At 68.1% G+C, this 109950-nt stretch carries 110 protein-coding genes, 2 tRNA genes, 1 pseudogene and 1 riboswitch (1 of these 114 only partly in view); of the genes and pseudogenes, 70 read left to right on the top strand and 43 right to left on the bottom strand.

The window, feature by feature from the left end; all coding sequences use genetic code 11:
- Both pdeM and ABIC66_RS05920 read right to left on the bottom strand, forming a co-directional pair.
- Positions 1–411 carry the 5' portion of a ligase-associated DNA damage response endonuclease PdeM gene (gene pdeM / locus ABIC66_RS05925; RefSeq protein WP_354068518.1) on the bottom strand. 297 nt of this gene lie to the left of the window's left edge, so 411 of the gene's 708 nt are visible here — the first part of the coding sequence; the start codon lies at positions 409–411; the stop codon falls past the left edge of the window.
- The gene (locus tag ABIC66_RS05920; protein WP_354068516.1) at positions 408–2885 is read right to left on the bottom strand and encodes a ligase-associated DNA damage response DEXH box helicase; all 2478 of its coding nucleotides are present in this window, start codon (positions 2883–2885) and stop codon (positions 408–410) included. Before ABIC66_RS05920 ends, pdeM begins: the two co-directional genes overlap by 4 nt.
- 158 nt (positions 2886–3043) lie before the next feature.
- Here ABIC66_RS05920 and ABIC66_RS05915 point away from each other — a divergent pair, with 158 nt between their 5' ends.
- From ABIC66_RS05915 to ABIC66_RS05890, 6 genes are all read left to right on the top strand, one after another.
- Positions 3044–4030: a tetratricopeptide repeat protein gene (locus tag ABIC66_RS05915; protein ID WP_354068514.1), complete on the top strand. Its 987-nt coding sequence runs from the start codon at positions 3044–3046 to the stop codon at positions 4028–4030.
- A 56-nt stretch (positions 4031–4086) separates the two neighbouring features.
- Positions 4087–6912: an ATP-dependent DNA helicase gene (locus tag ABIC66_RS05910; RefSeq protein ID WP_354068512.1), complete on the top strand. Its 2826-nt coding sequence runs from the start codon at positions 4087–4089 to the stop codon at positions 6910–6912.
- A 57-nt stretch (positions 6913–6969) separates the two neighbouring features.
- Positions 6970–7410, top strand: a complete 441-nt coding sequence (locus ABIC66_RS05905; protein ID WP_354068510.1) for a hypothetical protein — start codon at positions 6970–6972, stop codon at positions 7408–7410.
- Between the two features lie 168 nt (positions 7411–7578).
- Positions 7579–7845 carry a helix-turn-helix domain-containing protein gene (locus ABIC66_RS05900; protein WP_354068508.1) on the top strand — a complete coding sequence of 89 codons (267 nt, stop codon included), beginning with the start codon at positions 7579–7581 and terminating at the stop codon, positions 7843–7845.
- A 444-nt stretch (positions 7846–8289) separates the two neighbouring features.
- Entirely contained in the window at positions 8290–9039 is a 750-nt protein-coding gene (locus ABIC66_RS05895) for a hypothetical protein (protein WP_354068506.1), read from the top strand.
- 465 nt (positions 9040–9504) lie between these two features.
- Positions 9505–9687 carry a hypothetical protein gene (locus ABIC66_RS05890; protein WP_354068504.1) on the top strand — a complete coding sequence of 61 codons (183 nt, stop codon included), beginning with the start codon at positions 9505–9507 and terminating at the stop codon, positions 9685–9687.
- Here ABIC66_RS05890 and cuyB read toward each other — a convergent pair.
- From cuyB to ABIC66_RS05875, 3 genes are all read right to left on the bottom strand, one after another.
- Complete coding sequence (gene cuyB, locus ABIC66_RS05885) at positions 9677–10369, bottom strand: cysteate racemase (RefSeq protein WP_354068502.1); 693 nt, start codon at positions 10367–10369, stop codon at positions 9677–9679. The genes ABIC66_RS05890 and cuyB overlap by 11 nt on opposite strands.
- Positions 10369–11367: a D-cysteate sulfo-lyase gene (cuyA, locus tag ABIC66_RS05880; RefSeq protein ID WP_354068500.1), complete on the bottom strand. Its 999-nt coding sequence runs from the start codon at positions 11365–11367 to the stop codon at positions 10369–10371. The genes cuyB and cuyA overlap by 1 nt, the downstream gene beginning before the upstream one ends.
- Before the next feature lie 75 nt (positions 11368–11442).
- Positions 11443–11937 carry a hypothetical protein gene (locus ABIC66_RS05875; RefSeq protein ID WP_354068499.1) on the bottom strand — a complete coding sequence of 165 codons (495 nt, stop codon included), beginning with the start codon at positions 11935–11937 and terminating at the stop codon, positions 11443–11445.
- Positions 11938–12117: 180 nt separating this feature from the next.
- Between ABIC66_RS05875 and ABIC66_RS05870 the strand changes: the two genes are divergently transcribed.
- Genes ABIC66_RS05870 through ypfJ form a run of 3 tightly spaced genes read left to right on the top strand, consistent with a single transcriptional unit; the run spans position 12118 to position 14005 of the window.
- A complete protein-coding gene (locus ABIC66_RS05870) occupies positions 12118–12678 on the top strand; it encodes a tetratricopeptide repeat protein (RefSeq protein ID WP_354068497.1) in 561 nt (186 codons plus the stop codon).
- A 57-nt stretch (positions 12679–12735) separates the two neighbouring features.
- Entirely contained in the window at positions 12736–13149 is a 414-nt protein-coding gene (locus tag ABIC66_RS05865; RefSeq protein ID WP_354068496.1) for a hypothetical protein, read from the top strand.
- A gap of 7 nt (positions 13150–13156) precedes the next feature.
- The gene (gene ypfJ / locus ABIC66_RS05860; RefSeq protein WP_354068494.1) at positions 13157–14005 is read left to right on the top strand and encodes a KPN_02809 family neutral zinc metallopeptidase; all 849 of its coding nucleotides are present in this window, start codon (positions 13157–13159) and stop codon (positions 14003–14005) included.
- 3 nt (positions 14006–14008) lie between these two features.
- Here ypfJ and ABIC66_RS05855 read toward each other — a convergent pair whose 3' ends face one another.
- The gene (locus tag ABIC66_RS05855; RefSeq protein WP_354068493.1) at positions 14009–14530 is read right to left on the bottom strand and encodes a RidA family protein; all 522 of its coding nucleotides are present in this window, start codon (positions 14528–14530) and stop codon (positions 14009–14011) included.
- 127 nt (positions 14531–14657) lie between these two features.
- Positions 14658–14763, top strand: a riboswitch (TPP riboswitch).
- 72 nt (positions 14764–14835) lie between these two features.
- Between ABIC66_RS05855 and thiC the strand changes: the two genes are divergently transcribed.
- The 8 genes from thiC to ABIC66_RS05815 all read left to right on the top strand — a co-directional run bounded on the left by thiC (position 14836) and on the right by ABIC66_RS05815 (position 24215).
- Positions 14836–16674 (top strand): phosphomethylpyrimidine synthase ThiC, encoded by a 1839-nt coding sequence (thiC, locus tag ABIC66_RS05850; RefSeq protein WP_354068491.1) that lies wholly within the window; start codon positions 14836–14838, stop codon positions 16672–16674.
- A gap of 70 nt (positions 16675–16744) precedes the next feature.
- A complete protein-coding gene (locus ABIC66_RS05845; protein WP_354068489.1) occupies positions 16745–17815 on the top strand; it encodes an Acg family FMN-binding oxidoreductase in 1071 nt (356 codons plus the stop codon).
- A 60-nt stretch (positions 17816–17875) separates the two neighbouring features.
- Positions 17876–19249 carry a S41 family peptidase gene (locus ABIC66_RS05840; protein WP_354068488.1) on the top strand — a complete coding sequence of 458 codons (1374 nt, stop codon included), beginning with the start codon at positions 17876–17878 and terminating at the stop codon, positions 19247–19249.
- Between the two features lie 64 nt (positions 19250–19313).
- Complete coding sequence (locus tag ABIC66_RS05835) at positions 19314–19667, top strand: DUF1428 domain-containing protein (protein ID WP_354068486.1); 354 nt, start codon at positions 19314–19316, stop codon at positions 19665–19667.
- A gap of 332 nt (positions 19668–19999) precedes the next feature.
- On the top strand, positions 20000–22732 hold the full coding sequence (locus tag ABIC66_RS05830; protein ID WP_354068484.1) for a TonB-dependent receptor: 2733 nt from the start codon (positions 20000–20002) through the stop codon (positions 22730–22732).
- 99 nt (positions 22733–22831) lie between these two features.
- The gene (locus ABIC66_RS05825) at positions 22832–23218 is read left to right on the top strand and encodes a hypothetical protein (protein ID WP_354068482.1); all 387 of its coding nucleotides are present in this window, start codon (positions 22832–22834) and stop codon (positions 23216–23218) included.
- A gap of 74 nt (positions 23219–23292) precedes the next feature.
- Entirely contained in the window at positions 23293–23631 is a 339-nt protein-coding gene (locus ABIC66_RS05820) for a GIY-YIG nuclease family protein (protein ID WP_354068480.1), read from the top strand.
- Positions 23628–24215, top strand: a complete 588-nt coding sequence (locus ABIC66_RS05815; protein ID WP_354068478.1) for a DUF2239 family protein — start codon at positions 23628–23630, stop codon at positions 24213–24215. The genes ABIC66_RS05820 and ABIC66_RS05815 overlap by 4 nt, the downstream gene beginning before the upstream one ends.
- On the opposite strand, the gene ABIC66_RS05810 is transcribed toward ABIC66_RS05815, so the two are convergent.
- The 3 genes from ABIC66_RS05810 to ABIC66_RS05800 form a co-directional block, all read right to left on the bottom strand.
- The gene (locus ABIC66_RS05810) at positions 24173–25222 is read right to left on the bottom strand and encodes a ThuA domain-containing protein (RefSeq protein ID WP_354068476.1); all 1050 of its coding nucleotides are present in this window, start codon (positions 25220–25222) and stop codon (positions 24173–24175) included. The genes ABIC66_RS05815 and ABIC66_RS05810 overlap by 43 nt on opposite strands.
- A gap of 7 nt (positions 25223–25229) precedes the next feature.
- The gene (locus tag ABIC66_RS05805) at positions 25230–25616 is read right to left on the bottom strand and encodes a VOC family protein (protein ID WP_354068474.1); all 387 of its coding nucleotides are present in this window, start codon (positions 25614–25616) and stop codon (positions 25230–25232) included.
- A gap of 156 nt (positions 25617–25772) precedes the next feature.
- Entirely contained in the window at positions 25773–26792 is a 1020-nt protein-coding gene (locus tag ABIC66_RS05800) for an SDR family oxidoreductase (protein ID WP_354068473.1), read from the bottom strand.
- A 110-nt stretch (positions 26793–26902) separates the two neighbouring features.
- Here ABIC66_RS05800 and ABIC66_RS05795 point away from each other — a divergent pair, with 110 nt between their 5' ends.
- Positions 26903–28315: an MATE family efflux transporter gene (locus ABIC66_RS05795; protein WP_354068472.1), complete on the top strand. Its 1413-nt coding sequence runs from the start codon at positions 26903–26905 to the stop codon at positions 28313–28315.
- A gap of 87 nt (positions 28316–28402) precedes the next feature.
- On the opposite strand, the gene ABIC66_RS05790 is transcribed toward ABIC66_RS05795, so the two are convergent.
- Together ABIC66_RS05790 and mdoH are read right to left on the bottom strand one after the other, a co-directional pair.
- Positions 28403–29305: a cobalamin biosynthesis protein CbiG gene (locus tag ABIC66_RS05790; protein WP_354068471.1), complete on the bottom strand. Its 903-nt coding sequence runs from the start codon at positions 29303–29305 to the stop codon at positions 28403–28405.
- A gap of 81 nt (positions 29306–29386) precedes the next feature.
- The gene (gene mdoH / locus ABIC66_RS05785) at positions 29387–31378 is read right to left on the bottom strand and encodes a glucans biosynthesis glucosyltransferase MdoH (protein ID WP_354068470.1); all 1992 of its coding nucleotides are present in this window, start codon (positions 31376–31378) and stop codon (positions 29387–29389) included.
- A gap of 253 nt (positions 31379–31631) precedes the next feature.
- On the opposite strand from mdoH, the gene ABIC66_RS05780 reads away from it, so the two are divergent.
- On the top strand, positions 31632–32012 hold the full coding sequence (locus tag ABIC66_RS05780; RefSeq protein WP_354068469.1) for a copper-binding protein: 381 nt from the start codon (positions 31632–31634) through the stop codon (positions 32010–32012).
- A gap of 3 nt (positions 32013–32015) precedes the next feature.
- Here ABIC66_RS05780 and ABIC66_RS05775 read toward each other — a convergent pair whose 3' ends face one another.
- Entirely contained in the window at positions 32016–33041 is a 1026-nt protein-coding gene (locus ABIC66_RS05775; protein WP_354068467.1) for an NADP-dependent oxidoreductase, read from the bottom strand.
- 117 nt (positions 33042–33158) lie between these two features.
- On the opposite strand from ABIC66_RS05775, the gene ABIC66_RS05770 reads away from it, so the two are divergent.
- Positions 33159–34091 carry a Gfo/Idh/MocA family protein gene (locus ABIC66_RS05770; RefSeq protein ID WP_354068465.1) on the top strand — a complete coding sequence of 311 codons (933 nt, stop codon included), beginning with the start codon at positions 33159–33161 and terminating at the stop codon, positions 34089–34091.
- Positions 34092–34252: 161 nt separating this feature from the next.
- Complete coding sequence (gene ilvD, locus ABIC66_RS05765; RefSeq protein WP_354068464.1) at positions 34253–35983, top strand: dihydroxy-acid dehydratase; 1731 nt, start codon at positions 34253–34255, stop codon at positions 35981–35983.
- Positions 35984–36090: 107 nt separating this feature from the next.
- Here ilvD and ABIC66_RS05760 read toward each other — a convergent pair whose 3' ends face one another.
- From ABIC66_RS05760 to xth, 3 genes are all read right to left on the bottom strand, one after another.
- Positions 36091–38058, bottom strand: coding sequence for a potassium transporter Kup (locus tag ABIC66_RS05760; RefSeq protein ID WP_354068462.1), 1968 nt, complete (start codon positions 38056–38058; stop codon positions 36091–36093).
- Positions 38059–38233: 175 nt separating this feature from the next.
- A complete protein-coding gene (locus ABIC66_RS05755) occupies positions 38234–39172 on the bottom strand; it encodes a hypothetical protein (RefSeq protein ID WP_354068461.1) in 939 nt (312 codons plus the stop codon).
- 61 nt (positions 39173–39233) lie between these two features.
- Complete coding sequence (gene xth / locus ABIC66_RS05750) at positions 39234–40022, bottom strand: exodeoxyribonuclease III (protein WP_354068459.1); 789 nt, start codon at positions 40020–40022, stop codon at positions 39234–39236.
- A gap of 35 nt (positions 40023–40057) precedes the next feature.
- Here xth and ABIC66_RS05745 point away from each other — a divergent pair, with 35 nt between their 5' ends.
- On the top strand, positions 40058–40396 hold the full coding sequence (locus ABIC66_RS05745) for a hypothetical protein (RefSeq protein WP_354068457.1): 339 nt from the start codon (positions 40058–40060) through the stop codon (positions 40394–40396).
- On the opposite strand, the gene ABIC66_RS05740 is transcribed toward ABIC66_RS05745, so the two are convergent.
- Both ABIC66_RS05740 and erpA read right to left on the bottom strand, forming a co-directional pair.
- Complete coding sequence (locus ABIC66_RS05740; protein ID WP_354068456.1) at positions 40393–41328, bottom strand: alpha/beta hydrolase; 936 nt, start codon at positions 41326–41328, stop codon at positions 40393–40395. The genes ABIC66_RS05745 and ABIC66_RS05740 overlap by 4 nt on opposite strands.
- Positions 41329–41389: 61 nt before the next feature.
- On the bottom strand, positions 41390–41722 hold the full coding sequence (gene erpA / locus ABIC66_RS05735; protein WP_354068454.1) for an iron-sulfur cluster insertion protein ErpA: 333 nt from the start codon (positions 41720–41722) through the stop codon (positions 41390–41392).
- Between the two features lie 88 nt (positions 41723–41810).
- Between erpA and ABIC66_RS05730 the strand changes: the two genes are divergently transcribed.
- The 5 genes from ABIC66_RS05730 (at position 41811) to scpB (ending at position 46736) form a co-directional block, all read left to right on the top strand.
- Positions 41811–42995: a deoxyguanosinetriphosphate triphosphohydrolase gene (locus ABIC66_RS05730; RefSeq protein ID WP_354068452.1), complete on the top strand. Its 1185-nt coding sequence runs from the start codon at positions 41811–41813 to the stop codon at positions 42993–42995.
- 226 nt (positions 42996–43221) lie between these two features.
- Positions 43222–44043 carry a cell division protein FtsN gene (ftsN, locus tag ABIC66_RS05725; RefSeq protein ID WP_354068451.1) on the top strand — a complete coding sequence of 274 codons (822 nt, stop codon included), beginning with the start codon at positions 43222–43224 and terminating at the stop codon, positions 44041–44043.
- Positions 44040–45080: a beta-N-acetylhexosaminidase gene (gene nagZ, locus ABIC66_RS05720; RefSeq protein ID WP_354068449.1), complete on the top strand. Its 1041-nt coding sequence runs from the start codon at positions 44040–44042 to the stop codon at positions 45078–45080. The genes ftsN and nagZ overlap by 4 nt, the downstream gene beginning before the upstream one ends.
- Complete coding sequence (locus ABIC66_RS05715) at positions 45077–45901, top strand: segregation and condensation protein A (RefSeq protein WP_354068448.1); 825 nt, start codon at positions 45077–45079, stop codon at positions 45899–45901. The genes nagZ and ABIC66_RS05715 overlap by 4 nt, the downstream gene beginning before the upstream one ends.
- Positions 45902–46058: 157 nt before the next feature.
- Positions 46059–46736: an SMC-Scp complex subunit ScpB gene (gene scpB / locus ABIC66_RS05710; RefSeq protein WP_354068446.1), complete on the top strand. Its 678-nt coding sequence runs from the start codon at positions 46059–46061 to the stop codon at positions 46734–46736.
- On the opposite strand, the gene ABIC66_RS05705 is transcribed toward scpB, so the two are convergent.
- Entirely contained in the window at positions 46733–47035 is a 303-nt protein-coding gene (locus ABIC66_RS05705; protein ID WP_354068444.1) for a hypothetical protein, read from the bottom strand. The two genes, scpB and ABIC66_RS05705, sit on opposite strands and share 4 nt — an antisense overlap.
- A gap of 269 nt (positions 47036–47304) precedes the next feature.
- Here ABIC66_RS05705 and tatA point away from each other — a divergent pair, with 269 nt between their 5' ends.
- The 3 genes from tatA to tatC all read left to right on the top strand — a co-directional run bounded on the left by tatA (position 47305) and on the right by tatC (position 49130).
- Complete coding sequence (tatA, locus tag ABIC66_RS05700; protein ID WP_354068442.1) at positions 47305–47529, top strand: twin-arginine translocase TatA/TatE family subunit; 225 nt, start codon at positions 47305–47307, stop codon at positions 47527–47529.
- Positions 47530–47616: 87 nt separating this feature from the next.
- Complete coding sequence (gene tatB / locus ABIC66_RS05695; protein WP_354068441.1) at positions 47617–48213, top strand: Sec-independent protein translocase protein TatB; 597 nt, start codon at positions 47617–47619, stop codon at positions 48211–48213.
- A complete protein-coding gene (gene tatC, locus ABIC66_RS05690; RefSeq protein ID WP_354068439.1) occupies positions 48210–49130 on the top strand; it encodes a twin-arginine translocase subunit TatC in 921 nt (306 codons plus the stop codon). The genes tatB and tatC overlap by 4 nt, the downstream gene beginning before the upstream one ends.
- Here the strand turns inward: tatC and ABIC66_RS05685 are convergent.
- A complete protein-coding gene (locus tag ABIC66_RS05685) occupies positions 49127–50089 on the bottom strand; it encodes a TolB family protein (RefSeq protein ID WP_354068438.1) in 963 nt (320 codons plus the stop codon). The two genes, tatC and ABIC66_RS05685, sit on opposite strands and share 4 nt — an antisense overlap.
- Before the next feature lie 167 nt (positions 50090–50256).
- Positions 50257–50721, bottom strand: coding sequence for a UrcA family protein (locus ABIC66_RS05680; protein WP_354068436.1), 465 nt, complete (start codon positions 50719–50721; stop codon positions 50257–50259).
- Between the two features lie 368 nt (positions 50722–51089).
- On the opposite strand from ABIC66_RS05680, the gene serS reads away from it, so the two are divergent.
- The 4 genes from serS (at position 51090) to dipM (ending at position 55958) form a co-directional block, all read left to right on the top strand.
- Positions 51090–52385: a serine--tRNA ligase gene (gene serS / locus ABIC66_RS05675; protein WP_354068434.1), complete on the top strand. Its 1296-nt coding sequence runs from the start codon at positions 51090–51092 to the stop codon at positions 52383–52385.
- A gap of 131 nt (positions 52386–52516) precedes the next feature.
- Positions 52517–53323, top strand: a complete 807-nt coding sequence (gene surE, locus ABIC66_RS05670; protein ID WP_354068433.1) for a 5'/3'-nucleotidase SurE — start codon at positions 52517–52519, stop codon at positions 53321–53323.
- Positions 53320–53988: a protein-L-isoaspartate(D-aspartate) O-methyltransferase gene (locus ABIC66_RS05665; protein ID WP_354068431.1), complete on the top strand. Its 669-nt coding sequence runs from the start codon at positions 53320–53322 to the stop codon at positions 53986–53988. The genes surE and ABIC66_RS05665 overlap by 4 nt, the downstream gene beginning before the upstream one ends.
- A gap of 92 nt (positions 53989–54080) precedes the next feature.
- A complete protein-coding gene (gene dipM, locus ABIC66_RS05660) occupies positions 54081–55958 on the top strand; it encodes a cell division endopeptidase DipM (RefSeq protein WP_354068429.1) in 1878 nt (625 codons plus the stop codon).
- Between the two features lie 70 nt (positions 55959–56028).
- On the opposite strand, the gene ABIC66_RS05655 is transcribed toward dipM, so the two are convergent.
- Together ABIC66_RS05655 and ABIC66_RS05650 are read right to left on the bottom strand one after the other, a co-directional pair.
- Positions 56029–56505 carry a GNAT family N-acetyltransferase gene (locus ABIC66_RS05655; RefSeq protein WP_354068427.1) on the bottom strand — a complete coding sequence of 159 codons (477 nt, stop codon included), beginning with the start codon at positions 56503–56505 and terminating at the stop codon, positions 56029–56031.
- 35 nt (positions 56506–56540) lie between these two features.
- The gene (locus tag ABIC66_RS05650; protein WP_354068425.1) at positions 56541–57392 is read right to left on the bottom strand and encodes an ATP-binding protein; all 852 of its coding nucleotides are present in this window, start codon (positions 57390–57392) and stop codon (positions 56541–56543) included.
- Positions 57393–57523: 131 nt separating this feature from the next.
- Between ABIC66_RS05650 and yajC the strand changes: the two genes are divergently transcribed.
- The 6 genes from yajC to ABIC66_RS05620 all read left to right on the top strand — a co-directional run bounded on the left by yajC (position 57524) and on the right by ABIC66_RS05620 (position 62434).
- On the top strand, positions 57524–57829 hold the full coding sequence (gene yajC / locus ABIC66_RS05645) for a preprotein translocase subunit YajC (protein ID WP_354068424.1): 306 nt from the start codon (positions 57524–57526) through the stop codon (positions 57827–57829).
- Between the two features lie 61 nt (positions 57830–57890).
- On the top strand, positions 57891–59486 hold the full coding sequence (gene secD / locus ABIC66_RS05640) for a protein translocase subunit SecD (protein WP_354068423.1): 1596 nt from the start codon (positions 57891–57893) through the stop codon (positions 59484–59486).
- Between the two features lie 12 nt (positions 59487–59498).
- Positions 59499–60446, top strand: coding sequence for a protein translocase subunit SecF (gene secF / locus ABIC66_RS05635; RefSeq protein WP_354068421.1), 948 nt, complete (start codon positions 59499–59501; stop codon positions 60444–60446).
- On the top strand, positions 60446–60799 hold the full coding sequence (locus ABIC66_RS05630) for an Mth938-like domain-containing protein (protein ID WP_354068419.1): 354 nt from the start codon (positions 60446–60448) through the stop codon (positions 60797–60799). The genes secF and ABIC66_RS05630 overlap by 1 nt, the downstream gene beginning before the upstream one ends.
- Before the next feature lie 234 nt (positions 60800–61033).
- A complete protein-coding gene (locus ABIC66_RS05625; RefSeq protein ID WP_354068418.1) occupies positions 61034–61648 on the top strand; it encodes a urate hydroxylase PuuD in 615 nt (204 codons plus the stop codon).
- 72 nt (positions 61649–61720) lie between these two features.
- Positions 61721–62434, top strand: coding sequence for a squalene/phytoene synthase family protein (locus ABIC66_RS05620; protein ID WP_354068417.1), 714 nt, complete (start codon positions 61721–61723; stop codon positions 62432–62434).
- Between the two features lie 126 nt (positions 62435–62560).
- Here the strand turns inward: ABIC66_RS05620 and ABIC66_RS05615 are convergent, their stop codons facing one another.
- The gene (locus ABIC66_RS05615; RefSeq protein ID WP_354068416.1) at positions 62561–64693 is read right to left on the bottom strand and encodes a S9 family peptidase; all 2133 of its coding nucleotides are present in this window, start codon (positions 64691–64693) and stop codon (positions 62561–62563) included.
- Positions 64694–64979: 286 nt separating this feature from the next.
- Here ABIC66_RS05615 and lpxC point away from each other — a divergent pair, with 286 nt between their 5' ends.
- The 3 genes from lpxC (at position 64980) to recN (ending at position 68699) form a co-directional block, all read left to right on the top strand.
- Entirely contained in the window at positions 64980–65876 is an 897-nt protein-coding gene (gene lpxC / locus ABIC66_RS05610; protein WP_354068415.1) for a UDP-3-O-acyl-N-acetylglucosamine deacetylase, read from the top strand.
- Positions 65877–65976: 100 nt separating this feature from the next.
- Positions 65977–66909, top strand: a complete 933-nt coding sequence (locus tag ABIC66_RS05605) for an outer membrane protein assembly factor BamD (protein ID WP_354068414.1) — start codon at positions 65977–65979, stop codon at positions 66907–66909.
- Between the two features lie 95 nt (positions 66910–67004).
- Positions 67005–68699, top strand: coding sequence for a DNA repair protein RecN (gene recN, locus ABIC66_RS05600; protein WP_354069379.1), 1695 nt, complete (start codon positions 67005–67007; stop codon positions 68697–68699).
- Positions 68700–68811: 112 nt separating this feature from the next.
- Here the strand turns inward: recN and ABIC66_RS05595 are convergent, their stop codons facing one another.
- Complete coding sequence (locus ABIC66_RS05595) at positions 68812–69939, bottom strand: acyltransferase family protein (protein ID WP_354068413.1); 1128 nt, start codon at positions 69937–69939, stop codon at positions 68812–68814.
- An 85-nt stretch (positions 69940–70024) separates the two neighbouring features.
- Here ABIC66_RS05595 and ligA point away from each other — a divergent pair, with 85 nt between their 5' ends.
- From ligA to ABIC66_RS05580, 3 genes are all read left to right on the top strand, one after another.
- Positions 70025–72376: an NAD-dependent DNA ligase LigA gene (ligA, locus tag ABIC66_RS05590; RefSeq protein WP_354068412.1), complete on the top strand. Its 2352-nt coding sequence runs from the start codon at positions 70025–70027 to the stop codon at positions 72374–72376.
- A complete protein-coding gene (locus ABIC66_RS05585; protein WP_502910308.1) occupies positions 72352–72987 on the top strand; it encodes a 3'-5' exonuclease in 636 nt (211 codons plus the stop codon). Before ligA ends, ABIC66_RS05585 begins: the two co-directional genes overlap by 25 nt.
- Positions 72988–73112: 125 nt before the next feature.
- The gene (locus tag ABIC66_RS05580; protein ID WP_354068410.1) at positions 73113–73529 is read left to right on the top strand and encodes a DUF2147 domain-containing protein; all 417 of its coding nucleotides are present in this window, start codon (positions 73113–73115) and stop codon (positions 73527–73529) included.
- A gap of 128 nt (positions 73530–73657) precedes the next feature.
- On the opposite strand, the gene ABIC66_RS05575 is transcribed toward ABIC66_RS05580, so the two are convergent.
- The 4 genes from ABIC66_RS05575 to ABIC66_RS05560 form a co-directional block, all read right to left on the bottom strand.
- A complete protein-coding gene (locus tag ABIC66_RS05575; RefSeq protein ID WP_354068409.1) occupies positions 73658–75469 on the bottom strand; it encodes an aminopeptidase P family protein in 1812 nt (603 codons plus the stop codon).
- Positions 75470–75511: 42 nt separating this feature from the next.
- Positions 75512–75943, bottom strand: a complete 432-nt coding sequence (locus tag ABIC66_RS05570; protein WP_354068408.1) for a hypothetical protein — start codon at positions 75941–75943, stop codon at positions 75512–75514.
- Positions 75944–76008: 65 nt separating this feature from the next.
- Positions 76009–76875, bottom strand: a complete 867-nt coding sequence (locus tag ABIC66_RS05565) for a 50S ribosomal protein L11 methyltransferase (RefSeq protein ID WP_354068407.1) — start codon at positions 76873–76875, stop codon at positions 76009–76011.
- A 39-nt stretch (positions 76876–76914) separates the two neighbouring features.
- Positions 76915–77439, bottom strand: a complete 525-nt coding sequence (locus ABIC66_RS05560) for a hypothetical protein (RefSeq protein WP_354068406.1) — start codon at positions 77437–77439, stop codon at positions 76915–76917.
- Positions 77440–77541: 102 nt separating this feature from the next.
- On the opposite strand from ABIC66_RS05560, the gene ABIC66_RS05555 reads away from it, so the two are divergent.
- Positions 77542–78723 carry a low temperature requirement protein A gene (locus tag ABIC66_RS05555; RefSeq protein ID WP_354068405.1) on the top strand — a complete coding sequence of 394 codons (1182 nt, stop codon included), beginning with the start codon at positions 77542–77544 and terminating at the stop codon, positions 78721–78723.
- Here the strand turns inward: ABIC66_RS05555 and ABIC66_RS05550 are convergent.
- On the bottom strand, positions 78704–78832 hold the full coding sequence (locus ABIC66_RS05550) for a hypothetical protein (protein WP_354068404.1): 129 nt from the start codon (positions 78830–78832) through the stop codon (positions 78704–78706). The two genes, ABIC66_RS05555 and ABIC66_RS05550, sit on opposite strands and share 20 nt — an antisense overlap.
- A 310-nt stretch (positions 78833–79142) precedes the next feature.
- Here ABIC66_RS05550 and ABIC66_RS24160 point away from each other — a divergent pair.
- Positions 79143–79224: pseudogene (locus tag ABIC66_RS24160) on the top strand (hypothetical protein); the annotation flags it as partial.
- A 691-nt stretch (positions 79225–79915) separates the two neighbouring features.
- Here ABIC66_RS24160 and ABIC66_RS05545 read toward each other — a convergent pair.
- Positions 79916–82351 (bottom strand): ATP-dependent helicase, encoded by a 2436-nt coding sequence (locus tag ABIC66_RS05545; RefSeq protein WP_354068403.1) that lies wholly within the window; start codon positions 82349–82351, stop codon positions 79916–79918.
- Between the two features lie 144 nt (positions 82352–82495).
- Between ABIC66_RS05545 and ABIC66_RS05540 the strand changes: the two genes are divergently transcribed.
- Positions 82496–82702 (top strand): flagellar basal body-associated FliL family protein, encoded by a 207-nt coding sequence (locus ABIC66_RS05540; protein WP_354068402.1) that lies wholly within the window; start codon positions 82496–82498, stop codon positions 82700–82702.
- Positions 82703–82710: 8 nt separating this feature from the next.
- Entirely contained in the window at positions 82711–82983 is a 273-nt protein-coding gene (locus ABIC66_RS05535; protein WP_354068401.1) for a hypothetical protein, read from the top strand.
- A gap of 1 nt (position 82984) precedes the next feature.
- Here ABIC66_RS05535 and ABIC66_RS05530 read toward each other — a convergent pair whose 3' ends face one another.
- From ABIC66_RS05530 to ABIC66_RS05515, 4 genes are read right to left on the bottom strand one after another with little or no spacing between them, the layout of a single operon-like run.
- Complete coding sequence (locus ABIC66_RS05530) at positions 82985–83194, bottom strand: ribbon-helix-helix domain-containing protein (protein WP_354069377.1); 210 nt, start codon at positions 83192–83194, stop codon at positions 82985–82987.
- A 3-nt stretch (positions 83195–83197) separates the two neighbouring features.
- Positions 83198–83374: a DUF4169 family protein gene (locus ABIC66_RS05525; RefSeq protein ID WP_082539581.1), complete on the bottom strand. Its 177-nt coding sequence runs from the start codon at positions 83372–83374 to the stop codon at positions 83198–83200.
- Positions 83375–83388: 14 nt separating this feature from the next.
- Positions 83389–84291 carry a DUF6807 family protein gene (locus ABIC66_RS05520; protein ID WP_354068400.1) on the bottom strand — a complete coding sequence of 301 codons (903 nt, stop codon included), beginning with the start codon at positions 84289–84291 and terminating at the stop codon, positions 83389–83391.
- A complete protein-coding gene (locus ABIC66_RS05515; protein ID WP_354068399.1) occupies positions 84288–84872 on the bottom strand; it encodes a glutathione S-transferase family protein in 585 nt (194 codons plus the stop codon). The genes ABIC66_RS05520 and ABIC66_RS05515 overlap by 4 nt, the downstream gene beginning before the upstream one ends.
- Positions 84873–85004: 132 nt before the next feature.
- Between ABIC66_RS05515 and ABIC66_RS05510 the strand changes: the two genes are divergently transcribed.
- On the top strand, positions 85005–85241 hold the full coding sequence (locus ABIC66_RS05510; protein WP_354068398.1) for a DUF2171 domain-containing protein: 237 nt from the start codon (positions 85005–85007) through the stop codon (positions 85239–85241).
- A 117-nt stretch (positions 85242–85358) separates the two neighbouring features.
- A complete protein-coding gene (locus ABIC66_RS05505) occupies positions 85359–85994 on the top strand; it encodes a glutathione S-transferase family protein (protein WP_354068397.1) in 636 nt (211 codons plus the stop codon).
- Between the two features lie 116 nt (positions 85995–86110).
- On the opposite strand, the gene ABIC66_RS05500 is transcribed toward ABIC66_RS05505, so the two are convergent.
- A complete protein-coding gene (locus ABIC66_RS05500; RefSeq protein ID WP_354068396.1) occupies positions 86111–86695 on the bottom strand; it encodes a carboxymuconolactone decarboxylase family protein in 585 nt (194 codons plus the stop codon).
- 146 nt (positions 86696–86841) lie between these two features.
- On the opposite strand from ABIC66_RS05500, the gene ABIC66_RS05495 reads away from it, so the two are divergent.
- Positions 86842–87294 (top strand): hypothetical protein, encoded by a 453-nt coding sequence (locus ABIC66_RS05495; protein ID WP_354068395.1) that lies wholly within the window; start codon positions 86842–86844, stop codon positions 87292–87294.
- Positions 87287–87493 (top strand): helix-turn-helix transcriptional regulator, encoded by a 207-nt coding sequence (locus ABIC66_RS05490; protein ID WP_354068394.1) that lies wholly within the window; start codon positions 87287–87289, stop codon positions 87491–87493. The genes ABIC66_RS05495 and ABIC66_RS05490 overlap by 8 nt, the downstream gene beginning before the upstream one ends.
- A 61-nt stretch (positions 87494–87554) precedes the next feature.
- Here ABIC66_RS05490 and ABIC66_RS05485 read toward each other — a convergent pair whose 3' ends face one another.
- On the bottom strand, positions 87555–88757 hold the full coding sequence (locus ABIC66_RS05485) for a pyridoxal phosphate-dependent aminotransferase (RefSeq protein ID WP_354068393.1): 1203 nt from the start codon (positions 88755–88757) through the stop codon (positions 87555–87557).
- 275 nt (positions 88758–89032) lie between these two features.
- Here ABIC66_RS05485 and ABIC66_RS05480 point away from each other — a divergent pair, with 275 nt between their 5' ends.
- Positions 89033–89623 (top strand): hypothetical protein, encoded by a 591-nt coding sequence (locus ABIC66_RS05480; protein WP_354068392.1) that lies wholly within the window; start codon positions 89033–89035, stop codon positions 89621–89623.
- Positions 89624–89704: 81 nt separating this feature from the next.
- On the opposite strand, the gene ABIC66_RS05475 is transcribed toward ABIC66_RS05480, so the two are convergent.
- Positions 89705–90367, bottom strand: coding sequence for an AAA family ATPase (locus tag ABIC66_RS05475; RefSeq protein WP_354068391.1), 663 nt, complete (start codon positions 90365–90367; stop codon positions 89705–89707).
- 229 nt (positions 90368–90596) lie between these two features.
- Here ABIC66_RS05475 and ABIC66_RS05470 point away from each other — a divergent pair, with 229 nt between their 5' ends.
- The 10 genes from ABIC66_RS05470 (at position 90597) to rodA (ending at position 101129) form a co-directional block, all read left to right on the top strand.
- Complete coding sequence (locus ABIC66_RS05470; protein ID WP_354068390.1) at positions 90597–91307, top strand: TVP38/TMEM64 family protein; 711 nt, start codon at positions 90597–90599, stop codon at positions 91305–91307.
- Positions 91308–91502: 195 nt separating this feature from the next.
- Complete coding sequence (locus ABIC66_RS05465) at positions 91503–91559, top strand: hypothetical protein (RefSeq protein WP_354069375.1); 57 nt, start codon at positions 91503–91505, stop codon at positions 91557–91559.
- A gap of 84 nt (positions 91560–91643) precedes the next feature.
- On the top strand, positions 91644–93230 hold the full coding sequence (locus ABIC66_RS05460; RefSeq protein WP_354068389.1) for a 2-isopropylmalate synthase: 1587 nt from the start codon (positions 91644–91646) through the stop codon (positions 93228–93230).
- A 155-nt stretch (positions 93231–93385) separates the two neighbouring features.
- Positions 93386–93880, top strand: a complete 495-nt coding sequence (locus ABIC66_RS05455) for an O-methyltransferase (protein ID WP_354068388.1) — start codon at positions 93386–93388, stop codon at positions 93878–93880.
- Between the two features lie 89 nt (positions 93881–93969).
- On the top strand, positions 93970–94848 hold the full coding sequence (locus tag ABIC66_RS05450) for a DMT family transporter (RefSeq protein ID WP_354068387.1): 879 nt from the start codon (positions 93970–93972) through the stop codon (positions 94846–94848).
- Between the two features lie 351 nt (positions 94849–95199).
- On the top strand, positions 95200–96243 hold the full coding sequence (locus ABIC66_RS05445) for a rod shape-determining protein (RefSeq protein ID WP_004623009.1): 1044 nt from the start codon (positions 95200–95202) through the stop codon (positions 96241–96243).
- Between the two features lie 51 nt (positions 96244–96294).
- Positions 96295–97410 (top strand): rod shape-determining protein MreC, encoded by a 1116-nt coding sequence (gene mreC / locus ABIC66_RS05440; RefSeq protein WP_354068386.1) that lies wholly within the window; start codon positions 96295–96297, stop codon positions 97408–97410.
- Complete coding sequence (locus ABIC66_RS05435; RefSeq protein ID WP_354068385.1) at positions 97407–97922, top strand: hypothetical protein; 516 nt, start codon at positions 97407–97409, stop codon at positions 97920–97922. The genes mreC and ABIC66_RS05435 overlap by 4 nt, the downstream gene beginning before the upstream one ends.
- A 4-nt stretch (positions 97923–97926) precedes the next feature.
- Positions 97927–99975 (top strand): penicillin-binding protein 2, encoded by a 2049-nt coding sequence (mrdA, locus tag ABIC66_RS05430; RefSeq protein ID WP_354068384.1) that lies wholly within the window; start codon positions 97927–97929, stop codon positions 99973–99975.
- Positions 99972–101129 carry a rod shape-determining protein RodA gene (gene rodA, locus ABIC66_RS05425; protein ID WP_354068383.1) on the top strand — a complete coding sequence of 386 codons (1158 nt, stop codon included), beginning with the start codon at positions 99972–99974 and terminating at the stop codon, positions 101127–101129. Before mrdA ends, rodA begins: the two co-directional genes overlap by 4 nt.
- A 15-nt stretch (positions 101130–101144) precedes the next feature.
- Here rodA and pip read toward each other — a convergent pair whose 3' ends face one another.
- A complete protein-coding gene (gene pip, locus ABIC66_RS05420; RefSeq protein WP_354068382.1) occupies positions 101145–102134 on the bottom strand; it encodes a prolyl aminopeptidase in 990 nt (329 codons plus the stop codon).
- Positions 102135–102223: 89 nt separating this feature from the next.
- On the opposite strand from pip, the gene ABIC66_RS05415 reads away from it, so the two are divergent.
- Entirely contained in the window at positions 102224–102484 is a 261-nt protein-coding gene (locus tag ABIC66_RS05415; protein ID WP_354068381.1) for a low temperature requirement protein A, read from the top strand.
- Here the strand turns inward: ABIC66_RS05415 and ABIC66_RS05410 are convergent.
- Positions 102481–103488: an alpha/beta fold hydrolase gene (locus tag ABIC66_RS05410; protein ID WP_354068380.1), complete on the bottom strand. Its 1008-nt coding sequence runs from the start codon at positions 103486–103488 to the stop codon at positions 102481–102483. The two genes, ABIC66_RS05415 and ABIC66_RS05410, sit on opposite strands and share 4 nt — an antisense overlap.
- Before the next feature lie 130 nt (positions 103489–103618).
- On the opposite strand from ABIC66_RS05410, the gene ABIC66_RS05405 reads away from it, so the two are divergent.
- Complete coding sequence (locus ABIC66_RS05405) at positions 103619–104836, top strand: multidrug effflux MFS transporter (protein ID WP_354068379.1); 1218 nt, start codon at positions 103619–103621, stop codon at positions 104834–104836.
- On the opposite strand, the gene ABIC66_RS05400 is transcribed toward ABIC66_RS05405, so the two are convergent.
- The 4 genes from ABIC66_RS05400 to rlmB all read right to left on the bottom strand — a co-directional run bounded on the left by ABIC66_RS05400 (position 104827) and on the right by rlmB (position 108634).
- Positions 104827–105207, bottom strand: coding sequence for a DUF423 domain-containing protein (locus ABIC66_RS05400; protein WP_354068378.1), 381 nt, complete (start codon positions 105205–105207; stop codon positions 104827–104829). The two genes, ABIC66_RS05405 and ABIC66_RS05400, sit on opposite strands and share 10 nt — an antisense overlap.
- Before the next feature lie 14 nt (positions 105208–105221).
- Positions 105222–105962, bottom strand: coding sequence for a TerC family protein (locus ABIC66_RS05395; RefSeq protein ID WP_354068377.1), 741 nt, complete (start codon positions 105960–105962; stop codon positions 105222–105224).
- 117 nt (positions 105963–106079) lie between these two features.
- Positions 106080–107690 (bottom strand): stalk-specific protein StpX, encoded by a 1611-nt coding sequence (gene stpX / locus ABIC66_RS05390; RefSeq protein WP_354068376.1) that lies wholly within the window; start codon positions 107688–107690, stop codon positions 106080–106082.
- Between the two features lie 107 nt (positions 107691–107797).
- The gene (gene rlmB / locus ABIC66_RS05385) at positions 107798–108634 is read right to left on the bottom strand and encodes a 23S rRNA (guanosine(2251)-2'-O)-methyltransferase RlmB (protein ID WP_354068375.1); all 837 of its coding nucleotides are present in this window, start codon (positions 108632–108634) and stop codon (positions 107798–107800) included.
- 174 nt (positions 108635–108808) lie between these two features.
- Between rlmB and ABIC66_RS05380 the strand changes: the two genes are divergently transcribed.
- From ABIC66_RS05380 to ABIC66_RS05370, 3 genes are all read left to right on the top strand, one after another.
- Positions 108809–108894 (top strand) — tRNA-Tyr (locus ABIC66_RS05380).
- Positions 108895–108985: 91 nt separating this feature from the next.
- Positions 108986–109059 (top strand) — tRNA-Gly (locus tag ABIC66_RS05375).
- A 55-nt stretch (positions 109060–109114) separates the two neighbouring features.
- A partial coding sequence (locus ABIC66_RS05370; protein ID WP_354068374.1) for an elongation factor Tu occupies positions 109115–109950 on the top strand: 836 nt, incomplete at its 3' end.

Below are 109950 nucleotides of genomic sequence, written 5' to 3'. Positions count from 1 at the left end.
CTCGTCGATGATCTCGCCGGGCAGAACCCGGGGGCCGTCGGCGTCATGGTTGCCCACCGCCCAGACCAGCTCGCGGCCAAGGGCCAGCCCCTCCAGGCGTCGATAGTCGTCGGCCGCCAGCCGGGCCTCGCCGCCGCCGTCGTGGAAGCTGTCGCCTAAGAAGATCAGCCGCGCCGGCGAGAGCAGGGCGATCTCGCGGTCCAGCCGGTCCAGGGTCTCGCGGGTGTCGTAGGGCGGCAGCATTTGGCCGAAGCGCGCGGCGTAGCTGCTGCCCTTCTCGAAGTGCAGGTCGGCGACCACCAGGGTGCGCTGGGCCTCCAGCCACATCGCCCCGGACCAGCGCAGCATGACCTCGACATTGGATAGGGCGATCCGCAGACCGCCACAGACGGAGGGTTGGAAACGCGTCACGACATGGCCTCGGCGATCAGGTCTTCCTCGGCCTCGGCCAGGATCATCTCGCCGGCGGCGTCTCCCGGCGCGCGCTCGCGGCCGATCTCCAGCATGATCGGCACGGCGAACGGCGAGACGCGATCCAGCGGTATGTGGCGGATGTTCCCGTGCACGCGGGTCAGCATGTCGCCCAGCCGGGCGATGTCGAGCATGCCGGTGGCGGCGTCGTGCCGGGCGCAGCGGAGCATCAGGTGGTCGGGTTGGTGTTTGCGCAGCACGTCGTAGATCAGGTCGGTGGAGAAGGTCACTTGCCGCCCGGACTTCTCGGCTCCCGGGTGGCGCCGTTCGATCAGGCCGGCGATCAGAGCGCAATGCTTGAAGGCCCGCTTCATCATGAAGCTCTCGTCGAGCCAGGCCTCCAGGTCGTCGCCCAGCATGTCCTGGGCGAACAGCTCGTCCAGATCGAGGTTGTCCATCGGCCGCAGCGACCACAGGTTCAGGGCGTAGTCGTTGCAGACGAAGCCCAGCGGTCCGACGCCCAGCCGATCCAGCCGGCGGGTCAGCAGCATGGCCAGGGTGGTGTGGGCCAGGCGGCCCTCGAACGGATAGCAGACCATGTGGAAGCGCTTTCCGTTCGGAAAGGTCTCCAGCAGCATTTCGCCCTCGTCCGGAATGGCCGAGCGGACCTTCTGCCAGGCCAGCCATTCCTGGACGTCCGGGGGCAGGGCTGTCCATTCGCGCTCGTCGTGCATCATCTGGCGCACACGGCTGGCTAGATAGGTCGAGAGCGGGAACTTCGAGCCGCCCCAGCTGGGCATCTTGGGATCGTCGTTCGGCGCGGGCGACACGAAGGCGTCGGCGCCGACCATGCTGTTGTAGCGCCAGACCTGGCCCGCGAAGATGAAGGTGTCGCCGGGCGTCAGCTGCTCGAAATAGCCTTCCTCGGCCTCGCCGATCTTCCTGCCGCCCACGGGTTTGCGGCCGCCGCCGATGCGGATGTTGATCATGCCCGGCGAGACGATGGCCCCGACGTTCATCCGGTGCTGCTGGCGGGCCTGGGCGTTGCGGGCGGTCCACAGACCGTCCTCGTTGCGCACGATGCGCCGGAACTTGTCATAGGTGCGCAGCGCGTAGCCGCCGGTCGAGACGAAGTCGACGACGGTCTCGAAATCCTCCCAAGACAGCTCGGCATAGGGACCGGCGGAGCGCACCTCGTCATAGAGGGCGATCAGGTCGAACGGTTCGGAGCAGGCGCAACCCATGACGTGCTGGGCCAGGGTGTCCAGGGTTCCGATCCGTGGCGGGTCGCCGTCCAGATGGTTTTCCAGGATGGCGTCGGCGGCGGCGCGGCACTCCAGCATCTCGAAGCGACTGGCGGGCACGAACAGGGCGCGGCTGGGTTCGTCCAGGCGGTGGTTGGCGCGGCCGATCCGCTGGACCATCCGCGAGGCCCCCTTGGGCGCGGCCAGTTGGATGACCAGGTCGACGTCGCCCCAGTCGATGCCCATGTCGAGGGTCGAGGTGCAGACCACGGCCCGCAGCGCGCCCTTGGCCATGGCGGCCTCGACCTTGCGCCGCTGCTCGGCCGACAGGCTGCCGTGGTGCAGGGCGATCGGCAGACCCTCGTCGTTCAGCTCCCACAGCCTCTGAAACGCGAACTCGGCCTGGAAGCGGGTATTGACGAAGATTAGGGCGGTCTGGGACGACTTGATGATCTCATAGACCTCGGCCATCGCGTGCTCGGCCGTGTGGCCGGCCCACGGCACGCGACCGCCGGAGACCAGGACCTCGACCACGGGCTGCGCGCCGCCCGAGCCGAGGACGAGATCGATGTCGGGTTCATGGACCTCTTCCCCCGGGTGGGGAGGCGCATTGTGCCCCAGCCACTTCCGCACCAGGTCTGGATCGTCCACCGTCGCCGACAGCCCCACGCGCCGCAGCGCCGGCGCGAACAGCTGCAGCCGCGCCAGGCCGAGCGCCAGCAGGTCGCCGCGCTTGGACGGCCAGATCGCATGGGCTTCGTCGATGATCACGCAGCGCAGGTCGGCAAAGTACTCGCGCGCGCCTTCCCAGGCGCAGAACAAGGCGAGCTGCTCTGGCGTGGTCAGCAGGATGTCGGGCGGCTTGATCCGCTGGCGAGCCTTGCGGCTCTCGCCGGTGTCGCCGGTGCGGCTCTCGGCCACGATCGGCAGGCCCATCTCGCGGATGGGAGTCAGCAGGTTGCGCTCGACGTCGACGGCCAGGGCCTTCAGCGGCGAGATGTAGAGGGTGTGGACGCCGGCCGGCGTATTGCGCGGCGGCCGCTCGCTCAGCTCGATCAGGCTGGGCAGGAAACCGGCCAGGGTCTTGCCGCCGCCGGTCGGGGCGATCAGCAGCGCGCCGCGCCCCTGGCGGGCCTTCTCCAGCATGGCCAGCTGATGTTCACGCGGGCTCCAGCCGCGGGCGGCGAACCAGTCTCGGAACCTGGGGGGAAGGGCGTCAGCCGCGAGCATTGTTCGCGATATAGCATGTTCCCCTTCTGTTTCATCCGTCTTTTGCGCCGTCCTTTGCGCAATTGGCGGGCGAGTCCGGTTGCGCGGGGTCGGGCTTGCGGTTGTCTGGCTTGACGCCCCGCCCGTCGATGCGACGATCGGGAGACGGTGGGGACGTGATGCGGAACAGGATGCTGCCCGTGCTGTTGGGCTTGGCGCTGTCGATCGACGGCGGAGCTCGCGCGTGGGCGGACGTTGTTTCTTATGGCGGTCCTTCCGAGGCCAAGGCGACGTTCGAGACCACTCTCAGTCAGGCCAAGCGCGGCGACGCCACGCGCTATGTCGACCTGGCCATGCTGTACCTGGACGGCGAAGGCGTGGGCCGTGACGTGCCCCAGGCGCTGTTTTGGCTGCGTAAGGGCGTGGCCTGCGGCGACACCGACGCCATGGTCGAGCTGGGCAACGTCTATTTCGACGGCGCGGACGGGGTTAAGGCCGACCGTCGGGCCGCGTTGAAGCTCTACGCCCGCGCGGCCCAGCTGGGCGATCCGAACGGCATGTACAATGTCGGCGTCGCCCACGAGGGCGGCGGCGGCATCCGCGAGAACCGGCGCTTGGCGCTGTCCTGGTACCTGAAGGCGGCCGCCGCCGGTTCGGCGCGCGGGGCCTATAGCGCCGGCGAGGCCTATCTCGACGGTTATGGGACCAGGATCGATTTGGCCCAGGGCGTGCTGATGCTGCGCCGGGCGATCGAGATGGGCTCGGCCGACGCCATGAACGCCTTGGGCCGCCTGCACTCGGAGGGCGCGGGTGTGCGGCAGGACCACGCCGAGGCCCTGCGCCTCTACGCCGCCGCCGCCAGCAACGACCTGCCCGCGGGCATGTCGAACCTGGGCGTCGTGCATCACAACGGCGAGGGCGTGCCGATCAACTACACCGAGGCGCTGCGCTGGTTCCAGATGGCCGCCGACCGGGGCTATCTGGAGGCCTGGTACGATCTGGGCGTCATGTGCGAGCGCGGCCAGGGCGTTAAGGCCGATGATGACCTGGCCCTGCTGATGTATCGCCGGGCGGCCGAGAGCCAGGACGCCGACCTGCGGCAGAAGGCCCAGAAGGCGATCAACCGGCTGGAAGGCTTCGACGATGAGGACGGCCCGATCGTCTGAGCCGAAAAGCCGTTGTTCCCATTCTGTTTCGCGCCGGTTTTTGCTAACAGACTCGCGTGACCGCTTTCCCGCCGACTCTGGATCTCGCGCCCGCCCTGGTCGTTCTGCCCGGGCCGCGGGCCGGCATGGCCGATGGCGGCGGCGAAGGTCGGATCCTGCGCGCGCCGGACGCCCGCGACCTGTTCGAGCATGGCCCGGTGCTGGTGGCCCACGCGGCCATGACCGCCCGGCGCCTGAACCTGTCGCCGCCGTCGCGCGGGCCGCGTCTGTTCGACGTGCTGGAACTCTACGCCTTCGTCCGCCCGGCCACCTTCTGCGCGCCGTCGGCCGTTGGCCTGGCCATGGCGCTGGGTCTGGTCGAACCGCATGGCGCGGCGGAGCAAGCTCAGAGCCTGCGCGAAAGCGCCGACGCCCTGCTGCGCGAGCTGGCCCTGACGCCGGTTCCATCGCGCGAGGAGGCCTTGGCCGTGGCCGAGACCCTGGCCAAGGCTGGCTGGTCGTGGGGACCGGCCGTCATCGGCGCGCTGCGCTCGGTCCAGGCCGGCAACCAGTTCCGGGGCTCGGGCCTCGACGTCTGGGCCCGCATCGCCGAGTGGGAGGACCAGGCCCCGCCGGGCGAGGCTGGCTCCCGCCCGATCGATCCCGAACGGGCTGGGGAGCGCTTGGCAGAGCTGTTGCACCGCTCTGGCCTGGAGGAGGTGCGCGAGGCTCAGGTGACCTTCGCCAAGGAGGCCGCCTTCGCCTTCCAGCCGCGCGAGCGCGAGGGCGAGCCGCGCATGATGCTGGCCGAGGCCGGCACGGGCGTCGGCAAGACCCTGGGCTATCTGGCGCCGGCCTCGCTGTGGGCCGAGGCCAACGGGCCATCGGTCTGGGTCAGCACCTATACCCGCGCCCTGCAGCGCCAGATCGAGCGCGAGAGCCGCTCGATCTATCCGGACCCCAAGGAGCGGGCCCGCAAGGCGGTCGTGCGCAAGGGCCGCGAGAACTATCTGTGCCTGCTGAACTTCCAGGAACAGATCAACGGCGCCCAGCTGGGCAACGGCGACCTGATCGGCTTGGCCCTGACCGCCCGTTGGGCGCGCGCCACCCGCGACGGCGACATGACCGGTGGCGACTTTCCGGCCTGGCTGCCGACCTTGTCGGCCGTGCCGCCCTCGGCCCAGGCCAGCCCCTCGAACTTGGTCGACCGGCGCGGCGAGTGCATCCACGCCGGCTGCCAGCACTATCGCATCTGCTATATCGAAAAGGCGGTGCGGGCGTCCAAGCGCGCCGACATCGTCATCGCCAACCATGCCCTCGTGCTGACCCAGGCCGCTTTCGACGGGGCGCGGACGGCGCGGGGTTTGAAGGGCGACAACGAGACCACCAGCCTCAAGCGCATCGTCTTCGACGAGGGCCACCACCTGTTCGAGGCGGCAGACAGCGCCTTCTCGGCCGCTCTGTCCGGGGCCGAGGCCGCGGAGCTGCGCCGCTGGATCCGCGGACCCGAGGGACGCGGCCGGCGCGGGCGCGGCCTGGAAGCCCGCCTGCTCGACATCCTCGGGGACCGCGAGGGCGCACGCGGGGCGATGACCCAGGCGATCCACGCCGCCGCCGCCTTGCCGGGCGAGGGCTGGTCGGGCCGCGTCGCGCCGCCGGACGGCCAGATCAATCCGATCGGACCGATCGAGAACTTCCTGGTCGCCGTCATCGAACAGTTGCGAGCCCGCACCAGCGAGCGCGGCGGGGCGGATCTCGGCCTGCAATGCGACGCCCGTCCGGCCACCGATCTGGTTCGCGAGCGGGCGCCGGAAGCGGCCAGGGCCCTGGCCTCGCTCGAGGCCCCGCTGCTGGCCCTGGCTCGGGCGCTCGAAGATGTGCTGGACGAGGAGGCCGAGCATCTTGGTCCTTCCGAACGCGCCCGCATCGAAGGCGCGCTGCGGGGCCTGGATCGTCGCGCCCGCATGACCTTGCCGGCCTGGCGCTCGATCCTGAAGGCGATCGAGGACGACGATGTCGATCCGACCGAGACCGACCCGGACTTCGTCGACTGGTTCGAGGCGACCTTCCTCTACGGTCGGGTTGTGGACGCCGCCTGCCGCCGCCACTGGGTGGACCCGACCGAGCCGCTGCGCGCGGCGGTGCTGTCGCCCGCCCACGGGGTGCTCGTGACCAGCGCCACCCTGGTCGACCCGGCCCTGGAGGATCCGTTCGCCCTGGCCGAGATGCGCACCGGCGCGGCGCGCCTGCCGACCGCGCCCAAGGTGCTGCGCCTGGTCTCGCCGTTCGACTATGCGAACCACGCCAAGGCCTATGTCGTCACCGACGTGAACAAGGAAGACCCGCGCCAGGTCTCGGCCGCGATGCGCGAGCTGTTCCTGGCCGCCGGGGGCGGGGGGCTAGGCCTGTTCACCGCCATCCGCCGGCTGAAGGCCGTCCACGAGCGCATCGCCGCGCCGCTGGCCGACCAGGGCCTGGCGCTCTACGCCCAGCACGTCGACCCGCTGGAGGTCGGCGCGCTGGTCGATATCTTCCGGGCCGAGGAGGACGCCTGCCTGCTGGGCACCGACGCCATTCGCGACGGCGTCGACGTGCCGGGCCGGTCTCTGCGTCTGCTGGTCTTCGACCGTGTGCCGTGGCCGCGTCCCGACGTCCTGCACAAGGCCCGCCGCCTGCGCTTTGGCGGCAAGGGCTATGACGACGCCGTGGCCCGGGCCCGGATCAGCCAGGCGTTCGGCCGCTTGATCCGCCGCGCCGACGACCAGGGCGTCTTCGTCATGCTCGACGCCGCCGCGCCCACGCGTCTGTTCTCCAGCCTGCCCGAGGGCGTGACCATCGAGCGGGTGGGGCTCGTTGACGCGATCGAGGCGACCGCCGCATTTTTGTCGAAGACGCGGACTTAACAACGCTTCAGTTCATCTGGAGAAGCCTTCTTGGTTGGTCTCGCCAAGTCCGTTCTTATGGCGTCGGTCCTCGCCGCGGCCTTGTTGGTCGCCCACGCCGTCGAAGCCGAGGAGTTCGTCCGCGACGACTGCCGGTCATTTGTCGCGCCGAGCCACGGCCTGAACTACGACACGCCAGTCCATGCCCGCTGGTACAAGCGCTTCTGGACCGGGACCTGCGACCACCTGCCGTTCTGTTTCTCAGGGTCGCCGAACTGGAACGACATCGTCGCCAAGCTGATGGCCAAGGGCGGCTCTCGGGAGCAGCCGGCCCTGTTGCCCAAGGCCTGCCGCCTGGGCCAGCTGATCGGGCTGGAATGGTCGCGCGACAAGAAGATCCGCCACATCACGACCGGTGACCTGCGCGTGTTCAACAACATGCTCGAAGCGTCCGGCGATCCGCTGCGCGGTGTCGACCAGGTCGACGCCAAGGCGCGCGCGATGACAACGCAACGCTGACTCAAAGCCGTCGAATTTCTGCAATCGAGACGCCCTACAAGATCTCCAAGAGGGGGAGGCCTCCATGCCTGTCCGAACGGACTGGCATGGTTTCAAAGTTTTGAAGCGTGGCAGACGCCGAAACCGCCCACACTTTCGGCTGCCACGCTTCAGCCCAGGAGCGTACCGATGATGACCCGACCCGCCGACCCCGCGATCGACGAAGCCGCCACGCCCGCCCGTGCGCGGTCCGCCCGCGCCCTGGTCCAGGCGGTCCGCTGGCGCACCGGGTTATCTCAGGCCGAGTTCGCCGAGGCGTTCCACATCGACCTGACGCTGCTGGAAGACCTCGAGCACGGCGACGCCCGGCCCGACGCCGCCCTGACCGCCTATCTGCGGGTTATCGACCACGCGCCTGGGGTGGTGCGCGCCGCGCTGGGCCGCGCGGTCTCCTAGCGTCCATGTGGTGAGCCCGTCGGCCGCACCGCTTCCGGCGATCGGGGCGGTCTGAAGATCGAGCGGGGGGCGGCCGCGGGCCCTTGTTGGCGGCCGCGCTCCACGACCACCATTTGACCGCGGATTGACCGATTCCGAAGGCCTTCATACGCAAGGGTACGCCAAAGACGCCGGTGAACCTACGATGCGCCGGCAAGTAAGAGGCGCTGGAAACCGGTGTCAGGATGGGGTTGGCCAGTATTCGTTCTTTCCAGATAACAATGGTTTTTCTTGACCTCCGGGATTTGTGTCACGACCGAGTGCCGCATTTTTTGGTCGATCGTTTCTGAACAGGCATGGGAACGACGACGTTAACCATGGATTCTTTTTGATCTGCGACGGAATGGTGAGGCTCGCTCGTTTAGCTTGGCAACGGGCGCTGACTTCAAGGTTTCGAGGCACTCCATGGTCGAAACACTGTTCTTCTTTCACAACCCGAAGGCCGGCGGCACTTCGGTTGTCGATGCGCTGAGCCGACTGTTCCCTGCCCAGAGGCGCTGTCCTCGCATAGAGAACGACGCGACCGAGCATGAGATACGCGCGGGTCGATATGAGGTGTTCCGAGGTTACGACCTCTACGCGGGTCACTACGGCCTCGACATCTATGAAGCCGTCGGCGGGCGTCTGCCGATCGCGACCAACTTCCGCTGGCCGATCGACCGCGTGGTGTCCGTCTATCGCTATTTCCGGCACGTGGTCGAGCTGACCGACGTCCAGGCCCGCGACCCGCGTTTTACGGCCGTTCGATTGGCCAAGAGCCTGTCGCTGGATGACTTCGTGACTTGCGACGATCCTGCCGTGTTGTTGCATACCAGCGATCATCATTTCCGTCAGCTGACGGGATCGGGTTGGTCGTCGGCCTATGAGCGCGACCTGCGCGCCGCTAGGACGCTGATCGATCGCATGGTCTGGTTCTATGTCTGCGAGCACCCTTACGAGTCGCTGGCCTGGGCGGACATCGCTTTCGACGGACGGGTGTCGACCGTCCAGCGCTTGAATGTCACGCGCGCCGAGGATTCGGCGGAGGCGGTCCTGGGCCCCGGGGCCTATCGCGAATTGGTTTGGCGGAACCAGAAGGACATCGCGGTCTATCAGTACGCGCTCGGTCGGTTGCTGGCCGAAGTGACCCCGGCCGAGATGCGTCTGACCGCCTGAGCTAGGCCGTGACGTAGCGCCGACATGGTCTCGGCGCTTGGGGTTGGTCATCCATTCTTGTCCCCAGTCTCTCTTCGCCCCGCCAACTGCGGCGGCTCGTCGCGGTCTGAGCGGCGCGCGCGCGCAAGACCTTTGATCGCAAACGATTTCTAGCTTGGCTTTGTCCCCAGAATGGGGCCTGCGACAGGCGGACGCGTTGCCTGTCGATCCGCGTTCGGCGAAATGAGGGTCATCAAGTTTCTGAGGCGACGCCGCCGCGCTCGAAGTTCAGCGCCGCCGACGCCGTCCTGTTGGGGAACAGGACGACGCCCCCGGACCAGCAGGTCCGGGGGCGTTTTCATTTGGTTCAATACTCAGACTTTTACATTCTGTGACAATCGGGCGCACACTATTCCTCGAACAACGTGCGCTGTGCGTCCAGCGGTCGCATGGCGGGCCCGTTCATCTCCTGTAAACGTTTGCGCCATGGGGAACCGTAACGATCATATCGTTGAAGCGGAGCATCTCGAGCGACAGGCCGAGATCGCCGACAACGCGCATGCTCGCGCGGCGCTGCTGCGCATGGCGCAAGCCTCGCGCGGCGCGGCGGCCTTGATGGGCCTGTTCGACGCCTGCGGCGAAGACGCCCGGCCGACGCTTACGCGCTGATTTCGCCGAGGCAGACCGCCACGCAGCGGCGCGCCAACTCTTCCGTCGCATCCAGGAAAGGGACCGACAGGTCCGCCGCGCTCAGCACCAACGGCACTTCCGTACAACCCGCCACCACGCTCTGCGCGCCCTTGCCGACCAGGCGGTGGGCGAGGGCGGCCATGGTCTCGCGGGAGGCCGCGCCGATATCGCCCTGCTTGATCCGGTAAAGCAGGGCCATGAACTCGACCTGCTCGTGGTCGTCCAACATCACCACCTCCAGCCCCATGTGCGAGAAGCGGTCGCGATAGAGGCCAAGGGCCAGGCTGGTGCCCAGGACGCCGACGACGCTCGCGCCCTTGGCCTGGGCGGCGAGGCCGGCCGTCTCCAGCATGTCGACCAGGGGCAGGCCCGCGGCGCGAACGTTCTCGGCATAGGCGTGGGCGGTGTTGCAGGCGATGGCCAGGACCTCGGCCCCGCTGTCGCGCAGGCCGGCCGCCATCGCCGCCAGCACCGGACCGGGGTCGGACGTGCTGACATTGCGGTCCGGGACCTTGGGATTGATGTCGACCAGCACGCGCAGATGGTCCTGCTCGCGCTTGACCGGCGTGGCCGCCTGCAGCTTGGCCAGGAAGTCCAGAGTGGCGGCCGGACCCATGCCGCCCAGGACGCCCAAAACCTTGCTGTCAGGGGTCTTGCTCATTAGAGGGCGGGCTCCAGCACGCTCTGATAGCCGAACAGACCTTGGGCTCCGCCGGTGTGCAGGAACACGACCCGCTCGCCCTTGAAGGCGCCCTTGCGCGCCTGATCGATCAAGCCCTTCATCGCCTTGCCCGAATAGACGGGATCCAGCAGCAGGCCTTCGGTGCGAGCGGCCAGAGCCAGGGCGTCGATCACGGCCTGGTCCACGAGGCCGTAGCCTTCGCCGACATAGTCGCAGTCGGCCACCACCCTCTCGCGCTTGACGCGGTCGGCCGCGCCGATGGTTTCGGCGGTGGCGACGGCCAGGTTGAAGACGTTCTCTTCCTGCTTGGCCTTGGGCGCCCGGACGCCGAAACCCAGGATCGGGATGTCGACCGACAGCGCCGCGAAGCCGGCGACGAGGCCGGCATGCGTGCCGGCGCTGCCGGTGGCGGTGACCAGGCGGTCGAGCTTCAGGTCCATCTGGTCGGCCTGGACCACCAGTTCGCGGGCGCAGTCCACATAGCCCAACGCGCCGATCGTGTTCGAGCCGCCGCCCGGGATGACATAGGGCTTGCCGCCGCGCTGGCGGACACTTTCAGCGGTGCTCTCCAGCTCGGCGACCATGTCCGTACCGCCGGGGACGTAACGGATCGCCGCGCCCATCAGCTTGTCCAGCAGCACATTGCCGTTGCCCATGTAGTCGCTGGCCTTCGAGCCGGTGCGCTCCTCCAGGATCACCTCGGTCCTCAGGCCGAAGCGGGCGCCGGCGGCGATGGTCTGGCGGACATGGTTGGACTGCACCGCGCCCTGGGTCACCAGGGTGTCGGCGCCCTGGGCCAGGGCTTCGCCCAGCAGGAACTCGAGTTTGCGGGTCTTGTTGCCGCCGCCGGCCAGGCCGGTGCAGTCGTCGCGCTTGACCCAGAGATCGATGCCGAGTTCCGCGCCCAGGCGGGGCAGGGGCTCCAGCGGCGTCGGCAGGTGGGCGAAGCGGGCGCGAGGAAAGCGGGCGAGATGCATGACGGCGACGGTCCCTGACAGAGTCGCCGCCTCTGTTAGCACGGCCAGCGCCAAGCGCGACCGCGGAGTCTCGGCCTACGGGTTGGAGACTGGCGGATCAGCCGGCGAGCGCCGGGGCGCCACGCGCGCCTTGGCCCGCTGAGCGGCCTGGTTGCGGGCCGTGGGGCTGCGATAGCGATCCTTGATCATCTCGATCAGCTCATATGGCGCCGCGCCGATCCTGCCGCCGACCTCGTCGCCGCCGCGCGGGGAGTGCTTGAGGATCGCGATGACGTCGCGAACCTGGCCTTCCTTGCCCCGGTCGGTTTCGAAGTCGTACCAGCCGCGTAAGGTCTTGCAGGCCTCATGAGGCAGTCGCGAGTCCCCCCTGACGAGGCGCACGCAGATCACCCTGTCCGGCTGCTCCTTTAGCAAGACATCCAGCTGCCGTTCGATCTCCAGGTCCGAGGGCACGGCGCCGCCCCAGCCACGGCGCGGCTGGATGATCGCTGGCGCGACTTCATTGGCCTCGGAAGCACTCTGCGGAGGCGCTCCCGCCATGGCGAAGGCGAACATGACGGACAACATCATGGGATCACATCCATATGGGTTCTGTCGGGATGGTGGTCGGCGGAAATGTATTTCGCAACCTTAAATATGCAATGTCCGCTCTTGCGCGGATGTCGTCGACGGACATGAACCTCCGGGCCAGTGGTGGTATGATGAGGCCGGAGGGCCGACGGACATACGATCGGTTCCAGGGAGGAAGACATGACCCGAATGATCCCGTTCGCCGCCCTTTGCGCGGCGGCTTTGTTCAGCGCCGCCGGAGCGGCCGGCGCCTCGACCCTGGTGATCGGCAGCGGCTCGGCCCAGGAGTGTTCCGACGCGGCCTTGAAGGGCCGCACCGACAACCGCGCGGTGCTGGCGTGCACCACGGCGCTGGAGGTCGAAAACCTGAACTTCCGCGACCGCGCCCGCACCTATGTGAACCGGGGCGTACTGCAACTTCGGCAGCGCGATTTTCCCGCGGCGCGCGCCGATTTCGACCAAGCCGCCACGATCGATCCGAACCTGGGCGAGGCCTATGTGAACCGTGGCGCGACCTATGTCGGCGAGGAGCGCTACCGCGAGGGCGTCGAGCAGATCGACAAGGGGCTTACCCTGGGCGTCAAGGACCCGGAGAAGGCCTTCTTCAACCGCGGTCTGGCCAATGAGGGCCTGGGCGACCTGCAGGCGGCCTACAAGGACTATTCGCGGGCGGCTGAACTGAAGCCCGACTGGCCGGCGCCGAAGACCGAACTCGCGCGTTTCACCGTCAAGCGGCCCTAGGTCCCAAGGGAAGCGACGCCGGGCGCGTCGTCGGTCGTTCCGGGTGAGGAGTGTTCGATGACGCGCGCGGTGCTTCTGTTGTCGGTCAGCCTGGCGGCGCTGAGCATGGCCAGCGCGCGCGCTCAAGACCTGCGCGACATCCAGGCTCGCAACGCCGCCGCCCACGCGCTGGAAGACGCGCGACGCGATCTGCTGTCCAGCCAGATCGAGACCTCCAACGCCAACGAACGGGCGCGGACGGAGCTGCGACTGCGCGATCTCGACGCCCAGCGGACCGGCGCGCCGAGCCTGCGGTCGCTGACCGTTCCTCCAGCGAGACCGCTTGACGACGTCGCCCGTCGCGACGCCGATCTCGCAAGATCCATGGACCGGATGGAGCGCCTGACGCAGGATGCGTTGGCGCAGAGCAATGCCCGCATGCTGGCCATCCGACCCGCCAGCGAGCGCCAGAACACCAGCAAGAAGGATTGAGGATCTCATGGAGTGGGAAGGCGGTCGCCGGTCCGGCAACATCGAGGACCGACGTGGGCTTGGCCCGGTCGGCATCGCCGGCGGCGGTATCGGCGCGGTGGTGTTGGCCGCCATCGGCTATTTCGTGTTCGGCATCGATCCGCGCAGCACGATGGAGGCGACGCAGGGCCTGCAACAGCCCGCCCAGCAGGAAGGTGCGCGCGGCGAGGTCACTGACAAGGAAGGCCAATTCGTCGATGTGATCGAGACCTCCAACCGCGAGGTCTGGACGCCGATCTTCCGCAACGAAGGCGTCGAGTACCGGCCGCCCGAGGCGATCGTGCTCTACAAGCAGGCCACCGGCACCGGCTGCGGTACCGGTCAGTCGGCGATGGGGCCGTTCTATTGCCCGGCCGACCAGAAGGTCTATCTGGACTTGTCGTTCTGGAGCGAGCTGGAAACCCGCTTCGGCGCCCAGGGCGAGTTCGCCCGCGCCTATGTGATCAGCCACGAGATCGGCCACCACGTGCAGCACCTGCTGGGCGCGGACCAGCAGGCCCGCCGCCTCGGCGCGCGGGGCGAGGAGAGCGGTTCGGTGCGGCTGGAGCTGCAGGCCGACTGCTACGCTGGTGTCTGGGCCGCCCACGCGGGCGAGGCCTCGGGCGGCCGGATCGTCATCAACCGCGCCGACATCAAGGATGGCCTGGGCGCGGCGGCGGCGGTCGGCGACGACACCATCCAGAAGCAGACGCAGGGCCAGGTCGTGCCCGATAGCTTCACCCACGGCAGCAGCGCCCAGCGGATGCGCTGGTTCACGCGGGGTTACGACAACGGCGACCCGTCGGCCTGCGACACCTTCGCGGCGTCGCGGCTGTAGCGCCTATTTCGACGGGACGTAGGCGATCACCTGGATCTCGACGATCCCGCCGGGCGCCAGCAGACCCGTCGTGCCCACGGCCGTCCAGGCGGGGTTGGGACCCTTGATGAACTCGCTCTTCACGGCGTTGATCATGTTCAGCTGCTCCCGGCGCGGGGCGGGCTGATCGGGGCCCTCCCAGACGTGGAAGCTGTTGATCATCACCACGTTGTCGAAGCTGGTCCCGGCGGCCTTGAGGGTGTTGTCCAGGCTGGTGAAGGCGCGGCGAACCTGCGTCTTGAACGACTCCGGATCCGAGCCCTCGTCCGGAGCCCGGCCGACGATGACGCCCGAAACGTACAGCATGTCGCCGACCCGGCGGGCTGCGGCGTATTTGATCTCGTCATAGGACTTCTGGGACCGCGCCGTCGGAATGATCACCTCGCCGCCGGGAGCGGGGATCTTTTTCGGATAGGTCTCCTGCGCCAGGGCGGGCGTGGCGAGCAGGACGCAGAGGGCGGGCAGGGCCAAACGACGGAAGGCCATGGACGGATCTCCGAAAGCACGACGGTCCCTGATCGTCGGCCGGGGCGCGCCGACGGCAAGTGAATTCCCTGTCACGTCGCCCGGCCTTTGCGCCTTGACCTACCCGTCAACCGGCCTAGTGTCCGCCTTCTGTTCACCGGGGGGTCGCTCGCGCGGCTGAGATTGGGCTTCCGCCCTGACCCGTAGAACCTGATCCGGGTCATGCCGGCGAAGGGAGGGAACGCGAACGGGGCCTGGTTTCCGTTCGTCAGACCGATCCAAGCACGACACGTCCGGGTCTCCTTATCGCTTGAGGAGCGCCCGATATGAACGTCCAGACCACCATCAAGGCCGTCGCCGAGACCATCTCGACCGGCCCGATCCCCGGTTCGCGCAAGGTCTATCAGGCCGGCGAGCTGTTCCCCGAGCTGCGCGTGCCGTTCCGCGAGGTGGCCGTCCACCCGTCGGCCAACGAGCCGCCGGTGACCATCTACGACCCGTCGGGTCCCTACAGCGATCCGACCGTCGCCATCGACATCGAGAAGGGCCTGCCGCGCACCCGCGAGGCCTTCGTCGTGGCGCGCGGCGACGTCGAGATCGTCACCGATCGCCGCCAGGTGAAGCCCGAGGACAACGGCTTCGCCCAGGGCAAGCACCTGGCTCCCGAGTTCCCCGATCAAGGCCGCACGATCTACCGCGCCAAGCCCGGCAAGCTGGTCACCCAGCTGGAATACGCCCGCGCCGGGATCATCACCGCCGAAATGGAATATGTGGCCATCCGCGAGAACCTGCGCCGCGAGCAGGATCGTCCGTGCGTGCGCGACGGCGAGGATTTCGGCGCCTCGATCCCGGACTTCGTGACGCCCGAGTTCGTGCGCCAGGAAGTGGCCCGCGGCCGCGCCATCATCCCGGCCAACATCAACCACGGCGAACTGGAGCCGATGGCGATCGGCCGCAACTTCCTGGTCAAGATCAACGCCAACATCGGCAACTCCGCCGTGCTCTCCACCGTCGCCGACGAGGTCGACAAGCTGGTCTGGGCCACGCGCTGGGGCGCCGACACGGTCATGGACCTGTCGACCGGTCGCAACATCCACAACATCCGCGACTGGATCATCCGCAACTCGAGCGTCCCGATCGGCACCGTGCCGATCTACCAGGCCCTGGAGAAGGTCAACGGCGTGGCCGAGGACCTGAACTGGGAGGTCTTCCGCGACACCCTGATCGAGCAGTGCGAGCAGGGCGTCGACTACTTCACCATCCACGCCGGCGTGCGCCTGCCGTTCATCCCGATGACCGCCAAGCGGGTCACGGGCATCGTCTCGCGCGGCGGCTCGATCATGGCCAAGTGGTGCCTGGCCCACCACAAGGAGAACTTCCTCTACGAGCGCTTCGAGGACATCTGCGAGATCATGCGCGCCTACGACGTGTCGTTCTCGCTGGGTGACGGCCTGCGTCCGGGCTCGACCGCCGACGCCAATGACGAGGCCCAGTTCTCGGAGCTGCGCACCCTGGGCGAGCTGACCAAGGTGGCCTGGAAGCACGGTGTCCAGGTGATGATCGAAGGGCCGGGTCACGTGGCCATGCACAAGATCAAGGCCAACATGGACGAGCAGCTGAAGCACTGCCACGAGGCCCCGTTCTACACCCTCGGTCCGTTGACCACGGACATCGCGCCTGGCTACGACCACATCACCTCGGCGATCGGCGCGGCGATGATCGGCTGGTTCGGCACGGCGATGCTCTGCTACGTCACGCCCAAGGAGCATCTGGGCCTGCCGGACCGCGACGACGTCAAGACCGGCGTCATCACCTACAAGCTCGCCGCCCATGCCGCCGACCTCGCCAAGGGTCACCCCGGCGCGGCCATGTGGGACGACGCCATCAGCCGCGCGCGGTTCGAGTTCCGCTGGGAGGACCAGTTCAACCTGGGCCTCGATCCGGAAACGGCCCGCAAGTTCCACGACGAGACCCTGCCGAAGGAAGCGCACAAGACCGCCCACTTCTGCTCGATGTGCGGCCCCAAGTTCTGCTCGATGAAGATCAGCCAGGAAGTCCGCGACTTCGCGGCCGGCATCGCGCCGAACAACGCCGAACTGGGCATGGCCGAGATGAGCGAGAAGTTCCGCGAGCAGGGGTCGGAAATCTACCTGAAGACCGAGTAGAGGCGGCTTGACGCTGCGCAAGGCGAGGCGGACGGCGGCGGCTACAGCTTAGGCTTTCGGAGCCGCCGCCATGCCCACCCGCCGCGCCCTGATCGCCGCCACGCCGCTGCTGGTCGCGGGATGTTCCGGCGGTGAAAGCCGTTACGACCGCGCGGCCCGGGATCTCTGGCGACTGCCTGACCCGGGCGGCGGCGGCGTTCCGATGATCGCCTTGATCCATGCCGCGACGCTGGCGGCGAACGGGCACAATACCCAGCCCTGGCGCTTTAGGATCGAGCCTCGCGCGATCGAGATTCTACCGGACTTTTCGCGGCGGACCCCGGTGGTGGATCCGGACGACCATCACCTGTTCGTCAGCCTCGGCTGCGCCCTGGAGACCCTGCTACAGGCGGGGCTCGGCTATGGCTGGGCGGGCGAGCCGGAGATATTGCCGGGAGGCGGCGTCCGTATAGCGTTCTCCAGCGCGCCGGCTCGCCCCGGCGTTCTTTTCCAGGCCATTCCCCGTCGCGCATCGACGCGGACTAACTATGACGGAAGACTTGTGGACGCGGCCACGCTTCGTCGGCTTGAAGCCGCGGCCGGACCGGACGTGGCGCTTCGATGGGTGCTGGAGCCCGACGAGCGGGCTCGCCTGACGGACATGATCGTCGCCGGGAATAGCGCTCAACTCGCCGATCCCGCCTTCATGCGCGAACTCGCCGATTGGATCCGCTTCGACGCCAAAGAAGCCTTGGCGCGGCGGGACGGCCTGTTCGCGGCCGCTTCCGGCAACCTCACGGCGCCGCGCTGGCTGGGCGAGCGGCTGCTGCACATGGTCATGACGAAGCAGGGCGAAGCCGACCGCCTCGCCGGCTGGGTAAGGAGCTCGGCGGGCGCGGTGATCTTCACCGGTTCAGCGGAGACGCCCGCCAGCTGGATCGCCGTCGGGCGAGCCTTCACCCGGTTCGCGCTGACGGCGACCGCCGCGGGCTTGAAGTTGGCCTTCCTCAACCAGCCGGTCGAGGATCCGTCGATGCGCCGCCGAATGGCCGCGTGGCTGGGTGAGCCGGCCAAACGCCCCGATCTCGTCGTCCGGTTCGGCTACGGACCTGAATTGCCGCGGTCCCTGCGCCGTGGCCCTCAGGCCGTTCTGCTCCGCTAGCGTCGGGCGTCGCGGCGATTTCACTGGCGCGGCGGCGGTGACGCCTCCACCGTCGCGTCCATGAAACGCTTGAGTCTCCTGGCCACCGCCGCTGTCCTCGCCTTTTCGACACCCGCCCTGGCCGAAAGTCCGTTCTGGCCGGTCCAGGCCAAGGGCGGGGCCGTGGCGACGGAGCTGCGCGGCGCGTGGAAGTCGCGCGGCTACGGCTGGATCGTGCAGTTCGGCTCGGACGGCGCGCAGCTGTTCCAGACGGCGGGCGAGGCCTGCTATCCCGACCCGCGCCGGCAGTCCGATCCCGACGGGGTCATGACGGTCTGGCGCTTGGAAGGGCAGGGCGTGGTCACCCTGGCCGGCGACGCCGACGGCGCGCGCTACCTGTTCGACCGTCTGCCGAACCTTCCCAACGCCTGCATCAGCGCGGCCGGCTGGACGCCCGATCGAGTCGTGGCCTTCGCCGCCGACACCTTCGCCGAGCTCTATCCGCGCTCGGCCGAGCGCAAGCTGGACTGGAAGGCGCGCAAGGCCGCGGCCCTGGCCCAGGTCTCGCCGACAGCGACCGACTTCCAGCTGTGGACCGCGCTGTCGGGCCTGATCGCGGGTCTGGACGATCCGCACGTCGAGTTGCACGGCATGGTCGACGGCGCGCAGCGCGACCTGGAGCCTGGCGTCTCGCCGACCCTGGCCCGCGTCGCCGCCGCGGATCCGGTCGGCGGCGAGAAGGCCTGGCTGCAGGCCTATCGCGAAGGGATTTTGACCCAGATCCTGGCCGGGCGAGGTCGCCAGGCCGCCAACAACCGAATCTTCTGGGGACGGGCCGACGACATCGGCTATCTGAACCTGGTGACCATGGGCGCCTTCGCCCGCAACGCCGCGCCGGACGATCCCCGGCCGCTGGACGCGGTGCTGGACGAGGCCATGGCGGCCTTCGCCGGCGCCAAGGCGGTGATCGTCGACGTCAGCAACAACCGGGGCGGCTACGACACGATCAGCCAGCGGATCGCCGCGCGGTTCGCCGATCAATCCGTCCTGGCCTATTCCAAGGTCGGCGTCGGCGCCAAGGCGTCGCCGCAGCCGGTCCGCGTCGAGCCGGCCAGCGGGGCGCGCTTCACCGGTCCCGTCTACCTGGTGACCAGCGACGTCACCGTCAGCGCCGGCGAGACCTTCACCCTGATGATGAAGGCCTTGCCCAATGTGAAGCAGGTGGGCGGGACCACCCGCGGGGCGTTCTCGGACCAGCTGCCCAAGCCGCTGCCGAACGGCTGGGCGATGGCCCTGCCGGCCGAGCTCTACAAGGGCCCGAAGGGCGAGGACCTGGAGGGGCGGGGCCTGGCTCCCGATATTCCCATGACGATCTTTCCAGACGGCGACTTGGCCGGTGGTCACGCCAAGGCCATCCAGGCCCTGATCGAGAAAATCCGCCAGACCGGCGGATAGGATGTCGGAACCACGCCGGCTCGTACGTCCTTGTGCGTCAACGACGACGCAGAAGGAGGACGTCATGGCCTATGTCGACGGTTTCTTGGTCCCGGTCCGGAAGGACAAGCTGGACGCCTACAAGGCGCTGGCCCAGAAGGGCGGCGACGTCTGGATGGAGCACGGCGCCCTGTCCTATGTGGAATGCGTCGCGGACGACGTGCCCTATGGCGAGCTCACCTCGTTCCCGCGCGCGGTCCAGCTGGCCGAAGACGAGGTCGTGATCTTCTCATGGGTCACCTACAAGGATCGCGCCAGCCGTGACGAGGTCATGGCCAAGGTGATGGCCGACGAGCGCATGAAAGGCGACATGGCCAACATGCCGTTCGACGGCAAGCGGATGATCTTCGGCGGCTTCCAGGCCTTCATCGAGCGCTGACGTCCCAGGGTTGCGTCGCTCGCGCGCCGGGCCGCCGAGCGACGCCCAAACCCCGCCATCTGGGACGCGCCATGACAGGGCGCGAGCTTTATGTCCTGCTTGCAACATCGTTTCGACGGCCACACGTGATCGACGAAAATGTGACGTTATTTCAATGCTTGAGCGCAAGATAAGCGCAGCGGGACACACCAGTGTGCGGTTTATGCTGCATTGCCGTTTCTTAATTCCGGGGGGCGTTGCGGTGAAGGTCGCGGGCTCGTAAGGAGCATCAACCCAGCGTTGGCGCCACGAAGCGTCGAGGCTTCCCGTCACTCGTGTTTCCGTGGGCCTATATGACCCTTTCGACCATGCTTCTGTACGGCCTGGCCGCCGCCGCGCTCGACCCGACGACGGCTACGGCGCCGCTCTCGGCGCCCGCCGAGGTCGCCGCCGAAGCCGATCAGAAGAAGCCGCAGGTCAAGGACGACGGTCCCACCGAGGTCGATGGCCTGACCATCGAGGCCGAGAAGCGCGGCAAGGTCAACAGCGACATCCCGCCGGACCTCGAGCTGAACGCCGAGGAGATCCAGAGCCTGGGCGCGGCCAATGTCGTCGAGCTGCTGAACATCCTGGCTCCCCAGACCACCAGCACGCGCGGCCGCGACGCCAGCAGCGGGCCGGTCATGCTGATCAACGGCCGCCGGATCTCGGGTTTCCAGGAGATCCAGGGCATCCCGCCCGAGGCGATCGAGAAGTGGCAGGTGTTCCCCGAGGAGGTCGCGCTCAGCTACGGCTACAAGGCTGACCAGCGGGTCGTGAACATCATCCTCAAGAAGAACTACAACGCCCTGATGACCCAGGCGGCGGCCACGGTCGCCACCGACGGCGGCCGCGTCGTGCCCAGCGCCAACGGCAACCGTCTGAACATCAACGGCGACAAGCGCTGGAACATCGACGTTTCGGTGCAGCACGATCCGTATCTGCTGGAGACCGACCGCGACATCGTCCGCACGCCCAACGGCCAGCCGTTCGACAAGGTCGGCAATATCAGCAGCCTGGGCGGGGCCGAGATCGATCCCGCGCTATCGGCCCTGGCCGGAAACCCGGTCACCTTCGCCGGCGCGCCCAGCTCGGCCCTGGTCGGGCGCGCCAGCTTGGCCGATTTCGCCGCCGGCGCGGGGCGCTACAACACCGGCGATCTGACCGCGTCACGCTCGCTGATGAACCGGGTGGACAAGGGCACGCTGCGCGGCTCGATGACCCGCGACATCAACAAGCAGGTCCAGGTGACCTTCACCGGCAATATCGAGGACACCAGCAGCCATGCGCTGCTGGGCCTGCCGGGCGTGACCTTCATCCTGCCGGCCGGCAGCCCGTTCTCGCCGTTCTCGAAGGCCGTGACCGGCTATCGCTATATCGACGCGCCGGGGGCGATGACCCGCGACGTCGACACGCTGCGCACCCAGGCCAGCATGGCGGCCAACGGCCGGATCAAGGACTGGCGCTGGAATTTCACCGGCGATTTCGACCGCACCAAGACCGACACGACGACGGGCCGCGGTCTGGACGCCTCGGCCTTTCAGGCCGCGGTGGCGGCGGGCGACCCGACGGTCAATCCGTTCGGCGTGATCCCGGCCAATCTGTACAAGAACGCGGCCGCCGACACCGCCCATTCGGTCTCGACCTCGGCCAGCGCCGAGTTCGTGCTGAACGGCGACCTCTTCCGGCTGCCGGCCGGCGGCCTGCAAACGACCCTGAAGATCGGGGCCGACACTCGTGCGCTCGATTCCAAGACCGTCCGCTCGGGCGTGACCACGACGCGGGACATCACCCGCAACCGCGAGAGCGTGCAGACCAGCTTCAACCTGCCGCTCACCAGCACCCGCCAGGACGTGCTGGCCAAGTTCGGCGACCTCTCGGCCAACTTCAACCTCGGCTACGAGGAACTGTCGGACCTGGGCGGGCTGACTACCCTGGGCGGCGGCCTGAACTGGTCGCCGTTCAAGCCGATCAGCTTCATCGCCAGCTACACCGACGAAGAGGGCGCGCCCTCGACCAACCAGATCAACGATCCGGTGGTGGTGACCCCGAACGTCTCGGTGTTCGACTTCACGACCGGCCAGACGGTGATCATCAACCGCACCGATGGCGGCAACGCCACCCTGCGCAACGACAATCGCCAGGTCCAGCGGCTGGGCGTGAACTACAAGCCGTTCGAGAAGGTCGAGCTCACCTTCAACGCGACCTACACGCGGGCCCAGACCAAGAACATGATCTCCTCGTTCCCGGCCATCACGCCGGATCTCGAGGCCGCGTTCCCGGAGCGCTTCACCCGCGACGCCACCGGACGCCTGCTGGCGATCGACGCGCGGCCGGTCAATTTCGCCAGCGCCGAGAGCGAGAATATCCGCTGGGGCTTCAACCTGTTCCGGCCCGTCGGTCAGCCGACCCCGGGCGTGATCGGCGGACCCGGCGGCGGTCGTCCAGGCGGCGGCCCGGGCGGCGGCGGGATGATGCGCTTCGGCGGCCCGGGCGGCGGCCCCGGTGGCGGTGGCGGTCCTGGCGGTGGCCCCCCGCCGGGCATGATGCGGCCCGGCCAAGGCCTGTTCCAGCTGTCGGTCTACCACACCTGGCGCCTGACCGACGAGATCACGGTCCGCAAGGGTCTGCCGGTGCTCGACCAACTCGACGGCTCGGCGATCGGCTCGCGCGGCGGCCAGGCGCGCCACGAGGTCTCGGTCCAGGCCAACTACTTCAAGGACGGCCTGGGCATGCGCGTCGCTGGCAACTGGCGGGCCTCGACCTGGGTCAATGGCGGCGCGACCGGCGGCCAGACGCTGTACTTCTCGGACCTGGCGACCCTGAACGTGAATCTCTTCGCCAACTTCAACGCGCCGGCGCGCAAGAAGGCCGTCCAGCAATTCCCGATCCTGAAGGGCGCGCAGGTGTCCCTGAACTTCGACAACCTCCTGGACGCCAAGCAGGCGGTCAAGGACCAGAACGGCGTCACGCCACAAGCCTATCAGCGGGACTATCTGGACCCGCTGGGTCGCACGGTGCGGATCAGCTTCCGCAAGCTGCTCTAGGGCCTGGAAAGGGCGGGTGAGTAACCTCAACCCGTCCTTAAGCTGTAGAGCGCATGCTTTTTTCCGAGCGGCCGGCTTTCGGCCGGATCGGAGACCGTCATGGCGACCATGACTTCCAGCACCCGCCGCACCGGCGACCACTTCGAGCCCAACGACGACGATCCCCAGGTCCAGCGCCGCCTGCGCGGCTATCTGGAGCAGATCGATTACACCGCCTACGCTTCGAACAAGGCGGTATTGGGCGCGACGCTCCCTCACGTCGACGCCGAACGGTTCCAGCGCCTGGCCTTGGCCGCCGCCACCGCGCGGGCTCGCTGGGTGGCCGAGGCCGCGTCGATGGCCGAGGCGGGAACCAGCCTCTCCGAAGCCCAGGTCGCGCGCCTGGCCCACCTGCGCTCGGCCTATGATGAGCTGTCGGCGGTCTATGAGGCCACGCGGCGGATGGTCGAGCGCGGCTACGTCCCGTACCGCGCCACTCAAGGGTAATTTACCCGGATATTATTGACTTAATATTTCGTCCGGGTAAAAGGCGAGCTCAAAATCCCTTAGGGAGGTTCGCCATGTCCGGACGCAAGGCGCTGTTGCGCGCATACAAGGAACGCAAGGTCGAGGCCGGCGTCTACGCCGTGCGCTGCGCGGCGAGCGGCGAGGTGTGGGTCGGCGCGACGCCGGACCTTTCCACCCGTCAGAACGGCGTCTGGTTCTCGCTGCGCCAGGGCTCGCATCGCGAGCCGGGCTTGCAGGCCGCCTGGAACGCGCACGGCGCGGACGCCTTCGCCTTCGAGCCGATCGAGGCGGTCGACACCGAAGGGCTGGACAGGTTCGGACGCGACAGCCGGCTGAAAGAGCGGCGCCAGCATTGGATCGAGGCGTTGAACGCCAAGGGACTGAATCGATGACCGATCGGTACGTCGTCTTCCACGGTCAGGCGCGCGTGGCTGCAGGCTCGCGTCTGGAGGCCGCCTTGGCGGCTCAGAGACTGGCCGGCGAGACGGGCGTCCTGATCTTCGGGCCCGACGGCCGCTCGGTCGACTTCGATCTCAGCGGCGGGCCGGACGCTCTGGCGTTGCGCCTATCGCCTCCGGCCGAGGCTCCGCGTGGACGGGGTCGGCCCAAGCTGGGCGTGACGGCGCGCGAGGTGACGCTGCTGCCGCGTCACTGGGACTGGCTGGCCAGCCAGCCCGGCGGCGCGTCGGTGGCGCTGCGCAAGCTGGTCGAGGCCGCCCGCCGGGCCAGCGAGGGACCGGACCGCATCCGCGCCGCCCGCGAGGCGACCTATCGCTTCGCGTCGGCGATCGGTGGGAACCTGCCGGGCTTCGAGGAGGCCATGCGGTCGCTGTTCGCCGGCGACGACGCGGGCTTCGAGGCGCGGATCCAGGACTGGCCGGCCGACATCGCCGCCCAGCTGCGGACCTACGCCGCCGAAGCCTTCGGGGCGGATCAGCTGGACTTGGCCAGCACCTCATCCAGCACCGCCTTGTAGGCCGCGTCGAACGGCGCCTTGTCGCTGTCCGGCTTGGCGGGCCACAGCGGGCGCAGGGCGGCGGTGCGGGCGGCGGCGTCGCGCCGCCAGGCGGGGTCGGCCTTGGCCAGCTTGGCGAGGCGCGCCTCGACCTCGGCCTTGGGACGGCCGTCGTAGGCCAGCAAAGAGCGTAGCGCCCACAGAGCCTGCTCGTCGGGATTGGGCTTAGCGGTCCCGGGCGTGCGGTGAGCGGTCCAGCGCACGGCCTCGACGATCTGGGCGCGGTAGCGCGGATCGCTCCACGTGCTGGGCGTATGACCCAGATTGGTCTGGAACAGCCGGCCGTGGCCGATCTCGCGAGTCCAGGTGATCGGCACGAACCAGGGGCGCTTCAAAGCCATGTCGGTGAAGTCCAGGGCCTGCAGCACGCGGACCTTGCCCGGGTCGTAGTCCGAGTACTGATAGATCTCCTCGGCATAGGAGAACCGAGCCGGCCAGGCGGTGTTGACCGGGTCCTTGCCGCCCAGCGCCTGCACGGTGATCGGCGTGCCCTGTGTCCACGGATGGCCGGCGAACTTGCCATTGATGAAGGCGGTGTAGGTCTGGCCCGGGCCCGTATAGTCCCAATGGGTGTCGGTGGCGCTGTGCAGGCCGATGAAGCCGCCCTTGCCGCTCTCGACCCATGTCTGGATCGCCGCCCAGGCTTCGGCTGGGATCGGCAGCTCGCCGGTGGTGTAAAAGGCCAGGACATCGATGTCCTTCAGCTTCTCGGGCGTGATCACCCGGGCGTCCTGCGTCGACTCGACCGTGAAGCCCGACTTCGCGCCGATCTCGGCCAGAGTCACTTCGGACAAGGTCGGGCCGTTGCTGTTCTCGGGACGCGTGACCGGCTTGTGACGGAAGCCGACCGACTGGTCCAGGTAGAGCACGCGGATCTTGCCTGTCTTGCCAACAGGCGGCGCGGCTTGAGCGGCGACGGGCGCGGCGAGGGCGGCCACGGCCGCGATAACGGTCAGCAGGCGGGTCATCGTTGTCTCAGTTTTTGGGTTGCAGCAGATCCCAGCGATTGCCGGAAAGATCCTCGAACACCGCGACGGTCCCGTAGGCCTCGTGGCGGGGCGCTTCGAGGAACGTCACCCCGGCGGCGGTCATGCGCGCGTGGTCGCCCTCGAAGTCGTCCGTGTGCAGAAACAGCCAGACGCGGCCGCCGCCCTGGCGGCCTATGGCCTCGGCCTGATCGCCGACCGCGCGGGCCAGCAGGAAGTCCGTGCCGTCGGTTCCAGGCGAGACCACGACCCAGCGCTTGCCGCCGCCCATGTCGGTGTCCTCGACCAGGGTGAAGCCCAGCTTGCCGACATAGAAGGCGATCGCCGCGTCATAGTCAGCGACCAGCAGGGAGACGAGGGCGACGCGGCGGGCCATTTGCGACTCCATTTTGGGAGCCAAGGCATAGCACGCAATTCAATTTGTCATCCCGGCCGTAGCGTAGCGAAGAGCCGGGAGCACGGCAGACGTCGATTTTTCCGCGGTCCCGGCTCGGCGCGCTTCGCGCTTGGCCGGGATGACAGTCTCTACGGCCTAGCCGCCGCTATAGCCGCCGATGATCGGCAGGATCTCGCCGGTGATGTAGCTGGAGGTCTGCGGCGAGGCGAGGAAGACATAGGCCGGCGCGATCTCCTCGGGCTGCGCCGCCCGCTTCATCGGCGTCTTGGCCCCGAATTCGGCGACCTGCGGCCCCAGCTTGTCGGCGGGGTTCAGCGGGGTCCAGACCGGGCCCGGCGCCACGGCGTTCACCCGGATGCCTTTGTCGATCAGGTGGGTGGCCAGCGACCGGGTGAAGGCGTGGATGCCGCCCTTGGTCATCGAATAGTCCAGCAGGTCCTTGTTGCCGAGCAGGCCCGTGACCGAGCCGGTATTGATGATCGAACCGCCGTTGGGCAGGTGTTTCACCGCCGCCTGGGCCATGTGGAAATAGCCGTAGAGGTTGGTCTTCAGGGTGCGGTCGAAGTGCGCCTCGGTCAGGTCCTCGAAGGCGGTGACGTGCTCCTGGAAGGCGGCGTTGTTGACCAGGATGTCGAGGCGGCCCAGCTCGGCCACCGTCTTTTCCACCGCCGCCTTGGCGTAGGCCGGGTCGGCGACGTCGCCGGGCAGCAGGATGGCGCGGCGGCCTTCCAATTCGACGGCCAGGCGGGTCTCGTTGGCGTCCTTGTCCTCGTTGAGGTAGGCGATGGCTATGTCGGCGCCCTCGCGGGCGAACAGCACCGCCACGGCCCGGCCAATGCCGCTGTCGGCGCCGGTGATCAGAGCCACCTTGTGCTCCAGCTTGCCCGAGCCCTTGTAGAAGGGCGCGTCGTACATCGGCGCCGGGTCGAGGGCGGCCTCGTCGCCCGGCTTGGCCTGGTGTTGCTCCGGGAATGGCGGGGCGGGGTAGGGGCGGGCGCCGGCCTGCATGGCGTGGCTGACCTTGCCGTCCTTCTGCTCGTCCTTGGGTTTGAAGCTGCGCTCTTCCTTGGCGTCCAAAGGCGCCTGGATGGCGCGTTCGACCTCGGCGACCTGATCGGCGGCCTTCTCGAACTCGGGGGTCTGGGTGTCGGCCATGGCTTGCTCCTGGGCTGAGCCCGGAAAACCGCTGGCGACGACCGATGTTCCAAGCGGGACCGAATACGGGTTGCCCGGAAAACGGGCATGGGCCACCTTGCCCGTCTTCTTTGACATTGGTGACGACCATGCCGCGCGACGCGGCCGGAACGGCGCTTCCTCCGAAGCGGCCGCGCGGCCCCATCATGACCGATCTGATCGAGCTGCTCCGCCTGTCGGGGCCGGTCGTGTTGTCGCGCCTGGGCATCATGATCATGGGCCTGACCGACGCCATCGTCGTCGGCCATTTCTCGGCGCGCCAGCTGGGCTTCCATGCCATGGCCTGGGCCCCGACCTCAGTGTTCGTGACCGCCACGGTCGGCCTGTTGGTCGGCGTGCAGGTGATGACCGCCCGCGCGATCGGGGCGGGCCGGCGCCACGAGACTGGGGCCGTGCTGCGGCGAGGGCTGGTCTACGCGGCTTGGCTGGGCTTGGGCTCGACGGCGGCGCTGGCGCTGTTGGGACCACTGTTTCTGCACAGCCTGGGCCTGAAAGACGGGCTGGCGGACGGCGCGACCCCGCCGCTGATCGTGTTCTCGTTGTCCCTGCCGGTCTACGCGATCTCGGTGGTGCTGACCTTCTGGCTGGAGGGTCTAGCGCGTCCCGGCCCCGGCGCGGTGATGATGTGGCTGGCCAACCTGGTGAACCTCGGCGCCAACCTGTTGTTCGTGCCCGGGACCTTCGGATTGCCCGCCATGGGCGCGGTCGGCGGCGCCTGGTCGACCTTCGTGGCCCGCAGCGCCCTGGCCATCGCCCTGGCGATCTACGTCCTGCGCATGAAGGAGGCCCGCGCGCTGGGCGTCTTCGACAAGCCCGCCCGCGACCGGCCGGCCGAGATCGAGCAGCGTCGCATCGGCTACGGCGCTGGCGCGTCGAACTTCTTCGAGGTCTCGGCCTTCGCCGGCATGAACCTGGTGGCCGGCTGGATCGGCAGCCTGGCCGTCGCCGCCTGGGCGGTGGTGCTGAACGTGGCGGCGGTGATCTTCATGATCCCGCTGGGCATGGCGTCGGCGACCGCGGTGCTGGTCGGACGGGCCTATGGCGCGCGCGATCCGGCGGGCATGACCCGCGCGGGCTGGATCGCCTTCGCGGTGATCGCGGTGATCGGCGTCGCCGCCGGCCTGCTGCTCTATCCGACCCGGCACTGGGTGGCGCTGGCCTACACCACCGATCCGGCCGCGTTGAAGCTGATCCTGCCGGCCCTGGTGCTGACCTGCTTCTTCCTGGCGCCCGACGCCGTGCAGGTGGTGACCGCCCAGGCGTTGCGCGCCCGGGGCGAGGTGTGGGTCCCGACCGTCACCCACCTGATCAGCTACGCCCTGGTCATGGGGCCGCTGGCCTGGTTCCTGGCCATTCCGCGCGGCATGGGCCTGAACGGGGTGGTGCTGTCGGTGATCGTCACCAGCTTCCTGGCCGCGGGCTTCCTGCTGGCGCGGTTCAGGATCCTGGACTGGCGAGACAAGAAATTGTCATCCCGGCCGTAGCGAAGCGAAGAGCCGGGATCGCAACGGGCTCGACGCTTTCGGCGGTCCCGGCTCGGCGCGCTACGCGCTTGGCCGGGATGACAGCTTCTAAGCCCCCAGGATCCAGCCTTCCTCGGTCGCCGCGGCCTCCAGCGCCTCCTCGGCGACACCTTTCGGCGCGGCGAAGACGGCGCCCAGCTTGCCGGCCTCGTCCAGCTTGGCGAAGTGCTCGGCCAGGGTCCGCACCTGGGTCAGGTCCTTGACCTCGCCGGCGACCGGAGCGGTCTTGATCATCGACGGATAGACCTCGGCGACCACGACCGCGACGCCCTCGAGGTCGGCGTCGGTCAGGGCCTTGAAGCCGGTCTCGAACGGCCATATCCGCACGGCCTCGCCGCGCGCATCCTTCAGGCGGCGTACGGCCGGGATGCCGACGATCGCCTGACCGCCGACCGAGCCGTTGTAGTAGAGCTTCCAGATCGAGTGCGCGCCCTTGGCGTTGGCCGCCTCGTCGGCGTAGCGGAATTCCGGCAGGTCGCCTTCGCCGTGTTCGCGAGGCCGCTTGGGCTGAAGCGTCGTCAGCGCGTCCTTGGGCGGGCAGCCCCAGAAGGGGAACGGCCCGCCGGTCAGGCGACGGTTGATCTCCGAGCCGACGCCGAAGCGGTTGTTGGTGTTGTCGGCCTTGTCCTTGACCATCTTGGCCAGTTGGTCCCAAACCGCGCGCCAGGGCTTCTCGCCGGGCAAGGACAGGGCCTTGGAGAGACCGCGCGGGAAGCCCAGCGGGAAGTCGAAGCCGACCAGGGCGCGTTCGCCGCGCTTCTTCAAGTCGTCGAGCACGGCGGCCAGTCGGGTCTCGGCCTCGCCGCGCGTCGCGGGGTTGTAGCTTTCGAAGGTGAGCCGGAAACGCACGTCGCGCTTGAGCACGCCGATCCAGATCGAATCCGCGCCCGTGGTCGGCTTGGCCGCGGCGCTCCAGTCGACGATCACATAGGCGCTGAACAGACGCGACACGGTACGCGGCTCCTTGTTGGATAAGGAAGCCGCGCTTCTACTCCCGTCCGGCGCGAGGGGCCAGACGGGAACAGAGAGATATCAGGCCGCGTCGCGGATCTTGGTCGTCGGACCGATCGGACGGCCGTTGCGGGCGAACCAGCGGATCGGCGGTTCGCAGGCCGGGCCGAGGGCCGCGCGGACGATGGCCGGCGGCCGGCGCTCTTCCGGGGTCATGAACAGGCCGTTGGTCTTCAGCTTCAGGCCGGCCACCTTGTGGGCGCCCAGCATGGTCAGCGGCACGGCCAGGATCAGGCCCAGCAGGATCGGGGCGGTCGAGGTGAACAGGTCCGGGGTGAACCAGAAGGTCGCGCCCAGGATCAGGCCGGTGACGCTGATCCAGCCCATGGCGGCCGAGGCTTCCTTGAAGTCGACCTTGTCGGCGTCGCGGCGCTGGGTGGCCCAGCCGCCGACCTTGCCGGCCAGGATTTCCACGATGGCCCGGGTCTGAGTGAACATCAGCATCGGGGCGACCAGGGCCGAGAGCAGCATCTCGACGGCCAGGCCGGCGGCGACGCGGCGCTTGCCGCCAAAACCTTTGATCTCGCTCTTGCGCGAGAAGACCAGGATCGAGCCCAGGATCTTGGGGCCGAACAGCAGGACGAAGGTGATGATCATGGCCCAGGCAGTGGCCTGGATCTCGCGCCAGTCGATCAGGGCGTGCGCGGCGGCCTGCAGATCGGCCATGGTGAAGGCGGCCTTCTTCAGCTCGGGCATCAGGGCGCGCGAGGTGATTCCGGCCGACAGGGCGATGAACCACAGCGGCGACAGGGCGTAGCTGAGCACGCCGATCACGAGGTGCAGGCGGCTCATCCAGTGCAGGCCGGGCAGGGCGATCAGCGGCACGTGCTGGACGTTGCCGCGGCACCAGCGGCGGTCGCGGGTGGCGAAGTCCAGCAGGTTCGAGGGGCTCTCCTCGTACGAGCCTTCCAGATAGGGAGCCAGGTGGACGCTCCAGCCGCCGCGGCGGAGGAGGGCGCTTTCCAGGGCGTCGTGGCTCATCACCTCGCCGCCGAACGGCTTGGGGCCGGCCAGGTGCGGCAGGCCGCAGGTCTCGGCGAAGGCGCGGGTGCGGACGATGGCGTTGTGGCCCCAGAACGAGCTCTCGCTGCCCGACCACCAGGCCAGGCCCGTCCAGGCGACGCGGCCGTACAGGCGCGTGGCGAACTGCAGGGTGCGGGCGAAGATCGTCTGGCCGTTGATGATCATCGGCATGGTCTGGATCAGGCCGGCGCCCGGGTGACGCTCCATGGCGTCGGCCAGGCGGACCATGGCCTCGCCGGTCATCAGGCTGTCGGCGTCCAGGACCAGCATGTGCTCGTAGGCGCTGCCCCAGCGGCTGACCCAGTCGGCGACGTTGCCGGCCTTGCGGCCCGTGTTTTCCTTGCGGACCCGATAGAAGACGTTGCTGTGGGCCTCGCGACGGAAGCGGGCGAAGCAGGCCTGCTCCGCCAGGGCCACCTGGGCGTCGCGGGTGTCGCTGAGCACGAAGATGTCGAAGTGGCGCGACAGGCCGGTCTCGGCCAGCGAGGCGTCCATGGCGCGCAGGCGGGCGAAGACGGCGGCGGCGTCCTCATTGTGCACCGGCATCAGGATGGCGGTGCGGGTGTGCAGCTTGGGCATCGGGGCCTCGCCGTCGATGCCGAGCGGATCCTTGGGCTTGCCCAGCAGGATCACGAAGCCAGCCACGGCGGTGCAGAACCACAGCGACAGCGCCAGGAACAGCGGGGCCAGCAGGACCACGACCACCGTCTCCAGACGGGTTACGCCGCCCAGGGCCACGGTGTCGAAGGTGGCCTTCCAGCCGGCGAAGCCCATGACGATCGTCGCCAGGGCCACGATCCAGCGTCGCAGGGTCATGTCGGCGGCCACGGCGGCGGCGCGGCGAGGGCCGCCCTGCCAGAAGCCCAGCGGCTGGACCGGCATGGCCAGCGGAACCTCGGCCGGGATCTCGATCGTGTCACGGCGAACGACCTGATCGAGGGTCACGCTCGTGGAAGAGCGCACGTCGAAGAGGGCGGAGCGATCGCTCATATCGTCAGGTCTCGGACTTTTCCGGCGGGCCGGGCTCTCTCCGCGTATTTCGGCGCCGTTGGCCTCTTCCCGCGTCGTCCTCGGTCCGCTAGGGAACCGGTCGACGGCGTGTGACGGCTTCGTGACGGTCGAAAACCGACGTGGAGAGCCGCCGGTAGTCGCTACAGTAAAACTTCGATCACAAATTCGCTACCGGAAATCACGCGGATTTCGCAGTTGCGAGAAAAAACATTGGCAACGCGTCGCGCGAGCGATGCTCGCCGATCTGGGGAATTTCGGTAAAGCTATGAATTTTCGGAATTTTACCGCCATGATCGCCGTCGCAAGCTTGGCGGCTTGCGGGAAAGCTTCACAAGAAGGGCGATCAATTCCGGGCGTCGTGGAGGCCGTTCCATCGACGGAATCGTTGCCGGCCTACGACGCGCAGGGCGTGATTTCGAGCCTGGACGGCCAAATTCTCACGCTCGATCACGACGGCGCGAGCGCGGCGGGTCTGAAGCCCGGCCGCGACAAGTTCAAGGTCTATGCCGACGTGATCGCCGAGGCGCCGATCACGCCGGGCGCGCGCGTGAAGTTCCAGTTCAAGAAGACGCCGACGGGGCTCGAGGTGTCGAAGCTCGAGCCCCGCGAATAGGGGCTAGGCCAGCTTCACCAGCATCTTGCCGAGGTTCTCACCGGAGAACAGCTTCAGGAATGCGTCCGGGGCCCGCTCGACGCCTTCCTCGACGGTCTCCTTCCAGGTGATCTTGCCGGCCTTGATCCACTCGCTCATGTCCTTGGCGAACTGCGGATAGAGATCGTAGTGGTTGGAGACGATGAAGCCCTCCAGCCGCAGGCTCTTGCCGACCGCCAGGATGATGTTGGACGGGCCTTCCGGCTTACCGGTCTCGTTATATTGCGAGATCATCCCGCACAGGGCGAAGCGGGCGAACGGGCGGGCCGAGTTCAGGGCCGCCTCCAGATGCACGCCGCCGACGTTCTCGAAATAGACGTCGATGCCCTTGGGCGCGACCTTGGCCAACTCGGCGACCACGTCGGGCGTGGCCTTGTAGTCGATGACGTGGTCGACGCCGATCGACTTCAGGAACGCCACCTTCTCGGGACCGCCGGCCGAGCCGATCACGGTGTGGCCCTTCAGCTTGGCGATCTGGCAGACTACCGAGCCCACGGCGCCGGCGGCGGCCGAGACGAACACGACATCGCCATCCTTAAGCGCCGCGACGCGCAGCAGGCCCGCATAGGCGGTCATGCCTGGCATGCCCACGACGCTGAGGAAGGCCTGGGGCGGGACGCCCTGGGTGTCGATCTTGGTGATCGCACCCATGCCGGCGGCGGCCAACGACTTGGGATGGGCGTTGAAGGCCTCGCGCCAGCCGAACATCGAATTGACGATGTCGCCCGGCTTGAAGTCCGGATCGTTGGAGGCGACGACCTCGCCGATCGCGCCGCCCTGCAGGGCCTGGCCGATCTGGAACGGCGGCACGTAGCTGGGCCGGTCGTACATGCGGCCGCGCATATAGGGGTCGACCGACATCCACAGGTTCCTGACCTGGATCTCGCCATCGCCCGGCGCGGGCAGCTCGACGGTGGCCAGGTCGAAGTCCGACGCCTTGGGCAGCCCCACGGGACGGCTCTTCAGGCGGATCTCGCGCGAGGTGGTCATGGTGGTCCTCCCAGGTCGCTCGTTCGGAGCGTTGCAAATTTAAACGGATGTTTAGCGCGTCCGCGACGAAGGCTCCAGTGCTTCTAAGCGACATCGAAGCGGGGTAGACAGCGCGCCATGACCCAAGACCGCTCTTCTTCTCAGCTTAGGGCCGGCGTCGTCGGCGCCGGCGTGTTCGGCGGCTATCACGCCAAGAAGTATGTCGAGCTGGCCGGCGTGACGCTGGTCGGCGTGTTCGATGTCGACCTGGCGCGCGCCCAGGCCTTGGCCGAGCCGCTAGGCGCCGCCGCCTTCGACGACATGGACGCCTTCCTGGCCGCCGTCGATGTGGTCACGGTCGCCACGCCCGCCGTCCACCACGCCGGCGCGGCCCTGGCGGCGCTGAAGGCGGGCAAGCCGGTCTATTCCGAGAAACCCCTGGCCGTGACGCCGGAGGACGCCGACCGGATGGTCGCCGCCGCCGCCAAGGCCGGTGTGCCGCTGGCCTGCGGTCACCAGGAGCGAGTGGTGTTCCAGGCCATGGGCCTGCTGGACATCCCTGAGCAGCCGCTGCGCCTTGAAGCCGTCCGTCGCGGCACGCCCTCGGACCGCAATCTCGACGTCTCGGTGGTGCTGGACCTGATGATCCACGACATCGACCTGGCCCTGGCCCTGTGCGAGGCCCAGCCGATGACGGTGGACGGCGAGGGCGGGATCACCCGTTCGACGTCGCTCGACTGGGTGAAGGTCGAGGCGATGTTCGAGAATGGCTTCGTCGCCGTGTTCGACAGCTCGCGCGTCGCCGAGGCCCGCGAGCGGACAATGAAGGTCGTCTACCCCTCGGGCGAGGTCGAGATCGACTTCCTCCAGCGCACCTTCCGCAACACCACGCCCTATCCGCTGATCGAGAACTTCACCGAGACCCCGGCCGGCAAGGACCCGCTGGGCCTGTCGGTCGCCGGCTTCCTGGCCGCGGTGCGCGGCGAGGCGCCTCGGCCTGTGGTGACCGGCGAAGAGGCCGCCCGGGCGCTGGACCTGGCCCTGGCGGCGGAGCAGGCGGCGGAGGGTTGACGGCCGCATGGATTATGCGTCGCGGCGGGCTTTTTGCGACGTGATCGCAATGAAAGTCGCCGCAGCGGCTTCTTTCCGGGCAAAATCTGAGCGTCGAACCCTTCCGTCCTGCTGAGCCATGGGCTAACCACGGCGCTCTTATCGAACCAAGGCGTTCTGCTATGACCAAGAAACCCGACGGCACCTGGGACAAGTCCAATCTGCCCAGCCGCCATGTAACCGAGGGGCCGGCCCGCGCGCCGCACCGTTCGTATTACTACGCCATGGGCCTTGGCACGCGAGAGATCGCCCAGCCGTTCGTCGGCGTGGCCTCGTGCTGGAACGAAGCCGCCCCCTGCAACACCGCCCTGAACCGCCAGGCCGAGGCTGTCGTCGTGGGCGTCAAGAAGGCCGGCGGCACGCCGCGTCAGTTCAACACCATCACCGTCACCGACGGCATCGCCATGGGCCACGAGGGCATGCGCAGCTCGCTGGTCAGCCGCGATGTGATCGCCGACTCCGTCGAGCTCTCCATGCGCGGCCACGGCTATGACGCCCTGGTCGGCGTGGCCGGCTGCGACAAGAGCCTGCCGGGCATGATGATGGCCATGCTGCGCTTGAACGTGCCCAGCGTGTTCCTGTACGGCGGTTCGATCCTGCCCGGCCGTCTGGACGGCAAGGACCTGACCGTCCAGGATGTCTTCGAGGCGGTCGGCCAGTTCTCGGCCGGGGTCATCGACGAGGAGCGCCTGTGCAAGGTCGAGCGCGCCGCCTGTCCGTCGGACGGCGCCTGCGGCGGCCAGTTCACCGCCAACACCATGGCCTGCGTCTCCGAAGCCATCGGCCTGGCCCTGCCGCTGTCGTCGGCCCTGCCGGCCCCCTACACCGACCGCGACGCCTATGCCGTGGCCTCGGGCGAGGCGGTCATGCGCCTGATCGAGAGCAACATCCGCCCGCGCGACATCTGCACCCGCAAGGCGTTCGAGAACGCCGCGGTGGTGGTGGCCGCGACTGGCGGCTCGACCAACGGCGCCCTGCACCTGCCGGCCATGGCCCACGAGTGCGGCATCGAGTTCACCCTGAAGGACGTGGCCGAGATCGCGGCCCGCACCCCCTACATCGCCGACCTGAAGCCCGGCGGCCGCTACGTGGCCAAGGACATGGGCGAGGCCGGCGGCGTGCCGATGCTGCTGAGGACCCTGCTGGACGCCGGCCTGCTGCATGGCGACTGCATGACCGTCACCGGCAAGACCCTGGCCGAGAACCTGGCCGACGTGGTCTGGCGCGACGACCAGGACGTCATCCGTCCGGTCGCGGCCCCGCTGTCGCCGACCGGCGGCGTGGTGGGCCTCTGGGGTTCGCTGGCTCCCGACGGCTGCATCGTCAAGGTCGCCGGCCTGAAGCACCAGGTCCATCGCGGCCCCGCCCGGGTGTTCAACGGCGAGCAGGCTTGTTTCGAGGCCGTCGAGCGCCGCGACTACAAGGAAGGCGACGTCCTGGTGATCCGCTACGAAGGCCCCAAGGGCGGTCCGGGCATGCGCGAGATGCTGTCGACAACGGCGGCGCTGTACGGCCAGGGCGTGGAGAACATCGCCCTGATCACCGACGGCCGCTTCTCGGGCGCCACGCGCGGCCTGTGCATCGGCCACGTGGGGCCGGAGGCCCAGGAGGGCGGCCCGATCGCCCTCGTGGAGGACGGCGACATGATCTCGATCGACGCCCACAAGGGTACGATCGACCTTGAGGTCGACGCCGACGAGCTGGCTCGCCGCAAGGCCGCGTGGAAGCCGATCAAGACCAACTACAACAGCGGCGCGATCTGGAAGTTCGCCCAGCTGGTCGGTCCGGCCCACCGGGGCGCCGTAACCCACCCCGGCGCGGCCGAGGAAACCCACGTCTACATGGATCTGTAGTCAACGCTGTCATCCCGGGCGAAGACCCGGGACCGCCAGAAACTCAGAGCTTCCGGCGGTCCCGGCTCGACGCGCTACGCGCTTGACCGGGATGACAGTTTTTACGGCTAAAGGCTGACCTGCGTCCCCAGCTCGACCACGCGCCCGGGCGGCAGGTGGAAGAAGGTGGTCGGGTCGGCGGCGTTGCGCGTCAGGAAGGTGAACAGCTTGCGCTTCCAGGCGGGCAGGGCGTCGTTGGCCGTCGACGGCACGATCGTGCGGCGGCTGACGAAGAACGACGTGCTCATGATGTCGAACTTCAGGCCCTGCTTGCGGCAGGCCGCCAGGGCCTTGGGGATGTTCGGGCTTTCCATGTAGCCGTAGCGCAGCGTGATCAGCCACCAGCGGTCGTCCAACGCGCGGGTCTCGATCCGCTCTTCGTCGGGCACGTGCGGCGTGGTCTCGCTGACCACCTTCAGCAGCACGTTGCGGTCGTGCAGCACCTTGAAGTGCTTGAGGCTGTGCATCAGGGCCGGCGGCGTGGTGTCCGGGTCCGAGGTCAGGAACACGGCCGTGCCGGGCGTCGAAGTCGCTGGCCGGCGCAGGATCATCTCGCGGAAGTCGGTGAACGGCAGGCCGTCCTTGCTGAGCTTGCTGCGCAGGCGCTCGGAGGCGCTGACGAAGACCGCCATCAGCAGGCACAGGCCCGCGCCGAGGGCCAGCGGCGCCCAGCCGCCGGTCAGCACCTTCAGCAGGTTGGCGACGAAGAAGGTCAGGTCCAGGGCGAACAGCGGCACGATCAGGGCCAGGGCCGCGGCCAGGCGCCATTTCCAGACGTGGCGCACGACGATGTAGGCCAGCAAGGTGGTCACCACCATCGTGCCGGTCACCGAAATGCCGTAGGCGTGGGCCAGGGCGCTGGACGAGCGGAACGACAGCACCACCAAGACGACGCCGACGAACAGCAGCCAGTTGATCGGCGCGACATAGATCTGCCCGGCCTCGGTCGACGAGGTGATCTTGATGTCCATGCGCGGCAGCAGGCCCAGCTGGATCGCCTGCTGGGTCAAAGAGAAGGCGCCGGTGATCACCGCCTGGCTGGCGATGACGGTGGCGACGCCGGAGAACAGCACCAGTCCCAGGCGCCACTGGTGCGGCGCCATCAGGAAGAACCAGTCTGCGTTGGGCAGGGCCGAGCCGGTGGCTTCCGCGGCGGTCAGGGCCTTGGAAGCCAGGGCCGCCTGGCCGAAATAGTTCAGGGCCAGCATCGGCAGGGCCAGGGCGAACCACGACAGCTGGATCGGACCTCGCCCGAAGTGACCCATGTCCGCCGTCAGGGCCTCGGCCCCGGTCACGGTCAGGAACACCGCGCCCATCACCAGAAACCCGGTCAGGCCGTGGTGGGCCAGGAAATAGATGGCGTAGGTCGGCGAGATCGCCCCCAACACGCTGAGGTCGTCCTTGATGTGCCAAATCCCCAGAGCGCCCAGGCACAGGAACCAGCAGACCATGATCGGGCCGAAGATCCCGGCCACCTTGGCCGTGCCCTTGGCCTGGAAGTTGAACAGGGCGGTCAGGATCACCAGGCTGACGACGATCACCTCCTGGGTCCCGAACCAGTGCTCGAAGCCCTTTACCGACTTCAGGCCCTCGACCGCCGACAGCACCGAGACCGCCGGGGTGATGACGCCGTCGCCATAGAACAGAGCCGCGCCGATGGCGCCGAGCGCGAAGATCAGGCCGGTGCGCCCCTTGGCGCCCTGTTGGGCCAGGGCCATCAGCGACAGCACCCCGCCTTCGCCGTTGTTGGACGCGCGCATCAGGAACAGGACGTATTTGACGCTGACCACCAGGATCAGCGCCCACAGGGCCAGGGATAGGACGCCCATGATCTCGGGGCGGACCAAGCCGTCGCGCGCGGCTTCTTCCAGCGCGTCGCGGAAGGCGTAGAGAGGGCTGGTGCCGATGTCGCCGAACACGACACCCACGCTGCCCAGCGCCAACGGCCAGAAACGCGACGCCGCGTGGCCGTGGTGGGAAGCTTGAGTTGTCGGGGTGGTGGAATCGGCAGCGGCGAGGGGATCTTTACCCGCCATGTAAGCTCGAGGCTCCTAGCGCCGGCATACGTCCGGCGGCGGCCCTTTACGCCCGCCTGTGCGTTGCAGCAATGGAAAAGGCGCCACTCTCGAAACCGTGATGCCCGCTCGCCCCAGGCGCGCGCCTAGAGCCTGTTTATCCGTTTCTGATGTTTCCATCAGAAATGGACCGGCTCTAGTCGTCGAGGTCGAACGGCAGCTCGTCCTGATCGGCGGCGGTTTCGCGCTTGGCCTTGGAGACGGGCTTGTACGTCGGCTCCGGCGGCGGAAGCGCGTCGTCCGGTTCGTCGTCCCAGGGGGGCGCGTCGTCGAACATGTCGGGCTCGGGGGCGGGGCGCGGTGGAGGCGTCGTCGGGCGCGATGTGGGCCGCGAGATCGGGCGAGCGGGCGCGACGCGCGGCGCCGTGTCGAACGACGAGCGGCGAGCCAGCGGCGGCGGCGTGTCGGGCAGGGCCGGCGGCGGCTGGAAATCGTCGTCGTCGTCCTCGTCGTCGAACGCTTCCGGAGGAGGCGGCGGCGGCGGCGGCGGGGGGGCGGTCCGGGCCACGACCGGCGGCGCGGCGGGGACGGGGCGCTCTGGACGCGGCGGCAGCGGCCGGCGGACGATGGCCTCGCAGCGCGCCAGCCAGCGGTTGGCCTCCTGCATCAGCTCGGCGGGCGAACGGCTCTCGCGCCGCTGCTCGTCCCCCGGGGCCCAAAGCTCCAGGGTGAAGTCCGGATGGCGCGGGTCGTCGAAGACCAGTCGCAGCGTCACGCTCTGCGCCTGGGGCGCGACATGATCAATGGCCCGGCGGCCCTCGCCCCGGAACACCCGGCCCATGACCTGGCCGTCGACCAGCAGCTCGGCGCCCATCAGCTCGTCCAGGCGATAGACCAGGCACCAGGCGCCGCGATCCCAGGCCACGGCCAGCAGGTTGGTCGAGAACGAGAAGCCCGCGCCACGACCTCGGCCGCGCGCGACGACCACGCCCTCGGGATCGCTCTTCAGGACGTTGCGCAGGGCCCGGCGGATGCGCCGGTCCTCGTCGCCGTACCAGATGGCCAAGCTGCCGAGGAACGTCACCGCCGACCCGGCGATGGCGACGAACAGCAAAAGACGCGCGAGTTCGCTCATGGTGGCGCCAGGCTAGCGGGAGTCCTGATTCCGGGACAGAGGGTGTCGGATTAGAGGACGATCAGTCGCGGAAGTGGCCGACGACTGGCACGTGGTCCGAGGGCTTTTCCTTGTCGCGCTCGTCGCGGTGGATCACGACGCCTGTCAGACGATCGGCGGCCTGGGGCGACAGCAGCAGGTGGTCGATGCGGATGCCCAGATTCCGGGGCCAGGCGCCGGCCTGATAGTCCCAGAACGTGTAGCCGCCCGGCGTCCCGTCGGCCTGCATGTAGGCATCGGCGAACCCCAAGTTCTTCAGCGCCCGGAACGCGCCTCGGCTTTCGGGCTGGAACAGGGCGTCGCCGAGCCAGGCCTCGGGATTGGCGACGTCCTCGGCCTCGGGAATGACGTTGTAGTCGCCCAGGATGACCAGGGGCTCCTCGAATGCCAGTAGGCTTTTGGCATGGACGTGCAGGCGGCGCATCCAGGCCAGCTTGTAGTCGAACTTCTCGGTCCCGATCGGATTGCCGTTGGGCAGATAGATGCCGACCACCCGGAATGGGGTCGGCGCGCCAATCACGGCCTCGACGTAGCGCGCCTGCTCGTCGACCTCGCCGTCGAACAGGAAGGGCAGGCCCTTGCGGACGTCCTCGACCGGGAACTTCGAGAGCAGCGCCACGCCGTTATAGGTCTTCTGGCCGTGGACGACGACATTGTAGCCAAGCCGTTCAAAGGCTTCGGTCGGGAACTTCTCGTCGACGCACTTGATCTCCTGCAGCACGGCGACGTCGGGCGCTTCCGATTCGAACCAAGCCAGCACGCCTTCCAGGCGAGCGTTGATCGAATTGACGTTCCAGGTGGCTATACGCATTGACGGCTCCAGGCAGGAGCGGGAGGCTAGAGCCCATGAAGACCGTGCTCAAGTCGGACAGGCGAACGATCGACACGCGGCAGGTCCTGCTGATGGTCCTGGCGACGGGCGCGTGTCTGGGGCTGGCCGTGCTGGGCGGCGTCCTGGCCATCTTCACGCCGCTGGTCTTCGACCGGTCGGGCAACCTGATGAACCCGGTCGCCTGGCTGGGCTTCGCGTTCGCGGCGCTGTTCTGGGTGGTCTGCCTGCTGGCTCCGCTGGCCGGCTGGATCTTGTGGCGCAAGGGCGAGACGCCGTTGGCCTGGGCGGCCATGGCCATCCCGCTGGCCTGGGGCGCGGCGGCGCTGACCTTGCTGCGGTTCGTGCCGACCTAGTGGGCTTTGATGAAACCAGCTATCGCTTCGGCCACGTTCGGCGCCAGGGGAAGAGATGGGTCGGCGTAGGTGGCCATATTGCTGGCGCGATCGCCGGGCGCGACCTTGAGCACGTGATTGACACCCTCCAGTTCGACAACGGTGGCGTCCGGTTTGGCGGTCTTCAGGCGCTTGGCGTTGTCCGGTGTGATCTGGAGATCGGTCGTGCCTTGGATGATCAGCATCGGACCCTTGTAGGTTTTAGCCAAAGCCGCCGGGTCGTACGCGAAGATGGCTTTAAGGAACGGCTGCACCTGGGGCGCGAACAGCCTTTGCAGGCCTGGCGGCAGGGTCGAAGCGTCCACGTCGCCACCAGCCTCCAGTGTGGCGACATTGGCCAGGCTCTGGTCGAGCATGGGCCCCGCTGGCACGGCGGCCTTGAGCTGGCGACGGAGCGTGTCACCTAGCTTCTCCCCGGACCCTGAAATCAGCACCAGGCCGCAAAGGTCCTTGCCCCCTTGGCCGGCGACTTCGGCGACCAGCGCGCCCTCGCTATGGCCGATCAGCCAAACGCAGGGCGCGGCGGTGCGCTTCTTGAGGTCGGCCGCCCAGGCATTGGCGTCTGCGGCGAGGTCGGCGATGAAAACCTTGTTGCCGTCGGCGGCGGCCGCGCCGCTGGCGAACTGGCCGCGCTTGTCCATGCGCACCGTCGTCACGCCTTGGGCGGCGAGGCCCTCGGCCAGCAGGCGATAGGTCGAGGCCTTGATGCCGAGCGGGTTGTTGCCGTCGCGGTCGGTGGGGCCCGAACCCGGCAGGATCAGGGCGACCGGCGCCTTGGCTCCGGAGGCGGGCGCCAACTGCGTCCCCTTCAGCGGCCCGGGGATCTCGACGAACGTTTCGACGGGCGAGGCGGCGGTGGCGCTCAGAGCGGCGGCGAAGGCGATAGCGAGCATGACGAGATCCCCGACGTCGATTCACGCGAACCGGCGTTGCGGCGATCCTAGGGCTGGAACCTTAGATTGAAAAGCTGACGCCGCACCCGCAGCTGGACTTGGCGTTCGGGTTGCGGACGCGGAACTCCGCTCCGGCCAGTTCGTCGACGAAGTCGATCTCCGAACCCTTCAGCAGGGCCAGGGACACCACGTCGACCAGGGCCGCGGCCCCGTCGCGCTCGATCCGCAGGTCATCATCCTCGACACTGTCGACCAGGTCGAAGCGGTACTGGAAGCCCGAGCAGCCGCCGCCGTCGACGGCGACACGCAGCATCAGGGGCCGGCCTTCGCTGGCGGCGATGGTCTTGATCCGGCGGGCGGCGTTTTCGGAAAGCGTTAAGTCTGGCTGGGTCATGGCTGTGGAAAAGTCATCCTTGACCTATATGAGGATGTCGCGGCCCCGACGGAAGGGGCCAAATCGTCCAATGCGATAAAGGCGGTTTATGTCCCAGGCCCCGTACTTCGTTCCCCGCGCGCCCTATGCCGAGGATCCCTTCAAGTCGAGGGGCCGCCGGTTCAAGGAGGACGAAAGCCGCACCCGGACCCCGTTCGCCCGCGATCGCGACCGTATCATCCATACCTCGGCGTTTCGCCGGCTGAAGGAAAAGACCCAGGTCTTCGTGGCCCACGAGGGCGACAACTTCCGCACCCGCCTGACCCATTCGCTGGAAGTGGCGCAGGTGGCCCGCTCGTTGGCGACGGCCCTGGGGCTGGACAGCGACCTGGCCGAGACCATCGCCCTGGGCCACGACATCGGCCATCCGCCGTTCGGCCACGCCGGCGAGGACGAGCTGGAACTGCAGATGAAGGACTTCGGCGGCTTCGACCACAACGTCCAAACATTCCGGGTGGTGACCGAGCTGGAGCACCGCTATCCGGACTTTCTGGGCCTCAACCTGACCTGGGAGACCCTGGAAGGGATCATCAAGCACAATGGTCCGGTGACCAACAAGCTGGGCAAGCCGTCCTGGAAGGCGATCGCCAAGTACGACAATGAATACGACCTGGGCCTGAACACGTGGGCGTCGGCGGAAGCGCAGGTCGCGGCCCTGGCCGACGACATCGCCTACAACAACCACGATGTCGACGACGGCGTCACCGCCGGCCTGTTCACCCTGGACGAGCTGATGGACGTGCCACTGATCGGCCCGATCCTGGCGGCCGTGAAGAGCGAGCGTCCCGATCTCGACGCGCGCCTCACCCACCTGGAGGCCATCCGCCGCATGATCGGCGCGATGATCGACGACGTGATGGGCGAGACCCTGCAGCGCGCCGCCGCCACCGGCGTCGCCTCGGCCGACGACGTGCGCGCCCTGAGCCACGCCTTGGTCGCCTTCTCGCCGGACATGGCCGAGGACCTGGCTCGCCTGCGCAAATTCCTGCACGAGCGGATGTATCGCCACTGGCGCGTCAACCGCACGCGCAGCCAAGCTCGCCGTATTCTGGGCGAAATGTTCGGGCTTTTCCTGAAGGAGCCAGAGGTCCTGCCGACCGTCTGGTTCGCCAAGTCGCAGAACCGCGACGAAGCCGGCCGGGCCCGCGTGGTCTGCGACTATATCGCGGGCATGACCGACCGCTTCGCGATAGAAGAGCACCGCAAGCTGTTCCATCTCGATGTCTGGAACTGAGCCCAAAGCCTGTCCGACGCGGACAGGCTCAATCGGAAGAGGCTAGAGCGTGGGAACCACGCTCTAGGGGCTCGACGGACTCGGAACGGGGACACGAGCGGGGTTTTGTCCGCCACCTGAGCGGGGTGGACGCTTCTGGGACGCGCCCGCGTTGGGTAACCTAGGGTCGCGCGCGTCTGATTCGAGGTGTTCGATCCGCGCGCCGAGTTTTGGAGCCTAGCCTAAGATGTCTGATCCGCACCGCGGGGCCTATACGCCGCCCACCGACGCGCCGTTGTCGTTCGACGCGCGTCAGCCCGTGCGTGGCGCGCGCCCGCTGCCCATGACCCTGATCATCAGCGCGGTGGTGCTGGTGACCCTCGTGGTGGCCGTGGTGATGATCTATCGCGGCGGCATCCGCGGCCCGAACGAGCCGCCGCAGGCCGTGGGGACGGAAGTCGCCCAGATGAAGACGCCGCCGCCGGCCGGCAGCCAGCCCCAGGACCCGGCCGCGGGCCTGCAGATCTATCACAACGAGGATCCGCAGCCGTCGGCCACCTTCGCCGCGCCACCGGAAGCGCCGGCCGCCCGTCCGGCCGTGCCGCTGAACACCGTGCCGGTGCAGACGGCGACCTTGCCGGCCGCCCAGCCCGCGCCGACCACGACGCAGCCGGCGACCCCGGCCGCCAAGCCGGCTCCGACCATCGAGTCCCTGGCCACCGCCGCCGCGACCAAGCCGGCGCCGAAGCCGGTGCAGGTGGCTTCGGCCGCGCCGACCAAGCCCGTCGCCGCCGCCCCGACGGCGCCCAAGCCCGCCGCCTCGGCCAGCGGACCGGCCGCGGTGCAGATCGGCGCGCTGTCGTCGCCGGCCCTGGCCGACAAGGCCTGGGCCGACGCCGTCCGCCTGGCCCCGGGCCTGGCCTCGGGCAAGGGCAAGAAGGTCGAGACCGTCGACAAGAACGGCACGACCCTCTACCGCACCTCGGTCACCGGCTTCGCCAGCCGCGAGGCGGCCAAGGCCTTCTGCGAGGCCATCTCGGCCTCGGGCAAGTCCTGCTTCGTCAAATGAGCCTGCTGTCGGGCGCTTCTTCTTCGGCCGCCATTCTCGGCTGCGCCGGGACCACCCTGACGGCCGACGAGGTCGCGTTGTTCAAGGACGTAAAGCCGTGGGGCTTCATCCTGTTCAAGCGCAATATCGCCGATCCCGAGCAGGTGAGGGCGCTGACCGCCGCCCTGCGCGCCACGGTCGGCCGCGACGACGCGCCGATCCTGATCGACCAGGAGGGCGGCCGCGTCGCCCGCCTGCAGCCGCCGCATTGGCGGATCTATCCGCCCGGCCGCGCCTATGGCGAGCTGGTGGCCAACGACCCGCTGACGGCGCGCGAGATCACCCGTCTGGGCTCGCGGCTGATCGCCCATGACCTGCGCTCGCTGGGGATCAATGTCGACTGCGTGCCGGTGCTGGACGTGCCAGACCCCAAGGGTCACGAGATCATCGGCGATCGCGCCTATGGCGACACGCCCGAGCAGGTGGCGACCCTGGGCCGCGCGGCGGCCGAAGGGCTGCTGGCCGGTGGCGTCCTGCCGATCATCAAGCACATCCCCGGCCACGGCCGCGCCATGAGCGACAGCCACCTGGAGCTGCCGGTGGTCAAGGCCAAGCTGCTGGAGCTGGAAATCCGCGACTTCGCGCCGTTCCGGGTGCTGTCGGACATGCCGATGGCGATGACGGCCCACGTCGTCTACACGGCCATAGATCGCAAGAACCCGGCCACCACCTCGAAGAAGGCCATCAAGAAGATCATTCGCGAATCCATCGGCTTCGACGGCCTGCTGATGAGCGATGACCTGTCGATGAAGGCGCTGTCGGGGGACTTCAAGCAGCGCGCCAAGGACAGCCTGTCGGCCGGCTGCGATGTCGTCCTGCACTGCAACGGCGACATGGCCGAGATGAAGGCCGTGATGTCGGGCGTCGGCAAGCTGTCCAAGGAGGGCCGCCGCCGGGCCCAGGCCGTGATGGGCCGCTTGGTCAAGGTTCCCGAGCCGTTCGACGTGGCCGAGGCCCGCGCGCGTTTCGACGCCGCCTTTGACGGCAAGTTTGCGTGAGCACGGGCTTTCAGCCCACCTTCGACTTCGAGGCCGCGAACGAGGCGGCCGAAGACGGCGCGGCGCTGGTCATCGACATCGACGGCTACGAAGGCCCGCTGCACGTCCTCCTGGCCCTGGCCCGCAGCCAGAAGGTCGATCTGCTGCAGCTGTCGATCACCCGCCTGGCCGAGCAGTACTTGGCCTTCGTACAGCAAGCCCGCCGCGTGCGCTTCGCCCTGGCGGCCGACTATCTCGTCATGGCTGCTTGGCTGGCCTATCTGAAGTCCCGCCTGCTGCTGCCCAAGCCCGAGCGGGCCAAGGCCGAGGAGCCGCCGGCCGAGGAGATGGCCGCGCAGCTGGCCTTCCGCCTGGCCAAGCTGGACGTGATGCGCAAGGCCGTCGAAGCCTTGAAGGATCGTCCGATCCTGGGCCGCGACGTCTTCATGCGCGGCGATCCGGACGCGGTCAGGATCGTCTCCTCGACCCGGCTGGAAGGTGACCTCTATGGCCTGATGAGCGCCTACATCACCCAGCGCAAGCGCGAGCACAGCCGCCACTACGCCCCGCGTCCGCCCACGGCCTATCCGCTGGAGGACGCCCGCGACCGCCTGCGCAGCCTGTTGCCGAAGATGGAGGACTGGACGGTCCTCTCCACCGTCGCCCCGATCGAGCGGGCGCTGGAGGAGGAAGACGGCCCCACGCCCGCCTCGTACCTGGCCTCGACCCTGTCGGCCTCGCTGGAGCTGGTGAAGGAAGGGATCCTCGAGGCGCGCCAGATGGCGGCGTTCGAGGACATCTACTTGCGGACCCGGGCGGAACCGTTGGAGGTGATGGAGTGATCGCCTCTCTCCATCCGCTCTCCCCGGCGAAAGCCGGGGCCCAGATCGAGCTCACTAGCGTCGGAGCGGTTTCTCAGATCGTTGGCGCGAACGCCCAAACCGCTCAGGATGTATCTGGGCCCCGGCTTTCGCCGGGGAGAGCGGCTATGGGGTTTGCATGACCGTCGAACTCGAACCCCTGTTCGTCGAGCGCTGCATCGAGGCCCTGCTGTTCGCGGCGGCCGAACCGCTCAGCGACGTCGACCTGGCCAAGCGCCTGCCGGAGGGCGCGGACATCGCCGCCGGGATCGCGTCGCTGCGCGCCCGCTACGAGGGCCGGGGGATCGAGCTGGTCTGCGTCGCCGAGCGCTGGCGCTTCCAGACGGCCAATGACCTCTCGTTCCTGATGACCGAGGAGCGCGAGGAGCCGCGTCGCCTGTCCAAGGCCGCCCAGGAGACCTTGGCCATCGTCGCCTACCACCAGCCAGTGACGCGGGCCGAGATCGAGGCCGTGCGCGGCGTCCAGGCTAGCCGGGGGACGATCGACGTCCTGCTGGAACTGGGCCTGATCCGCATGCGCGGTCGCCGCCGCACCCCCGGCCGCCCGGTGACGTTCGGAACGACCGACGCCTTCCTAGAGCACTACGGTTTGGCCAACCTCGGCGATCTCCCGGGCGTCGCGGAGATGAAGGCCGCCGGCCTGCTGGAAATGAACCTGCCGCCGGGCTTCACCGTGCCCGACCCGCTGGGCCTGCGCGCCGGCGAGGACGAGGATCCCCTGGACCTGGACGACGGCGAAACGCCCGAATTCGCCCAGGACTTCCTGGGCGAGCCGGAAAAGGCGGACGGGGCCTAAGCCAAAATATCCGCCACCAGGCCCTTCTGACCCTTCTTCTCGGGATCGCCCTGGACTTGCTGCTTGATCATGTCCTTCAGCTTGTCCTCGACCTTCTTGCGATCCTCGGGGGTCATCGCCTTAAGCTGCTCTTCGGTGACGCCTAGCTTGGCCAGCATCAGGGCCCGCATTTTCTGGGCCGGCGTCATGGCCTGGAACTTCAGGAACTCGTCCTTGGCCGACGGCTCGCCAAGGGGCGAGGCGCTGACGCCGCCATAGGCGCCGACGGACGAGGAAGAACCGATCGAGGAAATCGACATGGGACGCGCTCCCGCTACAAGGGTGCGACATCTTGGCAAGAAGCGCGCCAGCGAAGCTAAGCTCGACTTTTCAATCGCTTGCCGGACAAGGGCTCGAGGAAGGCGTCACCGGAGGGTCAACTTGACCGAGCAGAACTTGCCGCCTGTCCCGCGACCTCGCGTCCCAAGGTCAAACGATGGTCGCCGGCCCAGCGAACGCCTATATTGTCCGGCATGTTGTAACGACGCGTCGCAGCGGCTACAGGGCGCTGTCGCAAGGAGTCTAGGTTATGGGAAGTCTCGGTCCTATCCACTGGATCATCGTCGCCGTCGTGGTGCTGCTGCTGTTCGGCGGCCGCGGCAAGCTGTCGGGCATCATGGGCGACGCGGCCAAGGGCATCCGGGCGTTCAAGGACGGCCTGAAGGACGACACCAGCAGCGAAGTGGCCGACAACAAGGCCAAGGGTTCGCTGCCGCGCACCGAATCCGAAGCGGAAGAGCTCCGCAAGTCGTAAAACTAGGCGCGCGGGGAGGGGTTCTCCGCGCGCGACGATCCAACCTCGCGGGGAGCCCTGGAGGCTCCGCCGTTCTAAGGCGCGTCCATGCTTCCTGATATCGGCGGCACCGAACTCCTCGTCATCGCCGCCGTCGCCCTGATCGTGGTGGGTCCCAAGGACCTGCCCGCTCTGCTGCGCAAGCTCGGCCAGTTCGTCGGCCGCATGCGCGGCATGGCGTCCGAGTTCCGCGCCAGCTTCGACGAGATGGCCCGCCAATCCGAGCTGGACGAGCTGCGTCGCGAGGTGCAGGCCATGCGCTCGGGCCAGTTCGCCAATCCGGTCCAGGCCGCGACCGACGCCGGGCGCGCCGAGGTCGACAGCGTCTTCGCCGACATCGACGCCTCGCTGTCCAGCGGCGCGACCCAGATGCACCCCTATGCCGGGGGCGAGATCCACAATCCGGCCCTGAGCACCGACAATTCGATCCTGCCGCAGCCCAGCGTCGAGATCGTCGAGAAGCCCAAGCGCGCGCCGCGCAAGAAGGCCGCCGCCGAGCCGGCGGTGGTGGAGCCCGCCAAACCGGTCCGCAAGGCCGCGGCGAGCAAGAAGGACATCAGCGTGGAAGCCCCCAAGGCCGTCCGCGCGCCGCGTAAGCGCGCCGCCAAGGCCGGCGGCTCGACCGCTACGGACATCGTCTCGTGAACGACAAGGCCATCGGATACGACAACGAGCACGAGGACGAGATCGAGTCCTCGCGCGCCCCGCTGCTGGATCACCTGATCGAGCTGCGCATGCGCCTGATCGTCTGCGTCGGCGCCATCGCCGTCGCGTTCGGCATCTGCTTCGCCTTCGTGAAGCCGATCTTCCTGTTCCTGGTCCGTCCGTTCACGGTGGCCGAGGGTCTGAAAGCCGTGCAGGAGGCCAGCGGCGGCCACCACGGCTCGTTCGACCTGCTGCTGGCCCTGATCGGCGTCAAGAAGGTCCCGGCCGCGTCGCTGGCCGACATTACCCTGCAGGCCACCGCGCCGCTGGAGCAGTTCTTCACCAACATCAAGCTGTCGGCGTTCGGGGCGATCATTATCGCCTTTCCGATCATCGCCTGGCAGCTTTACCGCTTCGTCGCGCCCGGCCTGTACAAGAAGGAGCGCAACGCCTTCCTGCCGTTCCTGATCGCCTCGCCGGTGCTGTTCCTGATGGGGGCGTCGCTGGTCTACTACGTCATGCTGCCGTTCGTGCTTTGGTTCGCCCTGGGCCAGCAGATCGTCGGCGAGGGCGTGAAGGTGGTCCTGCAGACCCGGGTCTCGGAATATCTGACCCTGGTGACGACCCTGCTGCTGGCCTTCGGTCTCAGCTTCCAGTTGCCGGTGGTGCTGTCGCTGGCCGGCCTGGCGGGCCTGATCAATTCCAAGATGCTGCGCGGTGGCCGGCGCTACGCCATCGTCGCCGTCTTCGTTGTGGCGGCCGTCGTCACCCCGCCGGACCCGATCAGCCAGATCACCCTCGCGGTGCCGCTGTGCCTGCTCTACGAGATCTCGATCTGGTGCGTGTGGCTGATCGAACGCCGCCGCAAGCGCGAGGACGACGAAGCCGAGGCCGGCACGGACGTCGTGGCGCTCTAAGGCGTCGCGATCGACACGGCCTTCAGGCGCGCCAGCGCGGCGGGCGGCAGCGGCGTCGTCCAGATGTTGTACTTGCCGTTGTTCCAACCCTTTTCGTCGCGCGGCTTGTCCGCGGCCAGCCGCTCGCTGCTGAAATAGAGGCGGCGGCCGTCCGGCGACAGGCGAGCCTCGGCGTCCGAGCCCGCGGCGTTGACCTTCGGTCCCAGATGGACCGGACGCCCCCATTCGCCGTCCTCGCGCTTGAAGGCGATGAAGAGGTCCATCGAGCCGACGGCGATCTCCGGATCGCGGCGCGAGCCGAAGACGATTAACGAACCGTCGGCGGCGACGGCCGGGTCGACATCCGACACCGCCTCCTGGGTGAACGGCATCTGACGCGGGGCTTCATAGGCTCCGTCGCGATAGCGCGCCTCGTAGATGTGAAAGCGACCCGACGGCTCCGTCGGATGCATGAAATAGAGCGTGCCGTCGCAAGCCACCGCCGGCGCGAAGGTCGAAGCGCTGACATTGACCGTATCGGGCAGGCGGTAGGGTCGGCTCCAGCCCGAGGGGGTACGATCGACCCGCCACAGCGCGCCGCCGCCCTCGGGCCAGTCCTGGCCGGCATAGTGGCCGTTCAGCATCGGGTCGCCCGTCCGCAGGGGGCGGCTCGAAACGAAGATCATGAACGCGCCGTCGGGCGACATGGCCGGCTCCATGTCGCTGTAGCGGCCGGAGAACGGCGCGATTTCGGGGGGCGTCCAGCGACCGGCGACCAGACGCGAGGTGTAGATCGCCGGATAGGGACGGCCGCCGCCGACGCTGCGCCCGAAATAGACCGTGCGTCCGTCGGGCGTGAAGGCGGGCGCGGCGTCGTGGATGGGCCCCGAAATGACCCCGGGCTGCCAGGGTGTCGGCGTCGGCAGATCCGCGGTGGTCGCCGGGAGGGCTAGAGCGACGACGAGGGCGACGGGGATCATCGGAGCGTTCTCTATGGCGAGTGACGCTGGGTAGGTGGGGGCGACGGTCGAGCTTGGCAATCACGCCGCGACGCGTGAACCGTTCGGCCACGAAAAAGGCCCCGCGACCGTGCCGCGGAGCCTTCTCCCGCTCAAATACGCGAGCGACTTCTGTCGGCGTGAGAGCCTTAGGCGGCGGCGCCCATGCGGGCTTGCAGCTGGGCCTTGGCGGCGCGCACCGTGTCGATCACGCAGGCCTGGTAGGTGACGACGCTGAAGCGCGGCTGGGCCTTGCAGACCGTGGCGGCGGCGGCGCGGATTTCGGCGTGCAGTTGGTCACGGGTCTTGCCCTTCAGCGAGATGCGGACGACCGAGACGGTTTCGGTGGCCGGGGTCTTGCCGGTGTCGCGGACGCGCATGATCGAGGCCAGTTGACGGTGAGCGCTCATCAGCGCGCCGTCGATGCAGTCCTGGGCGGCGATCTTCTGGTCGGCGGCGCAGACGCTGTTGGCGGCGGCCTTGATCTCGTTTTCGATCTGGACCGAGTTCTTGCCGACGATCGAGACGCGGACTTCTTTGGCGGTCGTGGCGCTGGCCGGAGCGGCGACGGTGGCGGCGATGGCGAGGGCGGCGAGAGCGGCGAAGGTCTTCATGGTGTTCAATTCCTTTGAATGATCGAGCGGGCCGGGGAGGGCCGCGAAAAGGACGCGTACTGAATTGAGGCGGGCTTTTCGGCGATCGGGATTAAGCCCGCGTGCAGAAGCGCGGCTAATTTCCGTTAACAACCGGCCTGTTCGTGCAGCTTGACCATAAAAACGCGGAAAAACGTGTTTTAGACCCCGGTGTCATTTGGTCGCACGTTCCAGATTTTCGCGATTTCGCGCAATGAAGGGCGCCGGGGTTCGCCCCGTTGTCGGATCACGAAGCCGTTGAAGGGCCGCGCGCCCGCCCGGAAAGCTTGGCGCCCCCGCCGACGCGCCTTAGAGAGGGCGTTTCTCCTCGACTTCCGAGCTTGCGTTCGATGCACGACATCAAGGCCATCCGCGAAAATCCCGAAGCTTTTGACCGCCACTGGTCGGCCAAGGGGCGTTCGGGCGCGGCCGCCGAGGCGGTGAAGCTGGACGCCCAGCTGCGCGCCGCCCAGACCGCCCTGCAGGAAGCTCAGGCCAAGCGCAACGAGAGCTCCAAGCTGATCGGCATGGCCAAGGCCAAGAAGGACGAGGCCGAGGCGCAGCGTTTGATGGCCGAGGTCGAGGCGCTGAAAGGCGTCATGGCCACCGCTTCGGAAGAAGAGGCCCTGGTCGGCGGTAAGCTGAAGGACCTCCTGGCGTCCCTGCCCAATATCCCGGCCCCCGAGGTTCCGGCGGGCGAGGACGAGCACGGCAATGTCGAGCAGCGCGCCTGGGGCGACGCCAAGGCCCTGCCGGCCGGCAAGCTGAACGCACCGAAGGACCATGTCGATCTGGGCGCGGCCCTGGGCGGCATGGACTTCGAAGCCGCCGCCCGCATGAGCGGCGCGCGCTTCGTGGTGCTGAAGAAGGAGATCGCCCGCCTTGAGCGCGCCATCGGCCAGTTCATGCTGGACCTACAGACGGTTGAGCACGGCTACACCGAGGTCAGCCCACCGCTGCTGGTGCGCGACGAGGCGCTGTTCGGCACGGGCCAGCTGCCGAAGTTCGCCGACGATCTGTTCCACACGGACGACGACCGCTGGCTGATCCCCACCGCCGAGGTCTCCCTCACCAACATCGTCCGCGAGCAGATCCTGGCCGAGGAAGAGCTGCCGATGCGGCTGACGGCCCTGACGCCGTCGTTCCGCGCCGAGGCCGGTTCGGCCGGCCGCGACACGCGCGGCATGATCCGCCAGCACCAGTTCTACAAGGTCGAGCTGGTCTCGATCACCACGCCCGACCAGTCCGAAGCCGAGCACCAGCGCATGGTCGAGTGCGCCGAAGCGGTGTTGAAGAAGCTGGAGCTGCCGTTCCGCACCATGCTGCTGTGCACGGGCGACATGGGCTTCGGCGCGAGGAAGACCTACGACCTGGAAGTCTGGCTGCCCTCGCAGGACATGTATCGCGAGATCAGCTCGTGCTCGAACTGCGGCGACTTCCAAGCCCGTCGCATGGACGCGCGCTTCCGCAAGACCGGCGAGAAGGGCGGCCACTTCGTCCACACCCTGAACGGCTCGGGCCTGGCCGTCGGCCGCACGCTGGTGGCCGTGCTGGAGAACTATCAGGACGAGGCCGGCCGCATCGCCATCCCGGCCGCGCTGCAGCCCTATATGGGCGGCCTGACGCATATCGGGGGGCAGGGGTGAGCCCGACCTCTAAATCTGTCATCCCGGCCGAAGCGCAGCGTAGAGCCGGGACCTCGGCAAGCGCCCGCGTTTCTTGCGGTCCCGGGTCTTCGCCCGGGATGACAGGGTTCCTTGAGCGGATGAGCTAGACCATGCGCATCCTCCTCACCAACGACGACGGCATCCACGCGCCGGGCCTGACGGCCCTGGAGAAGATCGCTCGCGCCCTGACGGATGACGTCTGGATCTGCGCGCCGGAATACGAGCAGTCGGGGGCCAGCCGGGCCCTGACCCTGTCGGACCCGATCCGCGTGCGGAAGCTGGATGATCGCCGCTTCGCCGTCGAGGGCACGCCGACCGACTGCGTGATGATGGCCGTGCAGCAGTTGATCGAGGGGCCAGCGCCCGATCTGGTGCTCTCAGGCGTCAATCGCGGCCAGAACCTGGCCGAGGACGTCACCCTGTCGGGCACCGTCGCCGGCGCGATCGAGGGCATGGCCCACGGAGTCCCATCGATCGCCCTGTCGCAGACCATGAACTTCTTCCACGACGAGATCGTCGCCCATTGGGAGACGGCCGAGCATTTCGGTCCGGGGATCGTCCAGCGTCTGCTGGAAGTGGGCTGGCCGGCCGACGTGGTCATGAACGTCAATTTCCCGGCCCTGCCGCCCGAGCAGGTCTCGGAGGTCGAGGTCACCCGTCAGGGCTTCCGCGACGGCCTGCTGCGCAAGATGGAAAAACGCACCGACCTGCGCGGCCGCGACTACTACTGGATGGGCTTTTCGGCCAAGGCCTCGGAGCCGGCCGAGGGCACCGACCTGCGCGCGGTCTATGAAGGCCGCATCTCGGTCACGCCGCTGCATATCGACCTGACGCACCACGAATCCGTTCACAAGCTGAAGGGCTTGCTGGGCGGGGCCCCGCCGAAGGCTCCAAAGCCATTTGGGGTGGGCGGATGAGCGGACGGACGACCAAGGCCGCCGAAAACGCCAAGGCCGACCTGCCGCGCCTGATGCAGGCCTTGCGCGACCAGGGGGTGACCGATCCCCAGGTGCTGAAGGCCATCGAGACCACGCCGCGCGACCTGTTCACGCCGGATCTGTTCAAGGACCGTTCGTGGGAGGATTCGGCCCTGCCGATCGCCTGCGGCCAGACGATCAGCCAGCCGTTCATCGTCGGCCTGATGACCCAGGCCCTGACGATCGAGCCGCGCTGTCGCGTGCTGGAGATCGGCACGGGCTCGGGCTACCAGACCACGATCCTCAGCAAGGTCTCGCGCCTGGTCTATACGATCGAGCGCTATCGGACCCTGATGAAGGAGGCCGAGAGCCGCTTCCACAAGTTGGGCCTGACCAACGTCATCACCAAGTTCGGCGACGGCGGCGAAGGTTGGGCCGAACAGGCGCCGTTCGACCGCATTATGGTCACGGCTGCGGCCGAAGATGATCCGAAGAAGCTGCTTTCGCAGCTGAAACCCAACGGCGTGCTGGTCGCGCCGGTGGGCAAGGGGCCAGTTCAGAGCCTTCGCCGCTATGCGGGCGACGGCAAGGGGGGCTTCCGGGTCGAGATCCTGTGCGACGTGCGCTTCGTGCCGCTGCTGGCCGGCGTCGCCAAGGATCAGTGAGTTTCGAGGGGCGCGGCGTCGCGGCCTTCGGTGTTAAAGGTTGGTTTACCCTGGCGGAGCCCTCTGGTGGCCCCGACGGGAAAGGAGAGGCTATGAGGCAGTTGTGGACGCGCGCGGCGGTGATCGCCCTGACGGCTGGAACGCTCGGCGCCCATGCGCAGGACGCGCGCGCCGCGGGCCAGCGTTTCACGCCGAACTTCCCGATCACCCAGCCGCCCGCCCAGCCGGTGGCGCAACCGACGACCGCGGCCGCCGAAACGATCCAGACCGCGCCGGGCGAGGCCGAGACGCTGCCGCGTCCGGTGCCGATCTCCAGCCAGTCCCTGCCGCAACCGGTCAGCCAGTCCGAGCTGCCGCCGGCTCCGGCTCGCGCGGCAACCCCGACTCCCCAACCGGCGCTGCGTCCCGTTCCGTCAAAGACCGTCGTCACGAGCAGCGTCACCGGGTCCGTAGTGGAGGTCGAAGGCAAGCCACAGGTGCACGTGGTGAAGTCGGGAGACACCCTCACCTCGATCGCGAAGCGCTTCGGCGTCAACGTCAATGACCTGGCCCAGGACAACAATTACAAGAAGGGCCAAACCCTGCGCCTTGGCCAGGAGATCAAAGGCCCCGCCAGTCGACGGAAGGCCTATGTCGTCCAGACCGGCGACACCATCTTCGCCATCGCCAAGCGCTTCAACGTCACGGCGGCCGCCCTGGCCGACGAGAACGACCTGAAGACCAGCGCGGCGATCAAGAAGGGCCAGAAGCTGATCCTGCCGGACGGCTATAAGGACAAGGGTCCGATCAAGACCACGACGGTGATCCCGGGGACCCCGGGCTCGTCGGCGAGCGCTGAGCCCGCGCCGGCCCCGGCGACGACCCGTCCCACGAGCTCGGCCTCGACCTCCACGCCGTCGCGATCGACCTACCAGCCGGCCGCCGAACCGACCACAACCAGCACGACGACGCTCAGCGTCACCGGCGCGGTCGTCAGCGTCGCTGGCCCGCGTCAGGTCCACACGGTGAAGTCGGGCGACACCCTGACTTCGATCGCCCGCAAGTTCGACATGAGCGTCAGCGACCTGGCCGACGACAACAAGCTGAAGACCAACAAGCCGCTGAAGCTGGGCGCCAAGATCAAGGGCCCGGCGACCACGTCCAAGGCCTATGTCGCCCAGTCCGGCGACACCCTGGGCGCCATCGCCAAGCGCTTCAATGTCAGCGTCAAGGAACTGGCGGCCGAGAACAACCTGAGGACCAGCGCGGCGGTCAAGAAGGGCCAGAAGATCGTCCTGCCCGACGGCTACAAGGACAAGGGCCCGATCAAGACCACCACCACGGTCGCCAGCAAGCCGACCCTGGCCGAGCCGCTGAACACCTACGCCAAGGTGGAGACCCCGTCGCCGGCGCCGAGCCGTCCCTATACCGCGCCGACCCCGGCCCCGACGCCCTCCAGCCCGGTCCCGTACACGCCCAGCTATTCGCGGCCCAGCGGCCCGATCGCCGCCCAGCCTGTCACGCCGCCGCCGACCTCGCGCCCGATCATCGAGAGCAGCGCCGCGCCGACCGAGGCCGAGATCATCGCCTCGGGCAAGGGCAAGTTCGCCTGGCCGGTGCGCGGCGAGATCATCTCGAGCTTCGGCGTGAAGGGCACGGGCCAGCGCAACGACGGCTTGGATATTCGCGCCGCGCAGGGCACGCCGGTCCTGTCCGCCGCCGACGGCGAAGTGGCCTATGCCGGCAACCAGGTCCCGACCTTCGGCAACCTGGTCCTGGTCAAGCACGCCGACGGCTGGGTCACCGCCTACGCCCACCTCTCCAGCATCAACGTCAAGATGCGCCAGCAGGTGAGCCAGGGCGAACAGCTGGGCGCGGTCGGCGCCACGGGCGGCACCAACGAGCCCAAGCTGCACTTCGAGATGCGCTACGCGCCCACGGTCAAGGACAAGGCCAAGCCGGTCGATCCGGGCCTGGTCCTGCCGCGCTAAGGCGTCTTTCCCGACCAGATCGCGGCGGCCCGCCTCGAGAGAGGCGGGCCGATCCGTATCCGGGCCGTCGTCAGAGCGCGCGGGTCATGAAGACGCTGTTGGGGTCGAGCTTGTACGGCCCGAACGGCGCGCAGGGCGTAAATCCATTGCGGGCGTACATCTTGCGCGCCGGGACGAAGGCGTCGCCGGCCCCCGTTTCCAGGCTCAGGCGCGAGAGACCCAGGCCGATCGCGTGAGCGATCAGGTGGTCCAGGGTGGCCTGACCCACACCGCGACGACGATAGGCGGCGGCCGTGTGCATGGACTTGATCTCGCCGTGAGCGGCGTCTAGCCGCTTGACCGCGCCCACGCCGGCAAGGTCCTGGCCGTCCCATACGGCGAAGAAGTCGAGGCCTGCCTCGCGCATGGCGTCCAGCGGCATGACATGGCAACTCTCCTCTGGAGCCGTCGACCGCATGGCCGCGAAGTGCGTGGCCAGCAGCGCGACGACCCTGGCGTCGTCGAAGTCGCCGGCAACGATGCGGAAGGCTGGAACGGTGGTATCCATCGGCTCGATCGTCGTGCTGTTGAGGATTGGGTGGGTCAACTCGGCAGCTTCACGCCCAGCTCGCCCGCCAGGTCGCGGACGAACTGCCAGGCCACCCGGCCCGAACGCCCGCCGCGCAGCTGCGACCACTGCAGGGCGCGGCGCTCGAGGTCGGGGACCTTGAGGCCGAACTGGTCGGCGTAGCTGCGGATGGCGGCCAGATAGGTGTCCTGGTCCATCGGCGGGAAGCCGATCCACAGGCCGAAGCGGTCGGAGACGCTCATCTCCTCCTCGGCGTTCTCGGCGGCGGCGATGGCGCCCTGGCGCTCGACGTGGTCGCGCGGCATCAGGTGGCGGCGGTTCGAGGTGGCCACGAACAGCACGTTCTCGGGCGGCCCCGAGACGCCGCCCTCCAGCGCCGACTTCAGCGCCTTGCCCGCGGCCGCGCCGTCCTCGAACGAGAGGTCGTCGCACAGCACGACGAAGCGTTCCGAACGCGTACGTAGCAGGTCGAACAGCGGGGGCAGGGCCGCGACCTCGTCGCGGTCGACCTCGATCAGCTTCAAGGCCGGGAATTCGTCGGCCAGGGTCACGAAGGCGGCCTTGGTCACCGAGCTCTTGCCCGTGCCGCGCACGCCCCACAGCAGCACGTGGTTGCTGGGCAGTCCGACGGCGAAACGGCGCAAGTTCTCGACGAACCGGGCCTTTTGCCGCTCGATGCCGACCAGCAGGTCCAGCGCCAGCGGATAGTCCGGGGCGGGGACGAAGGCGGCGTCCTTGGGCTCGTGCCGGAACAGGCGCGCGGCGCCGAAATCGGGCGCGGCGGGCGGCGGCGGCGCCAGGCGCTCCAGGGCGTCCGCGATGCGCGTAAGCAAGGGGGCAAGCAGGGGAACGGTCGCGTCGGTCATGGACACGCTGCATACCGGGTGCGCTTGCATTGCAAAAGGGGAGGCGAACGCATAGCTTCCGCCGACTTGGCGCGACCCCATGAGCATGGCTCCCCTGGGCGGCGCGCCTCACGGAATTTCTCGGAGTCCCTATGTCCAATATCAACGCTCAAATCCTGCAGCTCGCGCCCATCCTGCTGATGGTCGTGCTGTTCTATTTCATGCTGATCCGTCCGCAGCAGAAGCGCGCCAAGGACCACCAGGCGATGCTCGGCAATCTGAAGCGCAACGACACCGTGGTGCTGTCCAGCGGCGTCATCGGCAAGATCGTCCGCGTCGAGGACAAGGAAGTGGGCGTCGAGATCGCCCAGGGCGTGACGGTGAAGGTGCTGAAGGGCATGATCACCGAGGTCCGCGCCAAGGGCGAGCCGGCCGCGGCCAACGACGCCAAGAACTAAGGCGTATCCGAACCCTTACGCGAGGCGTTCGTAGCGACGCCGCCTGAAAAGTCACTGATCCATGCTGACCCTTTCCCGCTGGAAGATCATCGCCGTCACCCTGTCGGTGATCTTCGGCATTCTGTTCTCCCTGCCCAACGTCCTCCCGCAGAAGACGTTGGACGCCATGCCCGGCTGGCTGCCGCACCAGAAGCTGAATCTCGGCCTCGACCTGCAAGGCGGCTCGTATCTGCTGTACGAGGTGGACACCGACGCCCTGCACCGCGAGCGTCTGAGCAACCTCGTCGAGGATACGCGCACCCAGCTGCGCAATGAGCAGATCCCGTTCGGCGAACTGGCCCAGCAAGGCGAGGTGGTCAATGTCCGCATCGGTGACGCCGCCCGCTACAACGACGCGCTGAACCTGCTGCGCAAGAACCTCGGCGCGCCGCTGGCCGGCGTGATCGGCGGCAAGGACGTCACGGTCTCGGGCAAGGACGACAACCGCATCGAAATCCGCTTCGTGCCGGAAGCCGCCAAGGCCGACGCCGCCAAGGCCGTCGACCAGTCGATCGAGACGATCCGTCGCCGTATCGACAGCCTGGGCACCAAGGAGCCCTCGATCAACCGTCAGGGCACCAACCGGATCATGATCCAGGCCGCCGGCGAGAGCGATCCGGAGCGCCTGAAGGCCGTCATCGGCAAGACCGCCAAGCTGACCTTCCAGATGGTCGACGAGACGGTGACGCCGGAAGACATGCAGGCGGGTCGCCTTCCGCCGGGGACCGAGATGCTTCCCGGCGATCGGTTCGCGCCGTTCTACGTCGTCAAGAAACGCGCCGTGGTGTCCGGCGACGAACTGACGAACGCCTCGCAGACCTTCGACCAGAACGGGCAGGCCGCCGTGGCCTTCGCCTTCAACGGCTCGGGCGCCCGCAAGTTCGCCGATGTCACCACCCGCAATCGCGGCAAGCGGTTCGCCATCGTCCTCGACAAGAAGGTGATCTCGGCCCCGGTGATCAACGATCCGATCACGGGCGGCAACGGCATCATCACCGGCAGCTTCACGCCCCAAAGCGCTAATGAGTTGGCGCTGCTGCTGCGCTCGGGCGCTCTGCCCGCGCCGCTGAACGTCGAGGACCAGCGCACCGTGACCGCCGAGCTCGGCGCCGACGCCGTCAAGGCCGGCGCGATCTCGCTGGCCGTCGGCGCGGCGGCCATGTTCGTGTTCGTGATCCTGGCCTATGGCCTGTTCGGCGGCTTCGCGGCCATCGCCCTGGTGGTCAACGTCCTGATGATCGTCGGCATCATGTCGGTGACCCAGGCGACCCTAACCTTCCCGGGCATCGCCGGCCTGATCCTGACCCTGGCCGTCGCCGTCGACGCCAACGTGCTGATCTACGAGCGCATGCGCGACGAGGCCAATGCCGGGCGAACGCCGATGGCGGCGGCCGACCACGGCTACAAGCTGGCCCTGACCTCGATCCTGGACGCCAACATCACCAGCCTGATCTCGGGCCTGATCATGTTCAGCTTCGGCTCGGGCCCGGTGAAGGGCTTCGCCTGGACCCTGGTGATCGGTGTCTTCACGTCGCTGTTCACCGCCATCTTCATCACCCAAGTGCTCATCGGCTGGTGGTTCAAGGCCACCAAGCCGAAGAAGCTGCCGATCGCATAGGAGACCCGACCAATGCGTTGGCCCCTCATTCGTTACATCCCCCGCTCCACGCACTATCGGTTCGTGCGCTGGGCCCCCGTCGCGGCCGTCTTTTCGGCCATTCTGGTCGTCGCCTCGATCGGCCTGCTGGTCTTCCAGGGGTTGAACCTGGGCATCGACTTCAAGGGCGGCGTCGCGCTGGAAATCGCCATGCCACGTCCCGCGCCGCTGGCGCAGCTGCGCACGACGTTGGACCAGATCGGCGCCCACGACGGCCAGGTGCAGGGCTTCGGTTCGCCGAACTCGGCCATGGTCAAGTTCCGGCCGGCCGAAGGCGAGAAGGCGAGCGACGCCTCCAAGCACGTCGAGGCCGAGCTGGTGAAGCGTTTCCCCGACCTGAAGGTCACCAGCCGCTCGGAAGTGGGCGCCAAGGTCTCGGGCGAACTGCTGATGTCCGGCTTCAAGGCCCTGGCCGTGGCTCTGCTGCTGACCCTGGGCTACATCTGGTTCCGCTTCGGCCTGTCCTACGGCACCGGGGCCGTCGTGGCCGTGATCCACGACATTATTCTGACCCTGGGCATGCTGTCGGTCACGGGCACCGAGTTCTCGATGACCGAGATCGCGGCCCTGCTGACGGTCATCGGCTATTCGATGAACGAGAAGGTCATCACCTTCGACCGTCTGAAAGAGAACCTGCGCAAGTACAAGACGACGCCGCTGCGCGACATCATCGACCTGTCGGAAAACGAACGTCTGTCGCGGACGATCATCACCGGCTCGACAGCGCTGCTCGCCTTGGGCGGAACGCTGCTGTTTGGTGGTCCGGTGTTGAAACCTCTTATTCTGACCATGGTGTTCGGGATCATCATCGGCACCTATTCGTCGGTCTATATCGCTCTGCCTATGATCCTGGTCTGGGGCGTGAAGCGCGGCGACGAGGAAGCCACGCCGATCAAGCTCGGTGCGGCCTCGCGGCCCTGATGCGGCAGCCGCCGTCCATCGACGCCTGGGGCGGCGGCGGCTTTCGGGTCGCCGGCGACTGGCGGCCCGGCTCGCTGCTGATCATCGACGATCAACCGCGCGACTGGGCCGCGACGGCCCTGGCCGAGCTGACGCCGGAATCCTTCGCCGAGGTGTTCGCGGCGACGTCGACCGTGGAGTTCGTGCTGCTCGGCACGGGCCTGGTCAACGCCCTGCCGCCGCGCCCCGTCCGCGACGCGCTGAAGGCGGCGGGCGTGGGCCTGGAGTTCATGAGCACCGAGGCGGCGGCTCGCACCTACAACGTCCTGGCCAGCGAAGGCCGGCGGCTGGCGGCGGCCCTGATCGCGGTTTGACGACCCCCATCGTCATCCCGCGCTTCATGCGCGGGACCCATGGTTCAGCCTACACGTGAGAGTTTAGGTCCGCGCTTCATGTGCGGCGGGCAAATGGGGCCCGCGAACACGTCGCGGGATGACGGCTAAGGGGAGGCAAAGCCGCTCCAGATACCTCCGATATCGGAACTTTGCCCGACTCTGCGAACCGGCCTATGGTCCCGTTCAAGCAACAGGGATCCGAGGGGGAAACCGATGTCCGGACTGCTTTCCAACTTCCGCAACACCGTCATCGTCAGCTTCGTGCTGGCGCTGGTGATCATCGTTGGCTACGCGCACAGCCCGCACGGCCACGACGCCAGCTACTTCCAGGCCATCTTCCGCTGGCTGCACGTGATGTTCGGCATCCTGTGGATCGGGCTGCTCTACTACTTCAACTTCGTGCAGATCCGCGTCATGCCGCAGATCCCGGCCGAGCTCAAACCGGCGGTCAGCAAGTACATCGCGCCCGAAGCGCTGTTCTGGTTCCGCTGGGCGGCCCTGGCCACCTGGGTGATGGGCGTGATCCTGGCCTTCAGCCGCGGCTACCTGCTGGAAGCCGCCACCCTGGGTCTGGCCGGCGGCTATACGCCCGGCGTCGACATGGGCTTCACCTTCATCGGCACCGGCATGTGGCTGGCCACGGTGATGTTCTTCAACGTCTGGGTCTTCATCTGGCCGAACCAGAAGATCGCCCTGGGCATGGTCGAGGCCGACGCCGACGCCAAGGCCAAGGCGGCTAAGACGGCGATGCTGTTCTCGCGCACCAACACGCTGCTCAGCCTGCCGATGCTGGCGACCATGGCGATGAACCAGACGCTGTTCGGCTAAACACCGCCGAGAAATGCTGTAAGGGGAGGGCCCGCCGCGAATCCGCCGGCGGGCCTTCTTCGTTTGTGACTCATGGCCGACACCGAAACCCTCGACGACCTCGTCCGCCGCGTCGATCCCGACCGCTGGCTGGCCAGCCGCTTCATCGGCGATCCGGCCGCGCGGGCCGACGTGATCGCGCTTTTCGCCATGAACTACGAACTGGCCCGGGTGGCCGGCGGCGTCTCCAACGCCCTGATGGGCGAGATCCGCCTGACCTGGTGGCGCGAGGCCATGGAAGAGATCGCGGCCGGCAAGACGCCGCGCAAGCATCCCAATGTCGAGGCTCTGGCCGCATCGAAGATCGATCCCAACGCGCTGGCCGCCATGGCCGAGGCCCGTTTCGCAGACCTGGATGAAGGCTTGCCAAAGGACGAGGCGGCGGTGCTGGCCTATATCGACGCCACCGCCGGCGCGCTGGCGGTGCTAGCCGCCCGGCGGCTGGACGCCTCCGCCGACCCGCACGCCGTCAAGGGCGCGGCGCGGGCCTATGGCCTCTCGGGCCTGTGGCGACTGAAGCAGTCCGGCCGCTCGCGGCTGCCGGCGGACTGGACCCAGGCCGACGTGGCGCGGCGGGTCGTGGACCAGCTGAAGGCCGCGCGGGCCGAGGTGAAGGGACTGCCCGTGGCGGCTTTCCCGGCCGTGGCCCCGGCGGCGTTGGCGCGAGCCTATGTGGCCGGGCGCGAAATGGGCGAGCTGGAGAAGAAGGCTCGGCTGACCTTCGCGGTGGCGACGGGGCGGGTGTAAGCCCAAACAATATCTGTCATCCCGGGCGCAGCGTAGCGAAGACCCGGGACCGCAACAGGCTCCGCGCTTCCGGCGGTCCCGGCTCGGCGCGCTTCGCGCTTGGCCGGGATGACAGTTCTTATCGCGTCACTTCCCCGGCCGAGCGTTCCCCGTCCACTGGTCCAGCCAGTCCAGCACCTCCTTGTGCCACTGCACCGAGTTCTGGGCCTTCAGCACCCAGTGGTTCTCATTCGGGAAATACAGCAGCTTGCTGGGCACGCCCTTGCGCTGCAGGGCGGTAAAGGCCGACAGGCCCTGTTCGACCGGGATGCGGTAGTCGAGCTGCCCCTGCACGATCATCTGCGGCTTGGTCCACTGGGCGACGTGGTCGACCGGGTTGAACGTTTCGTAGGTGGTGTTCGGCGTCCAGGGCGTGCCGCCGTTTTCCCACTCGGTGAACCATAGCTCCTCGGTGACATAGCCCATCGAGCGGGTGTCGAAGACGCCATCGTGAGCCACGAGGCACTTCCAGGGCGCGTTCCAGTTGCCGGCGATCCAGTTGATCATGTAGCCGCCGTACGAGGCGCCCAGGGCGCAGGCGCGATCGCCGTCGAGGAAGGCGTACTTGCCCAGAGCGGCGGCCCAGCCCTTTTGCAGGTCCTCCAGCGGACGATCGCCCCAATGCTGGCTGATCGCGTCGGTGAAGGCCTGGCCGTAGCCGGTCGAGCCGTGGAAATCGACCATCACCACCGCGTAGCCGGCATTGGCGTAGATCTGCGGGTTCCAGCGATACGACCAACTGTTGCTGAACGAGCCCTGCGGGCCCCCGTGGATCAGGAACGCGACCGGATACTTCTTGGCCGGATCGAAGTTCGCGGGCTTCAGCACGAAGCCGTGGACCTCTTCGTCGTTCCAGCCCCTGAAGGCGAACTGCTCGGGCTCGCCCCAGGCGACGTCCTTCAGCGCCTCGTCCGAGACGCTGGCGACCCTGATCGGCGGCCCCTTGGGGGCGGTCATGAACAGCTCCGACGGGCTCTTCAGCGAGTCGGAGGCATAGACGACGCCGGTCGGGCCGACGTCGAAGGCGGTGACGTGGCCATCGCCGGTCAGGGCGGTGACCTTGCCGCTCTTCACGTCGATGGCGAACAGCTTGCCTTGGCCGACATCCAGCGCGGTGGCGTAGATCGTTTTGCCGTCGCGGCTCCAGGCGATCGAATCGGCCGAGCGGTCCCAGGTCGGGGCCAGCTCGCGCTCCTGTCCGGTGGCCTGGTCGCGCAGGATGATTCCGAAGCGGTCGGCTTCGAAGCCCGGACGCTTCATGGCGCGGTACGCGGCCCATTTGCCGTCGGGCGAGAAGACGGGCGCGCTGTCCCAGGCCTTGTTGGCGGCTGTCAGGTTCTGGAGCTTCTCCGAACCGTCCAGCGGACCGCCCCAGACGTCGTAGTTGGTGGTCCAAGGCTCGTCGTTGCCGGCGACCTTGGCCGAAAAGGCGATGGACTTGCTGTCTGGCGTGATCGCGAAGTCCTCGTCGCCGCCATACGGCTTGGTCGGGGTGTCGCCGTCGAAGCCTTTCATCAGGTCGACCGGCTGGCCCGCCGCCACGCCGTTGGCGTCCAGCGTGTAGGCGAACAGGTGGTTCTTGGTCCCGTCGTTCCAGGTGTCCCAGTGGCGCACGAACAGGCGGTCGAAGACCACGCCCGTGGCCTTGGTCGCGGTCTTGGCCGCTAGGCGCGCCTCGGTGCAGGCGAAGTCGGCGCAGTCGGGGAACACGGCCAGGCCGATCACGATGGTCTTGCCGTCCGGCGCGACCTTGAAGGCCTGGACGTCGAACGGCGTCGAGGTCACCTGGGTCGCGGCCTCGCCCGTCACGTCGGTGCGGAAAACCTGCTCGGTCCCGCCCGCGCGGCTGGACGAGAAGTAGATGGTCTTGCCGTCGCCGCTCCAACGGCCGCTGGAGGCGCCGCCATCCGAGATCTTCAGCCGGCGCGGGGCCATCTTGGTCTTCAGGTCGGCGAGCCACAGCGACATCGCGGCCTTGTTGGCCGGATAGTCCATCGTTCGCACCGAATAGAGGACGTAGCGGCCGTCCGGCGAGACGCGCGGGTCGCTGAGTCGCGGCAGGCTGGCCATGTCCTTGGCCGTGAACACGTGGGTCTTTGGCGCGGCGGCCTGCGCCGGGGTCTGGCCACCCTGGGAATGAGCGCCCTGGGCGTGAGCCATTCCGGCCAAGGCCACGGTGAGGGCGACGGCGGAGGCGGCGAGGCGCAAACTCTTGATCATGAAACCCAATTTCCCGGAAACGGTTATCCCTTTGGCGGCGGAGCCTAGTCCCGCTTTCGACCGCCGCCTAGGGGAGCCGGGCCTCAGAGTCCCGAGCACGGATCGCTGACAGGCGTTCTGTTTCCGTCTGCGCGCTTCCGTAATAAAAGTAAAATAAAGTCAGTCGCTTAGAGAGTAACAATCCGAAACAGGACTTGCTTTGCCGCGACGCAGCATCCTTCCTACATGCTTAAGTCGGGGCGATAGGACGGCCGTAGAGTCGTCCGTCCAACGATAAGGGTCTCTGGTGTCGGCTTCGGGTTATTTTCAGCACACGGTCGCGGGACCGGTGATCTTCGCGGGGACCGGCCTGCACACCGGCGCGCACGTGCGCGTCGTGGTGCGTCCGGCGGCCCCCGACGCGGGGATCGTCTTCGTGCGGACCGACGTGCACGACCGTGACAATCGCGTCCCCGTGACCGTCGAGGCGGTCTGCCAGACGCAACTGGGCACGGTGATCAACAACGGCGACGACGTCCGCGTCTCGACCATCGAGCATCTGATGGCGGCCCTGGCGGCCCTGTCGATCGACAACTGCGTCGTCGAGCTGGACGGCCCGGAAGTGCCGATCATGGACGGTTCGTCCGAGCCCTTCGTCCAGATCCTGGACCGCGCCGGCCGCCGCAAGCAGGAAGCCGTCCGCCAGTACATCGAGATTTTGGCGCCGGTCACGGTGGAGGAGGGCGACAAGCGCGCCAGCCTGCTGCCGTCGGACCGCTTCGAGGTCGCGTTCGAGATCGCGTTCGGCAGCAAGGTCATCGGTCGCCAGGCCGTGGACCTGACCATCGACGAAGAATCGTTTCGCGCCGAACTCTCCGACTGCCGCACCTTCGGCTTCGTCCGCGACGTCGAGGCCCTGCGCGCCATCGGCCTGGCCCGCGGCGGTTCGATGGAGAACGCCGTGGTCATCGACGGCGACCGCGTGCTGAACCCGGAAGGCCTGCGCCGTCCGGACGAGTTCGTGCGCCACAAGGCGCTGGACGCCGTGGGCGACCTCTACGTGCTGGGCAAGCCGCTCCTCGGCCGCTTCGAAGGCGTTCTGGCCGGTCACGGCCTCAATAACGCCGTGGTTAGAGCGTTGCTGTCCCAGCCGCGCGCCTGGCGCCTTCGCGCTCTCGCGTCGGAACTGGCCGAAGCGGTTTAGGACTGCACTCCGAGAGTCGGGGCTCGGCGTTCGCATTTGCGCCTTTCACGGCGTGGTGTAGAAGCCTTGCACGGCGCAGGGGCGCGCGTTTGCTTCGAAGGTGAGAGACTCCGTGCTTCGTAATTTCTCGGGACGTTCGGCCGTCACTATCGCCGCTGTCCTCGTCGCCGTGTCGGTGGCGGGCTGCGCCGGCAAGTCCAAGAAGCCGAGCCTCGCCTACGAAGAGCGTCCCGTCGAGCTGCTGTACGCCACCGGCGCCGATCGCCTGGACCGCGGCAACTGGAACGAGGCCGTCGACTATTTCCGCGAGGTCGAGCGCCAGCATCCCTATTCGGAATGGTCGCGCCGCTCGATCCTGATGACCGGCTACGCCCACTATCAAGCCAACCAGTACAACGACGCCATCGGCGACGCCGATCGGTTCATCTCGCTGTATCCGGGCAATCCGTCGGCCCAGTACGCCTTCTATCTGAAGGCCATCTGCTACTTCGAGCAGATCGTCGACGTGAACCGTGACCAGGCCGCCACCGAGCAAGCCCTGGCCGCCCTGCGCGACGTCGTTCAGCGCTATCCGACCACGGAATACGCCCAGGACGCCCGCCTGAAGATCGACATGGTCAACGACCAATTGGCCGGCAAGGAAATGGCCATCGGCCGCTACTACCTGAAGAACGGCCAGACCCTGGCCGCGATCGGCCGCTTCAAGGCCGTGATCGAGAAGCACCAGACCACCTCGCACACCCCGGAGGCCCTCTACCGCCTGGTCGAGGCCTATATGACCCTGGGCCTGCTGGACGAGGCCAAGCGCAACGGCGCGGTGCTGGGCTACAACTTCCCGGGCGACCGCTGGTACGCCGACGCCTATAAGCTGCTGAACGACAACGGCCTGCGCCCCGCCGTCGAGCCGCTGAAGGCCGGCACGAAGCGCAACGCCCTGGAGCGGATCCTGTCGAAGGACAAGGCCACCACCTTGGCCCCTCCAGGCGAGAAGAAGGTCAAGAAGGGCGGCCTGATGGGCGTCCTGGGCATGTAGCGACGACGGGATCGGTCGCCAGAATCGGTCGTCGGTCCCGTTTCGTTCTACCTTTGCGCTTTGAAAAACTCTGATTCCCGGCGATCTTGCGCATCATGCTGATCGGCCTCTCCATCCGTGACGTCGTGCTCATCGAGAGCCTGGATCTCGCCATCGGCGAGGGCCTGACCGCGCTCACCGGCGAGACCGGCGCGGGCAAGTCGATCATCCTCGACGCCCTGGGCCTGGCGACCGGCGCGCGCGCCGACGCCGGGCTGGTGCGGCGCGGGGCGGCTGGCCACGCCTCGGCCACCGCCATCTTCGCCCTGCCGGCCGACCACCCCGCCTTCGCCTATCTGGACGACAAGGGCCTGGACTACGCCCGTGACGAGGACCTGGTCCTGCGCCGCCAGCTGTCGCCCGACGGCCGCTCCAGAGCCTTCGTCAACGACCAGGCCACCAGCGTCGGCGTGCTGAAGGATCTGGGCGGCCTGTTGCTGGAGGTCCATGGTCAGCACGAGACCGTCGGCCTGCTGGACCCCAAGACTCATCGCGGCCTGCTGGATGCGTTCGGCGGCGTCGCGGTCTCGGCCGTCGCCGCGGCCTGGAGCGGCTGGCGCGCCGCCCGCGAAAAGGCCGAGGGCCTGCGCGATCTGGCCGGCCGCGCCGCCGCCGAGACCGAGGAGCTGACCCTGCGCCTCTCCGAGCTGGACCGCCTCGACCCGCGCGAGGGCGAGGAGACCAGCCTGGCCGAGGAGCGAGCGCTGCTGAGCGCGGCCGAGAAGGCCATCACTGACGTCGCCGCCGCGCAGGACGCGCTGGGCGGCGACTTTTCCGGCAAGCTGGCCCAGGCCTATCGCGCCCTGGAACGGGCGCGCGACCGCGCCCTGCAAGCCGGGGCCCCCGCCCAGGGCTCGGCCATGAGTCGCCTGTCGGCCGCCTGCGAGGCCGTCGACCGGGCCCTGGTCGAGGCGCAGGAAGCCAGCGCCGCCATCGACGCCGTCGCCGAGTCGTTCGAGTTCGAGCCCGACAGGTTGGAAAAGGCCGAGGAGCGGCTGTTCGCCCTGCGCGGCATGGCCCGCAAGCTCAATGTCCTGGTCGAGGACCTGCCGGCTAAGCGCGCCGAGTTCGCCGCCCGCCTGCAGGCGATCGAGACCTCCGAGGAGGCCCTGAAGGCCGCCGACCAGGAGGCCGCCGAAGCGCGCGAGGCCTATCTGTTCGCGGCCGAAGCCCTGTCGGCCGAGCGCCGCGCCGCCGGCGACGCCCTGGCCAAGGCCGTCGAGGCCGAACTGGCCCCGCTGAAACTGGAAAAGGCCAAGTTCCGCGTCGCCGTCGAAGCGCTGCCCGAGGAGCGCGCCGGCCCGACCGGCTTGGACCGGGTGGCTTTCGAGATTTCGACCAATCCCGGCGCGCCGTTCGGCCCGATGGAGGCCATCGCCTCGGGCGGCGAACTAGCCCGCTTCGCGCTGGCCTTGAAGGCCGCCCTGGCCGGACGCGGCGGCGGCCCGCAGCCGCTGATGATCTTCGACGAGGTCGACCAGGGCGTCGGCGGGGCCGTGGCCGACGCCGTGGGTCTGCGCCTGAAGCGCCTCGCCGCCAACGCCCAGGTGCTGGTCGTCACCCACTCGGCCCAGGTCGCCGCGCGTGGCGACGCCCACTGGCGGATCTCCAAGTCCGGCGACGACACGTCGACCCGGACGAAGGTCGAGCCGCTGAGCCCCGCCCAGCGCGAGGAAGAAATCGCCCGGATGCTGTCGGGCGCCGAGGTCACCGAGGCCGCGCGGGCGGCGGCGCGGGCCTTGATGGCTTAGCTCTCTTCTGTCATCCCGGAAGGCGCGGAGCGCCTATCCGGGACCGCCGGAAGCGCTGAGCTTGCTGCGATCCCGGCTCTTCGCTGCGCTACGGCCGGGATGACAGGAAAAGTTAGGCCCGCGCCGGCGTCGCGTTGATCGCGACCGCTTTCGCTTGCCGCCCCTTGATCCACCGCTGCAGCGGCGCGTCCACCATCCGCTCGAACACCCAAGCGGCCACGATCGTCGCCGGGATAGCCAATGCCCACAGAACCCAGGTCGCGACGATGGGCAGACCGATCTTGGCCTCGACCGCGCGGACCAGGCCGAACCAGACCACGGTGGTCAGCGAATTGGTCAGGAACAGCGAGAACGACAGCTGACCCGCCGCGCCGGCCCAGCGCCAGGCTCTCGGCTTGGACGCGCCGGCCGCGTAGATCAGGAAGGCCAGCAGCGCCAGGCTGAAGTGGTCGAAGTTCCCGAGCGCCTGGATGCCGACGACGATCGCCAGGGCGGCGACGGCTAGCGGCAGGGCTTGGCGGCGGGCCAGGGCGGTCACCGGCAGGCGGGCGACCAGCAGGCCGATCATGAACAGCGGCACGCCCCGGATCAGGCCAAAGCGCAGCGGCAGCTGGTAGCCGTGGACGCCGAGCACGTCGAAGGCGGCGAAGTCGATGGCGACCCAGGCGCAGACGCCCATGGCCAGCAGCTGCAGCGGGCGGTTCGTGGCGGCCACACGACGCCAGACCATCGGGAACAGGGCGTAGGCGACGATCAGCGCCGACAGGGTCCAGGTCGGAACGTTCCAGCCGGAGGCCCCGGGCACGAACCAGGCCTGGACCAGGAAGATCTGCGGCAGCAGCTGATCCCACTGGAACCACTGGGGGTTCTGCGGGGCCAGGCCGATCACGCTGGTCAGGACGAAGAAGGCGACGAACAGAGCTAGCATGACCAGGTGCGACGGCCAGATCCGCTGCACGCGGCGCTTCAGGAAGGTGAGGGTGTCGACCTCGGAATTCAGAACCCGGGGTCCGTAGGTGCGCGCCAGCACATAGCCGGACAGCATCAGGAAGAAGTCGGTGGCCAGATAGCCGCGCCCAAACGCCGGCGACAGGCTGAACAGCGACACCGGGGCCCGCTCGGCCACGTGGTAAAGCACGATGAACAGCGCCGCCAGGAACCGCAGGGCGTCCAGGGGACCCTCTCGCGACAGGGTCGGCAATGGGCCTACGGGCGCGGGGACTGTGCTGGACTTGAACATGGCGGCTCCTTGAACCGTCCCCGTCGCAAGGTCGGCGCCACGTTGCTAACGTATCCGCCTCGCCAAGCCTTCGGATTCGCCGCCCGTGTCCCAGATCCCCGTCGCCGACCTCACCGAAGCCCAGGCCGTCGAGGAACTGGAGCAGCTCGCCGACCAGCTGACCGCCCACGACCTGGCCTATCACCAGCAGGATGCGCCCACGATCAGCGATGGCGAGTACGACGCCCTCAAGCGTCGCAACCTCGACATCGAGACCCGGTTCCCGCACCTGGTCCGCGATAATTCCCCGTCCATGCGCGTGGGCGCGGCGCGCGCCGAGCAATTCTCGCCGGTCGAGCACGGGGTGCCGATGCTCAGCCTGGACAACGCCTTCTCCAATGACGAGGCGATCGAGTTCGATGCGCGGATCCGGCGGTTCCTGCGGCTTTCGCCGTCCGACACCGTGGCCTACACGGCCGAGCCCAAGATCGACGGCCTGTCGGCCTCGCTGCGCTACGAGAAGGGCGTGCTGGTCCAGGGCGCGACGCGCGGCGACGGCCGGGTGGGCGAGGACGTCACGGCCAATCTGCGGACCATCGCCGACATCCCCCACCGCCTGAAGGGCTCGGGCTGGCCCGACGTGATCGAGGTGCGCGGCGAGGTCTATGTCGAGCTCGACGCCTTCGCCGCCTTCAACGCCGCCGCGCTCGAGGCCGGGCAGCGCACCTACGCCAACCCGCGCAACTTCGCCGCCGGCTCGCTGCGCCAGATCGATCCGAAGATCAGCGCCCAGCGGCCGCTGCGGTTTTTCGGCTATGCCTGGGGCTTGCTGTCCGAGCCGTTCGCCGACAGCCAATGGGGCGCGCTGGAAAAGCTCTCCGAATGGGGCTTCGTGACCACGGCCCCGCCGGCCAAGCGCGTCGAGAACGCCCAGGGCCTGCTGGACGTCTACGCCGCGTTCGAGACCCTGCGGCCGACCCTGGGCTTCGACATCGACGGCGTCGTCTACAAGGTCGACGACCTGGAGCAGCAGCGCCGTCTAGGCTTCGTCTCGCGCTCGCCGCGCTGGGCCATCGCCCGCAAGTTCCCGGCCCAGCGGGCCCGCACCATCCTGGAAGCCATCGACCTGCAGGTCGGCCGCACCGGCGCCATCACGCCCGTCGCGCGGCTGAAGCCAGTCACGGTCGGCGGCGTCTCGGTGACCAACGCCACCCTGCACAATGGCGACGAGATCGCTCGGTTGGACGCGCGCATCGGCGACACCGTGATCATCCAACGGGCCGGCGACGTGATCCCGCAGATCGTCGAGGTGGCGCTGGAGGCGCGGCCCGACCCGGCGCCGGAGCCCTACGAGTTCCCGCACGTCTGCCCGTGCCCGCTGCGAACGCCGCTGGCCCGCGAGGTCACGGCCTCGGGCCAGGAATCGGTGGTGCGCCGTTGCACCGGCGAGTTCGCCTGTCCGTTCCAGCGGGTCGAGCACCTGCGCCACTTCGTGTCCCGCCGCGCCTTCGACATCGAGGGCCTGGGCGAGAAGCAGCTGCAGGCGTTTTTCGACGAGGGCTGGATCACCGAACCGGCCGATATCTTCAAGCTGGCCAAGGACGAGGAGAAGCTGGCGACCCTGCGCGAACGCGACGGCTACGGCGAGACGTCGGTCGCCAACCTGATCAAGGGCATCGAGGCCCGGCGCACGATCGGCATGGACCGGATGATCTACGGCCTGGGCGCGCGCGACATCGGCGAGACCACCTCGACCGTGCTGGCCCGCAACTTCGACCGCTTCGAGGACCTGCAAGCCGCCGCCGAGAAGGCCGCCCAGGGCCTGCCGGGCGAAACCTATCTGGAGCTCTCCACCGCGCCGGGGGTCGGGCCCAAGGCGCTGGACACCCTGGTCGAGGCGGGGAAGGGCGGGCCGATGGCCGATCCGTGGCCGCAAACGGATGATCTGGAGATCAAGATCGGCCACGCGGTCCCCAAGCTGACCAAGCCGGCCCGCGCGGCCCTGGCCCAGCGCTACGGGACCTGGGACGCCTTCGCCGAGGGTCTGGCCGCCGCCGCCTCGGGCGCGCCGGGCGACGACTATCTGCACCTGGCCGCCATCGACGGCGTGGGTCCCGTGGCGGCCCAGTCGCTGGCCCGGTTCTTCGCCGAGGACCATAACCGCGCCAAGGTCGCCAATCTGGTCGCCGAGCTGGACATCCAGCCGGTCGCCAAGCCCAAGACCGACACGGCCGTGGCCGGCAAGACCATCGTCTTCACCGGCGCGCTGGAGAAGATGACCCGCGACGAGGCCAAGGCCCAGGCCGAGGGGCTGGGGGCCAAGGTCGCCTCGTCGGTGTCGAAGAAGACCGACCTGGTCGTCGCCGGCCCCGGCGCCGGCTCCAAGCTGAAGACCGCGACGGAGTTGGGCGTCCAGGTGATGACCGAGGACGAATGGCTGGCGATGGTGGGGGCATGACGGTCATCGCCATCGACTTCGAGACCGCCAACGAGCAGCGCGCCAGCCCGTGCTCCATCGGCCTGGCCTGGATCGAGGACGGCCAGGTGGCGCGGGTCGAGCACCACTACATCCGTCCGCCGGGCATGCGGTTCGCGTCGTTCAACATGGCGTTCCACGGCATCCGGCCCGAGCACGTCGAGGACGCCGAAGACTGGCCGGACGTGCTGGAACGCCTGCGGCCCGCGCTGCAGGGCGCCCTCGTCTTGGCGCACAACGCCTCGTTCGACATCAGCGTCATTCGCCGGACCTGCGAGCACTACGACATCAGCCCGCCTGGCTTCGACTACGCCTGCACGGTTCAGGTGGCGCGAAGCGTCTGGCCGGACCTGCCGTCGCACAAGCTGAACGTGGTCTGCGGTCATCTCGGCGTCGACTTCGCCCACCACGACGCGGCGGCCGACGCCTATGCATGCGGGCGGGTGGCCCTGGCGGCGGCCGGCCTGAACGGCGTCGGGCATCTGCGCGACCTGCCGGGCAGACTCGGCATGACGCTGGGGCGGCTGGATCCCGACGGTTATGCGCCCCCACGCGGAGCCCCGAAGTATCGCCGGCCGGCCTTCGCCGGTTGAGGCGGATCGTCGCGACCGCAAATCACGCCTCGTTTTCGCCGCGCCTCTTGTCCTGACTGGGCGGATCACGCAACGAATGACGCCAAACGCGCATTCGAATGCGCGAACCGATTTGGGAGTTCTAAATGCTGCGCACCATCCTGCTCGCCGCCGCCCTGACCGCCATGGCCGCCCCGGCCTTCGCCGCCGACGTCACGGGCCTGTGGGCCACGCCCGGCAACGGCGGCCAGGTCGAGATCGCCCGCTGCGGCAACAGCCTGTGCGGCAAGCTGGTGACCTCGAACAACATCAAGAACGACCCGACGCTGAAGGACACCAAGAACAAGGACGAGGCCCAGCGCGGCCGGACCCTGAAGGGCCTGCAGATGCTGTACGACTTCACCGGCGGCCCCAAGAAGTGGACCGGCGGCAAGGTCTACAATCCCGAGGACGGCGGCACCTATTCGGGCACAATCGAGCAGCTCAGCGACAACGAGCTGAAGCTGAAGGGCTGCATCGTCGCGCCATTCTGCAAGACGCAGAAGTGGACGCGGATTCGGTAAGGCTGCTTACTCGCCCCCTCCGGGCCTTCGGCCCTCCTCCTCCGTAGGGGGAAGACGGACGCGCATCTTCCGCCCCCTCCGGGGGCGGACGACCATGCGAAGCATGGTCAGGTGGGGGCAAGTGACCGCTAAAGCGGCGCGCAGACCTCTTCCATCCAGGCCCGCACTTCCGGCTCAACCCGCGGCCCGATCTCGCGCAGCACCCGCGCGTGGTAGGCGTCGACCTGCGCTGTCTCCTCGGCCGTCAGCAGCGCCTTGTCGATCAGGCGACGATCGATCGGGGCCAGGGTCAGGGCCTCGAAGCGGTGCATCGGGCGGTCGCCGCCGGGGATGTCCTCGGCCGGCATGACGACTTCCAGGTTCTCGATCCGGATGCCGTATTCGCCGTCCTTGTAGTAGCCGGGCTCGTTCGAGACGATCATGCCGGGCTGCAGGGCGATGACGTTCGGGGCCTTGGAGATCCGCTGCGGGCCTTCGTGGACGCCCAGATAGACGCCGACGCCGTGGCCGGTGCCGTGGTCGTAGTCCAGCCCCTGCGCCCACAACGCCATCCGCGCCAGGGCGTCGATCGCCGAGCCGGTGGTGCCGGCCGGGAAGCGCAGGCGGGCGATGGCCAGGTGGCCCTTCAGCACCAGGGTGTTGCGATTGACCATCTCGGCCGACGGCTCGCCGATGGCGACGGTGCGGGTGACGTCGGTGGTGCCGTCCAGATATTGGCCGCCGCTGTCGACCAGCAGCAACGAGCCCATCGCCGCGCGTTGGTTGCTGCGCTCGGTCGGGCGGTAGTGGGGCAGGGCGCCGTGGCCGTTGGCCGCGCCGATGGTGTCGAAGCTGAGGTCCTTCAGCACGCCGGTGGCCTCGCGGAAGGCCTCCAGCTTGGCGACGGCCTCCTTCTCGTCCGGCGGATTGATCTGGCCCTCGGTGGCGAGCCAGTGCAGGAAGCGGGTCAGGGCCGCGCCGTCGCGCTTGTGCGCCTCGCGTGTGCCGTCCAGCTCGACGGCATTCTTGCAGGCGCGGGGCAGGGTGCAGGGATCCATGGCCCGCACCACCTTGGCGCCGGCGGCGGCCAGGGTGTCGAAGTACCAGGCCGAGGACTGGCCGGGATCGACCACGACGCTCTTGCCCGACAGGTCGCCCAGGGCTTCCTCCAGCTTGTCCGGTGTCTCCAGCGAGACCTGGTTGCCCAGCCAGGCGGGCAGGTCGGCGGTGACCTTGGCCGGCTCGATGAACAGGCGCGCCGTGCCGTCGGCGTTGAGGATCGCCTGCGACAGCGGCAGGGGCGAGCGGATGACGTCGCCGCCGCGGATGTTGAACAGCCAGGCGATCGAGGCCGGGGCGGTGATCACCGTCGCGTCCGCGCCCAGCCCGGCCACCGCGGCGCCGACGCGGGCGCGCTTGGAGCTCGACTCCTCGCCGGCGTATTCGACGTAATGCGGAACGATCGGCGCCATCGGCTGGGCGGGCCGGGCCTGACCCCAGGCCTGGTCGACTGGATTGGCGGCGACGGGTTTCAGCACCGCGCCGGCCCGGCTGGCGGCGGCCTTCAGGCCGTCCAGGGCCGCGGGGCTGTGCAGGCGGGCGTCGTAGCCGATCACCGCGCCCTTCTCAGCGGTTTCCAGATAGGCGGGCACGCCGCCCTCGACGAGGTCGCGGATCTCGAACACGCCCTGATCGACCTGCTCGCGAACCTGCAGTGTGTAGCGGCCGTCGACGAACACCGCCGCACGGTCCTTCAGGATCACGCCGGCCCCGGCCGAGCCGGTGAAGCCGCTGGCCCAGGCCAGGCGGTCGTTGGCGGGGGGCAAATACTCGTTCTGATGCTCGTCCTCGTGCGGCACGAGGAAGCCATCCAGGCCCTGGGCGGCCATGGCCGCGCGGATCAGGGGGACGTGCTGGGGACCAAAGGACGGGTCGGTGGATTCATCGAAGGTCTGGCGCATGCCTCGATGTAATCCGCCGGCCCGGCCCTGGAAAGGGGACGCTTATTGCTGCGGCTGCGCCGGCGGATTGTCGGGCGAGGCGGCTTGGTCGTTGCGGCTGGCAGCGGCGCGGTCGGCGGCGTCCTGAGCCGACTGGGCGGCGCTCTGTGCGGCTTGCTGGCCGTCGCGGCGGACCTGGTCGGCGGTCGCGCGGGCGTCGCGGGCGGCGTTCTCGGCGGCGGCTTGGGCGGCCTGGGTGGCCGAGGAGGCGCCTTCGACCAGACCGGCCTGGCGGCCCTGTTCCTGGGCCTGCTGCAGCTGGTTCGGATCGGTCCCGCTGGGACGCATCATCAGGAAGCCGACGGCGACGACCGCGACGATGGCGATCATGCCGGCGATCAGCCAGCCGGCGTTGTTGGAGCCGCTCTCGCGGACCTCGACGTGACGCTCCACCGGACGCTCCGGCGGCGGGGTTTGGGGATCGGTGTAGGTCATGGGCGGTTCCTCCAGCCACAAGGCTTGTGCCCAGAGAAACGTGGCCCTTGACCGCGCGGTTCCGGTCAGGGGCGCTGCAGCACCAGCGTCGCCCAGGCGTCGCGGTGGATGCGGTTCACCACCTTGAAGCCGCGCGACAGATAGGCCGCCTTGACCATCCGCTCCTGGGTGCGCAGCAGGCCCGACAGGATGACCGTGCCGCCGGGGACCAGGGCGCGCTTGATGTCCTGGGCCAGGCTGATCAGCGGGCGCGCCAGGATGTTGGCGAACACCAGGTCGTAGGGCGCGTTTTGCGCCACCAGCCTGTTCGACAGGCCCGAAGCGTGGACGAAGCGGGCGTTGGCCTTGTTGACCTGGGCGTTTTCCTTGGCGATCCGCACGGACGGCTTGTCGATGTCGGTGCCGACGGCCAGCTTCGCGCCCGTGCGGGCCGCGGCGATGGCCAGCAGGCCCGTGCCGGCGCCGACGTCCAGCACCTTGTTGAACTTGCTGCCCTTGATCAGGCGGTCATAGGCCTGGAGGCAGCCGACGGTGGTGCCGTGGTGACCGGTGCCGAAGGCCGCGCCAGCCTCGATGCGCAGGTTGATCGTGCTGGCCGGCAGGCGGCCACGATCGTGCATGCCGTAGACGAAGAAGCGGCCGGCTCGCACCGGTGGCAGGCCCGACAGCGCCATGGCCAGCCAGTCGGCGTCGGCCAGGGTGTCGCGCGTGACCTTCAGGTCGTGTTCCGCCAAGAGGGCCATCAGGCCCGCGTCCTCGTCTTCCGTGGTCGGGAAGGCGTCGATGCGCCAGACGTTCTTGTCCTCGTCCTCTTCCAGGATCGAGTAGGTCGCGCCTTCCAGGCCCGGATGGTTGTCGATGGCGTCGGCGGCGGTCTCGGCTTCGGCGCGCGCGCCGCGGGCGACGATCTGCTGGGGCGTATAGTCGGTCATGCCGCTCCGTTAGCGGCAAAGGGTCGAAAAAGCGAGCCTTCAGCGCGTCGTCATGCCGGTCGCTGCCGCGTCGGCCAGCACCACCGGGGTTGTCTGCGCGGCGGCCAGCGGGGTGGAAGGCGGCGTGCGGTCCTCGGGCAGGGAGACGTCGAGGATATCGCCACGCTCCGACGCCCAATGCGGGCCGTCGGGATCGGGCGGCGTCGCCGCGGGACCATGCTGACCGGACTGATAGGGCGGGATGTCCGGCATCGGCGGGGCTTCGTAGGCGGGTTCCTCGTACGAAGCCATCTGGACCGGAGGCGGCTGGGTGGCCCGCAGGAAGTCGGTGCCGATCACATAGTCGGGGACCTTGCCGGCCGGCCACGCGATCGGTTCGGCCATGGCCTCGTAGGGCGTTTGGGCCGGTTCCATCTCGGGCGCGTACGGGCCGTCCTGCGGCCCGGTCTGCATGGCCAGGCCCGCCACGACGCCGATCGCGGCGCAGGTCGGCGCGCCATAGGCGATCGGCCGCGTGAGGGCGAAGGCCTTTAGCTGCGCAAAGAGATGTTCGAGCCGTTCCATGTTGGAGATAGCGCGCGACGGCGGCCTTTGGTTCGAAGCTTGGCGAAAGCCTCTCGCGAGACTCGCCGCCGCGCGGCTAGTTTCGGCGTCGAAGGGGACGCCATGACCGACCGCAAGCCGCTGCTACGCCAACGCAACGCCGACGAGCGCGCCCGCGTCACCTATGGCGAGCTGTTCTTCGACCTGGTGTTCGTGTTCGCGGTCACCCAGCTGTCGCACGCGGTCTTGGCCCACCCCGACGCCCTCGGGCTGTTGCACGCCGGCCTGCTGCTGCTGGCCGTCTGGTGGGCGTGGATCTTCACGGCCTGGGCGACCAACTGGCTGGACCCCGAGCGGCCGCCCGTGCGGATCATGCTGTTTTCGATGATGGCGGCCGCCCTGGTGCTGGCCGCGGCCATTCCGGACGCCTTCGGAGCGCGCGGCCTGGTCTTCGCGGCCGCCTATGTCTTCATCCAGGTCGGGCGCACCCTGTTTTTCGTGATCAGCGTCTGGCGCGAGCCGGCGCATCGCCAGAATTTCATCCGCATTCTGACCTGGCTGGCGTTTTCCGGGATCTTCTGGATCGTCGGCGCCTTCCAGCAGGGCGAGGCGCGCCTGCTGGTCTGGGCTTTCGCCATGGGGTTGGAATATGTCTCGCCGGCCCTTGGTTTCTGGACCCCGGGCCTGGGGCGGTCCAACGCCAACGACTGGGCGGTCGAGGGCGGACACCTGGCCGAGCGCTGCGCCCTGTTCACGATCATCGCCCTCGGGGAGTCGATCATCGTCACGGGCGCCACCTTCGCGGGGTTGCCCTGGAGCGCCGAGGTGATCGCCGCCTTCGCCAGCGCCCTGGTCTGCAGCATCGCCATGTGGTGGATCTATTTCTCGTCGACCGCCGAGGCGGCCAGCGAGGCGATCGCCCATTCGACCAATCCCGGGGCCATCGCCCGAGTGGCCTATACCTACAGCCACCTGCTGGTGGTCGCGGGGATCATCGTGGCGGCCGTCGGGGACGAGTGGGTGATCCACCATTCCTCGAACCACGCGGATTTCAAGACCGCCGCCGCCGTGATCGGCGGGCCGGCCCTGTTCCTGTTCGGGTCGCTGGTGTTCAAGCTGGCCGTGTTCGGCCGATGGTCGCACACGCGGATCGTCGGCCTGGCGCTGCTGGCGGCGATGGTTCCGATCGCCGGGCGCCTGAGCCTGCTGGCGCTGTCGGTGTTGACGACCGTGGCGCTGGTGGTGGTCGGGGCTTGGGAGACGGCGATCGTGGAAAGGCGCGCGGTCAGCCGATCTGTTCGATGACCATCTCGCGCAGCTCGGCGCGGGTGATGCCGGGCCAGGCCCAATCGGATGCGGCGGGACGCGGCGCCGGAGCGCGGGTGATCGGTTGGACGCGGGTAGGGGTATGCATGCGGGGCTCACGCTGAGGGGCGGCCGCGCGGATAACGTTGGTTTTCATGTAGTTCCAGACAGGGGCATGGCGTGTCGCCAACCCGTAGAAATCAAAGGGATGGAAAAATCCGCCCGAGCCGTCGAGGACGGCGAGAAACGGGCGATGGAGCGCCGGGTGCGTTCAACCGATCAGGCCGAAGGCGTTAGGCTGTTCTCCGGATAGCATATGGTTAGCCGTCTGTCGCGTTCAACCCCCGCGACACCGAGGCGCAGGTTGGATGCTCGTTCCCAAGCAATATTGGTCATTCCGCGCTTCATGCGTGGGACCCATGGTTCAGTTGACGCGTGAGAATTTCATCTGCTCCGCACTTGCGGCGGATGGATGGTCCCGCGCATGAAGCGCGGGATGACGAGATTTTGTGGGCAAGTACGGGGATTGAGCGCGCTCTATCCCCGGCGTTCGCGAGATAGAACTCCACGAAATCAACGACTTCTCACTTTTACGCGCCTCTGAATGATCCGCGTTCAAACCCGCCCCATACTCAGAGCTGTCCCCGTCGCGAGGGGAGGGCGCTTGGATCCGGCCCAAAGCGGCGATGGGGATAGGTTGAGCGGGGCCGCGTGGGCGCCGCCTCGGTTCGGGTGGTGGTCTGTTCGTGGATAGATCCGGGACCACACGAAGGCCGAGGGGTTAGCCGAGCGCGGAGCGACAGGGCGGTGATCGATCCAAAGCCGCCTATCGTGGATCGTCGGGGTCGAGACGGATGTAGCCGATCGACTGGGTCCACGCCCGTCCGGGGGTAACGGAGGCCCGAGCAGATAACGCTCACGCCCGCCGTCCTCACGGCAGAGAACAGCCTGGCGGAGCGGTCGTCCGAGCCGAAACGTAAAATCAAACTCACGGTCTCCGGGTTCGCCCGGCCGCTCCGTCGCCTCCCCACCACCTTCAGCGGTGAACCGCGTGAAGCCGATGTCCCTTGCCCCCACCGGGCCGCTTCGCGGCCGTCCGCCCCCGGAGGGAGCGGAGGAAACCGTCTTCCCCCTCCGGGGGAGGAGCGCCGCAGGCGCGGAGGGGACAATGCGGCAAACATCCGGCCGCCCCTCAAGCCTTCTCGACGAAGCTGTCGATGACCTTCTTCTCGCCGGCCTTGTCGAACGCCACCGTCAGCTTGTTGCCTTCGATGCCGGACACCTTGCCGTAGCCGAACTTGACGTGGAACACGCGGTCGCCGCGCGCGTAGGCGCTGTTCGACGGGGCCGAGATCGCGACCAGCCGGCCTTCGCCCTCGATCGGGGCCGAGCGGGCGGCCGAGCCGCTTCGGGCGGTGGTCGCGCCGCGCCACGCGGTCCCGCGCTCGCCGAAGCCGGCCGTGCGCTCTTGGGCCCGTTTCCAGCCGGGGCTGTCATAGCTGCCGGCCTGGAAGGCCGAGGTGCCCGGATCGTCCCAGCGCGAGGCGGCCGTCGACTGCATGCCGGGGCCGCCGCCGTAATAGCCAGTCTCCGACGCCGCATCGACGTGGGCGATCGGCAGTTCGTCGACGAAGCGGCTGGGCAGCTGGCTGGTCCAGCGGCCGTAGACCTGGCGATTGGCCACGAAGCTGATCAGGGCCTGTTCGCGGGCCCGGGTGATGCCGACATAGGCCAGGCGGCGCTCTTCCTCGAGGCCCTTCTCGCCCTTGTCGTCCATGCTGCGCTGGCTAGGGAACACGCCTTCCTCCCAGCCGGGCAGGAAGACCAGCGGGAACTCCAGGCCCTTGGCCGAGTGCAAGGTCATGATCCAGACGGCGTCGCCGGTGGCCTCGCGGTCCAGGTCCATGACCAGCGACACGTGCTCCAGATAGGCCTCCAGCGTGTCGAAGGCGCCCATCGACTGGACCAGTTCCTTCAGGTTCTCCAGCCGGGTCTGGCTGGTCGGGCCCTTGTCCAGGCGCAGGGCGTCGGTATAGCCGCTCTCCTCCAGCACCGTCTCCAGCAGGCGCTGGTGGTGGACGCTCCCGACCAGCCCGCGCCAGCGGTCCAGGTCGCGGATGAAGTTGCTGAGCGCCGTGCGCGTGCGGGCCGGCAGCTCGTCGCTGGCGATGATCTGGCGCGCCGCGTCGACGGTCGAAACGCCGCCCAGCCGGGCGATCTGCAGCAGTTTCTGGACGCTGGTGTCGCCGATGCCGCGCTTGGGCGTGTTGACGATGCGCTCGAACGCCAGGTCGTCGTCGGGCGACTGGATCAGGCGCAGATAGGCGTGGGCGTCGCGGATCTCGGCCCGTTCGAAGAAGCGCGGCCCGCCGACCACCTTGTAGGGGATCTGCAGCAGCACGAACCGCTCTTCGAAGGCCCGCATCTGGAACGAGGCGCGCACCAGAATGGCCATCTGATTGTACTTGCGGCCGGCCTTCCTGGCCCGCTCGATCTCGTCGGCGATCATCCGACTCTCGGCCTCGCCGTCCCAGACGCCGCTGACCCGGACCTTGTCGCCGCCGGTCGCCTCGGTCCACAGGGTCTTGCCCAGGCGGCCCTTGTTGGCGGTGATCAGGCCCGAGGCGGCGGCCAGGATGTGCTCGGTCGAGCGGTAGTTGCGTTCCAGCCGCACGACCTTGGCGCCGGCGAAGTCGCGTTCGAACCGCAGGATGTTGTCGACCTCGGCCCCACGCCAGCCGTAGATCGACTGGTCGTCGTCGCCGACGCAGCAGACGTTCTGCCGGCCCTGGGCCAGCAGACGCAGCCACAGGTATTGAGCGACGTTCGTGTCCTGGTATTCGTCGACCATCACGTACTTGAAGCGGCGCTGGAACTCTTCCAGCACGTCCGGATGGCCGGTGAAGATGCTGATATTGTGCAGCAGCAGGTCGCCGAAGTCGCAGGCGTTCAGGATGCGCAGACGCTCCTGATACTGGCGGTAGAGGCTAATCCCCTTGCCATTGGCGAACTCGCCGGCCTCGCTGGTCGGGACGCGGTCGGGCGTCCAGCCGCGGTTCTTCCAGCCGTCGATGATCTGCGAGAGAATCCGCGGGGTCCAGCGCTTGGCGTCGATGTTCTCGGCCTCGATCAGCTGCTTCAGCAGCCGCTCGTTGTCGTCGGTGTCGATGATCGTGTAGTTCGACTTCAGCCCGATCAGCTCGGCGTGGCGGCGCAGGATCTGGGCGGCCACCGAGTGGAAGGTGCCCAGCCAGCGCAGGCCCTCGGCCTCGGGGCCGATGATGTGGGTGATCCGCTCGCGCATCTCGCGCGCGGCCTTGTTGGTGAAGGTGACGGCCAGCAGCTCCCACGGCCGGGCGCGGCCGGTGGCCAGAATGTGGGCCAGGCGCGTGGTCAGCACCCGGGTCTTGCCGGTGCCGGCGCCGGCCAGGACCAGCAGCGGGCCCTCGGTCGTCTCGACCGCCTCGCGCTGCTCGGGGTTCAGGCCGTCCAGATAGTTCGGCAGGGCGCGGCTCGACGCCCCTTGGCCCACGGGCGGCTGCGGCCGGGCGAGGTCGGAGATGCGGGGAGCGGGGAGGTCGCCTGGGAAGTCGCCCGGGAAATCAGATGAGTCGGCGTCGGGATACATGGAACATATGTAGCACAAAGCGCGGCGAGCTTAAGCCCCAACCGGATCCGTCACGCGGCGCGGCAAGTGTCGGGAAAGGAACTTCCCGGCGCGCGTGTCGTTGATCCGCCATCACAAACAGAGCCGGCAGGCACGGAGACTCTCATGGCCGAAGGAACCAGCAGCGGCGGGGGCAACAGTGGCTTGGCGTTCATCGTGGGCGGCCTGGTGGTCATTGTCGCGGTGCTCGCCTTCTTCATGATGTCCGGCGGCTTCACGCAAAAGAAGAAGGTCGACGTGAACATCTCGGCCTCGGCGCCCAAGCTGCCCGATGCGCCGAAAGTCCCTGAAGCGCCCAAGGCCCCGGGTTGAGGTCGGCCATGAAGACCCTCGCGCACGACGGATCTCACGCCTCCGATCGCGGTAGCGCCCAAAAGAACGACGGCGGCGGCGTGTGGGCCGCTCTGCTGGTCGTGATCGTTCTCGCGGCGGCGGTCCTGGGCGCCTGGAAGCTGGGCGTCATGGCGGGCGACAAGGTGGATCTCCGCCAGCGCCTGACCGAGATGCCGGCGCTTCGCAGGACTCCGAACCCGCAACCCGCGCCGATCCCGCTTCAGCGCCGGCCGGGCGTGGAAGCCGAGGCGCGGCGGTAGGCTAGGGCCTGGCCCGCTCGAGGGCGAACACCCGGCAGGCGGACGCCAGCGGGCGCTCGCCGCGCGCGGAGTCGATGCGCTGAATCAGGCCGGCAAGGCTGGAGGCCTCGTCGGTCGCCGCGCGCTCCAGCGCCGCCCAGAACTCGGGCTCCAGGGCTAGGGAGGTCGCGTGGCCGGCGAGGTTCACCGACCGTTTCTTCAATCCAGCCAGAACTCAGTCCTCGCGTTTGGCGCCGTCCAGGTCGCGCTTCAGCTTGTCGGCGCGCGCGGCGTCGAGCGTCTTCTCGCCCTTGGTGCGGCCGAACTTGGCGCGGTTCTCGGCGGCGCGGGTCTTGTCGTCGGCCTTGGCCTTGGCCTTGCGGGCCTGGTTGAAGTTGACGATGTCGGCCATGGGGATCTCGGGTCTCAGGGCTTCTTCTTGGCGATGGGACGGATGACCAGCGTCTCCTGCAGGCGCAGCGCCTCGTCCTTCTTCAGCACCAGCGGGGCGCGGCCGGGGAAGACGCAGTTCTGCATCGAGCGGTCATTATACAGCATCCATCGAGTCACCGCCTGGCCATTGGCCTTGCAGGCCAGACCCACGGCCCAGGCGGGCGTGCTGTCGCCGGTCCAGGCGAAGCCCATATTGGCGCCCGCATCGATCGCCGCGCCGTTCGGAACGATGGCCTTGCCGCCCGACGAGAAGGTCAGATGCTCGGGGTCGACCAGACGGATCGAGAAGCCGCCAAACCCGCGGTCGTCCTCGCTGCCGCCCAGGCCGAGGCTGTCGACGCGAGAGGTGATGGTCGTGTCGAACTCGATCCGCCGCGCGCCGGCCTTTTGGGGGCGCACCGTGACCTTGGTGGTCTCGCGGGCGATATAGACCAGTTCCGGCCCGGAATTGACCATCCAGTCGACCTCGACCGTCAGGGTCCCGCCGCCTTCGGCGTCGCCCAGGAAGCGCTTTTCGCGGACGAAGTAGGTCAGGCCCTTCATGTACCAGCCGTCGGCGACGGTCTTGCCGCCGGTCTGGACCTTCATCCAGGCCCACCAGACGCCCCGCTGGTGCGGATGGTCGCCGGGCTTGTCCTCGGTCAGGGCCGCGCCGTCCGGAGCGTAGAGCTGACCGACATAGTTCGACCGACCGGGCTCGGCCGCGGCGTCCAGCGGCTTGGTGCGATAGACCAGCACCGTCTTGCCGGCCTCGGTCAGGGTCACGGCGTCGTCCGCGAACACCGCGTCGACGCGCTTGCCGATCGCGGGGTCGGCCAGGGCGGGCGCTGCGGTCGCCAGGAGCAGGGCGGCGGCGAGAAGGGCGCGAAGGCTCATGTGTCGTCCTTGGCGAAGGCCCGCGCCACGGCGGGGCGGGCGTTGGCGCGGGCCAGCCAGTCGTCATAGACCGCGTGGGGCGGCAGCATCTGGCGGGCGAACCGCAGAAGACTGATAAACAGGATATCGGCCGCCGAGAAGTCGTCGCCCAGCAGCCAGGGCGAGCTTTCCAGCGTGGTCCGCAGACGATCGTCCAGCGCCTGGTAGGTCTTCTTGTCGTCGTCATCCTGGCGTTGCTTCCACAGATTGACGACAGACGGCTCGAGGACGCCGGCATAATAGGCCAGCCACGACAGGTACGGCCCGCGCTTGGCGTCGCCGATGACCGGCCCGATGCCGGCGGCCGGGAACTTGTCGGTCAGATAGAGGGCGATGGCGGCGGACTCGGTGATCAACACCCCGTCGTCCAGCAGGGCCGGCACCTGGCCGTGCGGGTGCGGATTGGCCGGATCGCGAGCGCCGGTGTTGCTGACGGAGCGATAAATGTCGACCTTTCGGATCTCGTAGGGCGCGCCCAGTTCCTCCAGCAGCCACAGGAAGCGCGTCGAGCGCGAGCGCGGGGCGTGGAACAGGGTGAGCATGGCGGTCTCCGAACGAGTGAGAACACATCAAGAACAATCTGCCCGTGCATGGCAAGCTGAAACTTGGCCGCTGACGTGGCCGTTTGATGTCGCGAGGGACGTTCCGGTCCCGCTCAACCCAGGAGACGACAGATGATCGACCTCTCGCAGATCAAGGAACATCAGGAAGTGGTCGGCTCGGACGGCGGCCATGTCGGCCGGGTGGATCACATCGCCGGCGGCGAGATCGAACTGGCCAAGCTGGACCTGGGCGGCGGCTTCAAGCACCACCTGATCCCGCTGTCATGGGTGGAATATGTCGACGACGACAAGGTCCATCTGGCGCTGACCAAGGACGACGCCAAGGCCCAATGGCGCGAGAAGCATTAAAGCGCGCCACCCGGTTGATTTCGAAGGCCTCCGCCCGCGAGGGCGGGGGTCTTTCGCGCTGGCTTGACCATTCTGGAGAAGCAGTCGACACCCTCCGCATCAGCGCGGAGGGCCCTCATGTACACCCTTTATGGTTCGCCTAGCACGGCCGGCACGGCCATCCACTGGCTGCTGTTGGAGCTCGGCGTCCCATTCGATCTGAAGCTTCTCGACTTCGACAAGGGCGAGCACAAGACTCCGGACTATCTGGCGCTCAATCCCGACGGCGTCGTCCCGACCCTGATCGTCGACGGCGCGCCGATCACCCAGATGGCCGGCATCGCGACCCTGCTGGCCGAGCGCCATCCGGAGGCGGGCTTCGCTCCGGCGCTCGGCTCGATCGCGCGCGCCGAATATCTGAGTTGGACTCTCTGGCTGGCCAACAGCTTCCAGCCGCACTTCCGGGCTTGGTTCTATCCGCACGAACCCGCCGGGGAGTCGGCGCAGGAGGCCGCCAAGGCCGCCGCTCGCGTTAAGATCGAGGCCGGTCTGGCGAGGCTGGACGCGCACCTGGCTGGTCGCGACTACATGGTCGGCGACCGCTTCAGCACGGTCGACCTCTTGACCACGATCCTTTGCCGCTGGAGCCGCAACATGCCCAAGCCGGCGACGGAATGGCCGAACCTGAAGCGCTATCTGGATCGGATGCGCCAGCGCCCGGCGCTACGCGAGGTCCACGCCCGCGAAGGGCTCACGGACTGGATCGACGGCTAGAGCCTGTCCGTTTCTGATGGAAACATCAGAAACGGATAAACAGGCTCTATCTCAAACATTTAGAGCGTGGCGGGCGCTGAAACCGCTCACACTTTCGGCTGCCACGCTCCTAAAGCCTAGAAGCTCTTCAGGTCGGGATCGAGCGTCTGCCCTTCGTCCAGCTGGACGCCGAAGGTGTTCAGCAGCATCGTGACCTGGGTATACTGGCCGGCGGTGAAGACCACGTCCATCGCCTGCTTTTCGCTGAAGTGGGCGAGCAGGGCGGCCCAGGTCATGTTCGAAACGAACTGGTCGTGGTGCAGCTCGTCGCTCGCCCGGATCAGCGCCGCGTCGGCCGGGCTCCAGCCGGAGGCGTCAGGACCCTCTTTCAGTCGCTGGATCTCTTCGACCGTCAGACCGCAGCGCAGGCCGATGCCGGAATGCTGGGTCCATTCGTAGCCGCTGCGGCACAGGAAGCCGGTACGCAGGATGACGATCTCGCGCTCACGCGGCGGCAGGTCGTTATGCCTGGAGAGGATGTAGTTGCCCCAGGTCAGGAACGCCTTCAACGCCTTGGGCGCGTGGGCCATGACGCGGAAGATGTTCAGCACCGGGCCCGCCGGAATCACGCCGCCGCCGCCGAGCGGCGCGAGCGCCTCGGCCTGTTCGGCGGTGAGGGCGTCCGGCGACAGCGGGCGGATCCTGGGTTCGGACAATCTCACGCGCCTCTCCCTCGGTTGCTTCGGCATTTCGACCTGGGTCAAGTGACGCGTCAAACGAATGTTCGAGTCGATTGGGCGTGCGGCCTTGTCGCCATGTAACCTGTGAGTTACACGTAACCTTCAAGTTACATAAAGGGGGGAGCGCGATGAGCGAACTCAATCGGGTCGAGAAGGCCGAAAGGTTGTCGAAGCGGCGAGCGAGAGTCTTCGCGGTTCTGGCCGTGATGTTTCTGGGTCTGCAAACCATCTATCTGTCGAACGGCGCGCTGGTCGAAGCGTCGCGGATCAACCATTTGAAGATCGGCGCCTGGGCGGTGAACGCCCTGGCGCTGCTGGTTCTGCTGGCCACGGGCGGCAATCTGCTGCGCGGTCGCGATGTGCGGGGCCTATTGAACGACGAGTCCACCCAGGCGCACCGACGCCTGGCTCTGGTCTGGGGGTTCTGGGCGATGATGGCAATCGCGTTCGGCCTCTACATCGTCAGCCTGTTCGACCCGGTGACGACCCGCGAGGTCCTGCACGCGGTGATCACCTTTGGAGTGGCCGTTCCGATGCTGGTGTTTTCCTATCTGGAGCGGCGCGCTTACCGGGATGCATGAACGGCTGAACAACCGCCTGCGCGAGATCCGCACGGGGAGGGGGCTGACCCAGGCGGAACTGGCCGACCGCGCCGGGGTCTCGCGCAAGACGATCAACACGGTCGAGAACGGCGTCTTCGTGCCTTCGACCATCCTGGCGCTGACCTTGGCGCGGGTGCTGGGGACCAGCGTCGAGGATCTGTTTCAGCTGCCCGGCTAGATAAAGGAAAGGGGATCGGCGCGAACCGATCCCCTTCGTCGTTCCAGAGGCCTGAAACCGCCTACTTCACGCTGGCGCAGAAGCGCTGGATGCGTTGGCAGGCGTCTTCCAGCACGTCGCTGCTGGTCGCGTAGCTGATGCGGAAGAATGGCGAGAGGCCGAACGCCGCGCCGTGCACGACCGCCACGCCCTCGGCTTCCAGCAGTTCGCCGGCGAAATCCTCGTCGGTGGCGATGACCTTGCCCGACGGCGCGGTCTTGCCGATCAGGCCGGCGCACGAAGGATAGACGTAGAAGGCGCCTTCCGGGGTCGGGCAGTGCAGGCCGGCGGCCTGGTTCAGCATCGACACGACCAGGTCGCGGCGCTCCTGGAACAGCTTGGCGTTCGGCTTGATGAAGTCCTGCGGACCGTTCAGGGCTTCCAGCGCCGCCCACTGCGAGATCGAGCAGGGGTTGGAGGTCGTCTGGCTGATCATCTTGCCCATGGCCTTGATCAGCGCTTCGGGGCCGCCGGCGTAGCCGATGCGCCAGCCGGTCATCGAATAGCCCTTGGAGACGCCGTTCATCGTCAGGGTGCGGTCGTAGAGCTTGGGCTCGACCTGGGCGATGGTGGTGAACTCGAAGTCGTCGAACACCAGGTGCTCGTACATGTCGTCGGTCAGCACCCAGACCTGCGGGTGGCGCAGCAGCACGTCGGCGATGGCCTGCAACTCGGCGCGGGTATAGGCGCCGCCCGAGGGGTTGGACGGGCTGTTGATGATCAGCCACTTGGACTTGGGCGTGATCGCCGCTTCCAGGGCTTCCGGCGTGATCTTGAAGCCGTTCTCGGCGGTGGTCTCGACCGACACCGGCGTGCCGCCGGCCAGCAGGGTCATGTCGGGATAGGACACCCAGTACGGCGCGGGGATGATCACCTCGTCGCCCGGGTTCAGGGTGGCGACCAGGGCGTTGTAGATCACCGGCTTGCCGCCCGGGGCGACGTGGATCTGGGCTGGCTTGTAGTCCAGGCCGTTCTCGCGCTTGAACTTGGCGCAGATCGCCGCCTTCAGCTCGGGCATGCCGTCCGGGTCGGTATACTTGGTCTTGCCAGCCTTGATCGCGTCGATCGCGGCGTTCTTGATATTGTCCGGCGTGTCGAAGTCAGGCTCGCCCGCGGAAAGGGCGATCACGTCACGACCGGCGGCTTTCAGCGCGCGCGCCTTGGCGCTGATGGCGATGGTGGCCGACGGTGCGATGCGCCGCAGGGCGGCGGACTCGAGCGACATCTTGCAGGACTCCCCTGTGTTTGCATGGCCCTTCAAGCGGGCCGTTTCAGGATTGCGGCGGTCTTTACGCTCCCGTTCGCCGCGGCGCAACGCGGCCGGGGCCGTTTCGGGCATCGGTTGAGACATTTTGGCGACGCTTGTCCGGAGCGACATTCTTGCGCCCGGCGAGTCTCCGCGATACCGCTACCATTCGTAGGGTCGATCGCGGGAAACGCAGACGGTCCTCGGGGGAAACGCAAGGCCGCTCGAACGGCCACAAGGGGAGGGAAACCGCCATGAAGATGAAGATTCTCTACATCGCCCTGGCCATCGTGGCCTTGGCGCTGGGCGCGGCGTCGCCTGGGTTCGCCCGCCAAGCCGGCGATGGCGACATTCTACAGAAGGCGATCAACAAGCCCTCGGCCAACTGGGCGATCTATGGCGCGGGCCAGAAGAGCAGCCCGGTCAAGGACAAGGCCATCGCCGGCGGCGGAGCCATGAAGGTCGAGGTGCAAGCGGCCAGCGAGAAGCCCTGGGGTATCGGCGCCTCGCAGCCCATCGCGGGCAAGGTCGCCAAGGGCGACGTGCTGCTGGTCGCCTTTTGGGCCAAGGCCGAAAGCGTCGATGGCGGCGTGGCGGCGGCCGACATCTCCGCCGTGCGCGTGCAGCAGGCGGCCGCGCCCTACGACGCGGCGATGCAAGGCGGGCTTAGGGTGGAAGGCGAGTGGAAGATGTACACCGTGCCGGGCCGCGCCACGATCGATATCCCGGCCGGCGACGGCAGCGTCTCGCTTCATCTCGGAGCGGCCAAGCAGACCGTGCTGCTGGGGCCGGTGTTCGTTCTGGACTTCGGGCCGGACTACGACCTGCGCAAGCTGGCGCAATAGACTTACGCGGATCGCGCTTCGACGGTCCTGGCCAATGACGCGCGATCGCCTGGCGGGGCGAGGATCTTCATGCCGCGAGGTCTAGCCGGCGCGGGCGCGGATGTCCTCTTGGCCCAGCAGCATCGGGGCGATCAGGTCCCAGAGGCGCGCGATCTCCTCGGCGGCGGCCGAACCGGGCTCCCATTCGCAGACCGAACGTCCATGGGCGACCGACTGTTGGAAGGCCGTGCGGGCCCGCAGGCCGATCGGAGCCAGGGGCATGCCGGTGAAACGCAGGGCCTCGGCGGCCTTCAGCACGGCCGGCGGTTCGACGCCGTTGCGGCGCGACGGAGCCTGGCTCAGCACGATGAGGCCGTTCTTGCCCAGGCGACGTACGGCCTCGGCCGAGCGGACCACCGAGGCGATGTCCAGGAAGGTCGGACGGCAGACCAGCACGCAGAGGTCGGCGCTATTGATCGCCTGCAGGCCGTCGGCCTCGGGCGCGGCGGGCGTGTCGATGACCAGGGCGTCGTAGTCGCCATGCTGGGCCTGCACCTGGGTCGAGAACAGCTTGCCGGCGTTGATCTCGGCCAGCACCGGCCCGTCGCCGTTGCGGGCCCGCAGGGCGTCGGACGCCGAGCGTTGCGGATCGATGTCGGCCAACATGGTCTTCAGGCCCGAAAGGTGCGCGGTGATCGCCAGATTGACCGCGAGCGTCGTCTTGCCGGCGCCGCCCTTGCGGGAGATCACAGCCAGGGTCTTCACGATGCAACTCCATATCAGGCCAAGGTTTTCGGCCCTTGCAGCCTGTGGATAAGTAACGCTGTCATGTGAAGCTTCCGCAACCGAAATGTCGTGGCGGGCGAATCTTAACCTACCCGGATCGCGTTCCGGGGTTTCGGCCGGAAAAACGCCTGTTTCCGCTGCGTCTGTCCGCCCCGTGGTTTTTGACGGCGCCGCTTGACCCTGGACGGCGCTTGCGCGAGGAGGGCCGGTGATCCGCCGCATACTCGATTTCGTGACCAATATGGACGCCCGCGCCTGGCGCACGGTGGCGGTCTCGTTCGTCCTGTTCGGCGGGGTGGGCGTGGTCTTCCTGTTCGGCGCGCAGCTGCTGGGCGTCAACGGCGAGGCGGCGGTCGAGCACTGGCTGGGCGCGGCCAGCGGGCCGTGGGCCCTGCCGATGGCCGTGGCGGCCTTCGCGGTGATGGCCTTCCTGGGCGTGCCGCAGTTCGTGCTGATCGCCGCGGCGGTGGTCGCCTTCGGACCCTGGGCCGGCTTCGCCTACAGCTGGATCGGCACCCTGGTCTCGTCCCTGGTCGGCTTCTGGCTGGGCCGGGCCTATGGGGCGCGGATCCTGCGCGATTTCGCCGGCGAGGGCGTCAACAAGTTCATGCGGATGATCGGCCAGAACGGCTTCATGGCCAGCCTGATCGTGCGGCTGGTGCCCTCGGCGCCGTTCATCGTCGTCAACATGGCCGCCGGCGTGACGCCCATGCGCCTGCGCGACTTCGCCGCCGGCACCGCCATCGGCATCATTCCGAAGATCGCCCTGACCGCCTTCGCCGGCAATTCGATCGTCCAGGCCATGAAGGGAGGAGGCAAGCAGCATATCGTCGTGATCGCGCTGGCCGTGGTGATCTGGCTGGGCATGGGCCTGGCCAGCCGGGCCTGGCTCAAGCGTCGGGAGTCGGCCGACAGCTGAGCCAGCTCCAGCGGCTCGGGATGAAGCTCGAGGGGCGCCGCTGGCGGGATATTTTGACGCCCTTTCAACCATGTTCACGATCGCAACGCGCCTAAACCATGCCGCTGCGTGGAAGATCGTTGCGCCAGCTGCGGCGGATCGCGCGACCGGCGCAAATTGCTTGCTCGATTCTGGGGCGATGTGTAGAAAGTCTGCATGAACGTCGCGCGCGACCTGCTTTCGCTTCGGCTTATCAGCCCCTGGGCGCTCTAGGGGCCGCGCATCGTCGTGGCCGGGCGCACAGGGGATATTTGACCCGCAGCCCGCACGCAGACACCCCATTCGACGAGTACTTCCATGACCCCCTCCACTTCGGGCGTATCGCCCGCCGCTTTTGAAAAGCGCGACAACGTCGTCATTTTCGACACCACCATGCGTGACGGCGAGCAGTCGCCCGGCGCGTCGATGTCGCTGGAAGAGAAGCTGGAACTGGCCAAGATCCTCGAGGAGATGGGGGTCGACATCATCGAGGCCGGCTTCCCGATCGCTTCGAACGGCGACTTCGAGGCCGTCCGCGAAGTGGCCAAGATCGTCAAGAACTCGACCATCGCCGGCCTGTGCCGCGCCCACCAGGTCGACATCGACCGCTGCGCGGAGGCCCTGAAGCCGACGCAGCGCGGCCGGATCCATGTGGTGATCGCCACCTCCGACCTGCACATGAAGCACAAGCTCCAGATGGAGCCGGACGCCGTCATCGACGTGATCGCCCGCTCGGTCAGCCACGCCCGCAACCTACGCGACGACGTCGAGTGGTCGGCCGAGGACGCCACCCGCAGCGATCGCCAGTTCCTGCGCCGCGCCATCGAGACCGCCATCAAGGCCGGCGCGACGACGATCAACCTGCCCGACACGGTCGGCTACACCTATCCGTCGGAATACGCCGACCTGTTCAGCTGGATGGTCAATAACGTCGAGGGCGCCGATCGGGTGATCTTCTCGACCCACTGCCACAACGACCTGGGGCTGGCCGTGGCCAACAGCCTGGCCGGCGTGCAGGGCGGGGCCCGTCAGGTCGAGTGCGCCGTGAACGGTCTGGGCGAGCGCGCCGGCAACGCCGCGCTGGAAGAGATCGTCATGGCCCTGAAGGTGCGCGGCGATCGCCTGCCCTTCCAGACCGGCATCGACACCACCCACATCACCCGCGCCAGCCGCTATGTCTCGGCCATCACCGGCTTCCCGGTGCAGTACAACAAGGCCATCGTCGGCAAGAACGCCTTCGCACACGAGAGCGGCATCCACCAGGACGGCATGCTCAAGAACCGCGAGACCTACGAGATCATGACGCCGGAATCGGTGGGCCAAGCCCCGTCGAGCCTGGTCATGGGCAAGCACTCGGGCAGCCACGCCTTCCGCGCCAAGTTGAAGGACCTGGGCTACGAGCTGGGCGAGAACGCGCTTAAGGAAGCCTTCGGCCGCTTCAAGGACCTGGCCGACCGCAAGAAGCACGTCTACGACGACGACATCATCGCCCTGGTCGACGACGCCCTGGCGCGCGGCTCGGAGAAGATCCGCGTTTCGCACCTGCGCGTGGTCGCCGGCACCGAGGGACAGTCGGCCGAGCTGACGCTGGACGTCGACGGCGTCTCGAGCACGGCCGAGGCCACCGGCGACGGTCCGGTCGACGCGGTGTTCAACGCCATCCACAAGATCGTGCCGCACAGCGCCGCCCTGCGCCTGTTCCAGGTGCACGCGGTGACCGAGGGCACCGACGCCCAGGCCCAGGTCTCGGTGCGTCTGGAAGAGGATGGCCGCATCGCCACCGGCGCGGCCGCCGACACGGACACACTCACGGCCTCGGCGAAGGCGTATGTCAACGCCCTCAACAATCTCTTCGCCCGCAAGGAGAAGAGCCGGCCCGAGGCGGCGATCGCCAGCGGCTTCTAGGCCGTCGCGAACGTCCTGGCCTCGGCCTGGACCGACCCATCACCGACATCGCGTCGCTGATCCCGCCTGAACCGGCGGGACCAGCTTCGCGCGCCCTTCACCGGCCGCATTTGCGACGCCGAGCGACGCCGCGCGTCCGTGCGGCGGAGGAAACCATGATCTTCGGCGACAACACCCACGCCGCGCCGGCCGCCTGGAGCGCGATCCAGGCCCGCACGGCCGCGCTCGGCTTCGACATGCCTTCCGAGGCCAATACGGGCGCGCTGCTGCGTCTGCTGGCCGCGTCCAAACCCGGTGGAAGGATGCTGGAGCTGGGAACGGGCACGGGCCTCGCCACGGCCTGGCTGCTGGACGGCCTGGGCGCGGGCGCCAGCCTCGTCAGCGTCGATGTCGATCCGGTCCTCCAGGACGTCGCCCGCGAGCACTTGAAGGACCAACGCCTGCGCTTCGTGCTGGCCGACGGCGTCGACTATGTTCGCGGCCAGCCGCCCGGCTCGCTGGACCTGATCTTCGCCGACGCCTGGCCCGGTAAGTACGAGGCGCTGGACGAGACTCTGGCGCTGCTGAGCGGGGAGGTCTGTATGTGGTCGACGACATGCTGCTCCAACCCAACTGGCCGGAAGGCCACCAAGCGCGGGTCGACGATCTGACGGCGCGCCTGGGAAGCCATCCCGAGCTGGTGATGACCCGCTTGGCCTGGGCGTCCGGCCTGATCATCGCAGCGAGGCGGTAGGCGGACATGATCTGGATTCCCATCACCGTCGTCGCCACTGTCTTTCAGGTGGCGCGCAACGCGGCCCAGCGCTCGGTCATGGGCGGCGCGGGCCCCTGGGGCGCGACCCTGGTCCGCTTCCTGTTCGGCTTGCCGTTCGCAGCCCTGTTCGCCCTGGTCGCGGTGCTGGTGACCCCGGGCCTGGATTTCCATCCGCACGCCAAGTTCTGGATCGCCTGCGTCGCGGGCGCGATGTTCCAGATCGGGGCCACGGCGGCGATGCTGACCGCCATGCACCGCTCGTCCTTCGCCCTGGGCACGGCGCTGCAGCAGAGCGGCCTGCCGTTCGCCCTGGTGTTTGGCGCGCTGGTGTTCGGCGACCACGTCGGACCGGTGGCCTGGGCCGGCGGGCTGGTGGCCACCGCCGGGCTGGCGGCGCTGTCTTGGCCGCGCGGCGAGATCGAGATCCGACGCGGCGCGGTGCTGGCGGGGCTGGCCTCCGGCGCGGCCTTCGCTCTCTGCGCCAACTGCTTTCGCCAGGCGGCCCTGGCCCTGGATCCCGGCCACCCGCCAGCCGCCGCCTTCGCGACCGTGCTGGTCGTCCAGGCCCTCCAGACCGTCGGCCTGACCAGCTATCTGGCCTGGCGCAACCCTGATGCGCTGAAGGCCGTGGTCGCGGCCTGGCGTCAGTCGCTGGGCGCGGGGTTCTGCGGCGCGGCGGCGTCGGGTCTGTGGTTCACGGCCATGGCCCTGTCGCCGGTGGGGCCGGTGAGGGCGGTCGGCGTGGTCGAAATGCCCGTCGCCGCTCTGGCCGGACGTCGTCTGTTCAAGGAACGTCTGACGACCACGCAGATGATCGCCGGCGCGATAACGGCGGTCGGCGTCGTCATGGCCGCGCTCGGCTAGATTTCGCCATGATCGGATGGTTGACCGGCTTCACCGCAAAAGCCTCAGGACAAGCCGCTAATAGACCTTGAAATCAACGCTTTCGCAGGGCAAACGGGCGGGCGTCGGCGCGCTTTGGGCCGTTCGGACGATGGCGCGGCCAGGGGGCGGCGCACCCGTCGGGCGACAGAGCGTGCGGACGGGGGCGAAATCCCCTAAATGCGGGAATCATGTTGTCCTCGCATTGAATTGAAGTAGGAGCCATTTCTTCTCCGCCGACCCCGTCCCCGGGACGGAAAAGGCTCCGCTTCTCCGATCTGACCGCTTCGATCTGCCCGTTACGCCCCTCCTATCCCTCAGTCAGGGCTTTCAATGTTCTCTTCCCTTTTCGGCGTGATCTCGAACGACATCGCCATCGACCTCGGTACGGCCAACACCCTCATCTACATGAAGGGCAAGGGGATCGTCCTGAATGAGCCGTCGGTGGTGGCCCTGCGCAACGTCGGCGGCCGCAAGATCGTGCACGCCGTGGGCATCGAGGCCAAGCAGATGCTGGGCCGCACGCCGGGCCACATGGAAGCCATCCGTCCGATGCGTGACGGCGTCATCGCCGACTTCGAAGTCGCCGAAGAGATGATCAAGTACTTCATCCGCAAGGTTCACAACCGCAAGGGCTTCGTGAACCCGAAGGTGATCGTGTGCGTGCCGTCGGGCGCCACCGCCGTGGAACGCCGCGCCATCAACGACAGCTGTCTCAACGCCTCGGCCCGCCGCGTCGGCCTGATCGACGAGCCGATGGCCGCCGCGATCGGCGCCGGCCTGCCGATCCACGAGCCGACCGGCTCGATGGTCGTCGACATCGGCGGCGGCACCACCGAGGTGGCCGTGCTGTCGCTGTCGGGCATCGTCTATTCGCGCTCGGTCCGCGTCGGCGGCGACAAGATGGACGAGGCGATCATCAGCTACATGCGGCGCCACCATAACCTCTTGATCGGCGAGACCACCGCCGAGCGCATCAAGAAGGAAATCGGCACCGCCCGCGCGCCGGCCGACGGCGAAGGCCTGTCGATCGACGTCAAGGGCCGCGACCTGATGCAGGGCGTGCCGCGCGAAGTCCGCATCTCGGAAAAGCAGGCCGCCGACGCCCTGGCCGAACCGGTCGGGCAGATCGTCGAGGCCGTGAAGGTGGCGCTGGAAGCCACCCCGCCGGAACTGGCCAGCGACATCGCCGACAAGGGCATCATGCTGACCGGCGGCGGCGCGCTGCTGCGCGGCCTGGACGCCGAGATCCGCGACCACACCGGCCTGCCGGTCACCGTGGCTGACGATCCGCTGTCGTGCGTGGCCCTGGGCTGCGGCAAGGTGCTTGAGCACCCGAAGTGGATGAAGGGCGTCCTGGAATCCACGCTGGCGTAAGCATAGGGTTCCTCTAGAGGCGCCTCGGGGGGCGCCGGGAGATACAAGTACGTGCCCTTTCGCGAAGGTCCCCTCGGCGACCTGAAAGTGCCGCTTACCTGGACGGCGGCGGTAGCCCTGATCGTGGCGGCCGTCATCGCCGTCGCCTTCCTGTTGGCGGACCGTCGCGAGACCCTCCAGGAGCAGGCCTACGGCGTCACCCGCCAGACGGTGGACACCGTGGCGAAGCCGGTCAGCGGCGCCATCGCCGCGCCGGGCCGCTGGACGGGCCTGGGCCTGGACTATGTCCGCAGCTACTTCTTCACCGCCTCGGAAAACCGCCGGCTGAAGGCCGAGCTGGCCGAGATGCGCCAGTGGCGTGACCGGGCCCTGGCCCTGCAGGACACCAACGACCGCTACAAGTCGTTGCTGGGCCTGCGCACCGATCCGCCGATCCCGATGGCTTCGGCCCGGGTCGTCAGCGACAGCCGCGGTCCTTTCGCCAACACCCGTCTGGCCGACGCCGGGTCGGAGCGCGGCATTCAGGTCGGCAATCCGGTGCTGAACGAGCGCGGGCTGGTCGGTCGCGTCGTGGGCGTCTCTAACGGCGTCAGCCGCGTGCTGCTGCTGACCGACATCGCCTCGCGCACGCCGGTGATGATCGACCGCACCAACGCCCGCGCCATCCTGACCGGCGACGGCGGCCCCAATCCCAAGCTGGAATATCTGCGCGGCGTCGATCCGATCCAGCAGGGGGATCGTGTCGTCACCTCCGGCGACGGCGGCGTGGTGCCGCGTGGTCTGCCCGTGGGCGCGGCCGTGAAGGGCCTGGACGGTCGCTGGCGTGTGGTGCTGTTCGCCGACCAAGCGGCGATCGACTACGTCCGCATCCTGCTGTTCAAGGACTTCGCCCAATTGGCCGACGAGAAGCAGCTGGAAGCCAAGACCCTTCCGCCGGTGACGACCGAGGATCCGCAGACCTCGATCCTGTCGGCCCCGCCGCCGCCCGCCGCGACCCCGCCCGCCGCCCCCGCGACGGCCGCGCCGCCTCCGACCGCCACCACGACGCAGCCGAAGCCGTCGGTTGCGACAGCGCCCAAGCCCGCCACGCCCAAGCCGGCGGCGCCGAAGCCGACAACGCCGAAGCCCGCGGCCGCGACGCCCGCGCCGACCGGAGCGCCGCGATGAGCATGAGCGGCGGACGCGCTCTCAACCCCGGCCGTTGGCTGGGCGTGCCGATGCTGCTCACCATCGGGGCCACCATCCTGTTCGCCGCGCCGATCCGCATCTGGGGCCTGCAGCTACCCGAACCCGTGTTCGCCATGGTCCCGGCCTTCGCCTGGGCGATGATCCGGCCGTCGATCCTGGCGCCCTTCGCGATCTTGCTCCTGGGCCTGTTCCTGGACATCTTCTGGGGCGGGCCGACGGGCCTGTGGGGTCTGTCGCTGCTGGTCGCCTACGCCATGGTGCTGATCCTGCGAAACATGATGACCGGCCAGAGCCGCCCGATGATGTGGGTGTGGTTCGCCGGCGTCACCGGCGTGGCCATGATCGCGGCGTTCCTGTTCACCATGCTGGACAGCCTGGCTATGCCGAGCCTGCTGGCGGTTTTCTGGCAGTTCCTGGTCACCGCGCTGCTGTTCCCGTTCGCCCACCGCCTGGTCGATCGCTTCGAGGACGCCGACGTGCGGTTCCGGTGAGGCCATGAGCGAACCCTCAATCTTCTTCTTCGAAGTCAACGAGCGTCAGGGGGTCTTCCACCGACGCGCATTCCTGCTGGGCGGTCTGACGGGCGCGGGTCTTCTGGCGCTGGGCGGCCGCCTGGCCCAGCTGCAGTTGGTCGAGGCCCAGCGCTACCAGAAGCTCTCGGCCGGCAACCAGTTCAACTACCGCCTAGTGCCGCCGCCGCGCGGTCTGATCCTGGATCGCAATGGCGTGTCCCTGGCGTCGAACCGGCCGAACTTCCGGCTGATGATCAACAAGGACAAGGGCCTGGACGCCGAGGCCGTGATGGACGACCTGGCCAAGCTGGTCCCGATCGACGGCACGCGCCGGGCCCGGGTGCTCAAGGAGCTGGACCGCGCCCCGCGCAAGGCGCCGGTGGTGGTGATGGAGGATCTCTCGTGGGAGGAGTTCAGCCGCGTCAACATCCGCGCCCCGGAACTGCCCAACGTCACCGCCGACATGGGCGAGGTGCGGGTTTACCCGTTCGGCGGCGCCTTCGCCCACGTGATCGGCTATGTCGCCAAGGCTTCGGATCGTGACCTGACGGCCGCCAAGGACGACGCGACCCAGGATCAGGAACTGCTGCACCATCCTGGCTTCCGGATCGGCAAGCAGGGCGTCGAGAAGGCTTTCGACAAGGACCTGCGCGGCCGCGCCGGCGCCACCAAGGCCGAGGTCGACGCCCAGGGCCGCGTCGTGCGCCTAGACCCGGCCGGCGACATTCCGCCGACCCCGGGTAAGGCCATCCATCTGACCCTGGACGCAGACATCCAGAACCGCGCCCTCGAGGTGATGGGCGAGGAGAGCGGCGCGATCGTTGTCATGGACGTGCGCAACGGCGACCTGCTGGCCATGGTCTCGGCCCCCAGCTTCGACGCCAACCGCTTCGTCAAGGGCCTGTCGGGCGCCGAGTACAAGGCCCTGGCCGAGTACGAGCGCAAGCCGCTGCTGGACAAGTCGATGACCGGTCTGTTCCCGCCGGGCTCGACCTTCAAGCCGACGGTGGGCCTGGCGGCGCTGACGGCCGGCGTCGACCCCGAGGTGCGCATCAACTGCCCCGGCAGCTGGTACTACGGCGGTCGTGTCTGGCGCTGCTGGGAAAAGCGCGGTCACGGGTCGCAGAACATGCACGAGGCGATCAAGAACTCGTGCGACGTCTATTTCTATCAGACAGCGCTGAAGGCCGGACCGGACGCGATCGCGCAGGCCGCGCGCGCCATGGGCTTCGGCCAGATCTTCGATATCGGCATCCCCGGCCAGAAGAAGGGCATCGTGCCCGACCGGGAGTGGAAGAAGCGCGCCTTCAAGAAGAATCCGGCCAACCAGATCTGGTTTCCGGGGGAGACGCCCAGCTACGGGATCGGGCAGGGGGCTCTTACGGTCAACGCGCTGCAGCTGGCGGTGATGACGGCCCGCATGGCCAACGCCAAGAAGGCGCTGGTCCCGCGGCTGGTCAAGTCGATCGGCGGTGTCGAGCGGCCCAGCGGCGCCGACGTGCCGGACCTGCCGTTCTCGCCCGAGCACCTGGCCTATGTGCGCGGCGGCATGGCCGCCGTGGCCAACGACGTGCGCGGCACCGCTTACAAGCAGAGCCAGTTGGGCCTCGGCGACGTGCAGATGGCCGGCAAGACCGGCACGGCGCAGGTGCGCAGCTACGAAGGGGTCAAGAACCGCAAGGGTTATGCCACTACTTGGCGCCTGCGGGACCACAACCTGTTCGTCGCCTTCGCGCCCTATGATGACCCGCGCTACGCGGTGGCGGTCATCGTCGAGCATGGCGGCCTGGGGGGCGCCGTCGCCGGCGCCCCCCGCGCGCGCGAAGTGATGCGCGTGGCTCTGCTGAAGGATCCCGAGATCCGGGCCCGCATCGAGAACCCGACGCCGCTGCCCGAGGTCGCGCCCGAGGACGTCGTGGAAGGCGCCGCGCCGGAGGATCCCGTCGAGGGCGCCGCGCCGCTCCCGCCCAACGCCACGGCTGTTCCGCCCACCACGCCCCCGTCCACCAAGCCTCAGGGAGGCCCGAGATGACCTTGAGCGGCGGCCTGACCCGACCCGGCGAGCGCGACCGGCCGATCATCAAGTTCATGGAGGTCGACTGGACCTTCTGCCTGGTGCTGGCGATGATCGCCGGCGTCGGCGGCCTGATGCTGTTCTCGATCGCGGGGGCCTCGTGGGAGCCCTGGGCCGACAAGCATCTGCTGCGGTTCGGTGTCTATTTCATCATCATGATCATCCTGGCCATGTGCGACCTGCGCTGGTGGTTCGCGGCCGCCTATCCGATCTACATCATCGGCCTGGTGCTGCTGGTGGCGGTGGACCTTGTGGGGGACGTCTCGCTGGGCGCCCAGCGCTGGCTGCAGCTGGGGCCGGTGCGTTTCCAGCCGTCCGAGGTGATGAAGATCGGCCTCGTGCTGGCCCTGGCCCGCTACTATCACGGCCTGTCGTCGGACAGCGCCAGGCTCTCATGGCGGCTGTTGATCCCCGCCGCCATGATAGTCGTGCCGTTCCTGCTGGTCGCCAAGCAGCCCGACCTGGGCACCGGTATCCTGATCGTCGCCACCGGCGGGGCGATCATGATGCTGGCGGGGCTGGACTGGCGGGTGATGGCGGCAGGCGCGGCCGCCGCCGTCGTCGCTATCCCGCCCTTCATCATGTTCGGATTGCACGACTACCAGCGCAACCGGATCCTGACCTTCATGAACCCGGAGCAGGACCCGTCCGGCGACGGCTACCACATCCTGCAGTCCAAGATCGCCCTGGGCTCGGGCGGCCTGTTGGGCAAGGGCTTTGGCCTCGGGTCGCAGAGCCAGCTGAACTTCCTGCCCGAGAAGCAGACCGACTTCATCTTCGCCACCCTGGCCGAGGAGTTCGGCTTCGTCGGCTGTTTCGGCGTGCTGTTCCTGTACGGGGCGATCATCTTCATGGCCCTGCGGATAGCCTCGATCAGCCACAGCCACTTCGGACGTCTGGCGGCGGCGGGGGTGACCGCGACTTTCTCGCTGTACGTGCTGATCAACGGGGCCATGGTCATGGGTCTGGCCCCCGTGGTGGGCGTGCCGATGCCGATGTTGTCTTACGGCGGCACCGTCATGCTGACGGTCATGGTCGGCTTCGGCCTGGTCCAGGCCGTGCGCGTGCACCGCTACACTGAAGTGACCAGCGGCAAGGGCTCGCTGATGTAGCCCGCGCGCGCTGGTTTACCGAACCAGCGCCGCCTCGGTCGCCCGCACCAGTCCGTCGATGACGCCGGGCTCGGTCGAGGCGTGGCCGGCGTCCCAGATGATGTCGAAGCGCGCCTCGGGCCAGGCCTTGTGCAGCTTCCAGGCGCTGTCCAGCGGCGTGACCACGTCGAAGCGGCCTTGGACGATCCAGCCCGGGATGTGACGGATCTTGTCGATGTTCTTGAGGATCCAGCCGTCTTCGTCGAAGAAGCCCTTGTTGGTGAAGAAGTGGCACTCGATCCGCGCGAACGCGATCGCGAAGTCTTCCTCGTTGAATTTCGGAGGACGCGCCTCCGGCCCGCGCAGCGAGATGGTGTCGCCTTCCCACTGGCTCCAGGCGGCGGCGGCCTCCAGCTGCACACGGCGGTCTTGTGCGACCAGGCGGCGGTGATAGGCGGCCATCAGATCGCCGCGCTCCTCTTGCGGGATCGGAGCCAGGAAGCGTTCCCAGGCGTCCGGGAACAGCATCGAGGCGCCTTCCTGGTAGAACCAGGCCAGCTCGCGATCCGTCAGCAGGAAGATGCCGCGCAGGACCAGGCCGTCGACCCGGTCGGGATGCTTGATGGCGTAGGCCAGGGCCAGGGTCGAGCCCCACGAGCCGCCGAACACCGTCCACTTCTCGACGCCCAGATGCACGCGCAGGCGCTCGATGTCCTCGATCAGGCTCCAGGTGGTGTTGTCATCCAGGCTGGCGTTCGGCCGCGAGCGCCCGCAGCCACGCTGGTCAAACAGGGTCATGCGCCACTTGGTCGGATCAAAGAAGCGCCGCATGGTCGGATTGACCGCGCCGCCCGGCCCGCCATGCAGGATCACGCAGGGCTTGCCCCGCGGATTGCCGCACTCCTCGTAATAGATCTCGTGCGGGCCGCCGGTCTGCAGCCAGCCGAACGAGAAGGGCTCGACCTCGCGAAAGAGGCCACGGCGGCCAACGGAACCCATGGCGGCGGCGGAAGCGTTACGATCCATGAGACTGACCCTAACTTGCTTTGTATCCGCCTGTGAACGGAGGATTGGGGTGGGCTCGCGCCTTTCGCTCGGTTCTGTATGTTGCGCCCATGACTCAGACCGCTCCTGAAGACTATTCCGACGACGAGCTGCTCGAGATGCTGAATCCGGCGCAGCTGGCCGAGCTTGACCGCCAGATCGGCGAGATGTTCGGAGCCGAGGGCGTCGACAAGGCCGAAGCGTTGTTCGCCATGGCCAACGTCTATTCGCTGCGCGCGGCCGAGCGCGACCCCACCTCGGCCCTGGCTATGCTGCAGCTGGCCGCCGCCATGCGCCGCCGCGCCGAAATCATGATCTCAGCCCGGAACTAGAGCGGAAATCGGCGGTCCAGCCAGTCCAGGATCGCCGCATCAACCTCGGCGGGCTTCTCCTGCTGGGTCCAGTGGCCGCTGCCCTCGATCAGCACCTTCTCCAGATCGGCGATCTGATCGCCCATGCGTTCGGCCAGGCTTGGCGGCAACACCACGTCCAGCTCGGCCATGATCATCAGGCAGGGGACGCCGTCGACGCGGGTCGGCAAGGACGCGGCCTTCTCCCAGTTGCGGGTGAAGTTGCGGTACCAGTTGATGCCGCCGGTGAAGCCTGTGCGTTTGAAGGCGTCGACGAAGATGGCCAGTTCGTCGGGCGATAGCAACTGGCTCTGGTCGGCGGCCGGATCGAAGCGCGCCAGGCCGTCCTGCAAGGCCAGGCTGCGACGTTCGGCGGGCCGGCCGGAGAAGGCCTCCACCGTCGAACTCGGCAGGCGCATGAAGTAGCGCATGGTCCGCTCGACGTCGGCGGCCAGCTGGGCGTCGGCGACGCCAGGCTTCTGGAAGTGGACGATGTACATGTCCTCGCCGAAGGCGTGGCTGAACATCTGGATCGGATCCATCGGCAGGCGCGGGATGAAGGGCGTGTTGAGGCCGATGATCCCCGCCACGCGGTCCGGATGCATCAGCGGCAGTTGCCAGACGACGATGCCGCCCCAGTCGTGGCCGACGAAGATCGCCTTCGGGACGCCCAGGTGATCCAGCAGCCCGACCAGGTCGCCGGTCAGGTGCTCCATGTCGTAGGCCTCGACGGCCTCGGGCCCGGCGGTGAGTCCATAGCCGCGTTGGTCGGGCGCGATCACCCAACGGCCGGCGGCGGCTAGGGCGGCGATCTGGTGGCGCCAGGAGAAGGCCAGCTCCGGGAAGCCGTGGCAGAGGACGATGGGAATCCCCTGGCGCGGGCCAGCCTCGTAGTAGGCCAGGCGGATCCCGTTGATGTCCGCGAACTTGGCTTCAGGGAAAGGGGGCGCGGGCAGGGGCGGCGCCTCCGGATGCTTGACCGTCATGACCGCTCTTCTCCGCCCGTTTTATATGATTGCTGATAACGTGAGGCCCTCGCATCCGGCGGGCAAGCGACTTTTCAGGCTTCCGCCATTTGACGTTTCTTGGGGATCAAACCCGCGTAAAAGGCCCTTCATGACCGAAGCGCCACCGCCGCCCGCCGCCGTTCCGTGGCGTCTCGTTCTGCTCCTGGGCGCGCTGACGGCCTTCGGGCCGATGTCGATCGACATGTATCTGTCCAGCTTTCCGTCGATCGCCCGGACCCTGCACACCGGCCCCGAACAGACCCAGGCCACCCTGGCGGCCTTCTTCGCCGGCATGGCCATTGGCCAGATCGTCTATGGCCCGGCCTCGGACCGGTTCGGGCGCCGTCCGCCGGTGCTGATCGGGATCGGCGTCTTCGTCGTGGCGTCGGCGGTCTGCGCCCTGGCGCCGAGCATCGAGACCCTGATCGCCGCGCGCTTCGTCCAGGCCCTAGGCGCATGCGCGGGACCGGTGATCGCCCGGGCCGTGGTCCGCGATCGCTTCAGCCACGCCGACACCGCCCGGGTGCTGTCGCTGATGACCCTGATCATGGGCCTGGCGCCGGTCCTGGCTCCGCAGCTGGGCGGGGTGGTGCAGTTCGTGGCCGGCTGGCGCGGCGTGTTCTGGACCCTGGTCGGCTTCGGCGCGCTGATCGGCCTGTGGGTCGTCGTCAGCCTTACCGAGTCCCGCTCGGCCGAGACGGAAGCCCAGGCCCGGGCCGAGAACCCGCTGCAGGCCTATGTCGCGCTGTTCGGCATGCGCCGGCTGATGGGCTACGCGATCGCCGGGACGCTGAACGGGGCGGTGCTGTTCACCTACATCTCGGGCGCGCCGGACCTGGTGATGGGGACCTACGGCCACACGCCGCTGGTCTTCAATCTGATCTTCGCCTTCAACGCCGTCGGCATCATCGGGGCCAGCCAGGTCAATCGCTGGCTGCTGCGCCGCTCATTGCCCGACCAGGTGCTGAGCAAGGCTAGCATCGCCTCGATCGTTGCGGCCCTGTTGTTGACCCTGGCCGCTTGGACCGGCTGGGGCGGCCAATGGACGGTGCTGCCGCTGCTGTTCATGGCGCTGTCGATCTATGGGCTGATGGGCGGCAACACCATGGCCGGCGCGCTCAGCGTCGACCCGCGCCGGGCCGGCTCGATCTCGGCCCTGATGGGCTCGGCGTCATTCGGAGCCGGGGCCCTGGCCTCGTGGGCCGGCGGCCTTCTGCACGACGGGACGCCGCGTCCGGTGGCCGGAGTGATGTTCGCCTGCCTGGTCGGCTCGGCCCTGGCGATCTTCTTCCTGGCCCTGCCGGGCGCGAACAAGTCTCAGGTCTGATCGGGCAGGCCGAAGCCGCGCCAGGCCAGCAGCGCCCAGCCGATCATGAACGACAGGCCGCCTAGCGGGGTGATCGCGCCCAGCACGCGCGGCCCGCCCAGCGCCATGGCGTAGAGCGAGCCCGAGAACAACACGGTCCCGACCAGGAACAGGCCCGCGACCAGGCCCATGCCCTTGGCGCCGGTCCGCTGCAGGGCGAAGGCGGCGAACACGGCCAGGGCGTGGACCATCTGGTACTGCGAGCCGGTGTGCAGCCACTCGATCGGCTTGGCCTCGCTCATGCCGTGAGCGGCGAAAGCGCCGAACGCCACGGCCAGCAGAGCGCTCACCGCCGCCAAGCCGGTCCAGGTCCGGGGAGTCCATGCCGTCATCGCGGTCAGCCCGCCTATTTGTGCTTGTTGTGCTTGGCCAGCTCGGCCGGCTTGATGTCCAGCGGGGCCGGGGCGGCGGCGTTGTAGGCGGCGGTCTGGTTCAGGTCCATGACCACGCTACGATGGCCTTCCCAGATCATGTGAACGGCGACGTAGAGCACGATCGCCAGGCCGACAAAGCCGATCCAGCGATGCTTGTGCAGCAGGTTGGCGATGGCGCTGGCGGCCAGGCCCATCAGGGCGATCGACAGCAGCAGGCCGAAGATCAGGATGCCGGGGTGCTCGCGGGCCGCGCCGGCCACGGCCAGCACGTTGTCCAGCGACATAGAGACGTCGGCGATCAGGACCTGGACGAAGGCGGCCTTGAACGACTTTGGGGCGCGGGCGCGCGGCTCGGTGTTCGGATCGCCGTCGACACAGGCCAGGGCGTCGGCCTGATCCTGCGAGGCCTGCTCGCGCAGCTCGCGCCACATCTTCCAGCAGACCCACAGCAGCAGGAAGCCGCCGGCCAGCAGCAGGCCGATGACGCCCAGAAGCCAGGTGGTGATCAGGGCGAAGCTGATGCGCAGCACGACGGCGGCGGCCAGGCCGTACAGGATGACCTTCTTACGGTCCTTGGGCGGCAAGCCCCCGGCGGCCAGCCCCACGGCGACGGCGTTGTCGCCGGCCAGGACCAGGTCGATCATCAAGACTTGCAGCAGGGCCGTCAGGGGTCCTTGCAGGCCGCCCAGGTGGGCCGTCAGAGCTTCGAACATCCGTCCTCAATGCGGTGACGCGCGCGGCGATGCAAGGCGCAAAGGGAAAATCGGAGCGCAAAAGGAAAGGGCCCCGGATCCTGCGATCCGGAGCCCCGCTTTCCTGTCGGAAGCCGCCTAGTGAGCGGGCTCCGGCTCCCTGTGATGGGCGTCGTGGTGATCCTCGTGACCCGGCGCGAACGGCTCATGGCCGTGACCAGGGTCGACCGGAGCATGATGGTCGTCGTGGTTCGACGTCGCGGCGACCATTGGGTTCACATACGAGACGTGCTCGGCCGGCGCGTGCGGCTCGGGATGGGCCTCGGCGTGGGGGTCGTGGCCATGGTGGTCGTCGTGGACGCCGTGGCCTTGATCGTCATGACGTTGCTCGGCCTGGTGGGTGTCATGGATGTGCATGGCCGCCGCGCCCGCCGCCGCGCCGCCAGCGGCGGCCAGGAACGGGTTCACGTAGGAGACGTGGGCGCTCTGGGGCGCTTCGAATTCCATTTCGTTGCGGCCGTAGTCGGCCATGGTGCGGTACTTGCGCTGGCGTTCGGCCTTGCGACGAGCCGCCGAGGCGTTGCGCGAGACGCCGACCAGGATGATCAGGGCCAGCAGCACCAGGGCCACGCCCAGCACGGTCTTGATCGGGGTCGAGCCGAGGCCCGGCAGCGACACGTTGCCGTTGATCGCGCCGAGGTCGAGGTCGCCGAAGCCCTTATTGACCTTTTCCGGCATCGAGAAGACGCGCTTGCTGATCTCGCCCAGGGCGAAGCCCTGCGGCTGCTTGGCGCCGTTCAGTTCGACGCCGAACTGAGACTTGAGTTGACCCTTGGCGTCCGGACCCGGCTTTACTTGCCAGGCGAACGTAGTCGGCTCGCCCGGCTTGACCACGGCGGTCTGGCGGCCGTTCGGGGTGATCTCGTAGCCTTCGCCTTCGAGCTGGGCATAGGCGCTGGTCTTCTTGGCGGCCTTGGTCAGGCCCAGCTTGGCGGCTTCCTTCTTGATCAGGTCGCCCAGAGTGGCCGGGAGGGACAGGGTCACCTGGCCCGGCTGGTTCTTGCTCAGGCTCTCACCGGCGGCCAGGACGGCGCCATTGGTGGCTTCCGGCGCGACGGCGGCCTGCAGCTTTTCGAGCTTGGTGGCGGGTTTGGCCGGAGCAGGGGGGGCGAGCGGCTTGGCGGCGGCCACGACCGGCGGCTTGGCCAGCGGCGTCGTCGGCTTGACCGGCTGGGCGGCCTTCACCGGCGCGGGGGCCGGGGCGACCGTCTTCGGCGTGATCGGCTTGACGTTGGCGACGACGACCGGCTTGGCGACCGGCGGATGATAGGCCGGGACCGTTGTGTGGACGCGATGGGGCTGGGCCGCCGCGTAGACGCGGTGCGCGCCTTTCGGGTTCGGGATCGGACGCATGGCCGTGACCAGCGTGCCGTCCGGACGACGCCAGGTCGTCAGGTGCGAATTGCGGGGCGGCGGCGGCGGCAGGGGCCGCGAGGCCACGCCGGCGTTGGCGCGTGCCTGGGCCGAGGTGTCGCCCACGGCGGCCGGACCGCCCAGCAGGCCGTCCTGCGCCTCGCTGGCGCTCGGCGGCGGCGCGGCGCCCATCAGCTCCGGCGTGCTCGAATCCGCCTGGTAGTCGCTGCGCGGCGGCGGCGAGCTAGCCTGATCCCCCGCGCTGCAGCCGGCGAGCAGAAGAACGCCCACCGCCGAAGTCGCCAAGGCGGCCAAGCGTACGTTACGTACAAACATCGGGTCCCCCGATCCCATGTCAGATTCCTCCGCGAAGCGAGGCTCGCGGACCACTGTTCGCGAGAGAAGCACGAGCTTGCGACGAAATCAAAACGGTTAAGGGAGATTCACGAACCGGTTTCATCCCTCGAGCGAACTTTCGAGGCTTCGTAGAGCGCGATCGCCGCCGCCGCCGAGACATTCAAGCTCTCGAAACCGCCCGGCATGGGGATCTTGCCGAGGGCGTCGCAATGCTCGGCGACGAGACGCCGGACGCCTTCGCCTTCCGAACCCAGAACGAGCACGGTGGCCTGATCGTCCAGCACCGCCTCGAGGCTCTGCTCGGCCTCGCCGGCCAGGGCGACGGCCCGCCAGCCCAGTTCGGCCAGCTCTTCCAGCGCCCGGGATAGATTGACCACGCGCGCATGCGCGACCTTGTCGACCGCCCCGACGGCGGTCTTGGCCAGCACGCCGGACAGCACCGGCGCGTGGCGATCCTGCAGGATGACGCCCGTGGCGCCGAACGCGGCGGCCGAGCGGAAGATGGCGCCGATGTTCTGCGGGTCGGTGATCTGGTCCAGCATGACCAGCAGGCCCTTGGCCGGCGTTCCCATCTCGGCGATCGACAGGGCCTCGGGCTCGTCGATCTTCAGGGCCAGGCCCTGGTGCACGGCGCCCTGCGGCAGCTGCTTGGCGATCTCCTGGCCCTCCATCACCTGCAGGCAGGCAAGGCTCTGGAGATTCGGCGCGAGTCGCTTGGCGCGATCCGGGGTCGCCAGAAGTCGCTTCGGCGCGGGGCGCAGGGGGTTCGAAAGCGCCGCCTCGACGGCGTGAGTCCCCCAGATCCAGTCCTTGGCGTCGCCTTGGCCTCTGGAAAAGTCGTTCTTATTCCGTGACTTGGAACGAAAATCGCGTCCTTGTGCAGAAGGACGTTTCCGGTCGTTGCGTTCGGAATGAGAGGACACTATAAGACGCGCTCCGATTTGGGGCCCCAAGGGTTTCTCGGGCTAGCCGGCGCTGCTCTTAGCACCGTCCGCCACTGGCTTAGGAAGCTTTTGTTCCACTTCGTCGTTCGGCGCTCAGGCGTCGGTCGTCGGAACGGATTAGGCCGCTTTTCATCGGAGCTCCGTCGCGCGCTTGGGGGAATGTCCCGAGTGGCAAAGGGGGGGGACTGTAAATCCCCTGGCGTCAGCCTTCGCAGGTTCGAGTCCTGCTTCCCCCACCACGCGCGCGACGAGCTCCGAAGACAGGCGGGCGTCCCAGAGCCAGAGACCGGGAGCCGATCGCGACCCCGCTGGCCCCATTTGGGGGATTGGGCGGGTATAGCACAATGGTAGTGCAGCAGCCTTCCAAGCTGAGGATGCGGGTTCGATTCCCGCTACCCGCTCCAGCTCCCCGAGAGTTACTTCCCAACAACCAGCCGCCGGCGCGAAGGTACAGAGACGATGGCCAAGGAAAAGTTCGAACGCACTAAGCCGCACTGCAACATCGGCACGATTGGTCACGTTGACCACGGCAAGACGACGTTGACGGCCGCGATCACGATCACGCTGGCGAAGACGGGCGGCGCGACCGCCAAGAACTACGCCGACATCGACGCCGCGCCGGAAGAAAAGGCCCGCGGCATCACGATCAACACCGCGCACGTCGAGTACGAGACGGCCAACCGTCACTACGCGCACGTCGACTGCCCCGGCCACGCCGACTACGTGAAGAACATGATCACGGGCGCGGCGCAGATGGACGGCGCGATCCTGGTGGTCTCGGCCGCCGACGGTCCGATGCCGCAGACGCGCGAGCACATCCTGCTGGCCCGTCAGGTCGGCGTGCCGGCCCTGGTCGTCTACATGAACAAGGTCGACCTGGTCGACGACGAGGAGCTGCTGGAGCTCGTCGAGATGGAAGTGCGCGAGCTTCTGTCGTCGTACGACTTCCCGGGCGACGACATTCCGATCACCAAGGGCTCGGCCAAGGTGGCGATCGACGGCGGCAACCCGGAGATCGGTGAAAACTCGATCCTGGCCCTGATGGCCACGGTCGACGCCTACATCCCGCAGCCGGAACGCCCGATCGACCTGCCGTTCCTGATGCCGGTCGAAGACGTGTTCTCGATCTCGGGCCGCGGCACCGTGGTCACGGGCCGGATCGAAAAGGGCGTGGTGAAGGTCGGCGAGGAAGTCGAGATTGTCGGCATCCGTCCGGTTCAGAAGACGACCTGCACGGGCGTCGAAATGTTCCGCAAGCTGCTGGACCAAGGTCAAGCCGGCGACAACGTGGGCGT

It is taken from the genome of Caulobacter sp. 1776 (assembly GCF_040545685.1).
Classification (GTDB): domain Bacteria; phylum Pseudomonadota; class Alphaproteobacteria; order Caulobacterales; family Caulobacteraceae; genus Caulobacter.
The sequence above is the reverse complement of the archived record's forward strand: the minus strand, read 5'-3'. Positions and strand labels throughout refer to the sequence as shown.

Bases quoted from the DNA above. Each gene is read 5' to 3' on its own strand.
- ABIC66_RS05830 (WP_354068484.1), top strand. From the start codon at position 20,000: ATGACCCTTTCGACCATGCTTCTGTACGGCCTGGCCGCCGCCGCGCTC.
- ABIC66_RS05485 (WP_354068393.1), bottom strand. From the start codon at position 88,757: ATGTCGCTCGAGTCCGCCGCCCTGCGGCGCATCGCACCGTCGGCCACC.
- ABIC66_RS05480 (WP_354068392.1), top strand. From the start codon at position 89,033: ATGAAGATGAAGATTCTCTACATCGCCCTGGCCATCGTGGCCTTGGCG.
- ABIC66_RS05510 (WP_354068398.1), top strand. From the start codon at position 85,005: ATGATCGACCTCTCGCAGATCAAGGAACATCAGGAAGTGGTCGGCTCG.
- ABIC66_RS05495 (WP_354068395.1), top strand. From the start codon at position 86,842: ATGAGCGAACTCAATCGGGTCGAGAAGGCCGAAAGGTTGTCGAAGCGG.
- ABIC66_RS05545 (WP_354068403.1), bottom strand. From the start codon at position 82,351: ATGTATCCCGACGCCGACTCATCTGATTTCCCGGGCGACTTCCCAGGC.
- mrdA (WP_354068384.1), top strand. From the start codon at position 97,927: ATGAGCGAACCCTCAATCTTCTTCTTCGAAGTCAACGAGCGTCAGGGG.
- ABIC66_RS05900 (WP_354068508.1), top strand. From the start codon at position 7,579: ATGATGACCCGACCCGCCGACCCCGCGATCGACGAAGCCGCCACGCCC.
- ABIC66_RS05460 (WP_354068389.1), top strand. From the start codon at position 91,644: ATGACCCCCTCCACTTCGGGCGTATCGCCCGCCGCTTTTGAAAAGCGC.
- ABIC66_RS05585 (WP_502910308.1), top strand. From the start codon at position 72,352: ATGGCTGGCGATGGTGGGGGCATGACGGTCATCGCCATCGACTTCGAG.
- ABIC66_RS05780 (WP_354068469.1), top strand. From the start codon at position 31,632: ATGCTCGCCGATCTGGGGAATTTCGGTAAAGCTATGAATTTTCGGAAT.
- xth (WP_354068459.1), bottom strand. From the start codon at position 40,022: ATGCGTATAGCCACCTGGAACGTCAATTCGATCAACGCTCGCCTGGAA.
- ABIC66_RS05680 (WP_354068436.1), bottom strand. From the start codon at position 50,721: ATGAAGACCTTCGCCGCTCTCGCCGCCCTCGCCATCGCCGCCACCGTC.
- cuyB (WP_354068502.1), bottom strand. From the start codon at position 10,369: ATGAGCAAGACCCCTGACAGCAAGGTTTTGGGCGTCCTGGGCGGCATG.
- rodA (WP_354068383.1), top strand. From the start codon at position 99,972: ATGACCTTGAGCGGCGGCCTGACCCGACCCGGCGAGCGCGACCGGCCG.
- dipM (WP_354068429.1), top strand. From the start codon at position 54,081: ATGAGGCAGTTGTGGACGCGCGCGGCGGTGATCGCCCTGACGGCTGGA.
- ftsN (WP_354068451.1), top strand. From the start codon at position 43,222: ATGTCTGATCCGCACCGCGGGGCCTATACGCCGCCCACCGACGCGCCG.
- ABIC66_RS05575 (WP_354068409.1), bottom strand. From the start codon at position 75,469: ATGCGCCAGACCTTCGATGAATCCACCGACCCGTCCTTTGGTCCCCAG.
- ABIC66_RS05650 (WP_354068425.1), bottom strand. From the start codon at position 57,392: ATGACCGACGCGACCGTTCCCCTGCTTGCCCCCTTGCTTACGCGCATC.
- ABIC66_RS05845 (WP_354068489.1), top strand. From the start codon at position 16,745: ATGCCCACCCGCCGCGCCCTGATCGCCGCCACGCCGCTGCTGGTCGCG.
- ABIC66_RS05505 (WP_354068397.1), top strand. From the start codon at position 85,359: ATGTACACCCTTTATGGTTCGCCTAGCACGGCCGGCACGGCCATCCAC.
- ABIC66_RS05665 (WP_354068431.1), top strand. From the start codon at position 53,320: ATGAGCGGACGGACGACCAAGGCCGCCGAAAACGCCAAGGCCGACCTG.
- pip (WP_354068382.1), bottom strand. From the start codon at position 102,134: ATGGATCGTAACGCTTCCGCCGCCGCCATGGGTTCCGTTGGCCGCCGT.
- ABIC66_RS05745 (WP_354068457.1), top strand. From the start codon at position 40,058: ATGAAGACCGTGCTCAAGTCGGACAGGCGAACGATCGACACGCGGCAG.
- ABIC66_RS05400 (WP_354068378.1), bottom strand. From the start codon at position 105,207: ATGACGGCATGGACTCCCCGGACCTGGACCGGCTTGGCGGCGGTGAGC.
- ABIC66_RS05770 (WP_354068465.1), top strand. From the start codon at position 33,159: ATGACCCAAGACCGCTCTTCTTCTCAGCTTAGGGCCGGCGTCGTCGGC.
- serS (WP_354068434.1), top strand. From the start codon at position 51,090: ATGCACGACATCAAGGCCATCCGCGAAAATCCCGAAGCTTTTGACCGC.
- ABIC66_RS05835 (WP_354068486.1), top strand. From the start codon at position 19,314: ATGGCCTATGTCGACGGTTTCTTGGTCCCGGTCCGGAAGGACAAGCTG.
- surE (WP_354068433.1), top strand. From the start codon at position 52,517: ATGCGCATCCTCCTCACCAACGACGACGGCATCCACGCGCCGGGCCTG.
- nagZ (WP_354068449.1), top strand. From the start codon at position 44,040: ATGAGCCTGCTGTCGGGCGCTTCTTCTTCGGCCGCCATTCTCGGCTGC.
- ABIC66_RS05570 (WP_354068408.1), bottom strand. From the start codon at position 75,943: ATGACCTACACCGATCCCCAAACCCCGCCGCCGGAGCGTCCGGTGGAG.
- ABIC66_RS05410 (WP_354068380.1), bottom strand. From the start codon at position 103,488: ATGACGGTCAAGCATCCGGAGGCGCCGCCCCTGCCCGCGCCCCCTTTC.
- ABIC66_RS05705 (WP_354068444.1), bottom strand. From the start codon at position 47,035: ATGTCGATTTCCTCGATCGGTTCTTCCTCGTCCGTCGGCGCCTATGGC.
- ABIC66_RS05540 (WP_354068402.1), top strand. From the start codon at position 82,496: ATGGCCGAAGGAACCAGCAGCGGCGGGGGCAACAGTGGCTTGGCGTTC.
- ABIC66_RS05685 (WP_354068438.1), bottom strand. From the start codon at position 50,089: ATGATCCCCGTCGCCCTCGTCGTCGCTCTAGCCCTCCCGGCGACCACC.
- yajC (WP_354068424.1), top strand. From the start codon at position 57,524: ATGTCCAATATCAACGCTCAAATCCTGCAGCTCGCGCCCATCCTGCTG.
- ABIC66_RS05555 (WP_354068405.1), top strand. From the start codon at position 77,542: ATGACCGACCGCAAGCCGCTGCTACGCCAACGCAACGCCGACGAGCGC.
- cuyA (WP_354068500.1), bottom strand. From the start codon at position 11,367: ATGCATCTCGCCCGCTTTCCTCGCGCCCGCTTCGCCCACCTGCCGACG.
- ABIC66_RS05580 (WP_354068410.1), top strand. From the start codon at position 73,113: ATGCTGCGCACCATCCTGCTCGCCGCCGCCCTGACCGCCATGGCCGCC.
- ABIC66_RS05875 (WP_354068499.1), bottom strand. From the start codon at position 11,937: ATGATGTTGTCCGTCATGTTCGCCTTCGCCATGGCGGGAGCGCCTCCG.
- secD (WP_354068423.1), top strand. From the start codon at position 57,891: ATGCTGACCCTTTCCCGCTGGAAGATCATCGCCGTCACCCTGTCGGTG.
- ABIC66_RS05405 (WP_354068379.1), top strand. From the start codon at position 103,619: ATGACCGAAGCGCCACCGCCGCCCGCCGCCGTTCCGTGGCGTCTCGTT.
- ABIC66_RS05905 (WP_354068510.1), top strand. From the start codon at position 6,970: ATGGCGTCGGTCCTCGCCGCGGCCTTGTTGGTCGCCCACGCCGTCGAA.
- mdoH (WP_354068470.1), bottom strand. From the start codon at position 31,378: ATGAGCGATCGCTCCGCCCTCTTCGACGTGCGCTCTTCCACGAGCGTG.
- ABIC66_RS05810 (WP_354068476.1), bottom strand. From the start codon at position 25,222: ATGACCCGCCTGCTGACCGTTATCGCGGCCGTGGCCGCCCTCGCCGCG.
- ilvD (WP_354068464.1), top strand. From the start codon at position 34,253: ATGACCAAGAAACCCGACGGCACCTGGGACAAGTCCAATCTGCCCAGC.
- scpB (WP_354068446.1), top strand. From the start codon at position 46,059: ATGACCGTCGAACTCGAACCCCTGTTCGTCGAGCGCTGCATCGAGGCC.
- ABIC66_RS05740 (WP_354068456.1), bottom strand. From the start codon at position 41,328: ATGCTCGCTATCGCCTTCGCCGCCGCTCTGAGCGCCACCGCCGCCTCG.
- ABIC66_RS05895 (WP_354068506.1), top strand. From the start codon at position 8,290: ATGGTCGAAACACTGTTCTTCTTTCACAACCCGAAGGCCGGCGGCACT.
- tatA (WP_354068442.1), top strand. From the start codon at position 47,305: ATGGGAAGTCTCGGTCCTATCCACTGGATCATCGTCGCCGTCGTGGTG.
- erpA (WP_354068454.1), bottom strand. From the start codon at position 41,722: ATGACCCAGCCAGACTTAACGCTTTCCGAAAACGCCGCCCGCCGGATC.
- ABIC66_RS05920 (WP_354068516.1), bottom strand. From the start codon at position 2,885: ATGCTCGCGGCTGACGCCCTTCCCCCCAGGTTCCGAGACTGGTTCGCC.
- ABIC66_RS05775 (WP_354068467.1), bottom strand. From the start codon at position 33,041: ATGACCACCTCGCGCGAGATCCGCCTGAAGAGCCGTCCCGTGGGGCTG.
- ABIC66_RS05550 (WP_354068404.1), bottom strand. From the start codon at position 78,832: ATGCATACCCCTACCCGCGTCCAACCGATCACCCGCGCTCCGGCGCCG.
- ABIC66_RS05445 (WP_004623009.1), top strand. From the start codon at position 95,200: ATGTTCTCTTCCCTTTTCGGCGTGATCTCGAACGACATCGCCATCGAC.
- ABIC66_RS05450 (WP_354068387.1), top strand. From the start codon at position 93,970: ATGATCTGGATTCCCATCACCGTCGTCGCCACTGTCTTTCAGGTGGCG.
- ABIC66_RS05820 (WP_354068480.1), top strand. From the start codon at position 23,293: ATGTCCGGACGCAAGGCGCTGTTGCGCGCATACAAGGAACGCAAGGTC.
- recN (WP_354069379.1), top strand. From the start codon at position 67,005: ATGCTGATCGGCCTCTCCATCCGTGACGTCGTGCTCATCGAGAGCCTG.
- ABIC66_RS05455 (WP_354068388.1), top strand. From the start codon at position 93,386: ATGATCTTCGGCGACAACACCCACGCCGCGCCGGCCGCCTGGAGCGCG.
- ABIC66_RS05915 (WP_354068514.1), top strand. From the start codon at position 3,044: ATGCGGAACAGGATGCTGCCCGTGCTGTTGGGCTTGGCGCTGTCGATC.
- ABIC66_RS05865 (WP_354068496.1), top strand. From the start codon at position 12,736: ATGACGCGCGCGGTGCTTCTGTTGTCGGTCAGCCTGGCGGCGCTGAGC.
- ABIC66_RS05630 (WP_354068419.1), top strand. From the start codon at position 60,446: ATGCGGCAGCCGCCGTCCATCGACGCCTGGGGCGGCGGCGGCTTTCGG.
- ABIC66_RS05565 (WP_354068407.1), bottom strand. From the start codon at position 76,875: ATGACCGACTATACGCCCCAGCAGATCGTCGCCCGCGGCGCGCGCGCC.
- ABIC66_RS05805 (WP_354068474.1), bottom strand. From the start codon at position 25,616: ATGGCCCGCCGCGTCGCCCTCGTCTCCCTGCTGGTCGCTGACTATGAC.
- stpX (WP_354068376.1), bottom strand. From the start codon at position 107,690: ATGTTTGTACGTAACGTACGCTTGGCCGCCTTGGCGACTTCGGCGGTG.
- ABIC66_RS05625 (WP_354068418.1), top strand. From the start codon at position 61,034: ATGTCCGGACTGCTTTCCAACTTCCGCAACACCGTCATCGTCAGCTTC.
- ABIC66_RS05560 (WP_354068406.1), bottom strand. From the start codon at position 77,439: ATGGAACGGCTCGAACATCTCTTTGCGCAGCTAAAGGCCTTCGCCCTC.
- ABIC66_RS05815 (WP_354068478.1), top strand. From the start codon at position 23,628: ATGACCGATCGGTACGTCGTCTTCCACGGTCAGGCGCGCGTGGCTGCA.
- ABIC66_RS05415 (WP_354068381.1), top strand. From the start codon at position 102,224: ATGACTCAGACCGCTCCTGAAGACTATTCCGACGACGAGCTGCTCGAG.
- ABIC66_RS05595 (WP_354068413.1), bottom strand. From the start codon at position 69,939: ATGTTCAAGTCCAGCACAGTCCCCGCGCCCGTAGGCCCATTGCCGACC.
- ABIC66_RS05515 (WP_354068399.1), bottom strand. From the start codon at position 84,872: ATGCTCACCCTGTTCCACGCCCCGCGCTCGCGCTCGACGCGCTTCCTG.
- ABIC66_RS05435 (WP_354068385.1), top strand. From the start codon at position 97,407: ATGAGCATGAGCGGCGGACGCGCTCTCAACCCCGGCCGTTGGCTGGGC.
- ABIC66_RS05825 (WP_354068482.1), top strand. From the start codon at position 22,832: ATGGCGACCATGACTTCCAGCACCCGCCGCACCGGCGACCACTTCGAG.
- ABIC66_RS05840 (WP_354068488.1), top strand. From the start codon at position 17,876: ATGAAACGCTTGAGTCTCCTGGCCACCGCCGCTGTCCTCGCCTTTTCG.
- ABIC66_RS05890 (WP_354068504.1), top strand. From the start codon at position 9,505: ATGGGGAACCGTAACGATCATATCGTTGAAGCGGAGCATCTCGAGCGA.
- ABIC66_RS05800 (WP_354068473.1), bottom strand. From the start codon at position 26,792: ATGGCCGACACCCAGACCCCCGAGTTCGAGAAGGCCGCCGATCAGGTC.
- ABIC66_RS05730 (WP_354068452.1), top strand. From the start codon at position 41,811: ATGTCCCAGGCCCCGTACTTCGTTCCCCGCGCGCCCTATGCCGAGGAT.
- tatB (WP_354068441.1), top strand. From the start codon at position 47,617: ATGCTTCCTGATATCGGCGGCACCGAACTCCTCGTCATCGCCGCCGTC.
- ABIC66_RS05525 (WP_082539581.1), bottom strand. From the start codon at position 83,374: ATGGCCGACATCGTCAACTTCAACCAGGCCCGCAAGGCCAAGGCCAAG.
- ABIC66_RS05655 (WP_354068427.1), bottom strand. From the start codon at position 56,505: ATGGATACCACCGTTCCAGCCTTCCGCATCGTTGCCGGCGACTTCGAC.
- ABIC66_RS05755 (WP_354068461.1), bottom strand. From the start codon at position 39,172: ATGAGCGAACTCGCGCGTCTTTTGCTGTTCGTCGCCATCGCCGGGTCG.
- ypfJ (WP_354068494.1), top strand. From the start codon at position 13,157: ATGGAGTGGGAAGGCGGTCGCCGGTCCGGCAACATCGAGGACCGACGT.
- thiC (WP_354068491.1), top strand. From the start codon at position 14,836: ATGAACGTCCAGACCACCATCAAGGCCGTCGCCGAGACCATCTCGACC.
- ABIC66_RS05855 (WP_354068493.1), bottom strand. From the start codon at position 14,530: ATGGCCTTCCGTCGTTTGGCCCTGCCCGCCCTCTGCGTCCTGCTCGCC.
- ABIC66_RS05535 (WP_354068401.1), top strand. From the start codon at position 82,711: ATGAAGACCCTCGCGCACGACGGATCTCACGCCTCCGATCGCGGTAGC.
- ABIC66_RS05490 (WP_354068394.1), top strand. From the start codon at position 87,287: ATGCATGAACGGCTGAACAACCGCCTGCGCGAGATCCGCACGGGGAGG.
- ABIC66_RS05395 (WP_354068377.1), bottom strand. From the start codon at position 105,962: ATGTTCGAAGCTCTGACGGCCCACCTGGGCGGCCTGCAAGGACCCCTG.
- ABIC66_RS05520 (WP_354068400.1), bottom strand. From the start codon at position 84,291: ATGAGCCTTCGCGCCCTTCTCGCCGCCGCCCTGCTCCTGGCGACCGCA.
- ABIC66_RS05870 (WP_354068497.1), top strand. From the start codon at position 12,118: ATGACCCGAATGATCCCGTTCGCCGCCCTTTGCGCGGCGGCTTTGTTC.
- ABIC66_RS05760 (WP_354068462.1), bottom strand. From the start codon at position 38,058: ATGGCGGGTAAAGATCCCCTCGCCGCTGCCGATTCCACCACCCCGACA.
- secF (WP_354068421.1), top strand. From the start codon at position 59,499: ATGCGTTGGCCCCTCATTCGTTACATCCCCCGCTCCACGCACTATCGG.
- ABIC66_RS05620 (WP_354068417.1), top strand. From the start codon at position 61,721: ATGGCCGACACCGAAACCCTCGACGACCTCGTCCGCCGCGTCGATCCC.
- ABIC66_RS05615 (WP_354068416.1), bottom strand. From the start codon at position 64,693: ATGATCAAGAGTTTGCGCCTCGCCGCCTCCGCCGTCGCCCTCACCGTG.